The following is a 110,520-nucleotide window of genomic DNA, read 5'->3' as shown; positions in this document are numbered from 1 at the left end:
CCGATCTTCGAGCTGCTGTTCGGCCTCGACCGGCTGCTGCGGCGAGAAGGACGGCGGGACAAATTCAAGCTGGTCTTCTTCAATCCCTCGCCGCGTCCCGGCAATCGCCTGGGCGAGAAGGCCGTCGATCGCCTGCTCGATCGCATGGCGAAGTTCGATATCGAGACCCACATCGGCGCCAAGCCGAAGCAATTCGAGGCCAACCGGGTCATTACCGAGAAGGGCGAGTTCGAGGCCGATCTGATCCTGTTCATGCCCGGCATGACCGGCCCGGCCTGGCTGGAGAACGCGCCGTTTCCCACCTCGCCCGGCGGCATGATCGAGGCCGACGAGCACGCCCGCGTCAAGGGGTTCGAGCGGGTCTACGTCGCTGGCGACTCCGGCAGTTATCCGGCACCGGACTGGGCACCGAAGCAGGCGCACATGGCCGACCTGCAGGCCGGCGCGGCGGCCAAGAACCTGGTCGCCGAGATCGACGGCCAGCCGGCCAACCGGACCTTCAAGTGGGAGCTGGTCTGCGTGATGGACATGCTCGACCGGGCGACGCTGGTATTCCGCAACGACAAGCGACAGCTGGTGACCCCGCCGTGCCGCTTGCTTCACTGGGCCAAGCGTTTCTTCGAGTGGTGGTACCTGCGCGACCTGCGCCGTTAGCCGATCCGAGGGTGGCGCCCGAGCGGATGCTCGGTGCTGCCGCAGACGCAGCGCCCCGTTTTGCGCTAGGCTTGCAGCCGTTTGCAGCCCGATCTGCGGTCTGCAGTAATCCTCATTCGGGGGCACGGCCTTGTCACTGATTCGCCAGTTCTTCCTGTTGCTCTTCCTTCGCGCCGGGCCGGAGGACATGCCGGCCGGCCAGCAACCATTGCTGGTGGCCGTGGTGTTCTATCTGGTGGTCGGTGTGCTGCTGGATGTCGCGATGACCGGGGAAGGAGTTGGTGGTCTCGGCGGTGGCCTGCTGCTTCTCGCTGCCGACTCGCTGGTGCTGGCGGGCTATTCCGCGGGGCTCGCCGTGTTGCGTGACCACCGGCCACGCATCCCGCAGATGCTCACGGCCCTGTTTGGCGCCACCGCCATGCTGGGGCTGGTGGCCTGGCCGCTGGTCGTGATGCAGCCATCGGGCGACGTGGGGGACGGTGCCATCGGCTGGTGGTCGCTGGCGATGATCGCCCTGTTCGCCTGGAACCTGGTGGTGCTGGGCCAGATCTACCGGCGTACCCTGGACTTCGGCGCCGCGCTGGGCGTGCTTGCCGCCTTAGGCTACTTCATACTCAGTTCGCTGATCTACACGGGGCTGGCGGTGCAACTGCTTCCCGGCGAGAACGGATTGCCCACATGACCGATCAATCGCGCAAGCTTCACATCCTCGGCATTGCCGGCACCTTCATGGGCTCGCTGGCGCTGCTGGCCCGCGAGATGGGCTACCAGGTCTCCGGGCGCGACCATGCCATCTACCCGCCGATGAGCGACCAGCTCGCGAACGCGGGCATCGCGGTCGAGACCGAGATGGACGCACCCTTGCCGGACGATGCCGAGATCATCATCGGCAACGTGATGCGCCGCGACATGCCGGTGATCGACCAGCTGCTCGAGGGGTTTCATCGCTATCGCTCGGGCCCGCAATGGCTGGGCGAGGAGGTGCTGCGCGACCGCTTCGTGCTGGCGGTTTCTGGCACCCACGGCAAGACCACCACCACCTCGATGGTTGCGCACATCCTCGAGCGCGTCGGCATGGCCCCGGGGTTCCTGATCGGCGGGGTGCCGGGCGGCTTCGGCGTCAGTGCCCGGCTGGGCGAGACGCCGTTCTTTGTCATCGAGGCCGACGAGTACGACACGGCCTTCTTCGACAAGCGCTCCAAGTTCCTGCATTACCGGCCCCGCGGACTGGTGATTAACAATCTTGAATTCGATCATGCAGATATATTCGATGATCTGGCGGCGATCGAGCGACAGTTTGCGCATCTGCTGCGACTGGTGCCCGGCCGGGGCAAGGTGATCGCTCCCGTGGGTGAGCCGGCAATCGAGCGGGTACTCGGCCAGGGCGTATGGGCGCCGGTCGAGCGGTTCGCCGATCGCTGCCAGTCGGGTGCGACGTGGTGTCTGGATGAGGGTGAGGTCATCTGCGAAGGCGAATCGCTCGGGCCGATGCCTGCCTCGATCCGCGGCGATCACAATCGTCGCAACGCGCTCGCCGCGCTGGCGTTGGCCCGTTTCGCCGGTGTGCCGGCGGCCGAGGCCTTGGCGGCCCTCGTCGACTTCGGCGGCGTCGCGCGTCGGCTGGAGTTGAAGGGCGAGGTGCATGGCGTGCGAGTGATCGACGACTTTGCCCATCATCCCACGGCCATCGCCGCGACGCTGGCGGCGGTGCGCGAACAGATGCCGGATGGGGCGCGGCTGGTGGCCGTGCTCGACCCCCGTTCCAATTCCATGCGCGCCGGCGTGCATGCCGCCGGGCTGGCCGGATCGCTGTCATCGGCCGACCGCGTGTTCCTGCATGCCCCCGACGGGTTGGGTTTCGACCCGGCCGAGACCCTGGCCCCCCTGGGTGACCGACTGATTGTGGGGACGTCGGTGGATGAATTGCTGGAGGCGGTGGCCGGCGAGCGCCAACCCGGCGACTGGGTGGTTTCGATGAGCAACGGCGGTTTCGGGGGCTTCCCCGCCCGGCTGGTCGAGATGCTGCGTGCGGAGGCGGCATGAGGCGGGGCGCGGCCACCGAGCACGTCGTGCTGGCGATGACCGGTGCCTCCGGGCTGCCGTACGCGCTGCGCCTGCTCGATTGCCTGATCGCGGCGGACTGCCAGGTGAGCCTGATTGCGTCCAAGGCAGCTCATGCCGTGGCTGCACTTGAGCTCGACGAGCCGTTTCCCGCTCGCCACGACGCGCTGGCCGCCGAGTTGGGCGGGCGTTTTGGTGCAAAGCCGGGGCAGGTGACCGGCTTCGCCCGCGAGGATTGGACCGCGCCGTTCGCCTCCGGCTCCAATCCGCCGGATGCCATGGTGGTCTGCCCCTGCACCACCGGCACGCTCGGGGCGATCGCCAATGGCCTGTCGGACTCGCTGATCGAGCGCACCGCCGATGTCTGCCTCAAGGAGCGCCGCGACTTGGTGATCGTGCCGCGCGAGGCGCCGCTGACGGCCATCGCCCTGTCGCAGATGACGCGCCTGGCCGAGCTCGGCGTGGTGATCCTGCCGCCGGCGCCGGCCTTCTATCACCGGCCGCGCACGATCGAGGACCTGATCGACTTCACCGTGGCGCGCATCCTCGACCAGATCGGGGTGCCGCACCAGCTTCATGCCCGCTGGGGCGACCGGGATGGCGACTGACGAGGCACAGCTGCCGCTGTTCCCGCTGCGGGCGGTGCTGTATCCCGGCGGCGAGCTGCCGCTGCGTATCTTCGAGGCGCGTTATCTCGACTTGGTGCGCTGGTGCCTGCGACACGATCGCCCCTTCGGCGTGGTGCTGATCACCGAGGGACGCGAGGTGGGGCTTGAAGACGGCCCACCGCGCATCGCCGGGGTGGGGACGACGGCCCGCGTGGCCGACGCGAATGTGCTCGCTGGAGGGTTACTGGGTGTGCGTGCCCAGGGCGAGTCGCGCTTTCGCGTGGTCTCGCACCAGGTCGACGACCGCGGCCTGGTGCAGGCACGGGTTGAAAACCTCGCAGCCGGCCCCAGTTCGGGAGATTCGATCGCCGCCGAACGACACGAGCAGCTGATCGCCGCGCTCAAGCGGCTCGAGCCCACACTCTGCCCGGACGAGTCATCCGAGCTGACGTGGCTGTGCTGCCGACTTGCCGAGCGCCTGCCGCTGGGGCTGCCGGCGCGCCAGGCGCTGCTCGAATGCGAGAGCGTCGAGGCGATGGTCGCGCACGTTGAGGGCTGGCTGGCCGGCGCGCGACGCTAGCGACGAGAAGTTTCGTGGCCCGGTGTGGACCGGGCCTACATGCGGCCGACGCTGTCGGCATGACCCAAAGGTGTCTTTATGACCGTTCATACCGCCACTGCGGACAATCTCGAGGGCCTTCTCAAGGACAACGACATCCTGCTGCTGGATTTCTGGGCACCCTGGTGCGGTCCCTGCCAGTCCTTTGGTCCGATCTTCGAGCAGGCCGCCGAGGCGAATCCGGACGTCGGCTTTGCCAAGGTGAACACCGAGGAAGAGCAGGCGATCGCCGGCCACTTCCAGATCCGCTCGATCCCGACCCTGATGGTGTTCCGCGAGCAGATCCTGCTGTTCAACCAGGCCGGTGCGCTGCCGCGCAACGCGCTCGACGAGCTGATCACCAAGGTGAAGGACCTCGACATGGACGAGGTGCGCGCCGAGGTCGAGAAGGCCGAAGCGGAGGCCAAGGACCAGTGATCCCGGGTGCCACCACGGTGGCGTCCCGGCGAACAAACGAGGTGAGCCGGTGATCTCGGTCATCCTGCAGATGGCCGGAACCATCGCGCTGGGGCACGTCTGGCGGTACCTGCCGCTGGGCGGCTGGACCGCCGATCGCGCCCGTGGCGCGCTGACCTCGTCGGTCTACTACCTGTTCCTGCCGGCGCTGGTGTTCTCGGTGCTGTGGCGTGCACCGCTCGGGGTCGACACCCTGCGCATCGCCGGCACGGCCGCCGTGGCGGTGCTTACCTCCATGGCGTTGATGGCGCTGGTTGGGCGGATGATGCGCCTGGGCCGGCTGCAGTTCGGCGCCTTGCTGCTGGCGGCGAGCTTCCCCAACGCGACCTACATGGGGTTGCCGTTGCTGGGGAGCCTGTTCGGCGATGCGGGCAAGGCGATTGCCATCCAGTACGACCTGTTTGCCTGCACGCCGCTGCTGTTGTCGGTGGGCATCCTGCTGGCGGCACGCTTCGGCGAGAGCGAGGAGGCGGTTCACCCGATCAAGACACTGCTCAAGGTGCCGCCGCTGTGGGCGGCGGTCGCCGGGGCGGGGCTGAATCTCGCCGGCGTGCCGCAGCCGGACTGGGCTGCCGAGTGGCTCGACCGGATCGGCGCGGCCGTGGTGCCGGTGATGCTGGTGGCCCTGGGTATGAGCCTGCGGCTGGAGACCCTGACCGGCCGACAGCTGTTGACGGTCAGCCCGGCGATCGCGATCCAGCTGTTATGGATGCCGCTGGCGGCGCTGGGTTTTGCGCTGGCCGTGGGCGCCGAGGGCCTGACACTGACGGCTGTGGTGCTGGAAGCGGCCATGCCGGTGATGGTGCTGGGGCTGGTGATCTGCGACCGCTTTGGTCTCGATACCAGCCTGTATGCCACCACGGCGAGCGCCTCGACCCTGCTGGCGCTGCTGAGCCTGCCGTTCTGGCACGGGCTGGCGAGCTGAACCTTCAAGAGGACGACGAGAGATGAGTGACACCCAACAGAGCATGCCGGTGGAGAAGGACAAGGTGGTGCGTGTCTATCACGAGATGCGCGACGATGACGGGGCGCTTCTGGCGGATACCCATGTCGATGGCTTCGAGTACATCCACGGTCACGGCAACCTGATCCCAGGGTTCGAGTCCGCGCTCGAGGGACACGTCGAGGGCGACGAGGTCGAGGTGGTCGTCGAGCCCGAGCAGGCCTACGGGCTGCACGATCCCGAGGGGGTCGTCGAGGTGCCGCGCGAGCGCATCCAGGCGCAGGCCGAGCTGGAGCCGGGGAACATGGTCGAGGCGCACGGCCCCGAAGGTCGGATCGAGATGCTGATCCTCGAGGTGGGCGACAAGACGGTCAAGGTGGACCTCAACCACCCCCTGGCCGGCTTTCGTCTCCACTTCACCGCCCGGGTCGGCTCGGTGCGCGACGCCCATCCGGACGAGGTCAAGCACGGCCGTGTCCACCCGGGCGGCCACCACCTGATGACCAGCGACTCCTCCGTGCCGGATCTCCCGGGGCAGGAGTCCTGATGCTCAAGCCGGAAGCCAGCACCTCGATCGAACCGCGCTACCGGCTGGCCTTCACCGGTCACCACAGCCGCTACATCGACGTCGAGTTGAGCCTGCCGGCTGCCGCCGAGGGTTACCGCCTCAGCCTGCCGGCGTGGATTCCCGGCAGCTATCTCGTGCGTGACTTCGCCCGACACCTGGTCGGCAAGCGGGCGACCGGTGCCGCCGGTGAGCCGGTGGCGATCACGCCGGTCGATCAGCAGACCTGGGATGTCGCCGGCAACGACCACGATATAACCGTTCACTATCGGGTCTACTGCGCGGACTTCTCGGTGCGCAGCGCACACGCCGATTCGAGCCACGTGTTCTTCAACGGCACCAGCGTCTTTCTCCGTGTCCACGGTGCCGAGCACGCCCGCCACGAGGTGACGCTGGCAGGCGAGGGTCTGCCGTCGGACTGGCGCGTGGCGACCACGCTGCCGGACATCGCGATCGACGAGCGCGGCTTCGGTGAATATGCCGCCCCCGACTACGAGGCGCTGATCGACCATCCGGTCGAGATCGCCGACTTCGTCGAGCGGCGCTTTACCGCCGGTGGCGTACTGCACCGCATGGTGTTCACCAATGCCCTGCCGGAAACCGATTTCGACCGGATTGCCGCGGATGTCGCGCGCATCTGTGAGACCGAGATCGAGCTGTTCGACGGCGCGCCGTTCGACGAGTACCTGTTCCTGGTGGCCCTCGACGAGAACGGCTTTGGCGGCCTGGAGCATCGCGACTCCACCGCGTTGATCTTCCCCCGCTCGCACCTGCCGTCGGTGACCGCCGCCGGGGTGAGCAAGGAATACCAGCGGTTTCTGAGCCTGTGCGCCCACGAGTACTTCCACAACTGGAACGTCAAGCGCATTCGCCCGGCGGCCTTCGCCGGCCTGCCGCTCGACCGGCCGGCGCACACGCGTCTGCTGTGGGTGTTCGAGGGCTTTACCAGCTACTTCGACGACTGGCTAGTGCGTCACGCCGGTCTGATCGACGAGTCGCAGTACCTTGGCGCGCTCGAGGAAACCGTCAACCGCGCCATGCGCGGCAAGGGCTGGTCGCGCCAGACGCTGGAGGAGTCGAGCTTCTATGCCTGGACGCGCTTCTACCAGCAGGACGCCAACGCGGTGAACGCGATCGTCAGCTATTACACCCGTGGCGCGATCGTGGCCCTGATGCTCGACCTGATGCTGCGCGAGCGTGGTGCGAGCCTGATGGACGTGATGCGTCGGCTCTGGGACGAGCACGGCGAGGAGCCGTTGCCCGAGGGTGAGCGCGTCGAGGGGCTGATCGAAGCGGCCATGGGCGAACCGATGAGCGAATTTTTCGATCGTGCCCTGCGTTCTACCGAAACGCTGGACGTAGCCGGCCTGCTGGCGCGCTTCGGCGTGTCGATGCTGCCGCGTGCCGAACAGGGCGGGCCGGATGCCGGCGTGCGGATCGACCCGCGCGATGACCGTGCCGCACGCGTGATGCTGGTCTTCGAGGACCGCCCGGCTGCCGCCGCCGGGCTGGCCGTGGACGACCGGATCATCGCCATCGACGGTTTTGCCGTCGGCGGGGCGAACTGGGCCGAGCGCATTGCACGCCACCGTGCCGGTGACCGGCTCACGCTGCATGCCTTCCGCCAGGGGCGCCTGCTCGAGTTCACGCTCACGCTCGCCCCCGAATGCCTCAACCAGCACCGGCTGGAACGCAGCACCGGCGATGCGCAGACCGAGTCACGCCGCGCGCAATGGCTGGCGGTGGCCGACGAGGCGCGCGGCTAGGGAGACTCGGCTCGTCAGTCGAGTGGCGCGGTGCCCGCGGCAGGTCGCTCGGCGTCCGCCCAGGCCGGCACGAGTGCCACCTCCACCCGGCGGTTCAGCGCCCGATTGGCGGCGCTGTCGTTGGGCGCGATCGGCTTATTCTCCCCCATGCCGCGGGCCGATAGCCGGCCGGCAGCGATGCCTTCGCCGCGTAGCGACATCAATACGCTGACCGCCCGTGCGGCGGACAGGTCCCAGTTGGAGCGGAAGCGTCCCGACCGGATCGGCACGTCGTCGGTGTATCCCGTGACCACGATGCGGTCGTTGCTCTCGGCCAGCTCGTTGGCGATCCGGTCGAGCACCGGCTCGAAGGCGCGCTGCATGTCGGCGCTGCCCGACGGGAACGACGCGTTTTCCTTGATACGGATGATGACGGCGTCGTCGGTAGTCTCGATCTCGAGATCCCCGGCCTCGATCGCATCGCGCATGCTCGCCCGCAGTTCCTCCGCGCGTTCCTCCAGTTGCTCCCGGCGCAGGTCCTCGAGCGCTTGCACGCCGTCATCGTCGGTCTTCGCCGTCGTCGGCGCCTCGAGCTCGATCAGCTGGGTCGGCGGCGGCCCCTCGATAATGCTGTCCGGGTCGGCTGCCCCGGGAGCCAGCGGGGCGGCTGATTCGGTCGGTGTGGCGGGGGCATCCGGCGGGATGCCGCCGAGGGAGTCACGCAGGGTTTCGGCCACGGCCTTGTAGCGTTCCACATCGACCACCGAGATCGAGAGCATCAGAACGAAGAAGGTCAGCAGCAGCGTGACCATGTCGGCGTAGGTGGTCAGCCAGCCGCCGCTGCTGCCGATGCGCTGGCGCCGGATGCGCTTCACGGCTCAGGTGTCCTCCTGGCGCTCGCGGCTGGGCAGGAAGGTTTCCAGCAGCCCGCGCAGGATGCGCGGGTTGATGCCGTCCTGGATGCCGCGAATGCCCTCGAGGATCAGCCGCTGCTCGCGGGACTCCTGGGTGGCGCGCATGTGCAGCTTCGTCATGACGGGAAGGGCGATCGCCTGGGCGATCACCGCGCCGTAGAAGGTGGTCAGCAGGGCGGTGGCCATGGCCGGCCCGATGGTCGACGGGTCGTCGAGTGAACTCAGCATCTGCACTAGGCCGACGAGGGTGCCGATCATGCCCATCGCGGGGGCGACGTCGTAGATGCCCTTGAACATCTGCACGCCGCCGTCGTGACGCTCCTCGGTCAGCTCGATGTCGCGTTCGAGGGTGCGCTCGATGTTCTCGATCGGTTGGCCGTCGACGATCATGCGCACCCCTTTCTCGATGAAGGGGTGGCTGATGTCCTGGTCCTCGAGTGCCAGCGCGCCGTCGTGGCGCGCGACGTGGGCCAGCTCCTCGATCTCGTCGATCAGCGCGGTCAGGCTGTGTCGTCGCTGGACGAAGGCCTGCTTGATCACCCCGAAGGAGTGGATGAACTGGCGGAAGGTGATCATCGCGATCGTGATCGACAGGGTGCCGCCGACCACGATCAGGGCGCCGGGGATGCTGACGAACCCGAGCGGGTACTGTCCCAGCCCGATGGCGAGTGTCACCACGCCCAGGGCGGAGACGATGCCGATAAGGGTTGCTTTGTCCAAGGGGCTCCTCTCGTCTTCTCGCGTCGATCGTTCGGGCCTTTGGATTCGGCGATGTCACGCTTTTCTTGCGCCCGAGCCAGTATAATCGGGCCCGATCCGCAAAACTTGAACGCCGTAGGGGCCTCGCCGGCCACCTTCCTGACCCCTTGCATGACTGTCGACCGACGGGACCATCCGCCATGCCTCGCGAGTCCGCGCTCGATTTCGATTCCCTCGCACGTCGCCTGCAGTCGCTCGCCGACGAGCGGGGCTGGCGGTTGTCCGTCGAGTCGCGGACGACCTCGACCAATGACGAGGTCCGCTCGGCGATGAGATTGGCCGAAGGCGCGGTACCCTGCGTGGCCCTCGCCGCCACCCAGACGGCCGGTGTCGGCCGGCGTGGGGCGCGCTGGCTGAGCGGACCGGGCGATGGGCTGTGGTTCTCGGTGGCGGTGCCCGCCGAGTCGCGGCCCGTCACCGCGCCGCCGAGCCTGGCGCTGGCCGGCGAACTGGCCGAGCGGCTGCGCCGCGGCGGGGTGCCGGTGGAGCTCAAGTGGCCCAACGACCTGTATCTGGATGGCGGCAAGCTCGGTGGCCTGATGCTGGAGCGCGCCCGCTTCGGTGGTCGGGTCGCCTGGCTGGCCGGCGTCGGGATCAACTGGCGTCTGCCCGCCGAGTCATCGGGGGGCGAACTGGGTGATGACTATCGACCGGCCGCCTTGGAGAGCGTCCCCGGTGGCGAGGGGCCGGCTGACACGGTCGACCTGGCGCTGGAACTGATCGCCTCGGCGGTCGATCTGCTCGCCTCGCCCGCGCGCTGGGGTGATCGGCTCGAACGCCTGCGTTGCCGGCACCGCTGGTTCGATGTGCCGGTGGAAGTCCTTCCCGAGCGCGGGGAGGCGTACCGCGGCGTCGGCGGTGAGATTTGCGCCGACGGCCGCCTGGAGATCCGTCGGGATGACGGGCGCCGGGTGGCGGTCGGACCGAACGATCGGGTGCGTGCGGCTCCCTTGCGGAGCTGACGGCCCAAACGAACAACAGAGGAACGCCTGTACCTGTGAATTGCTACATCGATGCGGGCAACAGCCGGATCAAGGGACGCCTCGCGCGTCGCACCCAGGCGAGTGCCGAGCCGTTCTCCGTCACGTGGCCTGAGCCCGCCGAGCCGGATGCGGTCGGTGCGCTAGCGACCCGGCTCGAGCCCCTGCTGGTCGACGAGAAAGGGCGGTCGCCGCGACAGATCGTGCTGGCGTCGGTCGTCGAGCCGCGCCGTCGCGAATGGCTCGAGACCGCCCTGGCCGAGATCTGCCCGACCGCGAAGCGGCGCTGGTTGTCGGTGCCGCGCAAGTGCTGCCATGTCCGGGTTGCCTACGAGGACCCGGCGCGACTGGGCATTGATCGCTTCTGCGCCATGATCGAGGCCCATGCTCTGGTCGAGGGTCGTCCGCTGGCGGTGATCAATGCCGGCACCGCCGTCACGCTCGACGTGCTCGAGGCCGACGGTCAGCACCGCGGCGGGCTGATCCTGCCCGGCTGGCGGGCCCAGCTCGAAGGGTTGCGCTCAGCCGCGCCTGGACTGGGGGAGGCGGTCGAGCCGTTGCTTTCGGCCGATGACGCACCCGCATCCGAACTGAACGCCGACGACTCCCCGGGGGTGGCCGAGGCCACCCGCCAGTTGGGGCTTGCCGTCGACACCACCACGGCCATCGATGTCGGGCGCCACTGGCTGCTCGCCGCCGGGGTCAACGAGATGCTGGCCGTCTGGCGACAGGCTCTCGCCGACCAGGGGGAGTTGCTGGTCGTCCTCGCCGGCGGAGACGCCGAGCGGCTTGCGGCACTGGTCTCCCCGGAGGTCGACGTGCGGGTCGAGAGTGACCTGGTGCTCGCCGGGATGGTGCGGCTGGCCAAGGCCCGACGCTGACCGGTTCGCAGACGGCGCGAGATCGCTTGGCAAACGTGACGCGATGTGCGTAAAATGCGCGCCCATTGCCGGCTTAGCTCAGTTGGTAGAGCAACCGCCTTGTAAGCGGTAGGTCGTGAGTTCGAGTCCCACAGCCGGCACCACAGGCACAGGCCCCGCGGAAGCGCTTTTCGCGGGAGCCGATCGGTAACGCGAGACGCGCCTGATTGCGTTGCCGATATCGCCCGACCGGGTGTTGACAGCCCGGTCTGTTTTGTGAAGAATGGCGCGCTTCCCGGGTGGGGTACCCAAGCGGTCAACGGGAGCAGACTGTAAATCTGCCGGCTCAGCCTTCGCAGGTTCGAATCCTGCCCCCACCACCAGACAAGACGAATCTCGCTACCGCTTGCGGGATTCAAACGGTCTGCGGGTGTAGTTCAATGGTAGAACCTCAGCCTTCCAAGCTGATGACGTGGGTTCGATTCCCATCACCCGCTCCAGTCCTGTGATTCGGGCCATCCGCCCGGGTCCGGAACGGACCGATGCGATCCACAGTGTGGGTCGCTTCATTTGAAGAGTTTGCATCGACGGCCCGGTCGTCGGTTCATAACCATGCTCATGTAGCTCAGTTGGTAGAGCACGTCCTTGGTAAGGACGAGGTCACCGGTTCAAATCCGGTCATGAGCTCCACATTCCATTTGCTTGTCCCGGTTGGCGGAGGATGCGATGTCTAAGGAAAAGTTCGAACGTAGCAAGCCGCACGTAAACGTCGGCACGATCGGTCACGTTGACCACGGCAAGACCACGCTGACCGCGGCGATCACGCACGTGATGTCGCAGGCATCCGGCGGTCAGGGCATGGCCTTCGACCAGATCGACAAGGCGCCGGAAGAGAAGGCGCGTGGCATCACGATCTCCACCTCGCACGTCGAGTACGAGTCGGAGAAGCGTCACTACGCCCACGTCGACTGCCCGGGTCACGCCGACTACGTCAAGAACATGATCACCGGTGCCGCCCAGATGGACGGCGCGATCCTGGTGGTTTCCGCCGCTGACGGCCCGATGCCGCAGACCCGTGAGCACATCCTGCTCTCGCGTCAGGTTGGCGTTCCGTTCATCGTCGTCTTCCTGAACAAGGCAGACATGGTCGACGATCCGGAGCTGCTCGAGCTGGTCGAGATGGAAGTTCGTGACCTGCTGAGCCAGTACGACTTCCCGGGCGACGACACCCCGATCGTTACCGGTTCCGCCCTGAAGGCACTGGAAGGCGACACCTCCGAAATCGGCTCCCAGGCGATCATCAAGCTGGTCGAGGCGATGGACGACTACATTCCGGAGCCGGAGCGTGCCATCGACGGCGACTTCATCATGCCGGTCGAGGACGTGTTCTCCATCTCTGGTCGCGGCACTGTCGTTACCGGTCGTGTCGAGCGCGGCATCGTCAAGACGGGCGAAGAGATCGAGATCGTTGGTCTGAAGGACACCCAGAAGACCACCGTTACCGGTGTCGAGATGTTCCGCAAGCTGCTCGACGAAGGTCAGGCTGGCGACAACATCGGCGTACTGCTGCGTGGCACCAAGCGCGACGAAGTCGAGCGTGGCCAGGTCCTGTGTAAGCCGGGCACCATCAAGCCGCACACTCAGTTCGAGGCCGAGGTCTACGTCCTGTCGAAGGAAGAGGGTGGTCGTCACACCCCGTTCTTCAACGGCTACCGTCCGCAGTTCTACTTCCGTACCACCGACGTGACTGGCGCTTGCGAGCTGCCGGAAGGCACCGAGATGGTCATGCCGGGCGACAACGTGGCGATGACCGTCACGCTGATCGCACCGATCGCGATGGAAGAAGGCCTGCGCTTTGCCGTCCGTGAAGGCGGTCGCACCGTCGGCGCTGGCGTCGTTTCCAAGATCGTCGAGTAATCCGCAACGGGTTGCGTCGAGGCGCGGAGTCGGATAGACTTCGCGCTCTTTTTTCGCGGTAGGCGAAAAACACTAGGGCAGTAGCTCAACTGGCAGAGCAACGGTCTCCAAAACCGTAGGTTGGGGGTTCGAGTCCCTCCTGCCCTGCCACTTCCGTGCAGGGGGTGCCCGCCGGGCCCGGTTCGCCGGCCGGCGGGTGCTGTCTTTGAAGCGTGAGTTCCTAACATGTCGGAAAAGTCCGTGCAGTCCACGTCCTCCGGTCTGGATTCGGTCAAGATCGCCATCGCGATCGCGCTGATCCTGGCCGGCATCGTGGGCTATTACCTGCTTGAAGGCCAACCGCTGTTCCTGCGTATTCTGGCCGTCGTGGCGGGAGCGGGGCTCGCGATCGCCGTGGCATACACCACGGCTGTCGGGCGGTCGATCTGGCAGTTCACCTTCGACTCGCGGCTCGAGGTCAAGAAAATGGTCTGGCCGACGCGTCAGGAGGCCACGCAGACGACCCTCGTGGTCATTCTGCTCGTCATCCTGATCGGCCTGTTCCTCTGGGGCGTCGACTCGCTGCTGGGTTGGATCGTTCGCAGCATTACCGGTTAGGAGGCTTAAGCATGGCGATGCGCTGGTACGTCGTCCAGGCGTTCTCACAGTACGAAAACAGCGTCAAGAAGGCGCTGCAGGAGCGCATCGAGCGCGCCGGCCTGCAGGATCTGTTCGGCGAGATTCTCGTCCCCTCCGAGGAGGTGGTCGAGATGCGCGATGGCGTCAAGCGTCGTTCCGAGCGCAAGTTCTTCCCGGGCTACGTGCTGGTCCAGGTGGAGATGACCGACGAGGCGTGGCACCTGATCAAGTCGGTGCCACGGGTGTTGGGCTTTATCGGCACCTCCGGCGGCAAGCCGACGCCGATCAGCGAGCGCGAGGCCGACCAGATCCTCAATCGGGTCAAGGACTCCACCGAAAAGCCGAAGCCGAAGACGCTGTTCGACGTCGGCGAGATGGTTCGGGTCTGCGACGGCCCGTTCAACGACTTCACCGGCACGGTCGAGGAAGTCAACTACGAGAAGAGCCGCCTGCGCGTGGCCGTCAGTATTTTCGGGCGTTCCACTCCGGTGGAGCTCAACTTCGACCAGGTCGAGAAGACCTGATCAGTCGACTAACGGGGAGCCTGGCCGCGAGCCGGGCGCTATCTACCCACACGAGAGGTCATCATGGCTAAGAAAGTCTCAGCTTATATCAAGCTTCAGGTGCCGGCCGGCCAGGCCAACCCGTCACCCCCCATCGGTCCCGCGCTGGGTCAGCACGGCGTCAACATCATGGGCTTCTGTAAGGAGTTCAACGCGGCGTCGGGCAACATCGAGCCGGGCCTTCCGGTCCCGGTGGTGATCACTGTCTATCAGGACAAGTCGTTCACCTTCATCATGAAGACCCCGCCGGCGGCCGTCCTGCTGAAGAAGGCCGTGGGCATCAAGAGCGGTTCGGCCGAGCCGAACAAGACCAAGGTGGGCACCGTGACCCGAGCGCAGCTCGAGGAAATCGCCACCACGAAGGAGCCGGACCTGACGGCGAAAGATCTCGACGCCCGTGTGCGCACCATCGCTGGTAGCGCCCGCAGCATGGGCCTGAACGTGGAGGGTGTGTGAGATGGCCAAGCTGAGCAAGCGTCAGAAGCTGATCGCCGAGAAGATCGATCGCAATCGCCAGTACGGTGCTGAAGAAGCCTTCTCCCTGCTGAAAGAGCTCTCCACCGTCAAGTTCAACGAGTCGGTCGACGTTTCCGTCAACCTGGGCGTTGACCCGCGTCGTTCGGACCAGATGGTTCGTGGCTCGACCGTGCTGCCGCGCGGCACCGGTCAGGACGTGCGCGTCGCCGTGTTCGCCCAGGGTGCGAACGCCGAGGCCGCCAAGGAAGCCGGTGCCGATATCGTCGGCATGGAGGACCTGGCAGAAGAGGTCAAGCAGGGTCGCATGGACTTCGACGTCGTCATCGCCTCTCCGGACGCGATGCGCGTGGTCGGCCAGCTGGGTCAGATCCTCGGCCCGCGCGGTCTGATGCCGAACCCGAAGGTCGGCACCGTCTCGCCGGACGTCGCCAATGCGGTCAAGAATGCCAAGGCTGGTCAGGTGCGCTACCGCACCGACAAGAACGGCATCATCCACTGCACCATCGGTAAGGTGGACTTCGAGCCGGCGGCACTGATCGAGAACCTCAACGCACTGATCGGCGACCTGAACAAGGCCAAGCCGACCGGCGCGAAGGGTGTGTACATGAAGCGCGTTTCCGTCTCCACCACGATGGGGCCGGGCCTGTCGGTCGATCAGGGTTCGATCGCCGAGTAAGCGCGTTATATGACGAATTGCCGGCCTCGACCTTGCGTCGGGGCCGGTTACGTTCTTTGGACTGCCGGCACGAGTGCCGGTGGCGTCAAAGACCGCAGGCGCGGGCGAGTTCGCTCTCCCGCTTAATCGCGAAAGCCTGCGCAGACGGCTAGAGTCCCGATGAATACATGTCTGGGTGGCCGTTGAGAAGGGCGGTTCGAACGGGTTTCGAACCGAATTTCCAATCATGAAGGGCTTGTCCCTTCGCAACCGTAGGTAAGAGACGTGGCACTAACCTTCGATCGTAAGAAGCTGGTTGTCGCCGAAGTCGCCGAGGTTGCATCCAAGGCCTACTCGGCGGTTGGCGTCGAGTATCGAGGCTTGACGGTCTCGCAGGTCACCGAGCTGCGTGTGAAGGCACGCGAGCAGGGTGTTTACCTGCGTGTCGTCAAGAACACCCTGGCCAAGCGCGCCCTGGAAGGCACCGAGTACGAATGCATGACCGAGGCCCTGCGCGGCCCGCTCATCCTCGCGTTCTCGATGGACGACCTGGGCTCCGCGGCGCGTCTGATGAAGGACGCTGCCAAGGAGATGGAAGCGCTTGACGTCCAGTTCGTGTCCTTGGGTGGCGAACTCCTCCCGGCTTCCGCTCTCGATCGCGTTGCCAGCCTGCCGACCCGTGAGGAAGCGCTCGCGCAACTCATGGCGACGATGCAGGCGCCGGTCACCAAGCTGGCTCGTACCTTCAACGAGGTACCGGGCAAGCTGGTCCGCACCGTGGCAGCCGTTCGCGACCAGAAACAAGCGGCTTAACCTTTTTCATCATTTTTCAGGTACTCAATCATGGCAGTTACAAAAGACGATATTCTCGAAGCAATCTCCAACATGTCCGTCATGGAGATCGTTGAGCTGATCTCCGACATGGAAGAGAAGTTCGGCGTAAGCGCCGCTGCAGCCGTAGCCGCTGCTCCGGCAGCCGGTGGTGGCGAAGCCGCTGGTGGCGCTGAAGAGCAGACCGAGTTCGACGTGGTCATGAGCTCGTTCGGCTCCAACAAGGTTGCCGTCATCAAGGCGACCCGCGAGCTGACCGGTCTCGGCCTCAAGGAAGCCAAAGAGCTGGTAGAAGGCGCTCCGAGCACCATCAAGGAAGGCGTCGAGAAGGAAGAGGCCGACTCCATGAAGGCCAAGCTCGAAGAGGCAGGCGCTTCCGTCGAGCTCAAGTAAACGAGTGCAAGGGTCGCTTAACCACAGCACCCAGGTACGGGCTGGTGGCCTTCGGGTCGCCGGCCTTTATGTGCTTGTTGGGCCGCCTTTCGTGATCGGATCACCGGTCTGATCCCGAAAGGTTGCCCGGAGCGGACCCGTGCCGCTCCACCCAGGGGGAATGGGTCCCCGCGCGCCACGGCGTGCATCGCCAGTTCGCTGGCGATCACACTCAGATTGTCCCGACGAGGAAAGTAGATGAGCTATTCATTCACTGAGAAGAAGCGAATCCGCAAGGACTTCGGCAAACGAGCCGAGGTTCTGCCGGTCCCCTATCTGTTGACCACGCAGGTGAAGTCCTACGAGGGCTTCCTGCAGCAGGGCGTCAAGCAGAAGGAGCGTCGCAACATCGGTCTGCATGCGGCGCTGAGCTCGGTGTTTCCGATCGCCAGCCATTCGGGCAATGCTGAAATCGACTACGTCGACTATCACTTCGGCGAGCCGGCGTTCGACGTGCGCGAGTGCCAGATCCGTGGCCTGACCTACTCGGCGCCGCTGCGCGTCAAGCTGCGTCTCGTTATCTATGACAAGGAAGCGCCCGCAGGTTCCAAAGTGGTCAAGGACATCCGCGAGCAGGATGTCTACATGGGTGAGATCCCGCTGCAGACCGAAAGCGGCACCTTTGTCGTCAACGGTACCGAGCGGGTCATCGTCTCTCAGCTGCACCGCTCGCCGGGCGTGTTCTTCGACCACGACAAGGGCAAGAGCACCAGCTCCAAGCGGATGCTGTTCTCCGCCCGCGTCATCCCGTACCGTGGCTCCTGGCTCGACTTCGAGTTCGACCAGAAGGACCTCGTTTACGTCCGCATCGACCGTCGTCGCAAGATCCCGGCGTCGATTCTGCTGCGCGCGCTGGGTTACAACAACGAGGAGATGCTCGACATCTTCTTCGAGCACGACGAGTTCCGCGTCGACGGCGAGAACCTGTCGCTGGCGCTCGTCCCCGAGCGCCTCAAGGGCACCGATGCGGCCTTCGACATCGAGGTCAACGGCGAGACCATCGTCAAGACCGGCAAGCGGATCACCGCCAAGCATGTCCGCGAACTTAAGAAAGCCGAGATTGAGACCCTGCCGGTGCCGGAGGAGTTCCTCGTTGGCCGGACGCTCGCCAAGGACGTGGTCGACACCGACAGCGGCGAAGTGATCGCCAACGCCAACGACGAGATCACCGAGGACATGCTGGCCAGCTTCCAGAAGGCCGGCATCGAGTCCTTCAAGACGCTGTACTACAACGAGGTCGATCGCGGCCCGTACATGTCGCTGACCCTGCGCAACGATCCGTCGACCACCCCGCTCGAGGCGATGGTCGAGATCTACAAGATGATGCGCCCGGGCGAGCCGCCGACCAAGGATGCCGCCGAAGGCCTGTTCCACGGTCTGTTCTTCTCCGAGGAGCGCTACGACCTGTCCGAGGTCGGCCGCATGAAGTTCAACCGTCGACTCGAGCGCGAAAGCGACCAGGGCCCGGGCATCCTCTACGATGCCAAGTACTTCCGTGGCCTGGCCGAGTCCGGCGACGAGGTGGCCAAGGAGCGCGTCGAGCAGAGCGGCGATCTGTCCGACATCCTCGACGTGCTGATCGAGCTGATCAACATCCGTAACGGCAACGGCAAGACCGACGACATCGACCACCTTGGCAACCGTCGCATCCGCTCGGTGGGCGAGATGGCCGAGAACGTCTTCCGCATCGGTCTGGTGCGTGTCGAGCGTGCCGTCAAGGAGCGCCTGACTCAGGCCGAGAGCGAGGGCCTGACGCCGCAGGACCTGATCAACGCCAAGCCGGTCGCTGCCGCGGTGAAGGAGTTCTTCGGCTCCTCGCAGCTGTCGCAGTTCATGGACCAGAACAACCCGCTGTCCGAGGTCACGCACAAGCGTCGGATCTCGGCACTTGGGCCGGGTGGCCTGACCCGCGAGCGCGCCGGCTTCGAGGTGCGTGACGTCCACACCACGCACTACGGCCGTGTCTGCCCGATCGAGACCCCGGAAGGTCCGAACATCGGTCTGATCAACTCGCTGGCCGTGTTCGCCCAGACCAACACCTACGGTTTCCTCGAGACGCCGTACCGCAAGGTGGTCGACGGCAAGGTTACCGCCGACGTCGACTGGCTGTCGGCCTACGAGGAAGAGAAGTACACCATCGCGCAGGCCAATGCGCCGCTGGACGAGGAAGGGCGCCTGACCGGCGAGCTGATCTCCGCGCGTAAATCGGGCGAGTTCATGCTCTCGGATCCGTCCGAGATCCAGTACATGGACGTTTCGCCGAAGCAGATCGTGTCGGTGGCCGCGTCGATCATCCCGTTCCTCGAGCACGACGACGCCAACCGCGCCCTGATGGGCTCGAACATGCAGCGTCAGGCCGTGCCGACCCTCAAGGCGGACAAGCCGCTGGTCGGTACCGGCATGGAACGCGTGGTCGCGACCGACTCCGGCGCCTGCGTGGTTGCCAAGCGTGGCGGCGTGGTCGACCGCGTCGACGCCTCGCGCGTCGTGGTCCGGGTGAAGGCCGAGGAGGCCACCCAGGGTGAGGTCGGTGTCGACATCTACAACCTGACCAAGTACACCCGCTCGAACCAGAACACCTGCATCAACCAGCGTCCGCTGGTGAAGGTCGGTGACAACATCGAGAAGGGCGATGTCCTCGCCGACGGTCCGTCCGTCGACATGGGCGAGCTGGCGCTGGGGCAGAACATCCTCTGTGCCTTCATGCCGTGGAACGGCTACAACTTCGAGGATTCGATCCTGATGTCGGAGCGGGTGGTGCGCGAAGACCGCTTCACCACGATCCACATCGAGGAGCTCAACTGTGTCGCTCGTGACACCAAGCTGGGCGCCGAAGAGATCACCGCAGACATCCCGAACGTCGCCGAGAACCTGCTGAACAAGCTGGACGAGGCCGGCGTCGTGCACATCGGTGCCGAGGTCAGCCCGAACGACATCCTGGTGGGCAAGGTCACGCCGAAGGGCGAAACCCAGCTCACCCCGGAGGAAAAGCTCCTCAGAGCCATCTTCGGCGAGAAGGCGTCCGACGTGAAGGACACCTCCCTGCGCGTGCCGCAGGGCATCGAAGGCACCGTCATCGACGTCCGTGTCTTCACCCGTGACGGCATCGAGAAGGACAGCCGCGCTCGTTCGATCGAAGAGGCCGACCTCGACGCGGTGCGCAAGGACCTCAAGGACCGCATGCGCATCATCGAGGGCGACATTCAGGCCCGCGTCCGTGAACTGCTGCTGGGCAAGGTCGCCGTGGGCGGCCCGACCGGTGTGAAGGCCAATGCCAAGATCACCGCCGCGCAGCTGAACAAGATCGACCCGACCAAGTGGTTCGAGATCCGCGTCGAGGACGACGCCGCTGCCAGCGCGCTGGAGGAATACAAGGCCCAGCTCGAGCGCGAGAAGGAAGACGCCGAGGCACGCTTCGAGGACAAGAAGCGCAAGATCCAGCAGGGCGACGACCTGCAGCCGGGCGTGCTGAAGATGGTCAAGGTCTACGTGGCCGTGAAGCGTCGCATTCAGCCGGGCGACAAGCTCGCCGGCCGTCACGGCAACAAGGGCGTCATCTCGATGATCGTCCCCGAGGAAGACATGCCGTACATGGAAGACGGCACGCCGATGGACATCTGCCTCAACCCGCTGGGTGTTCCGTCGCGGATGAACATTGGTCAGATTCTCGAGACGCATCTCGGCTTCGCGGCGCGTGGTCTGGGTCACCAGATCGAGAAGCGCCTCAAGCTCGAGCGCGAGAAGGCGGTCAAGGAGTTGCGTGTGTTCCTCGACAAGGTCTACAACCACCGCGAGGAGCCGACCGTCGATCTGGACAGCCTGACCGACGACGAGCTGATCGAAATGGCCGGCAACCTCAAGAAGGGCGTGCCGATGGCGACGCCGGTCTTCGACGGCGCGATCGAGGACGAGGTCAAGCACATGCTCAAGCTCGCCGAGGTGCCGGAGAACGGCCAGGTGCAGCTGTACGACGGCCGTACCGGCGAGGCGTTCGAGCGCCACACCACGGTCGGCTACATGTACATCCTGAAGCTCAACCACCTGGTTGACGACAAGATGCACGCGCGTTCGACCGGTCCGTACAGCCTGGTCACCCAGCAGCCGCTGGGCGGCAAGGCGCAGTTCGGTGGTCAGCGCTTCGGCGAGATGGAGGTCTGGGCACTCGAGGCGTACGGTGCGGCCTACACGCTTCAGGAGATGCTGACCGTCAAGTCCGACGACGTCGACGGCCGGAACAAGATGTACAAGCACATCGTCGATGGCGATCACCGCATGGATGCCGGCATGCCGGAGTCCTTCAACGTGCTGTTGAAGGAAATCCGCTCGCTGGGCATCAACATCGAGCTGGAACAAGACGACGAGTGATTTCCGGGGCATGGGCCCGACGGGTAACTCCCGGGCCCATGGTGCCGTGTGACAGAACACGTTAGGCAGGTAGTCAATGAAAGAATTGCTTAATCTGATGAACCACGAGGTCGGCGAAGAGGACTTCGACCACATCCGTATCTCGCTGGCCTCCCCGGAGATGATCCGTTCCTGGTCGTTCGGCGAAGTGAAGAAGCCGGAGACCATCAACTACCGCACCTTTAAGCCGGAGCGGGACGGCCTGTTCTGCGCCAAGATCTTCGGTCCGGTGCGCGATTATGAGTGCCTCTGTGGCAAGTACAAGCGCCTCAAGCACCGCGGTGTCGTGTGCGAGAAGTGTGGTGTCGAGGTGACTCTCTCCAAGGTGCGTCGCGAGCGCATGGGCCACATCGAGCTGGCCTGCCCGGTCGCCCACATCTGGTTCCTGAAGTCGCTGCCGAGCCGCATCGGTCTGCTGCTCGACATGACGCTGCGCGACATCGAGCGCGTGCTGTACTTCGAGGCGTTCATCGTCACCGAGCCGGGCATGACCACCTTGAACAAGGGCGACCTGCTCACCGACGAGATGTACATCGAGGCGCTCGAGCAGTTCGGCGACGAGTTCGAGGCTGGCATGGGCGCGGAGTCCATCCAGAAGCTCCTCAAGGAGATCAACCTCGACGACGAGATCCTCAAGCTGCGCGACGAGCTGGCCGAGACCGGCTCCGAGACCAAGATCAAGCGCATCACCAAGCGCCTGAAGCTGCTCGAGTCGTTCCGCGCCTCCGGCAACCGTCCGGAGTGGCTGGTCATGACCCAGCTGCCGGTACTGCCGCCGGACCTGCGTCCGCTGGTGCCGCTGGACGGCGGCCGCTTTGCGACCAGTGACCTCAACGACCTCTATCGTCGGGTCATCAACCGCAACAACCGCCTCAAGCGCCTGCTCGAGATCAACGCGCCGGACATTATCCTGCGCAACGAGAAGCGGATGCTGCAGGAGTCGGTCGACTCGCTGCTGGACAACGGCCGTCGCGGCCGCGCCGTGACCGGCACGAACAAGCGCCCGCTCAAGTCGCTTGCCGACATGATCAAGGGCAAGCAGGGCCGCTTCCGTCAGAACCTGCTCGGCAAGCGTGTCGACTACTCGGGCCGTTCGGTCATCGTGGTCGGCCCGACCCTGCGCCTGCATCAGTGCGGTCTGCCCAAGAAGATGGCGCTCGAGCTGTTCAAGCCGTTCATCTTCGGCAAGCTGCACCGTCGCGGCCTGGCCACCACCATCAAGGCGGCCAAGAAACTGGTCGAGCGCGAGGGCGCCGAGGTCTGGGACGTGCTCGAGGAAGTCATCCGCGAGCACCCGGTGCTGCTGAACCGCGCGCCGACCCTGCACCGTCTGGGCATCCAGGCGTTCGAGCCGACCCTGATCGAGGGCAAGGCGATCCAGCTGCACCCGCTGGTCTGCTCGGCCTACAACGCCGACTTTGACGGCGACCAGATGGCCGTGCACGTGCCGCTGTCGCTCGAGGCGCAGTCGGAAGCGCGCGCGCTGATGATGTCGACGAACAACGTCCTGTCGCCGGCCTCCGGCGACCCGGTCATCGTGCCGTCGCAGGACATCGTGCTGGGCATCTACTACATGACCCGGTCCAAGGTGAACGCACGCGGTGAAGGCATGATCTTCGCCGATTCCGAGGAAGTGCAGCGTGCCTACGACAACGGTCAGGTCGAGCTCGGCGCGCTGGTACGCGTTCGTCTGCGCGACTGGACCCGTGAAGAAGACGGCACGGTCGAATCGAAGACCGCGATCGTCGAGACCACCGTTGGCCGTGCGCTGCTCTACCGGATCGTGCCGGAAGGCATTCCCTTCGAGCAGATCAACAAGGACATGGGCAAGAAGCCGATCTCGGCACTGCTCAACTACGTCTACCGTCACCTCGGCCTGAAGGACACCGTGGTGTTCGCCGACCAGCTGATGTACATGGGCTTCCGCTACGCGACCCGCTCGGGCATCTCCATCTGCTCTGACGACATGATCGTGCCGGAGTCGAAGGACACCGAGCTGGCCGCCGCCGAGGCCGAGGTCAAGGAGATCCAGGACCAGTACGGTCAGGGTCTCGTGACCGAAAAGGAGCGTTACAACAAGGTGGTCGACATCTGGTCGCGCGCCAACGACTCCATCTCCCGCTCGATGATGGAGCAGCTGGGCGCGCACACCGTCAAGGACAAGGACGGCAACGACGTCACCCAGAACTCGTTCAACGCGATCTTCATGATGGCCGACTCCGGTGCGCGTGGTTCCGCCGCGCAGATCCGTCAGCTGGCCGGCATGCGCGGCCTGATGACCAAGCCGGACGGCTCGATCATCGAGACGCCGATCACCGCGAACTTCCGCGAGGGTCTGAACGTACTGCAGTACTTCATCTCGACCCACGGGGCGCGTAAGGGTCTGGCCGACACCGCACTGAAGACCGCCAACTCCGGTTACCTGACCCGCCGCCTGGTCGACGTGGCGCAGGACCTGGTGGTGACCTCCGACGACTGCGGCACCACTAGCGATGGTCTGAAGATGACCGCCGTGATCGAAGGTGGCGACGTGGTCGAGGGCCTGGGTAACCGAATCCTGGGTCGCGTGACTTCCAAGGATCTGGTCGTGCCGGGCACCGAGGAAGTTCTGCTGCCGGCGGGCACGCTGATCGACGAGGCGACCGTCGCTCGCATCGAACAGTCGGGCATCGACGAAGTGTGGGTACGCTCCGCGATCACCTGTGAGGCACGCCACGGCGTCTGCGCCCAGTGCTACGGTCGCGACCTGGCACGCGGCGAGCCGGTCAACCTCGGCGAGGCGGTCGGCGTGATGGCCGCCCAGTCCATCGGCGAGCCGGGCACCCAGCTGACCATGCGGACCTTCCACATCGGTGGTGCGGCGTCGCGTTCGGCGGCAGCCAGCTCGGTGGAGAACAAGGCCGCCGGCGGCGTTCGCCTGCACAACCTCAAGACGGTCAAGAACCGTGACGGCGATCTCGTGGCGGTCACCCGCTCGGGCGAGCTCGGCATGCTCGACGAGCAGGGCCGCGAGCGTGAGCGCTACAAGGTGCCGTACGGCTCGGTCATCCGCGTCAAGGACGGGGACAAGGTCGAGGCCGGCACCACGCTGGCGAACTGGGACCCGCACACGCACCCGGTCGTCAGTGAAGTGGAAGGCTTCGCTCGCTTCTCGGACTTCGTCGACGGCCAGTCTGTCAAGACCGAGACCGACGAGATCACCGGTCTGTCGTCGCAGATCATTATCGACCCGTCGCAGCGTTCCGGCACCGCCAAGGATCTGCGTCCGGCGATCGCCCTGGTCGATCGCGACGGCAACGCCGTCAACCTGCCGGGCACCGAGATCCCCGCGATCTACGTGCTGCCGGCCGGCGCGATCATCGGTATCACCGACGGGGCGGAAGTCCAGGTGGGTGACGTGGTCGCGCGCATTCCGCAGGAATCGCAGAAGACCCGCGACATCACCGGCGGTCTGCCGCGCGTCGCCGACCTCTTCGAGGCACGCAAGCCGAAAGAGCCGGCGATCCTGGCCGAGCACACCGGTACGGTCAGCTTTGGCAAGGAGACCAAGGGCAAGCAGCGCCTGGTGATCACCGACGAGAACGGCGAGCAGCACGAGGAGCTGATTCCGAAGTACCGCGTGATCAACGTCTTCGAGGGCGAGCATGTCGACAAGGGCGAGATCATCGCCGATGGCGAACTCGCGCCGCACGACATCCTGCGACTGCGCGGTATTGCCGACCTGGCGAACTACATCGTCAAGGAGATCCAGGACGTCTATCGCCTGCAGGGCGTTGGCATCGACGACAAGCACATCGAGGTGATCGTTCGCCAGATGCTGCGCAAGGTCGAGATCAGCGAATCGGGCGACTCCGGTTACCTGCGTGGCGATCAGGTCGACAAGGCGCGGCTGGTCGAGGAGAACGCGGCACTCGAGAAGGACGGCAAGTTCCCGGCGAAGTACGAGCCGATGCTGCTCGGCATCACCAAGGCCTCCTTGGTCACCGAGTCGTTCATCTCCGCGGCGTCGTTCCAGGAGACCACTCGCGTGCTCACGGACGCCGCCACCCGCGGCGGTCGCGACGAGCTGCGCGGTCTCAAGGAGAACGTCATCGTCGGTCGTCTCATCCCGGCGGGTACCGGTCTGGCGCACCACGAGGAGCGCCGCCGGAAGCGTCACGCGGCACTGGATCAGGCCAACGAGCTGTTCGGTGCGCCGGCGGAAGTCGCCGAGGTTGAGTCAGCCGGCGAGGAGACCGGCAACGAGGAATGATGTCGCGTTGACACCAACGCGGCAACTGCTTAGAATCACTGCCCTTTACGGCGGGCGACTGGGCCCGTCGTGCTAGTTTTTGGTCGGAGAATACGGATACATGGCTACTATTAATCAGCTAGTGCGTAAGCCGCGCAAGCGTGCGGTCGAAAAGACCAGCGTGCCGGCGCTGGAGCGTTGCCCCCAGCGTCGCGGCGTATGCACGCGCGTTTACACCACCACCCCGAAGAAGCCGAACTCGGCCCTGCGTAAGGTTGCCCGTGTGCGCCTGACGTCCGGCTACGAGGTCACCGGCTACATCGGTGGTGAGGGTCACAACCTGCAGGAACACTCGGTCGTGCTGATCCGTGGCGGTCGTGTAAAGGACCTCCCGGGTGTGCGTTACCACGTCGTCCGCGGCAGCCTCGATACCCAGGGTGTCGAGAAGCGTCGTCAGGGTCGTTCGAAGTACGGCGCCAAGCGTCCGAAGAACTAATCAACGGTAGGATTTGACATGCCCCGTAGAAGAGAAGTCCCCAAGCGCGAGATTCTGCCGGATCCGAAATTCGGCAACGTAACCGTCGCTAAATTCATCAACATGATCATGCTCAGCGGCAAGAAGGCCGTTGCCGAGCGTCTGCTGTACGACGCGATGGACATGATCGAGTCCAAGGGCAAGGGTCACCCGGTCGACGTCGTCGAGAAGGCGCTGGAAAACGTCGCTCCGTCGGTCGAGGTCAAGTCCCGCCGTGTTGGTGGTGCCACCTATCAGGTGCCCGTGGAAGTGCGCCCGGTGCGCCGTTCGTCGCTGGCCATGCGCTGGCTGATCGAGGCCGCCCGCAAGCGTGGTGAAAAGACCATGGCCCAGAAGATGGCCGGTGAGCTGTCGGATGCCGCCGAAGGTCGTGGTTCCGCTGTCAAGAAGCGTGAAGACACGCACCGCATGGCCGAGGCCAACAAGGCCTTCGCCCACTTCCGCTGGTAATCCGCCGCTTTATTTAAGAGGTACTTTTCGTGTCCCGTACGACTCCGCTCGAGCGCTATCGCAACTTTGGCATCATGGCGCACATTGATGCCGGCAAAACCACGGCCACCGAGCGCATTCTGTTCTACACCGGTGTGTCCCACAAGATTGGTGAGGTGCATGACGGCGCTGCCACCATGGACTGGATGGACCAGGAACAGGAGCGCGGCATCACCATCACCTCGGCGGCGACGACTGCCTTCTGGCAGGGGATGGATCAGCAGTTCCAGAAGCACCGCCTGAACATCATCGATACCCCGGGGCACGTGGACTTCACCATCGAGGTGGAGCGTTCGCTGCGGGTTCTCGACGGGGCCGTGTTCGTTCTGTGTGCGGTCGGTGGCGTTCAGCCCCAGTCCGAGACCGTATGGCGCCAGGCCAACAAGTACGGCGTGCCGCGTCTGGCGTTCGTCAACAAGATGGACCGTCAGGGCTCCGATTTCTTCCGCGTTATGGATCAGCTCAAGAAGCGTCTGGGCGCGAACCCGGTGCCGATCGTCATCCCGATCGGTGCCGAGGAGAACTTCGAGGGCGTGGTCGACCTGATCCGCATGAAGGCGATCTACTGGAACACCGACGACATGGGCATGACCTATGACGAGCGGGAGATTCCGGAAGAGCTCAAGGAGCAGGCCGAGCAGTACCGCGAAGAGATGATCGAAGCGGCCGCCGAGTCCTCCGAAGAGCTGATGGAGAAGTACCTCGAGAACGGCGAGCTCTCCGACGAGGAGATCAAGCAGGGCATCCGTCAGCGCACGCTCGAGAACGAGATCATCCCGGCGCTCTGCGGCACCGCGTTCAAGAACAAGGGCATCCAGCGTCTGCTCGACGCGGTCATCGAATACCTGCCGGCTCCGACCGAAGTTCCGGACATCAAGGGCGAACTGCCGGACGGCACCGAAGCCCGTCGTAAGACCGGCGACGACCAGCCGTTCGCTGCCCTGGCGTTCAAGATCATGACCGATCCGTTCGTCGGTTCGCTGGCCTTCTTCCGTGTCTACTCGGGAGTGGTGAACGCCGGTGACGGCATCCTGAACTCGACCAAGGGCAACCGCGAGCGCATCGGCCGTATCCTGCAGATGCACTCCAACAGCCGTGAAGAGGTCAAGTCGGTCTACGCGGGCGACATCGCCGCCGCGGTCGGTCTGAAGAACGTCACCACTGGTGAGACGCTTTGTGATCCGAAGGATCCGATCATCCTCGAGCGGATGGAATTCCCGGACCCGGTTATCTCCGTTGCCGTCGAGCCGAAGACCAAGTCGGACCAGGAAAAGATGTCCCAGGCCCTCGGTCGTCTGGCCCAGGAGGATCCGTCCTTCCGTGTCCGCACCGACGAAGAGTCCGGCCAGACCATCATTTCCGGCATGGGCGAGCTGCACCTCGAGATCCTCGTCGACCGCATGCGTCGCGAGTTCAAGGTGGACGCGAACATCGGCAAGCCGCAGGTGGCCTACCGCGAGACGATCCGCGGATCGGTCGAGCAGGACGGCAAGTTCGTTCGCCAGTCCGGTGGTCGCGGCCAGTACGGTCACGTCAAGCTCCGCATCGAGCCGAACGAGGAAGGCGAAGGCTTCGAGTTCATCAACCAGATCGTTGGTGGCGTGGTGCCGAAGGAGTACATCCCGGCCGTCGAGCGTGGTGTCGAGGAGCAGATGCAGAACGGCGTCATCGCGGGTTACCCGATGGTCGACGTGAAGGTCACGCTGTACGACGGCTCGTACCACGAGGTCGACTCCAACGAGATGGCGTTCAAGGTCGCCGGTTCGATGGCCTTCAAGGAAGGCGCACAGAAAGCCTCTCCGGCCCTGCTCGAGCCGATGATGAGCGTCGAGATCGAGACGCCGGAAGAGTACATGGGCGACGTCATCGGTGACGTGAACCGTCGCCGCGGGATGGTCCAGGGCATGGAAGACACCGCCGGTGGTTCCAAGCAGATCAAGGCCGAGGTGCCGCTGTCCGAGATGTTCGGCTACGCCACCGACCTGCGTTCTGCAACCCAGGGCCGTGCGACGTACTCGATGGAGTTTGGCCGTTACGCCGAGGCACCGAAGAGCGTGGTCGAGGAAGTCAGCAAGGGCGCTTCCTGAGGCACCGCGGTCTCCTGAATTTGTTTCCAGTTGAGGATGTAAGACATGTCCAAAGAAAAGTTTGAACGTTCCAAGCCGCACGTAAACGTCGGCACGATCGGTCACGTTGACCACGGCAAGACCACGCTGACCGCGGCGATCACGCACGTGATGTCGCAGGCATCCGGCGGTCAGGGCATGGCCTTCGACCAGATCGACAAGGCGCCGGAAGAGAAGGCGCGTGGCATCACGATCTCCACCTCGCACGTCGAGTACGAGTCGGAGAAGCGTCACTACGCCCACGTCGACTGCCCGGGTCACGCCGACTACGTCAAGAACATGATCACCGGTGCCGCCCAGATGGACGGCGCGATCCTGGTGGTTTCCGCCGCTGACGGCCCGATGCCGCAGACCCGTGAGCACATCCTGCTCTCGCGTCAGGTTGGCGTTCCGTTCATCGTCGTCTTCCTGAACAAGGCAGACATGGTCGACGATCCGGAGCTGCTCGAGCTGGTCGAGATGGAAGTTCGTGACCTGCTGAGCCAGTACGACTTCCCGGGCGACGACACCCCGATCGTTACCGGTTCCGCCCTGAAGGCACTGGAAGGCGACACCTCCGAAATCGGCTCCCAGGCGATCATCAAGCTGGTCGAGGCGATGGACGACTACATTCCGGAGCCGGAGCGTGCCATCGACGGCGACTTCATCATGCCGGTCGAGGACGTGTTCTCCATCTCTGGTCGCGGCACTGTCGTTACCGGTCGTGTCGAGCGCGGCATCGTCAAGACGGGCGAAGAGATCGAGATCGTTGGTCTGAAGGACACCCAGAAGACCACCGTTACCGGTGTCGAGATGTTCCGCAAGCTGCTCGACGAAGGTCAGGCTGGCGACAACATCGGCGTACTGCTGCGTGGCACCAAGCGCGACGAAGTCGAGCGTGGCCAGGTCCTGTGTAAGCCGGGCACCATCAAGCCGCACACTCAGTTCGAGGCCGAGGTCTACGTCCTGTCGAAGGAAGAGGGTGGTCGTCACACCCCGTTCTTCAACGGCTACCGTCCGCAGTTCTACTTCCGTACCACCGACGTGACTGGCGCTTGCGAGCTGCCGGAAGGCACCGAGATGGTCATGCCGGGCGACAACGTGGCGATGACCGTCACGCTGATCGCACCGATCGCGATGGAAGAAGGCCTGCGCTTTGCCGTCCGTGAAGGCGGTCGCACCGTCGGCGCTGGCGTCGTTTCCAAGATCATCGAGTAATCAGATATGGCAGGACAAACGATTCGCATCCGGCTGAAGAGCTTCGATCACCGCCTGATCGACCGTTCTACCGCGGAGATCGTCGAGACCGCGCGCCGCAGTGGCGCGCGGATCAAAGGCCCGATCCCGCTGCCGACCCGCAAGGAGCGGTACACCGTGCTGACCTCCCCGCACGTCAACAAGGACGCGCGTGACCAGTACGAGATCCGCACCCACAAGCGCGTACTCGACATCGTCGACCCGACCGACAAGACGGTTGACCTGTTGATGCAGCTTGACCTGGCCGCTGGCGTGGACGTCCAGATTCGTCTGAACTGATCCGCTTCCTAGCAGCCTGAACGCGCCGGCCAAAACGCTTTTGGCTCGGCGCGTTTTCTGTTATAGTGCCGCGCTCTTGTTCAGCCCGATGCGTGCTAAACGCGCGTCGGGCTGGTTTTTTCCGGCGATCCGGTCAATCGAAATCGGCGCCGAAGTACATAAGAGGAAACAACAATGGCTTTAGGTGTTGTCGGTCGCAAGGTCGGCATGACCCGAGTATTTGACGACTCCGGCGTATCCACGCCGGTGACCGTCATCGAGGTCGAGCCGAACCGTGTGACTCAGAAGAAGGTTCAGGATGTCGACGGTTACACCGCCCTCCAGGTGACCGTGGGCGAGCGCCGTCCCAATCGCGTGACCAAGCCGATGGCCGGGCATTTTGCCAAGGCCGAGGTTGCCGCCGGTCGCGCTGTTCGCGAGTTCCGTGTCGACGAGGACGTGCTGGCGAACTACGAGTCGGGCAGCGAGATCACTGTCGAGATCTTCGCCGACGTGCCTTCGGTTGATGTGACGGGCACCAGCAAGGGTAAAGGCTTTGCCGGTACCGTTAAGCGTCACAACTTCCGTACCCAGGATGCCACTCACGGTAACTCGCTCTCGCACCGTGTGCCGGGTTCCATCGGTCAGAACCAGACCCCGGGTCGCGTGTTCAAGGGCAAGAAGATGGCCGGTCACATGGGTGACGAGCGTGTCTCCGCGATGAACCTGAAAGTGGTCCGCGTGGATGCCGAGAAGGGTCTGCTGCTGGTGAAGGGTGCCGTTCCGGGCGCCACCGGTGGCGACGTGCTCGTTCGTCCCTCGGTCAAGATCAAAGCGTGAGGTCGGCAGGTATGGATATCCAAGTAAAGAATGGTTCCGCGCTGAACGTCTCCGATCAGGTCTTCGGCCGGGAATACAACGAAGCGCTGGTGCATCAGGCCGTGGTTGCTTACCTCGCCGGCGGCCGTGCCGGCTCCAAGAAGCAGCTGAGCCGTGCCGAGGTTTCCGGTGGCAACACCAAGCCGTGGCGCCAGAAAGGCACCGGCCGCGCTCGCGCCGGTACCACTCGTGGGCCGATCTGGCGCACCGGTGGTGTCACCTTCGCCGCTCGTCCGCGCGACTTCTCGCAGAAGATGAACCGCAAGGCCTACCGCGCCGCGATGCGTTCGATCTTTTCCGAGCTGCTGCGTCAGGACCGTCTGGTCGTGGTCGAGTCGCTCACCGTCGACGCGCCGAAGACCAAGCAGGTCGTGAAGGCGCTCAATGACCTCGGTCTGGACAAGGGCAAGCGCCTGATCGTCACCGAGGCGATGGACGAGGCGCTGCTGCTGGGTTCGCGCAACGTGGTCGAGCTGGGTTACCGCACCGCCGGTACCCTCGAGCCGGTCAGCCTGGTGGACGCGGATCACGTGGTCATCACCCAGGGCGCCCTGAAGATGGTTGAGGAGTGGCTGTCATGAATTCGGAAAAGCTTTACGACGTGCTGCGCGCCCCGGTGGTCACCGAGAAGACCGCCCGCGCCGGCGAGTTCAATCAGTACGTGTTCCAGGTCGCCACCACGGCTTCCAAGCCGGAGATCAAGGCCGCCGTCGAGCAGGTCTTCGAGGTGAGCGTCAAGGCCGTCCAGGTTGCGAACCAGCGCGGCAAGGTGCGTCGCTTCCGTGGCATGGCGGGTCGTCGTGCTGACACCAAGAAGGCGTACGTCACGCTAGCCGAAGGGCAGACCATCGACTTCGGCGCGGCCGGCTAAACGAAGGGGAATCAACTAATGGCTATCAAAGTTGCAAAACCGACTTCTCCGGGTCGCCGTGGCGTCGTCGAGACCGATCGTTCCGGTCTCTACAAGGGCAAGGCCTATGCGCCGCTGCTCGAGAAGAAGCATGGTTCGGGCGGCCGTAACAACGCCGGTCGCATCACCACCCGTCACATTGGCGGTGGTCACAAGCACCACTACCGGAAGATCGACTTCAAGCGCAACAAGGACGGCATCACCGCCCAGGTTGAGCGGATCGAGCACGACCCGAACCGCTCGGCGCACATTGCGCTGCTGAAGTACGCCGACGGTGAGCGCCGCTACATCGTCGCTCCGCGCGGCGTGAAGGCGGGTCAAACCGTGGTGTCCGGTGTCGAGGCGCCGATCAAGCCGGGCAACGCCCTGCCGCTGTACTCGATCCCGGTTGGTACCACCATCCACGCGATCGAGCTCAAGCCGGGCAAGGGCGCTCAGCTGGCGCGTAGTGCCGGCGGTGCCGCTCAGCTGGTCGCTCGTGAAGGCTCCTACGCCACCATCCGCCTGCGTTCGGGCGAGATGCGCAAGGTGCTGACCGAGTGCCGCGCGACCGTAGGCGAGGTCTCCAACCAGGAGCACAGCCTGCGTCAGCTCGGCAAGGCGGGCGCGAAGCGCTGGCGCGGCGTTCGTCCGACCGTTCGCGGTGTGGTGATGAACCCGGTCGACCACCCGCACGGTGGTGGTGAGGGTCGCACCTCCGGTGGTCGTCACCCGGTCACCCCGTGGGGCGTGCCGACCAAGGGTTACAAGACGCGTACGAACAAGCGTACTGACAAGTACATCGTTCGCCGTCGTAACAAGAAATAACGCAATCAAGAGGGCTTCAAGGTGCCACGTTCACTCAAGAAAGGTCCTTTCGTGGACCATCACCTGATGCAGAAAGTGGAAGAGGCCGCGGCCGCCAACAGCCGCCGGCCCATAAAGACCTGGTCGCGCCGCTCGATGATCCTTCCCGACATGATCGGGTTGACCATCGCGGTGCACAACGGTCGTCAGCACGTTCCGGTGCTGATCAACGAGAACATGGTTGGCCAGAAACTCGGCGAGTACGCACCCACGCGCACTTACCGTGGTCATGCCGCCGATAAGAAAGCCAAGCGTTAAGGAGGTTCCGTGATGCAAGCACAAGCACTACACCGGTTTGCCCGGATCTCCCCGCAGAAGGCTCGTCTGGTAGCCGACCAGGTGCGTGGCGCGAACGTCGCCTCGGCCCTGGAAGATCTCCAGTTCTCGACCAAGAAGGGTGCCGCGATCATCCGCAAGGTCGTCGAGTCGGCGATCGCCAACGCGGAGAACAACGAGGGCGCGGACGTCGATCGTCTGTGCATCTCCGAGATCATGGTCGACGAAGGCCCGACTCTGAAGCGATTCCGTGCGCGGGCGAAAGGCCGCGGTGTGCGGATCCTCAAGCGGACCAGCCACATCAAAGTCGTCGTCAGCGAGCGCTAAGGAGCAGTCATGGGTCACAAAGTACATCCGGTAGGCTTCCGGCTTGGGATCTCCTCCGACTGGAGCTCTCGCTGGTACGCCGATAACAAGAGTTTTTCCGAACACCTCGAGCAGGACGTGCGTACGCGCAAGTACATCCGTCAGCGTCTGAAGGATGCGTCCGTCTCGCGTGTGCAGATCGAGCGCCCGGCCCGTTCGGCCGCGGTCACCATCCACACCGCGCGTCCGGGCATCGTCATCGGCCGCAAGGGTGAGGACATCGAGCGCCTGCGCACCGAGATCGCCCCGATGCTGGGCCTGGAGCGCAGCGCGGTGAAGGTCTCCGTCGAAGAGATCCGCAAGCCGGAGCTCGACGCGCAGCTGGTCGCCGAATCGATCGCTCAGCAGCTCGAGCGCCGCGTGATGTTCCGTCGCGCCATGAAGCGCGCCGTGCAAACCACCATGCGCCTCGGCGCCGGTGGCGTGAAGGTCAACGTGGCCGGTCGCCTGGGTGGCGCCGAGATCGCGCGTACCGAGTGGTACCGCGAAGGCCGCGTGCCGCTGCACACCCTGCGTGCGGACATCGACTACGGCATGGCAGAGGCCCAGACCACCTACGGCATCATTGGTGTCAAGGTCTGGATTTTCAAAGGCGAGGTGTTCGGTGTGCCGGGCAGCGACGACGGCAAGTCGGCCGCCTGATCAACGAATTGAAGTGGAGCTTTGAAAAATGCTGCTGCCAAAACGCACAAAATTCCGCAAGCAGTTCAAGGGCAAGAACCGCGGCGTTGCCAACAACGGCAACAAGGTTAGCTTTGGCGAGTTCGGCCTGAAGACGCTTGAGCGCGGAAATATTACTTCCCGTCAGATCGAGGCTGGTCGTCGCGCCATCTCTCGTCACGTGAAGCGGGGCGGTAAGATCTGGATCCGGATCTTCCCGGACACCCCGATTACCCAGAAGCCCCTGGAAGTCCGTATGGGTAAGGGTAAGGGCAGCGTCGAGCACTGGGTTGCCAAGGTGCAGCCGGGCAAGATGCTGTACGAAATCGAGGGGGTCAGCGAGGACGTTGCACGTGAAGCTTTCGAGCGTGCCTCCGCCAAGCTGCCCGTGAAGACCACGTTCGTAACACGGTTGGTGATGTGATGACTGCAACAGAATTGCGTGAAAAATCCGTCGACGAGCTGCGCGAAGAGCTGGTGGCCGTCAAGCGCGAGCAATTCAACCTGCGCATGCAGCACGCCACGGGCCAGGAAGTGAAGACTCACCTGGTTCGCGAGGCGCGGCGCAACGCTGCTCGTATCAAGACCGTGATTGCGGAAAAGGAGCGTGCCTGAGATGACGACGGTATCCGAAGAAAAGAACGTACGCACCCGTGAAGGGGTCGTAACCAGTAACAAGGGCGACAAGTCCATCACGGTGGCGGTCGAGCGTCGAGTTCAGCACCCGCTGTACGGCAAGTACATGACCCGGACGACCAAGTTCCGCGTGCATGACGAGGAAAACACCTGCCGTCAGGGTGACCGTGTCGAGATCCGCGAGACCAAGCCGATCTCCAAGAACAAGAGCTGGACCCTGGTCCGCGTTGTCGAACGCTCTGCTGAGTAAGGAGTTTCGTCATGATCCAGATGCAAACAGTGCTGAATTCGGCAGATAACAGCGGCGCGCGCAAGGTCCAGTGCATCAAGGTGCTGGGTGGCTCGCACCGCCGTTACGCCGAGATCGGCGACGTAATCAAGGTGTCCGTCAAGGACGCGATCCCGCGCGGTCGCGTCAAGAAGGGCGAGGTCTACAACGCGGTCGTCGTACGTACCGCAAAGGGTGTTCGTCGTCCGGACGGCTCGCTGATCCGTTTCGACGGTAACGCGGCGGTCCTGCTGAACGCCCAGCTCCAGCCGATCGGTACCCGTATTTTCGGCCCGGTCACCCGTGAGCTGCGTGGCGAGAAGTTCATGAAGATCGTCTCGCTGGCGCCGGAAGTTATTTAAGAGGGGTTCGAGATGCGCAAGATTCGTCAGGGCGACGACGTGGTCGTCGTTGCCGGCAAAGACAAGGGTCGTCGCGGCACCGTGCTCCGGGTCGTCGAGAACGGCGCGCGGGTGGTCGTCGAAGGGGTCAACATGGTGAAGAAGCACCAGAAGCCCAACCCGATGATCGGCCGCACCGGCGGCATCATTGAAATGGAGAAGCCCGTTGATATCTCCAACGTGATGCTGTTTAATCCGGCCTCCGAAAAAGGCGACCGGGTCGGCTTCAAGACGCTTGAAGACGGTCGGAAGGTTCGTTACTTCAAATCCAACGGCGAAGTCGTTGACGCTTAATAGGAATCAGAGAAATGGCTCGACTTCAGGAATACTACTCCAACACGTTGCGTGCCGAGCTCGGTAAGAAGCTGGGCATCGACAACGTAATGGCCGTTCCGAAGCTGACCAAGATTACGTTGAACATGGGCCTGGGTGATTCCGCTCGTGACAAGAAAGTAATCGATAACGCAGTGGAAGAAATGGGTCTGATCACCGGTCAGCAGCCGGTGGTGACGTATGCGCGCAAGTCGATCGCGGGCTTCAAGCTCCGTGAAGGCATGCCGCTGGGTGTCAAGGTCACCCTCAGGGGACGTACGATGTACGAATTCCTCGATCGGTTGATCCATGTGGCGAGTCCCCGCATCCGCGACTTCCGTGGCCTGAGCCCGAAGTCGTTCGATGGTCGTGGCAATTACAGCCTCGGGGTTCGTGAACAGATCATCTTCCCGGAAATCGACTTCGACAAGGTCGATCAGGTCCGGGGTATGGATATCACGATCACAACGACTGCGAAGGACAACGACCAGGCCCGGGCACTGCTCGACGGCTTCGGTTTCCCCTTCCGTCGTTAACAGAGACGAAACGAGACTATGGCTAAGAAAAGCATGATCGCTCGCGAGGCCAAGCGCCAGAAGCTGGCTCGCCAGTACGCCGACAAGCGCGCCAAGCTGCGCGCAATCGTCGCGGATCCCGAGGTGGATTTCGACGAGAAGATGGCGGCCTCCGCCGAGCTGCAGAAGCTGCCGCGCGATTCTTCTTACACCCGCCAAGTGCGCCGTTGTGCGCTGACCGGCCGTCCGAAGGGCGTCTACCGGAAGTTTGGCATGGGGCGTAACAAGCTCCGTCAACTGGCAATGGCCGGGGAAATCCCGGGCCTGCGCAAGTCCAGCTGGTAAGGAGATAGCGCGATGAGTATGAATGATCCGATCGCGGATATGCTGACGCGCATCCGCAATGGCCAGGCCGCACGCAAGACGGAAGTCCGTATGCCGGCCTCCAAGTTCAAGAAGGCTGTTGCCCAGACGCTGGTGGACGAAGGCTACATCGCCGACGTCCGCGTCGAAGGCGACAAGAAGCCGACGCTGGTCCTCGGTCTGCGCTACTTCGAAGGCAAGCCGGTTATCGAGAAGATCAACCGCGTTTCCCGTCCGGGTTCGCGCAAGTTCTTCGGCGCCGAGAACCTGCCGCAGGTCCTGGGTGGCCTGGGCGTAGCCGTGGTTTCCACCTCTGAGGGTGTGATGCCGGACCGTGAAGCACGTCGCCGCAACATCGGTGGCGAAGTCGTCTGCTTTGTATCGTAACCGGTTGGGGGATTTATGAGTCGAGTAGCACGAAAGCCGGTCGCGGTCCCCTCGGGTGTCGAGGTTAAGCTTGATGACCAGGTTCTGTCCTTCAAGGGCAAGAACGGCGAGCTGAGCCTCAACGTTCACCCGACGGTCGGTGTGACCTTCGAGGACAACCAGATTCAGTTTACGCCGAACAGCGATGCCGACATTCCGATGGCTGGCACCATGCGCTCTCTGGCGCAGGGCAGCGTCGACGGTGTTGCCAACGGTTTCGAGATCAAGCTTCAACTGGTCGGCGTGGGTTACCGCGCTCAGGTGCAGGGCCAGACCCTGAACCTGCAGCTGGGTTACTCGCATCCGATCGACTTCCCGCTCCCGGAAGGCGTTTCGGCGGAAACTCCGTCGGCGACCGAGATCATCATCAAGGGCGCGGACAAGCAGAAGGTCGGCCAGGTGGCTTCCAACGTGCGGGCCATGCGTCCGCCGGAGCCTTACAAGGGCAAGGGCGTTAAGTACGCGGATGAGCGCATCCTGCGTAAGGAAGCCAAGAAGAAATAATCGAGGGTGACGCGATGAACGAAAGTACCAAACAGCGGCTCCGCCGCGCACGTCGCGCCCGGGCCAAGATCAAGTCGCTCGGCGTGCATCGCCTGAGCGTGCACCGGAGCAGCAACCATACTTACGCGCAGCTCTTCGCACCGGAAGGCACGGTCGTCGCGACCGCGTCGACTCTGGGCAAGGGCGTGCTGGCCGACGGCGAGTACGGTGGCAACGTGGCCGCCGCCAAGAAGGTTGGCGAGGCCATCGCCAAGGCAGCCCTGGACAAGGGCATCGACACCGTGGCGTTCGACCGCTCGGGTTTCATTTACCACGGGCGTGTCCAGGCAGTTGCCGATGCGGCACGCGAAGCCGGCCTGAAGTTCTAAAGAGGTAATGCAATGAGCCGTAATGCAAACGACGTCTCGAACGAAGGCCTGATCGAGAAGCTGGTCACCATCAACCGCGTGTCCAAGGTGGTCAAAGGTGGTCGCCAGTTCTCGTTCACCGCGCTGACCGTGGTGGGTGACGGCGAAGGCCGTGTCGGCTTCGGGTATGGCAAGGCCAAAGAAGTGCCGGCCGCCATCCAGAAGGCGATGGAGCGGGCTCGCAACAGCATGGTCGACGTACCGCTGCGCGACGGGACCCTGTACTACGAGACCAAGGGCGTGCACGGCGCGGGTCGCGTCTTCATGAAGCCGGCCTCCGAAGGTACCGGCGTCATCGCCGGTGGTGCCATGCGTGCCGTCTTCGAGGCCGCGGGCGTGCGCAACGTCCTGGCGAAGTGCATCGGGACCCGCAATCACATGAACGTGATCCGGGCGACCATCAACGGTCTCTCCCAGATCCATTCGCCGGAAGCGGTTGCCGCCAAGCGCGGCAAGCGCGTCGAGGAAATCCTGGGGGATGAAGCATGAGTCAGAAGGCTAACGGCAAGATCCGGGTGCGTCTGGTCCGGTCGATGAACAATCGACTCGAGTCCCACAAGGCCTGCGTTCGCGGCCTGGGCATCCGTCGTATGCATCAAGAGGTGGAAGTGGCCGATACCCCGGAAAACCGGGGCATGATCAATCGCGTCCACTACATGCTCGAAGTACAGGAAGCTAAGTAATGCGTTTGAACAAACTCTCCCCCGCCGAGGGCAGCCGCAAAGACGCGACCCGTGTGGGTCGCGGCATCGGCTCCGGCGTCGGCAAGACCGGCGGTCGTGGTCACAAGGGCCAGAAGTCGCGTTCCGGCGGCTTCCACAAGACCGGCTTCGAGGGCGGTCAGATGCCGCTGCAGCGTCGCCTGCCGAAGATGGGCTTCAAGGCGGCCAAGTCGCTGAGCCGGGCCGAGATCCGCACCGCGGAACTCAACCGTCTCGACGGTGAGGTCACGCTCGAGTCGCTCAAGGCTGCGAACCTGATCCGCAACGACGTCAAGAGCGTCAAGATCATCCTTCAGGGTGACGTGGAGAAAGCGCTCAAGGTGAAGGGCATTCCGGTATCCAAGGGCGCTCGTCAGGCGATCGAAGCGGCCGGTGGTTCAGCGGAGTAAAGCGTGGCACAGGCAAACACAGGGATAGGCGCACTTGCCGGGGCCGGTCGACTGACCGAGCTCCGGCAACGTATTTTCTTCGTCATCATGGTGCTCGTGGTGTACCGCATCGGGACGTTCATCCCGTTGCCGGGCATCGACGTCGACGTCATGAAGGCGCTGTTCGAGCAGAACTCCGGCGGCATTCTGGGCATGGTGAACATGTTCTCGGGTGGCGCGCTGTCTCGGATGTCCCTGTTTGCCCTGGGTGTCATGCCCTACATCTCCGCGGCGATCATCGTCCAGCTACTGACGGCCGTTGTGCCGTCGCTCGAGAAGCTGAAGAAGGAAGGCGAGGCCGGCCGACGCAAGATCACCCAGTACACCCGGTACGGGACCCTGGGTCTTGGTCTGGTTCAGGCAATGGGCGTTTCGATCGCCCTGCAGGGGCAGTCGGTTGGCGGTTCGCCGCTGGTCTTCGCTCCGGGCCTCGGTTTCCTGTTCATTGCCACGCTGACCCTGGTCAGTGGCACCATGCTGCTGGTCTGGCTGGGTGAGCAGATCACCGAGCGTGGTGTGGGCAACGGCATCTCGCTGATCATCTTCGCCGGCATCGTCGCAGGCCTACCGAGCGCGATCGGCGGCACGGCCGAGCTGGTGCGCACCGGTGAGCTGCACGTGTTCACGATGCTGATCCTGGGCGTGCTGATCCTCGCGGTCACCGCGTTCGTGGTCTTCGTCGAGCGCGGCCAGCGTCGTATCACGGTGAACTACGCGCGTCGCCAGCAGGGCCGCGGCATGGCCGGGCAGCAGTCGTCGCACCTGCCGCTGAAGCTGAACATGGCCGGCGTGATCCCGCCGATCTTCGCCTCGAGCATCATCCTGTTCCCGGCGACGGTCGGTAACTGGTTCGGCCAGCAGGAAGGCATGGGTTGGCTCGCGGATCTGTCGAACACGCTCTCGCCGGGTCAGCCGCTGTACGTGTTGTTCTACGCAGCCGCGATCATCTTCTTCTGCTTCTTCTACACGGCGCTGGTGTTCAACGCTCGCGAGACCGCCGACAACCTGAAGCGCTCCGGCGCGTTCGTTCCGGGTATCCGCCCGGGCGAACAGACGGCGCGCTACGTGGACAAGGTGCTCACTCGGCTGACGTTCTGGGGCGCGCTGTACATCACCGCGGTCTGCCTGCTGCCGGAGTTCCTGATCCTGTACTGGAACGTACCGTTCTATTTCGGGGGCACGTCACTGCTGATCATCGTGATTGTGCTGATGGACTTCATGTCGCAGGTCCAGTCGCACCTGGTCTCGCACCAGTACGACAGCCTCGTTCGGAAGGCTCATTTCAAGAACGGGCTGTAAGCAGGCAGCCCGTTACATCCGTTTGCTATTGACGGCGCATTGCGTTAAGCTCTCGCGCTCTTTTTTGGGGTGATAAATCGATGGCACGTATTGCAGGGATCAACATTCCCGTTCAAAAACATGTGGTCATTGGCCTAACTTCCATCTACGGAATCGGTCATACCCGCGCCCAGCAGATCTGTGAAGCCACTGGCGTGGCTCCGGACCGCAAGGTGCGCGACCTGTCCGAGGCAGAGGTCGAATCTCTGCGTGCGGAAGTCGGCAAGTATGTGGTTGAAGGCGACCTGCGCCGTGACGTTTCCATGAACATCAAGCGTCTGATGGACCTTGGTTGCTATCGTGGTCTGCGTCATCGTCGTGGTCTGCCGCTGCGTGGTCAGCGCACACGCACGAACGCACGGACTCGCAAGGGTCCGCGTCGCCTGGTCAAGCGCTAATCAGGCTTAATATTCTTTCGAGAGTAGGATCTTAATGGCTAAAGCAAGTCAAGGTACCCGTAAGAAGGTAAAACGCGTCGTCACCGATGCGATCGCGCATATCCATGCGTCGTTCAATAATACGATCGTGACGATCACCGACCGTCAGGGCAATACGCTCAGCTGGGCGACCTCCGGGGGCTCCGGCTTCCGTGGTTCGCGCAAGTCCACGCCGTTTGCCGCCCAGGTTGCGGCCGAGCGTGCGGGCGAAGCGGCGAAGGCCTACGGGGTCAAGAACGTCGACGTCGAGGTCAAGGGCCCTGGCCCTGGCCGTGAATCGACCATTCGTGCGCTCAACTCGGTTGGGTTCAAGGTCGGCGTCATCACCGATGTCACCCCGATCCCGCACAATGGCTGCCGCCCGCCCAAAAAGCGTCGCGTTTGACGGAAGGAGTATTTGACTTATGGCTCGTTATCTCGGTCCTACTTGTAAACTCGCCCGGCGCGAAGGCACGGATCTGTTCCTGAAGTCCGGCGTGCGCGCACTGGAAGACAAGTGCCATCACGACCGCGCCCCCGGTCAGCACGGCTCCGGCCGTCGCCAGAAGGTTTCAGACTACGGTCTGCAGCTGCGTGAGAAGCAGAAGCTTCGTCGCACCTACGGTGTTCTCGAACGCCAGTTCCGCAACTACTACAAGCGTGCGGCGCAGATGAAAGGCTCAACCGGCGAGAACCTGCTGCAGATCCTCGAGTGCCGACTGGACAACGTCGCGTACCGCATGGGCTTTGGCGCCACTCGCGCTGAAGCGCGTCAGCTGGTTTCCCACCGCGGCATCATGGTCAACGGCGAAGTGGTAAACATCCCGTCGTACCAGGTCTCCACCGAGGACACCGTATCCGTGCGCGAAAAGGCGAAGAAGCAGCAGCGCGTCAAGGATGCCCTCGAACTGGCCGCACAGCGCGAAGTCGTGCCGTGGATCTCGGTCGACTCCAGCAAGATGGAAGGCGTCTTCAAGGCCGTCCCGACTCGGGATGAACTGCCGGCGGACATCAACGAATCGCTCGTCGTCGAGCTGTATTCGAAGTAAACGGTTTTCGGGGGTACGTAATGCAACTGGGTTCTACAGAGCTTCTCAAGCCGCGCCTGGTCGACGTGGAAACGATCGACGACACCCATGCGCGCGTGGTGCTGGAGCCGTTGGAGCGTGGGTTCGGCTACACGCTGGGCAATGCGTTGCGGCGTATCCTGCTCTCGTCCATCCCGGGCGTGGCCGTTACCGAAGCGGAGATCGAAGGGATCCTGCACGAGTACAGTGCTCTTGAGGGCGTCCAGGAGGACGTGCTCGAGATCCTGCTGAACCTCAAGGGTCTGTCGATCACCATGCACGGCCGCGAAGAGGCTGTGCTCAGCATCAAGAAGGCCGGTCCGGGCACCGTGACTGCCGCCGACATCAAGGCGGATCACTCGGTGGAGATCATGAATCCGGATCACGTCATCGCCACGCTGCGTGATGACGCCGAACTGAACATGACCTTCAAGGTCGAGCGCGGTATGGGCTACGTCCCGGCGAGCGCCCGTCGCGAAGACGAAGAGACTGCGGTCGGTCGACTGCTGATCGACGCGTCGTTCTCGCCGCTGCGCCGTGTGGCGTACTCGGTCGAGCGTGCTCGTGTCGAGCAGCGGACCGACCTCGATTCGCTGGTGCTGGACATCGAGACCAACGGTTCGATTTCCGCCGAGGACGCGATCCGGCAGGCCGCCGGCATTCTGGTTGACCAGCTGTCCGTGCTGGTAGACCTGAAGGCTGAGAAGGCGGAGCCGGTCGAAGAGCAGGCCCCGTCGGTCGACCCGGTCCTGCTGCGTCCGGTCGACGACCTGGAGCTGACCGTCCGCTCGGCGAACTGCCTCAAGGCTGAGAACATCTACTACATCGGCGACCTGATCCAACGGTCGGAAATGGAATTGCTCAAGACCCCGAACCTTGGCAAGAAGTCCCTGACTGAGATCAAGGACGTACTCGCCAAGCAGGGCCTGTCCCTGGGGCAGAAGCTGGAGAACTGGCCGCCGGCCGAGCTCCAGAATCTGAGCGAGTCCAAGATTTAACGATATTTTTTGGAGTATTTGACATGCGTCATCGTCAATCCGGTCGGCAACTGGGTCGCAACGCCTCGCAGCGCAAGGCGCTGATGCGTTCGCTGACCAACGCCCTGATCGAGCACGAAGTCATCAAGACGACCGTCCCGAAGGCCAAGGAACTGCGCCGCGTCGCCGAGCCGCTGATCACCCTGGCCAAGGACGACAGCGTCGCTGCCCGTCGCCGTGCCTTCGCCAAGGTCGGTAACAAGACGACCGTCGGCAAGCTGTTCACGGACGTTGGTCCGCGTTTCAAGGAGCGTAACGGTGGTTACCTGCGCATCCTGAAGTGCGGTTACCGCGCCGGCGACGCGGCCCCGATGGCCTACGTCGAACTGGTCGAGCGCAAGGCCGAGCCGGCCGCTGCGACCGAGGAAGCTGCCGCCGAGTAAGTTTCGGTTGGCTGTGGGCGTCGAGCCCGTTCGCCTCGCAAAAAAAGCCCGCCTTCAAGGCGGGCTTTTTGTTTGTGCTGCGCTTTGGATGCGTCGAGTGCGTCAGGCGCTGACCGTCTCGTCCATCATGCGGTTCATGGTCTGCTCGACGTCGGTCGCGACGCTCGCCAGATCCTTGTCGTCACTGAGGATGGCGAGCATCTCGGAGGGGCGAATCATGGAGACGATCACGTCCCCATCACGCTCGTATACGGCAATTCGGCACGGCAGGGCGTTTGCCAGGTCCATGCGCACCGCGAGCACCTCGGCGGCCCGCTTGGGATTGCAGACCTCGAACACCCGGCACTGCGGAGCGAAGTCGACGCCCTTGGCGTTGAGCGTGCCGTGGATGTCGTGGATGTGCAGTAGACCGAAACCGTTGGCCGGCACCGCGTCCGTCAGCCGTTGACAGGTCGTTTCGAAGTCGTGGGGACTGGTTTTCTCGTCGATCATGGTCTTGGGTTGCCTCTCATCCGATGAATTGATCGCCGAGCTTAGCAAAAGGGACGGGTTCGGGCGCGCGAGTATGCGCGTTGGTTGATATGTGGGGCGGGCTCTCCTAGGATGCAGTGATTCTCTCGGCCCCGGCATCGCCCAGGTGGAACTTTCCGCCGTGCCGTAAGGTCGCACGTTTCCATGGGTTTCGGTGCCCCGCATGTCGGATGCAAAGCCGATACATTTAAACGAGGAGTGATTGCATGACCGTTTGGAACCAGAAGTTGCGCAAGTCCATGATGGCTGCCGGTGTTTCCGCGGTGCTCGCCTTCAGCGGTGCAGCGGTAGCCCAGCAGGGCGGTGCGCCATCGGCTCAGGGGCAGGCGCCGGAGCTGACCGACGAACAGCGCCAGCTGATGGAAGAGATGCGCGCGGTACAACAGGAGCTCCAGCAGACCCAGGCCGAGCTCAGCCGCCTCGAACAGCAGGCCTACAAGAACAACCCGGAGCTGGGTGAGAAGCGCGACGAGCTTCAGGACATGATCGCCGAGAAGATGTCCGGTGACGGCTACGACGCGAAGAAGGAATTCGAAGAGATGAAGGCCACCATGGCGAAGTACCAGGGTGGCGACAAGCAGCCGAGCAAGGCCGAAGTCCAGGCGTTCCGTGAAAAGCAGCGTGAATTCCAGCAGCGCCAGCAGAAGGCGTTCGAGGACGAGGAAGTCCAGAGCATGGCTCAGGAGCTGCGTGCCGACGTGAAGGCGGAGATGCAGGAGAGCAATCCGGAGGCGGACAAGCTCTTCTCCAAGATGGAGAGCAAGGCGCGCGAAATGAAGGAGCTGCGCCAGAAGGCGATGCAGATGCAGAAGCAGGGCGGCTAACGCTCGATCGCATCGCAGAAGAAAAAAGGCCGGCCCATGTGGGCCGGCCTTTTTTGTGTCAGTGGCCTTGCCGCCTAGTCGTCACTGTATCCCGGCTCGATCGCGCCGAAGAAGCCTTCTTTGAGCTTCTGCAGTTCGTCCCGTGCCTGGGCGGCCGCCTCGAACTCGAGGTCGCGCGCGTGCCGATGCATGTCGGCCTCCAGCTGCTTGATCCGCTTGGCGGCCTGGTCCGGTGACAGGGCGGCGTAGTCGGCGGCGGGCTCCGCCGCCTTGTCTGCACCACGCCGTTTGCGCCCGGGGCGGGCGCCCGGAATACGTGACTCCCCCGATTCGAGTATGTCCTCGACGCTCTTCTCGATGCCGCGCGGCGTGATGCCCATCGCCTCGTTGTGCGCCAGCTGTTTCTCGCGGCGGCGCTCGGTCTCGTCGATCGCCTTGCGCATGGCATCCGTGATGGTGTCGCCGTAGAGGATTGCCTTGCCCTCGAGGTTGCGCGCGGCCCGGCCGATCGTCTGGATCAGGGAGCGTTCAGAGCGGAGGAAACCCTGCTTGTCGGCATCGAGTATGCCGATCAGGGAGACCTCGGGGATGTCGAGGCCCTCGCGCAGCAGGTTGATGCCGACCACGACGTCGAACTCGCCCAGGCGCAGATCCTGGATGATCTCCATGCGCTCGACGGTGTCGATGTCGGAGTGCAGGTAGCGCACGCGCACGTCGTGTTCCATCAGGTAGTCGGTCAGGTCCTCGGCCATGCGCTTGGTCAGCACGGTCACCAGCACCCGTTGGTTCTTCTCGACCCGCAGGCGGATCTCGGAGAGCAGGTCGTCGACCTGACTCGTCACGGGCCGCACCTCGATCTCGGGGTCGACCAGTCCAGTGGGTCGTACCACCTGCTCGGCCACCTGGTCGGAATGGGTTTCCTCGTAGGGCCCTGGCGTGGCGGAGACGTAAACCGTCTGCGGCATCAGGCGCTCGAATTCCTCGAACTTCAGCGGCCGGTTGTCCATGGCGGAAGGGAGGCGGAAGCCGAAGTTGACCAGGGTCTCCTTGCGCGAACGATCACCCTTGTACATGCCGCCGAGCTGCGGGACGGTCACGTGCGACTCGTCGATGATCAGCAGCGCGTCGGCCGGCAGGTAATCGTAGAGACAGGGAGGTGGCTCGCCGGGCTGACGCCCTGAGAGATAGCGCGAGTAGTTCTCGATGCCGTTGCAGTAACCGAGCTCCTGAATCATCTCGATGTCAAAGCGCGTGCGCTGCGCCAGTCGCTGGGCTTCGACCAGCTTGTCCTGCGATTCCAGATCCTTGAGTCGCTGGTCGAGCTCGACCTTGATCTGCTCGATCGCGCTCAGCAGCCGCCCGCGCGGGGTGACGTAGTGCGACGAGGGATAGACGGTGTAGCGAGGCACCCGACGGCGCACCTGGCCGGTGAGCGGATCGAACAGGGTGATCTGCTCGATCTCGTCGTCGAACAGCTCGATGCGCACGCCCTCGTCGTCGGCCTCGGCCGGGTGGATGTCGATCACGTCGCCGCGGACGCGATAGGTGCCGCGCCGGAACTCCATGTCGTTGCGGGTGTACTGCATCTCGGCCAGCCGACGGATCACCTGGCGTTGGGTCACGGGTTCGCCGCGCACCAGGTGCAGGATCATCTTGAGATACGCCTCCGGATCGCCCAGACCGTAGATCGAGGAGACGGTGGCGACGATGATCACGTCGCGTCGCTCGAACAGGGCCTTGGTGGCCGACAGGCGCATCTGCTCGATGTGCTCGTTCACCGAGGCGTCCTTCTCGATGAAGGTGTCCGACGCCGGCACGTAGGCCTCCGGCTGGTAGTAGTCGTAGTAGGAGACGAAGTACTCGACCGCGTTGTGCGGGAAGAACCCCTTGAGCTCGCCGTAGAGCTGTGCGGCCAGCGTCTTGTTGGGCGCAAGCACCATGGCCGGGCGCTGCACCTCGTTGATGACGTTGGCCATCGTGAAGGTCTTCCCCGAGCCGGTCACGCCCAGCAGGGTCTGGTGCATCAGGCCGTCGGTGAGGCCCTCGACGAGCGTCTCGATGGCCTGCGGCTGGTCGCCGGCCGGCTGGTAGTCGGTTGCGATCTGGAAACGGTGTTCGGACATGGGGTGGGAGTATATAGGTTGGGGCCCCGGCTTTCCGATGACGCTGCTCCCGGAAACTCCGCACGAAGCGCCGAACTCCCTGCGGCGCTTTCCGGCGTGCATGCCCGCGGTGTCGCCGAGTCTGCCCGGGCTTTCGGATTTTTACATCGGGTCCGCCGTTGAATTGCGGGCTTGGTGGCGAAAAAGGCCGGTAAGCCAAGGCATTGGCTATTGGTGCGGAGTTTCCTTTATGATGGCCGGCTATATCTCTCGCCGACACGTAAGATTAAGTCCGTGTTTCGCGAGCGACTTTCCAGACGCACTTTTCAGGTATCCATGACCGATTCAAACCTCGAAGACCCGAACGCCCCGCGCGAGGCCGAGAAATACGACAACCCCGTCGCCAGTCGCGAGTTCCTGCTCGATCTGCTGGCAAAGCAGGACGGGCCGATCACGCTCAACAAGCTGATCACCGAGCTCGGCTACGACGGTGACGAGGAGCGCATCGAGGGATTGCGCCGCCGCCTGCGCGCCATGGAGCGCGACGGGCAGGCCATTCGCAACCGGCGCGGCGGCTACGTGCCGGTCACCAAGGCAGAGCTGGTGCGCGGCCGGGTGATCGGTCACCGCGACGGCTTCGGCTTCCTGGTGCCGGACGAGGGTGGCAACGACGTCTTCCTCTCGCCGCGGATCATGCGCGCGCTACTGCACGGCGACCGCGCCGTGGTGCAGGTGGTCGGCGAGGATCGCCGCGGTCGGCCCGAGGGTGCGCTGGTCGAGGTGATCGAGCGGGCCAACGCCGAGATCGTCGGCCGGCTGGTGATCGAGGCAGGCGTGGCGTTTGTCATCCCCGACAACACCCGCATGACCCAGGACGTGCTGATTCCGATGGAGGCCCTGGGCGGAGCGAAGGACGCCCAGATCGTCCGGGTCGCCCTGGTCGAGCAGCCCACCCAGCGTCACAAGCCGGTCGGCAAGGTCATCGAGGTGCTCGGCGACCACATGTCGCCGGGCATGGAGATCGACGTCGCCATCCGCGCCCACGGCATCCCGCACGAGTGGCCGGAGCCGGTGACGGAGCACGTCGAGGACATGAGCGACCAGGTCGCCGAGGAAGACAAGGTCGGCCGGGTCGACCTGCGCGACGTGCCGCTGGTGACCATCGACGGCGCCGACTCGAAGGATCTCGATGACGCGGTCTTCTGCGAGCCGACCCCCAAGGGCTTCCGCCTGCTGGTGGCGATTGCCGATGTCTCGCACTACGTGCGCATCGGTTCGGCGCTGGACGAGGAAGGCTTCCGCCGCGCGACCTCGGTCTACTTCCCGGGGCGCGTGGTGCCGATGCTCCCCGAGATCCTCTCCAACGGTCTGTGCTCGGTGAACCCGGACGTCGATCGCCTCTGCCTGTGTGCCGAGATGCTGATCAACAGCCAGGGGCAGATCATCCGCTCGCGTTTCTTCGAGGGCGTGATGCGCAGCCACGCGCGCCTGACCTACGACAACGTCGCGGCCATGCTGCTCGACGACGACCAGGAAGAGCGCGACAAGCACAGCCACGTGATCAAGCCGCTCGAGGCGCTGCACTCGCTCTACAAGGTACTGCGTGCCGAGCGCGAATCGCGCGGGGCGATCGACTTCGACACCATCGAGACCAAGATCGTCTTCGGCGAGAACCGCAAGATCGAGGCGATCGTGCCCTACGAGCGCAACGATGCCCACAAGATCATCGAGGAGTGCATGATCGCGGCGAACGTCGCCGCCGGTCGCTTCCTCGCCCGGCGCAAGATCCCGTCGCTCTACCGGGTGCACGACCGTCCGGGCGCGGAGAAGATCGACGACCTGCGTGCCTCGCTCAAGGAGAAGGGCCTGACCCTCGGTGGCGGCGACAAGCCGACCCCGGCGGACTTCAACGCCCTGATCGCCGAGGCGCAGGGGCGTCCGGACTTCGCCACCATCCAGACGCTGCTGCTGCGCTCGCTGCAGCAGGCGGTCTACGCGCCGGATAACCTGGGCCACTTCGGTCTCGCCCACGAGCATTACGCGCACTTCACCTCTCCGATCCGTCGCTACCCGGACCTGATGGTGCATCGCGCCATCCGGCACGTGTTGCGTACCGGTGCGGCCGAGAACTTCCCGTACAGCCACGAGGAAATGCTGCTGGTCGGCGAGCATTGCTCGAACAACGAGCGACGTGCCGACGAGGCGACGCGGGCGGCCACCGACTGGCTCAAGTGCGAGTTCATGCTCGACAAGGTCGGCAACGTCTACGAAGGGCGGGTGGCCTCGGTGCTGGGCTTCGGCCTGTTCGTCGAGCTCAAGGACTTCTTCGTCGAGGGCCTGTTGCACATCACCGCACTCAAGCGCGACTTCTATCACTTCGACCCGGTGACCGTCTCGCTCAAGGGCGAGCGCAGCGGCAAGACCTACTCGCTCAACGACACCATCCGGGTGCGGGTCGCGCGCGTCGACCTCGACGAGCGCAAGATCGACTTCATGCTGCCGGATGACGAGGAGCCGTCGGACGACGAAGGGGAGTCGGGTGACGTCTCCCGAGGCGAGGAGTCGCGTGGCGGCGAAGACAAGTCCGGTTCCGGCGAGGGCGGTGGCAAGAAGCGCCGTCCGCGCCGTCGCCGTCGCCGCAAGCCGCAGAGCGGCGGCAATGAGGGCGGCGACCAGGGCGCGGATCAGGGTGGCGAGTCCTCCGGCGACTCGTCCGACTGATCGGCCCGACGATGGCTCGTCCCTCCGGTGAGCTGACCTGGATCGGCGGCTTTCACGCCATCGAGGCCGCCCTGCGCGACCACCCCGAGCGAGTCGAACAGGTAGTCCTCTCGTCGCGTGACGACAAGCGTGCCCGCCGGCTGCAGTCGCTGGCCAACCGATCCGGCGTGCCGGTGGAGAACCGTGACCCCGCCTGGTTCGACAAGCTGCGCAGCGATGGCAAGCCCTTGCGCCACCAGGGCGTGGCCGCGCGGGTCGCGCTCAGCCAGGCCGGTGACGAAAACGACCTGATCGCCTTGCTCGACGAGGCGACCGAGTCGCCGTTGCTGCTGGTGCTCGACGGTGTGACCGACCCGCACAACCTCGGTGCTTGCCTGCGCGGTGCCGAGGCGGCCGGCGTGCTGGCGGTGGTCGCGCCCAAGGATCGCGCCTGCGGACTCACCGCGGCGGCCCGCAAGACCTCGGCCGGATCGGCCGAACGACTGCCTTTCATCCAGGTCACCAATCTCGCCCGCACACTCGCCGACCTCAAGGCCCGCGGCCTGTGGATCGTGGGTGCGGCGGGCGAGGGGCCGGTGTCCCTGTACGAGAGCGACTTCGCCCGTGAGCCGGTCGCGCTGGTGATGGGCGCCGAGGGCGGCGGCCTGCGGCGCCTGACCCGCGAACGCTGCGACCAGTTGATCCACATCCCGATGGCGCCCGGCGTCGAAAGCCTGAACGTCTCGGTGGCCACGGCCGTCTGCCTGTTCGAGTTCCGTCGTCAGCGGCTGGCCGCCGCGGATTGAGGCCATTCCGGCCCCGCGCTGCCCGCATCTCCCTTCGAAACCGTTCCGCGTTTCCGGTAAAATGCCGGCCAAACCAATTCAACGTGGTGCGGTGTTTTCGCCTCTCACGCGAGCGCCTGCCAGGGAGTCAATTGCCGACATGAACCTTTCCGACCGGGTCCGCCGGGTCCGTCCCTCGCCGACACTCGCCGTCACCGCCAAGGCGGCGGAACTGCGTGCCGCCGGGCGCGACATCATCAGCCTCGGTGCCGGCGAACCGGACTTCGACACGCCGAAGCACATCGGTGAGGCGGGCATTCAGGCGATCCGCGACGGTTTCACCCGCTACACCGCGGTCGAGGGGATTGTCGAGCTGCGTCAGGCGATTGCCGACAAGCTCAAGAACGACCAGGGGCTCGAGTACGGTCTCGACCAGATCATTGTCTCCACCGGCGGCAAGCAGAGCATCTTCAATCTCTGTCAGGCGCTGCTCAATCCGGGCGACGAGGCCATCATTTCCGCGCCGTACTGGGTTTCGTACCCGGACATGGTCCGCCTGGCCGGTGGCGAGCCGGTAATCGTCTCCGCCGGCCAGGACCAGGGCTTCAAGATGACGCCGCGCCAGCTGGCCGCCGCGATCACCGACAAGACTCGCCTGGTGATGCTCAACAGCCCGTCCAACCCGACCGGCGTGGCCTACACCCGCGAGGACTGGGCGCAACTCGCGGACGTCCTGCGCGATCATCCCGAGATCGTCATCGCCACTGATGACATGTACGAGAAGATCCTCTGGGCCGACGAGCCGTTCTCGAACATTGCCATGGTGGCGCCGGACCTCGCACCGCGTACCGTGGTGCTCAACGGGGTGAGCAAGGCCTACGCCATGACCGGTTGGCGGATCGGCTACGCGGCCGGTCCCGCCGAGCTGATCAAGGCGATGAAGGTGATCCAGTCGCAGAGCACCTCGGGTGCCTGCTCGGTTGCCCAGAAGGCGGCCTGCGAGGCGATCGCCGGCGACCAGTCAGAAATCGAGGCCATGGTGGCGGCTTTCCGCAAGCGCCACGACTTTGTGGTCGAGGCCCTCAACGAGCTGCCAGGTGTCACTTGTCTGCCGGGCCAGGGTGCCTTCTACAGCTTCCCGGATGTCTCGGCGGCGATGGCGGCGCTGGGTATCGACGACGACGTCGCTTTCTCGGAGCACCTGCTCGAGAAGGCCGGCGTAGCGGTGGTGCCGGGCTCGGCCTTTGGCGCCCCGGGACATGTCCGCCTGAGTTACGCGACCAGCCTGGATGCGCTGCGCGAGGCCATCGGCCGGATCGAGGCGGTCCTGCCGGCGGCCTGATCACATCGACGTTTTTCGCATGGCTGACAGGAGGTCGGCCATGCCCTGTTGCCTGCATATCAAGCCCGAAGGGGTGGGAGTTGATTGATGGATGAGAACCGCAAGAAGGCCCTGAGTGCCGCCCTGTCCCAGATCGAACGCCAGTTCGGCAAGGGAGCGGTGATGCGCATGAACGACGAGGGACGACGGAATGTCCCCTCGGTCAGTACCGGCTCGATCGCGCTGGATGCCGCGCTTGGCATCGGCGGCTTGCCGCGCGGCCGGGTGGTCGAGATCTACGGTCCGGAATCCTCGGGCAAGACCACGCTCACCCTGCAGGTGCTGGCCCAGGCGCAGAAGGCCGGCGGCACCTGCGCGTTCATCGATGCCGAGCACGCCCTCGATCCGACCTATGCCGAGAAGCTCGGCGTCAACGTCGACGACCTGCTGGTAAGTCAGCCGGACACCGGCGAGCAGGCGCTCGAGATCGCCGACATGCTGGTGCGTTCCGGCGCGGTGGATGCCGTGGTGGTCGACTCCGTTGCCGCCCTGGTGCCGAAGGCGGAAATCGAGGGCGAGATGGGCGACTCCCACGTTGGCCTGCAGGCTCGCCTGATGAGTCAGGCGCTGCGCAAGCTGACCGGCAACATCAAGCGCACCAACTGCATGGTGATGTTCATCAACCAGATCCGGATGAAGATCGGCGTCACCTACGGCAGCCCGGAGACCACGACCGGCGGCAACGCGCTCAAGTTCTACTCCTCCGTGCGTCTCGATATCCGTCGGGTGGGCGCGGTGAAGAAGGGCGAGGAAGTCATCGGCAACCAGACCCGCATCAAGGTGGTCAAGAACAAGATGGCGCCGCCGTTCAAGGTGGTCGACTGCGACATCCTCTACGGCGAGGGCATCTCGCATCTGCTCGAACTGGTCGACCTGGGTGCCAAGCACGGCATCATCCAGAAGGCCGGCGCCTGGTACTCCTACGGCGACACGCGCATCGGTCAGGGCAAGGACAATGCCCGCCAGTTCCTCGCCGAGAACCCGGAGATGGCCGAGGAGATCGAGGCACAGATTCGCGAGATCATGATGCCCAAGCCGGCGCCGGCCGCCGAGACCACAGACGCCGGCGAGACGCCGGTCGACGAGACCTCCTAAGGCCGCCCACGTCCCGTGGACGAGGAGGAGCGTCGCCAGCTCGACTGCGAGAAGCGCGCGGTGGGGCTGCTGGCCCGGCGCGAGCACAGCCAGTTGGAGCTGTCGCGCAAGCTGGCTGACCGCGGCTTTTCTGCCGATGAGATAGAGCCGGTACTCGAACGGCTGGTCGAGGAAGGCTGGCAGTCGGATCGCCGTTACGCCGAGAGCCTGATCCGGGCGCGCTCGGCGCGTCGCTACGGTCCTGATCGAATCGCCGACGAGCTTGCCCGACAGGGTGTCGACGAGGCGGTGGTGGCCGAGGCCTTTGCTGCCGAGCCCCGCGATTGGGAGGCGCTGGCGCGTGACCAGCTGGTGTCTCGATACCGCGAGCCACCGGAGGATTTCCCCGACCGGGCCCGGCGCCACCGCCATCTCGTCCGGCGCGGCTTTCCGCCCGATCTTTCCCACGAACTGGCCGGCTGGTGGCCCGCGCCGGAAGAAGGGGATCACGGCTCCCTCTAGCCGGTGGGTTTGGCTCTCGTTTTTGCACATCGGAAATGGCGTCGGACTGCGCTACAATCCGCGCTTTGTCCTCCCGTTTTCCGAGATGGTTCGTGCATGAAAACCAGCGCCGAGATTCGCCAAGCTTTCCTGGATTTCTTCGCCGAGCGGGGGCACGAAGTCGTGCCTTCCTCGTCGTTGATTCCGGCCAATGACCCGACGCTTCTGTTTACCAACGCCGGGATGGTGCCGTTCAAGGAGGCCTTCCTCGGTCAGGAGAAGCGCGCCAATCCGCGCGCGGTCTCGGTGCAGCGCTGCGTGCGTGCCGGCGGCAAGCACAACGATCTCGAGAACGTCGGCTACACCGCCCGGCACCACACCTTCTTCGAGATGCTGGGCAACTTCAGCTTCGGCGACTACTTCAAGGGCGAGGCGATCCGCTACGGCTGGGACTTCCTGACCGAGACCCTCGGTCTGCCCGCCGAGCGCCTGCTGGTAACCGTCTACGACTCCGACGACGAGGCCTACGCCCACTGGCGTGACGACATCGGTCTGCCGGAGGAGCGCATCCTGCGGATCGGCGACAAGCCGGGCGGCGGCTCGGACAACTTCTGGCAGATGGGCGACACCGGCCCCTGCGGCCCGTGCTCGGAGATCTTCTGGGATCACGGCCCCGAGGTTCCGGGTGGCCCGCCGGGCTCGCCGGACGAGGACGGCGACCGGTACATCGAGATCTGGAACATCGTCTTCATGCAGTACGACCGGGCGGCCGACGGCACGCTCTCGGATCTGCCCAAGCCGTCGGTGGACACCGGCATGGGCCTCGAGCGTCTCGCCGCCGTGATGCAGGGCGTGCACTCGAACTACCAGATCGACCTGTTCCAGCATCTGCTCGACGCGGCCGCCGAGGCCACCGGGGCGGCCGATCGCGCGTCGAGCTCGCTCAAGGTCATCGCCGACCACATCCGTTCCTGCGCGTTCCTGATCGTCGATGGTGTGCGCCCCGGCAACGAGGGGCGCGACTACGTGCTGCGCCGGATCATCCGCCGCGCGGCCCGTCACGGCCACAAGCTCGGTCAGGACGCGCCGTTCTTCCACAAGCTGGTCGGCCCGTTGGTCAAGGAAATGGGCGCTGCCTATCCGGAGCTGGCCGACGCCGCCGACGAGGTGGCACGCGTGCTCCTGGCCGAGGAAGAGCGCTTCCTGCAGACACTGGCTTCCGGCATGCAGGTGCTCGAGCAGGCAGTCGCCAAGCTGCCCGAGGGCGGCACCATCAGTGGCGACACCGCTTTCAAGCTCTACGACACGCACGGCTTCCCGCTGGACCTGACCGCGGACATCGCGCGTGAGCGCGGCCTGTCGGTCGACGAGGCCGGTTTCGAGCGGGAGATGGCCGAGCGTCGCGCCCAGTCGCGCGCAGCCAGCCACTTCACCGCCGAGACCATCAAGATCGGTACCGACGAGCCGACCGCCTTCGAGGGCTACGAGCACGAGTCGCTCGAGGCCCAGGTGGTCGCCGTGGCGCGTGAGGGCAGCCAGGCCGAGGTGCTCGAGGGCGGGCAGGATGGCGTGATCGCGCTCGATCGCACGCCGTTCTATGCCGAGTCCGGCGGTCAGGTAGGCGACACCGGCGTGATCGAGTCCGCCAATGGCCGCTTCGTCGTGCACGACACCCAGAAGCAGGGTGGCGTGTTCTTGCATCACGGCACGCTCACCGACGGGTGCATGGCCCCGGGTGATGCGATCACCGCTCGGATCGATGCCGACCGGCGTGCGGCGATTCGCCTCAACCATTCCGCCACGCACCTGCTGCATGCCGCGTTGCGCGAGGTGCTGGGCGATCACGTCCAGCAGAAGGGCTCGCGCGTCGCGCCCGAGGCGCTGCGCTTCGACTTCTCGCACGACCAGCCGGTCACCCGCGAGCAAATCTCCGAGGTCGAGCGACTGGTCAACGCACAGATCCGGGAGAACCACGCCGTCGAGACCCGGGAAATGGCGATCGACGATGCCCGTGAGGCCGGCGCGATGGCGCTGTTCGGCGAGAAGTACGGCGACACGGTGCGCGTGGTCACCATGGGGCCGTTCTCCATGGAGCTCTGTGGCGGCACTCATGCCCGCCGCGGGGGCGATATCGGCCTGTTCAAGGTCCTCGGCGAGTCCGGCGTGGCCTCCGGTGTACGCCGTATCGAGGCGGCCACCGGCGCCACGGCGCTGGCAGAGGCCGAGCGTGCCGACCAGACCATCGGCGAGATCGCCGAGTTGTTGCGTGGACCGAAAACCGAGGCGGCCGAGCGGGTCGCTCAGATGCTGGAGCGTTCGCGCCAGCTGGAGCGCGAACTGGCCCGGATCAAGGCTGAGCTGGCCTCCGCCAGTGGCGATGAGCTGGCCGACAGTGCCGAGACCATCGGCTCGGCCAAGGTGCTGGTCGCCGCGCTGCCGGGCGCGGATGCCGGCACGCTGCGCGAGAGCATGGACAAGTTGCGCGACAAGCTTGGCACCGCCGCGATCCTGCTCGGCACCGTCGACGAGGGCAAGGTGCGCCTGGTGGCCGGTCTGTCCAAGGACCTGACCAAGACCTTCAAGGCCGGCGACTGGGTCAACGTCGCCGCCGCCGAGGTCGGTGGCAAGGGCGGTGGACGGCCGGACATGGCCCAGGCCGGTGGCAGCCAGCCCGAGCGGTTGGACGAGGCCCTGTCGGCGGCCCGTCAGTGGGTTGCCGAGCAGCTGGGGTGAACCCGGCGGCCGCCCGCGTGTCAAGGGATAGGGCCGGTTGACGGGTGAAAAAGTTTTTCCGGCCGTTTATACTGCCCGGCTGCTTTGACTTTAATCACGTCAGCGACAAGGAGCTGGCACCGGCATTCGGGTGCTAAGGAAACCATATGGCGTTAATCGTTCAGAAATACGGCGGTACCTCGGTCGGTAGCGTCGAACGTATCCAGGCGGTTGCCGAGCGAGTGCAGCGGGCCGCCGAAAAAGGCGACTCGGTCGTCGTGGTGGTCTCGGCGATGAGCGGCGAGACCAACCGTCTGATCGGCATGGCCAACGAGATCCAGGCCGATCCGACCCCGCGCGAGCTGGACACGCTGGTCGCGACCGGCGAGCAAGTGACGATCGCGCTGCTGTCCATGGCCCTGCAGGCGCGCGGTCAGGATGCCCGGTCATACACCGGCGCGCAGGTGCGGATCCTCACCGACAGCACGCACACCAAGGCGCGTATCCAGTCGATCGACACCGACACCATTCGTGGCGATCTCGATGCTGGTCGCGTCGTGGTGGTCGCCGGCTTCCAGGGCGTGGACGAGCACGGCCAGATCACCACCCTCGGTCGGGGTGGTTCCGACACCTCCGCGGTGGCCCTGGCTGCGGCGCTCAAGGCCGACGAGTGCCAGATCTACACCGACGTCGACGGCGTCTACACTACCGACCCGCGGGTCGTGCCCAAGGCGCGCCGTCTCGACCGGATCACTTTCGAGGAAATGCTGGAAATGGCCAGCCTGGGCTCGAAGGTCCTGCAGATCCGCTCGGTGGAGTTCGCCGGCAAGTACAACGTGCCTATGCGGGTGCTGTCCTCGTTCCAGGATGGCCCCGGCACCCTGATTACCCTGGAGGAAGACGGCGTGGAAGAACCAGTAATTTCCGGGATCGCGTTCCACAAGGACGAGGCCCAGCTCACTATCAAGGGCGTGCCGGACAGCCCGGGGATCGCCTACAAGATCCTCGGCCCGATCGGTGACGCCAACATCGAAGTCGACATGATCCTGCAGAACATCGGTGCCGACGAGACCACCGATTTCACCTTCACGGTTCATCGCAACGACTTCGACAAGGCCCTCGAACTGATGCGTGCCACCGCCGACGAGCTTGGCGCGCGCGAGGTTTCCGGCAACCACAACATCGTCAAGATCTCGCTGGTGGGCGTGGGCATGCGCTCGCACGCCGGCATTGCGTCGAAGATGTTCCGGGTGCTGGCCGAGGAGAAGATCAATATCCGCATGATCGCCACCTCCGAGATCAAAATCTCCGTGGTGATCGACGACAAGTACCTGGAACTCGCGGTGCGTGCCCTGCACGATGCCTTCGAGCTGGACACCCCCGAGGTGTCTCTGAGCTGATTGCCAGCTCACAGGCTAATATCCGGCAAGGCCCCCAACGGAAACATGCGGGGGCGTAAAACACAGAGGCTGACCAGATATGTTGATTTTGACCCGCCGAATTGGTGAGGTGCTGCGCATCGGTGACGACGTCGCCATCACGGTGCTCGGCATTAAGGGAAACCAGGTCCGAATCGGTATTGATGCGCCCAAGGATGTCGCCGTGCATCGCGAGGAGATCTATCAGCGCATCAAGAGCGAGACCGATGAAGGCGACGAGGGTAGCGCCTCGAGCTGATCGGTTCGGAGCCGTGTCGGTTTTGACCGCCCCCCCCCCCCCCTCCCGGGGATAACGGTTGAATCCTGCTCTTCCCCGCCCGCCGCAAAGGCGGGTGGTCAGGTCCTGTCGGGCCGTTGATTCTTGCTGTCAAAGCCGCTACCATGCGGCGCTCTTGAAAGGAGAGGTGGCCGAGTGGCTGAAGGCGCTCCCCTGCTAAGGGAGTAAGGGGTTTATAGCCCCTTCGAGGGTTCGAATCCCTCTCTCTCCGCCATAAACGAGAAAGCCCCGTCGGCATTACCGGCGGGGCTTTTTGCTGTCTGTTCGATTGGGCGGGCGGGTCAGCGGCCCGGCCGATTGCGGGCGGCCATCAGTTCCTCGTATTCCTCGGGAGCAAGGATCTGGCGGACGTCGACGAAGCTGCCGCTCTCGAAATCCTTCAGGGCCGGCAGTGCCTCGAGAAGGCGTTCGGCGGCGGCTGCCGGCGACAGCAAGGCTTCGGTACCGCGCGCGGCGTGGATGCGCGCCAGCGCCGGGAAGCGCTCGGTGTCCTTCAGGTCGCACAGGGTGTCGATGATGCGGGTGTCAATCAGCCCCGGAGCGATCGCGGCCACATGGGTGTCCGGGAACTCATGGGCGTACAGCCGGCAGAGCATGTTCAGGGTCGCCTTGGAGAGCGCGTAGCCGCCCCAGCCACGGTTGCCCAGCACCGCCGCCCCCGAGGAAATGGCCACGATCTGGTCGATGGCGATGCCGGAGTCGAGCAGCCAGTCGAGGATCACCTTGTTCGACCAGACGTTGATGTCCATGATCTCGGCCAGTCGCGCGACCGACATCCGGCTCATGTCCTCGATCTCGCCCAGGATGCCGGCGTTCAGTGCCACCAGATCGAGCCGCTCGACCCCGGCCAGCAGCTGGTCCAGTGCTGGGCCGATGGTGTCGAAGTCGGACAGGTCACAGTGGACGTCCACGACCCGGTCGGCCAGCGCGGCACAGCCTCGGCGGCTGCAGCCGTGGACCTGATAGCCGCGGTCGAGCAGGGCGTGGCTCAGGCCCAGCCCGAGGCCACTGCTGTTGCCGGTGATCAGCGCACGGGGTGACTCGTTGCTCATGGAATCCTCCTTCAGCGAATCTCGGCGAGTAGCTGGCGGATCATGCCGTCGGCGCGGCTGCCGTAACCGCCGCCGAACAGGTTGAAGTGGTTGAGGACGTGATAGAGGTTGTAGAGCGTCTTGCGCACCCGGTAGCCGGCGTCCAGCGGCAGGTGCGCCTCGTAGGCGCGGTAGAATCTTGGCGCAAAGCCGCCGAACAGTTCGGTCATGGCGATCTCGGCCTCGCGGTCGGCCCGGTAGGTGGCCGGATCAAACAGTACCGGGGTGCCGTCGGTGAGCGCGCCGTGATTCGCCCCCCACATGTCACCGTGGATCAGCGCCGGGTACGGCTGGTAGTCGCTGAAGAAGGCGGGCAGGGCGTCGACCAGCTTGTGACCGGCATCGATGGTGTTGCCCGACAGACCGCGCTCGGTTGCCCAGTCGAGTTGGGGCGCGAGGCGTCGCTGGCCGTAGAAGCGGGCCCAGTCGTCGTCCTCGCCACCCAGCTGCGGCATCGCGCCGATGAAGTTGTCCTCGTGCCAGCCGAAAGCCGTCTGAGGCTCGGCATGCAGCTCGGCCATTGCCTCGCCCAGCGCCGCGCCGTCCACCGAACCGAGATCGAGCCATTCCAGCAGCAGGTAGGCGGTGCCGTCGATGCTCCCCGCGGCGACTACCTGCGGGGTGCGGATGCGCGTGCCCAATGCCTCGAGTCCACGCCCTTCGGCGGGGAACATGCCGTCGTTGCGGTCGGGGTGGGTCTTGAGGAATAGCGGCCCGGCGGAGGTTTCCAATCGGGTGGCATCGGCAATGCAGCCGCCACCGATGCCGCGCTGGTCGGTCAGCCCGAGTGACGTCGTATTGGCCAGACGCGCGGTGAGATCGTTTTCGGGGGTTTCGCCGCGATGGATGCGGGCGAGGGCGTCGTCAAGCAGAGTCTGATATGTGGTTGGGGCAGCCATGGCGGGTATAAAGAGCCTCCTGTGTTGCCTCGATCCACTCCTGGGTGGCGCGGTTGATCTCTCCGGCCGTCCGGCCCTCCGTCTCGATCGGCGGGCCGAAGACCACGTGAATGGTACCGGCGCGCATGCGAAAGCCCGTCTTGGGCCACAGGCAACCCGAGTCGATCGCGACCGGTACGACTCGGGCGTTGCTGCGCTCGGCCAGCATGGCGCCGCCGATGCGGTAGTGGGGCGCCGCCCCCGGCAGTCGGCGGGTGCCTTCCGGGAAGACCACCACATCGCGGCGGTCGGCCAGCGCGGCCTTGCCCTGGGTCAGTATCTGCGCCAGTGCTTTGCGTCCGGCAGAGCGGTCGATCGCGACCGGGCCGACGGCCTTGAGTCCCTGGCCGAACACCGGGATGCGCAGCAATTCGCGCTTGAGGACGAAGGCGGGCAGTCGCAGCACGCTGGGCAGGAACATGGTCTCCCAGGTGGACTGGTGCTTGGCCAGGACCAGGTTGCCACCAGCCGGGTCGAGATGCTCGAGCCCCTCGACCTCGTAGCGGATGCCGGTGATCACCCGCGCCAGCCACACCAGCGAGCGGCCGAACGAGTACAGCAGGTGATAGCGCCGCTCGAACGGCAGGAAGCGCCCGGTGAGCAGGATCGGCGTGTGCAGCACCAGCGAGCACGTGGCCAGCAGGGCGAACAGGGCCGTCCGTAGCCAGGTGAGCATCGCGTCGGCCTCAGGCCTGCAGCTGGGAGACGTCGGCGATGGCGAGGAACAGCGCATTGATCCGCGCCAGCAGCGCGAGGCGGTTATCGCGCAGGGCCGTGTCGTCGGCCATCACCATCACCGAGTCGAAGAACGCGTCGACCGGCTCGCGCAGGGCGGCCAGCGTGGTAAGCGCGGCGGTGTAGTCGCCCTCGGCCAGAAAGCCCTCCAGGCGCGGGCCGATCGCGTCGACCGCCTCCGACAGGCGCTGCTCGGCCGGCTCGACCAGACGTGTCTCGTCGACGTTCTCCGGCGCCGGGCCGTCGTGCTTCTTGAGGATGTTGCCGATGCGCTTGTTGGCCGCGGCCAGTGCCTCGGCCTCGGGCAGCTCGATGAAGGCATTGACCGCCCGCATGCGCTGCTCGAAGTCCAGCGGCCGGCGGGTGCCGGTCATGGAGACGGCCTGGAAGACGTCGCTGCGGATGCCGCGGTCGAGGCTGTAGCGGTGCTGGCGCTCGGTGACGAACTCGAACACGCCCATGACGTGGTCCTCGGCCTCCGGCACCTTGTCCTTGAGGCCTTCGGCGGCATCGAGCAGCAGGTTGACCAGGTCGAGGTCCAGTTCCTGCTCGACCAGGATGCGCAGCACGCCCAGCGCAGCACGGCGCAGGGCGAACGGGTCCTTGGCGCCGGTGGGTGCCTGGCCGATGGCGAAGATGCCCATCAGCGTGTCGAGCCGGTCGGCCAGCGCCACGGTCTGGGCGACCTTGTTGCGCGGCAGGTCGTCGCCGGCGCGGCGTGGGCGGTAGTGGTCGTCCAGCGCGATCGCGACGTCCTTCTCGATGCCCTCGTGGCGGGCGAGGTGGTAGCCGATGGTGCCCTGCAGGCCGGCGAACTCGCCTACCATCTGGGTCTGCAGGTCGCACTTCGACAGGCGTGCGGCGCGGCGGGCGGCCTGCGGCTCGGCGTCGATCTCCTCGGCGATCTTCTCAGCGAGGCGCTCGATGCGGACCACCTTGTCGAACACGCTGCCCAGGCGCTTCTGGAACACCAGGTGCTTGAGCGATTCGAGGTGTGATTCCAGCGGGGTCTTGAGGTCGCCCTCCCAGAAGAACATCGCATCGGCGAAGCGCGGACGGATGACCCGCTCGTTGCCGTGGCGCACCGCCTCCATGTCGCGGCTCTCGATGTTCGCGACGGTGATGAACCAGGGCATCAGGTCGCCCTCGCCATTCAGGACCGGGAAGTACTTCTGGTCGTCCTGCATGGTGTACATCAGCGCCTCGTGCGGCACCTCGAGGAAGCGGGCCTCGAACTCGCCGGCGACGGCCACCGGCCACTCGACCAGCGCGGTGACTTCGTCGAGGAGATCCGTATCGATGTGCGCCCGGCCGCCGATCTCGTCGGCCTTCGCCTTGACCTGCGCCTCGATGTGGGCGCGGCGCTTGGCGAAGTCGGCCAGCACATGGCCCTGTTTCTGCAGGGTGGCGGCGTAGTCGGCCGGGGCGCTGACGGTCAGCGCCTCCGGGTGGTGGAAGCGGTGACCAAAGGTTTGGTTGCTGGCGGCGTGGTCGAACAGGGTCATGTCGACGACGTCGCTGCCGTGCAGGGCGAGTGCCCAGTGCACCGGGCGGATGAATTCGGCCTTCGAGCTGCCCCAGCGCATGCGCTTCGGCGCCGGCAGCTTGTCCAGCGCGCGCTCGACGATGCCGGGCAGCAGGTCGGCGGCGGACTGGCCCGGCTCGGTGTAGCGGTGGACCAGCCATTCGCCCTTGTCGGTCTTCATGGTCTCGAGCTGGTCGGGTTCGACACCGCAGCCGCTGGCAAAGCCGGTCAGCGCCTTGGTGGGGTTGCCGTCGGCGTCAAAGGCGGCCTTGACCGCCGGGCCGCGACGCTCGACCGGCTTGGGTTCGGTGGCACGGGCGAGGTCGTCGACCAGCACGGCAAGCCGGCGCGGGGCGGCGTAGGCCGTGAGCTTGCCGTGCGCCAGGCCGGCCTCGTCCAGTCCCTCGCGGATGCCGTCTTCAAGGGCGTCGCGCAGGGTGGTCAGTGCCTTGGGCGGGAGTTCCTCGGTGCCCAGTTCGAAAAGAAAGTCCGCCGTGTCAGTCATGAAAGTCCGTACCTGTTATGCGTAGTCTTCGTGGCCCGTCCGGCCCCGTAGCTGTCTCGTGGCCCTAGTAGGTGAGGCTTAGTCGGTCTTGCCGGCCGCCATCGGGAAGCCCAGCGCCTCGCGGGCGGCGTAGTAGCGCTCGGCCACGGCGCGGGCCATGCCGCGCACCCGCAGGATGAAGCGCTGGCGCTCGGTCACCGAGATCGCGCGGCGGGCGTCGAGCAGGTTGAAGGCGTGCGAGGCCTTGAGCACCTGCTCGTAGGCCGGCAGCGGCAGGTCGGCCTCCACCAGGCGCTGGCACTCGCCCTCGGCGTGGTCGAAGTGCTGGAACAGGAACGCGGTGTCCGCCTGCTCGAAGTTGTAGGCCGACTGCTCGACCTCGTTCTGGTGGTAGACGTCGCCGTAGGTGATGACGCCGGCATCCGAGCGCGACCAGACCAGGTCGTAGACGTTCTCCACCCCTTGCAGGTACATCGCCAGGCGTTCGAGACCGTAGGTGATCTCGCCGGAGACCGGATGGCAGTTGAGCCCGCCGACCTGCTGGAAGTAGGTGAACTGGGTCACCTCCATGCCGTTGAGCCATACCTCCCAGCCCAGGCCCCAGGCGCCCAGCGTCGGCGATTCCCAGTTGTCCTCGACGAAGCGGATGTCATGGGTCAGCGGGTCGAAGCCCAGCCGGGTCAGGGACTCGAGGTAGAGCTCCTGGATGTTGTCCGGCGAGGGCTTCAACAGCACCTGGAACTGGTAGTAGTGCTGCAGTCGGTTGGGGTTGTCGCCGTAGCGACCGTCGGTCGGCCGGCGCGAGGGCTGCACGTAGGCGGCACGCCACGGCTCCGGGCCGATCGAGCGCAGGAAGGTGGCCGGGTGGAACGTGCCGGCGCCGACCTCGATGTCCAGCGGCTGGAGGACCGCGCAGCCCTGCTCGGCCCAGAAGCTCTGCAAGGCGAGGATCAGGCCCTGGAAGGTCGACAGGTCGAAGCGCGTTTCGATGGAAGGCTGACTCATGGGAATTCTTGTGTAGATCGTGTCTGGACGCGGCTCGGCACCGAGCCGAACGCAAAGCGGCCATAGTATACCGATGGGCGGTTGCTCTGCACGGGTGAAGCCTATGTCGGTGCGATTCGCCTCCCTTCTATAAGGTGTCGATCCCTCTGCAAGGTAATGCCCGCTCCACGATGCTCGATCCTGTGTGCAACGCCTCGACTCCCGGTGCGCTTCCTGATGGCACGACTCCGACGTCGGGATGCCAAGCGTCGTTCGGACCACCCGTCTATATTCGGTTGCGAATACGGTCGTGTGTTTAAGCACAACTCGTGCTTAAGGAGGGGGCGATGTACATGACGATGCGCACGTTGATTTTTCTTCCTTTCACCTTGCTGGCGATGGTCTGCTCGTCAGTCTTGTGGGCTGCTGAACAAGTGCCGGCACCGGCGCCAGCCTACCCATGGCCATGGTGGCATTCGCATGGGCACGGCTTCTGGTGGATCTTCCCGCTCATCTTTCTGATCTTCATGGTGGTCATGATGATTTTCATGATGAGAAGAGGGGGGCGGGGTTGTATGTGGTGCAACCGCTGGATGGACGGGCCGGATCGTCGTGACGTTACGACACGGTCGGCAGGCGAGCGATCTGAGTCCGCCCTGGACATACTCGATAAGCGCTACGCCAAGGGGGAGATCGATAAGGAAGAATACGAGGAAAAGAAAGCGGCGATTACACGCTTGGAGTAATTCTCCCGCTAGGCAGAAAAATCTGGCCGGTGCTTTGGGTTCTCCAAGGCGCCGGCATTTTCTTTTCGTAGATTTCCCGCCAATGTTCTTTGCTAGCCGGTGGATCGCGCCGGTGCCAACTTCAGATATCCCGCGCTAGAGGACCGCACAGGTCTGCTCAGATCAGAATCTCTGCAAGGCGAGGGTCAGGCCCTGGAAGGTCTGTAGGTCTATGCATGTTTCGAGGAAAGGCTGACCCATGGGAATCCTTGTAGGGGGCGTGCCTGGACTCGCCCCCGAGTAGGGCCGAACGCAAGGCGGCCTGTGTATACCGATGGGCGGTAGGTCTGCACGGGGCAGTGCCCGTCGAAGGGATGGGCGTTCTGGCGCTTGGTGGCCACGAGTACGTAGGTGGAGGACTGCGAAACTGACGCGGCTACCCCAAGCATCGATTATCGCTCGGGTCGACTGCGCTTCGACGTCTACCTGCGGTGAGGTAAGACCCTCCCGCCGGTTTCCCTGTTGGCGGCCGGGTCGCTAGCACATCTCAATGTCGCCTTGTTCTGCTCCGGGGAGCTACTTTTTTCCCACGGACACTCGTCGTAACCCATCCGATTGGCTTCGCTGGTAATGCGTATGTGCATTAAGGCATAAGTCCGTCTGCCGCGGCTGGTTAAGGCTCTAGTTCGAAGTGGCTGAAAAACCTCATGAATTTAGTAGGAAATTACGATCGGTTTTGGTCCCCCAGAGCGGTGAACTAATTCCTGTTGGTCGCTGTCTACTACTGCGCTTGCCCGATCGTCGCGTATTGCTCATGGCGTAATGGTGTGGCCGGCCGCCGATTGCGACGACGTGCAATGTATTGTTGCAAATGAATATATCCCCCTGGTTCAGGGGCGTGGCCGGTGACGCCCTGTGAAAACATGACTATCTAACACCGGAGTATGGCGGCTTTATACAAAAACGGTAGGAATGCTCTCTTTTTGGCCTTTTTCTTAAGGGGCTTGTGTGATGTCAACAACAGATCGTGATTGATATTGAACTTTGTTCTGCCTGGAACGCCGAAAGAGGCCGGGTGTTAAGCCGCGGTTGGGATATCCGTATATAGTTATGCATCTAATGAAGTCGTCGCCGCGGGGCTTTTTTGTAGTAAGGAGGAAATAGTTAATGTCCCAGGAAGTGCATCCGTTGACCGCTTATTTGCGTGCAAACTTCGTTCAGAAGAAACTCAAGGATATTACCGGCGGTCGCTATGCCGATTTCACGGACGCTCAGTTGGCGAATATCGTTAGTCAGCTTCACAAGTTGGCTGAAGTGCTTCCTGAGGAGAAACTCACAGATTTTCTCAGTTCGAGAATGGGTTTATCCAAATCACTCAAGAAGTTGCCACGGGATCAAATTTCTTGGTGGACTGTTGACATGTCGTCAATAGTCACGGTGCTCTGGGTCGGCGACCTCCCGCATGAGATTACGCACGGTACTCTGGCAGATATTGTTTCTCTCGTCCGAAACCCTGACAATCGAAGCGTCGCGCCTTATTTCTATGACAAAGTGCATCGATTAAGTAAACTCCCATTCATTCTCGAGCTTCCTTCGTTGGTGGTTGCCCCGTCCTCCGGCCAGAGGTCAGCTCGAAAGAATCATTGTTCTGGTCCCGGAAATACTGGAGCAGAATGTACCGTAGAACGACTCGAAGAGGGCGAAGCGTATATCGAAGACGGGAATCACAGGGCCGTCGCGCAACTCCTTGCGGGGCAGACCGATTCGATAACCGTGATTAGGTATGACAAGGCGGCCAAGAAAACAAAGTCGGCCGACGCAAAAACTCGCGTGGCATAACATGATGGCCAGCCAAAAAAATTCAGCCGACGCAAAAAACCGCACGGCTGATTTGTGGTGTTAGACGCAAGTAAATTCGCAGGGATGCTGATAGATTTATTCAGGTGCTTGTGCGTATGGAGCGATAAAACAATGTCAGGCGGCAATAGAGTGTTCTGGCGGAGTAAATGAAAAACGGGTAACAAATAAACTTGATTATCTAGTGCCGGGTGCTTATGCCAGCCGACGGCTGGACGCATGCAAAATATGGAAGAAAAATGGAAAAGCGATGCAATGTCGCGAATAAGGTGTGCCCCTTATAATCATCACTGAAGAGCATTGGGCGAATGAAGGTGCTCCTTCATAAAAAGCACCTAACCAGGCGCTCCATCCGACCAAAGAACCGCGATGCGGTTTTCTTCGGCTGAGGCTTGGGCGTGCGGTGAAGGGCCTGGCAGATCGAACGGGTTTTTTGCGAAACAAATCTGACGGTCACGTGGGCTTTACTTCGTTGCGCCATCAGCAGTTGGGACGGGCGAATCAGGCCCCATCGTAGTTCCCGCCGAGGGCAAAGGTGTGGATGGATTTGTCGTCGAACGTATAGATGATCCGGACCCGTCGGGACAGGCGTCTGGACCAGAGACCGGAGAGGTCGTCTCGGTGGTGTTCCGGTTTGTCCGTGCCCACCGCTGCTCCTTTCAATGACCCTGTGGTTGGAGTTGCTGGACGACCGTGGCGTGGTTGTCTCGACGAGCGCACAGAGTAAAACGGCAGCGGACTGGGTTTTCGGTTAATACCCCTAGCTGCGCACCATCCCCCACCCGTGCTACCGTTTCCCGCCTGACCCACGCCGGAACCCCAACACGCCATGGACATTCGCGAAGCCATTGCCCGCACCATCGACCGCCATGACCTGAGCCGCGAACAGATGTACGCGGTCATGCACCAGATCATGGCCGGCGAGGCCACGCCGGTACAGGTCGCCGGCCTGATGGTCGCGCTGCGCATGAAGGGCGAGACCATCGACGAGATCACGGCGGCCGCCGAGGTGATGCGCGAGCTGGCGGTGGGCGTGCAGGTGGATGTGCCGCACCTGGTCGATATCGTCGGCACCGGCGGTGACGGCTCGGCGCTGTTCAATGTCTCGACCGCCTCGAGCTTCGTGGTCGCCGCGGCCGGTGGTCACGTCGCCAAGCACGGCAACCGCTCGGTCACCAGCCGTTCGGGCAGCGCCGACATGCTAGAGACCGCCGGCGTGAACCTCGAGGTCGACACCGATTGCGTCGCGCGCTGCGTGCGCGAGCTGGGCATCGGCTTCATGTTCGCCCCGCGCCATCACGGCTCGATGCGCCATGCCGCCGTGCCGCGCAAGGAGCTGGGGGTGCGCACCCTGTTCAATGTCCTCGGCCCGTTGACCAACCCGGCCGGCGCGCCGGCGATGTTGCTGGGCGTCTACAGCTCAGACTGGCTTGAGCCGCTGGCCGAGGTGATGCAGCGCCTCGGCGCGCGCCATGTGCTGGTGGTGCACAGCCACGACGGACTCGACGAGATCTCGCTGGCCGAGGCGACCGAGGTGGCCGAGCTGAAAGACGACACGATTCGCCGCTACCGCATCGAGCCCGAGGATTTCGGCATGACGCGCCAGCCGCTCGATCGCCTGATCGTCGACGGTCCCGAGCAGAGCGTGGCCTGCGTGCGGGCCGCCCTTGGTGGCGAGCGCGGCCCGGTGGCCGACATGATCGCGCTGAATGCCGGCGCGGCGATCTACGCCGCGGATCTCGCCGAGGACCTGGTCGCCGGCGTTGCCACGGCCCAGCGCCTGCTGGCCGAGGGGCGGGCACTCGACAAGCTCGAGCAGCTGGTTGCCAAGACCCGCGCCTGCGACTGATTCCGACCGCTTTCCCGAAACGAGACCCGGCCGGGTCTCCCGCAAGCTGCACAAGTCTATGAGCGACACTCCCGATATCCTCAAGAAGATCATCGCCCGCAAGCGCCTCGAGGTGGCCGCGGCCCGGCAGGTGATTCCGGCGAGCGTGATGGAAGACCACGCCCGCTCCGCGGAGACGCCGCGGGGCTTCGAGCGGGCAATCGTCTCGCGCGTCGAAGACAAGCGTCCGGCGGTGATCGCCGAGATCAAGAAGGCCTCGCCGAGTCGTGGTGTGCTGCGCGACCCGTTCGACCCGGTGGCCATCGCCAAGAGCTATCAGAAGGGCGGGGCGGCGTGCCTGTCGGTGCTCACCGACCGCGACTTCTTCCAGGGCGATGCCGAGTACCTCAAGGCCGCCCGGGCCGCCTGCCGTCTGCCGGTGCTGCGCAAGGACTTCATGATCGACCTCTACCAGGTCGACGAGGCGCGGGCGATGGGTGCCGACTGCATCCTGCTGATCGCCGCCGCGCTCGACGACGAGAAGATGCGAGCCCTGCACGACCGCGCCCGCAACTGGGGCATGGACGTGCTGGTCGAGGTGCACGACCACGACGAGTTGCTGCGTGCCCTGCAGCTGGATACCCGCCTGATCGGCATCAACAACCGCGACCTGCGCAGCTTCGACGTCAGTCTCGATGTCACCCTCGAGTTGCTGCACGACATTCCGGATGACCGGATCGTGGTCACCGAGAGCGGCATTCTCGGTGTCGAGGACGTGCGTCGCATGCGCGAGCACGATGTGCATGCGTTCCTGGTGGGCGAGGTGTTCATGCGGGCCGAGGACCCGGGCGAGGCACTGGCGGAACTGTTCGAACTGGGAGAAAAGGCATGAAAGCACGAGTGAAATGGGTCGACGGCATGGCCTTCATGGCCGAGGCCGACAGTGGTCACGGCATCGTGATGGACGGCGCGCCCGAGATCGGCGGCCGCAATGCCGGCGCGCGACCGATGGAAATGGTGCTGATGGGCCTGGGTGGCTGCACGGCCATCGACGTGATGATGATCCTCGGCAAGCAGCGCCAGCCGGTCCAGGACTGCTGGATCGAGCTGTCGGCGGACCGCGCCGAGGTCAAGGCGCCGAAGGTGTTCACCCGCATCCACACCCGCTACGTGGTGGTCGGTGAGGGGCTGGATCCGAAGAAGGTCGAGCGTGCGGTGAACCTGTCGGCCGAGAAGTACTGCTCGGTCTCGGCGATGCTGCGCGACTCGGTGGAACTGACCCACGATTTCGAGGTCCGTTCTCCGGAGTGACGCGGCCGTGGTCATGGCGCCACAGTCGCCGCCGGTGCGCTCTTCGAGCGTCGAGCGAGGCGTGGTAAATGCGCGGATGGCGGTTTACACTTCGCCGCAATCAACAAGCGTCGGCCGCCAGGCGGTCGACCACCTTCCCACGCCCGGCCCGCTGAGGTCGGGCGCTTTGGTTTCTGTCAGGGGGTAGTCATGGGTGAGCCGTCGGTCACCTTGCACGGGTTCAACAACCTCAGCAAGACGCTGAGCATGTCGATCTTCGACATCTGTTATGCCAAGACCCGGGCGCAGGTCAACGAGTACATCGCGTACATCGATGAGGTCTACGATGCCGACCGGCTGACCCAGATCCTGACCGACGTGACCGAGATGATCGGGGCGAACATCCTTAATGTCGCCCGGCAGGACTACGAGCCGCAGGGCGCGTCGGTCACCATCCTGATCTCCGAGGAGCCGGTGATCGCCGAGGGGATCGACTACCACGAGGAGCCGGGGCCACTGCCGGGCGACGGCGAGCCGGCGCGCGACTCGGTAGTGGCGCACCTCGACAAGAGCCACATCACGGTGCACACCTACCCGGAGAGCCACCCGGAGAACGGCATCTCGACGTTCCGTGTCGATATCGACGTGTCGACCTGCGGGCGGATCTCGCCGCTACGCGCCCTGAACTACCTGATCCACAGCTTCGATTCGGACATTGTCACGCTCGACTACCGGGTGCGCGGCTTCACCCGCGACGTGCACGGCAAGAAGCACTTCATCGATCACGAGATCAACTCGATCCAGAACTACCTCGCCGAGGACACCCGCGAGCGCTACCAGATGATCGACGTGAACGTCTATCAGGAGAACATCTTCCACACCAAGATGCTCCTGAAGGACTTCGATCTGGACAACTACCTGTTCGGCCACGGCGTTGACGAGTACGGACCCGAGACTTGCACCCGGATCGAGAAGGCGCTCAAGAAGGAGATGTACGAGATCTTCTACGGGCGGAATCTCGCCGACGCCGACGTCCCGAGCAGCTAGGGCTTCGTTGCGGCGAGCGCCTTGGCGATCAGTTCCACCGGTTGCCTGACCTCGAGATCGGCGCCGGCGGCAAGGTGGGTGGCACAGCCGACATTGGCGCTGACCACGACATCCGGTTGGATACGGTCGATCGATTCGAGCTTCGGTTCGCGCAGGCGCTCGGCCTCGTCAGGGTAGAGCAGGGCCTGCAGGCCGGCGGCCCCGCAGCAGCGTTCGTTGCCGTCGAGTTCAACCAGTTCGAGGCCGGGGATACGGCTGAGCAGTTCTCGCGTTGCGCCGGGTGCCCGCAGATGGTTGCGCTGGCTGCAGGGCGTGTGGACGGCGACCTGTTGATCGAGCGTCCCGAGCGCGGGCCACTCCTCACTGGCGCGTTCGAGCAACCACTCGGTGATTTCCCGTACCGCGATCCCGTGTTCCGTCTCCAGTGCCCCGAGTTCGGCGCGGCAGGCGGTACCGACCACCACGATCGTTTCAACCTCGGCACCTGAAAACACGCGCGCGTTGCGCGCGCGAAGCTCGCGGGCGGCTGCTGGCTCGCCGCCGTGGGCATGCATGGCACCGCAGCAGGCCTGTGCCGCGGGGGTGACCACGCGGTAGCCCATCGCGCGCATGACCTGTCTTGCTGCCGCCCCCGCCGGGGCGTTCATGGCGCTTCCCGTGCAGCCGACGAACAGCCCCACGGTGCCGCGGGTCGGTGTGTCGGTGCTGCCCGGTTGTGACGACGGGGTCGCGGGATGGCGGGGGAGTGCGCGGCCAAGCGGCCCGGTCAGTCGCCGGACCAATCCGCCTAGCCCGAGGCGCGTGGCTGCGCGGTACAGACCGGAGGCGGCGCCCATGCGCCGTCGGCGCGTGAGCAGCTGGTCGCGCAGCAGGCGCCAGTGTCGTGCCAGGGCTCGCGGTTGCGCGGCGCTTGTCTGCGCCTGCGCCAGGCGGGCGCGGCCATTGTCGATCAGCCGTCCGTACTGGACCCCGGACGGGCAGACCGTCTCGCAGGCGCGGCAGGTCAGGCAGGTGTCCAGATGGCGACGCACGTCGGCATCCGGAAGGAGATCGCCCTGGCTGATGCCCAGCATCAGGCTGATCCGGCCGCGCGGGCCGTCGGCCTCGTTGCCGGAGAGGGAGAAGGTGGGGCAGTGCGGTACGCAGATGCCGCACATCACGCAGTCGAGGGCATCGCGCTGAATCGCCTCGTCGAGCGAGAGAGGCGCGGGCGACTCGTTGACGGCTGGCGTGGTCGGGGGTTGCGGGGTCATGTCGAGCAGATTGCAGCGGCCTAACGGGGTGGTCAAGCCCGGGAGGCAGGCGTGTGGGCCCGCAAATAACCCAGTGCATTACTGGGGTTGCACACCTGGCGGAATTAGAATATACTGATCTTGTGAATTGCTTATCCTCCTTTGGTGGTTCTTGTTGTTGCCGGCGTCTGCCGGCATTTTTTTTGTCCGCCTGAAGGTGTCGGGCCGGTTTCCCGCTACTGGCCCAGAAAGGGCTTCGCATTTGGCGTCGACCCGTTTTATACTCCGCGGTTCTCCACGTTCAGGCCGGTTGCGAAATCGGTCTTGCGGGGCGCGTTGCCTTCGGGTAGACTTCGCGCCCTCTTGAAATCAATGTATCGCTTCTGGTTTGGGAGCTGTCGATCCATGAAAACCTATTCCGCCAAGCCGGCCGAGGTCAAACGCGACTGGTACGTCATCGATGCATCCGGCAAGACGCTGGGTCGCCTGGCTACCGAGGTCGCCCGTCGCCTGCGTGGCAAGCACAAGGCCGAGTACACCCCGCACGTCGATACCGGTGACTACATCGTTGTCGTCAACGCGAAGGACATCAAGGTCACCGGCAAGAAGGCCGGCAACAAGATGTACCACTTCCACACCGGGTTCATCGGCAACATGAAGCACTTCACCTTCGAGAAGCTGATGGAGCGTTCCCCGGAGCGCGTCATCGAGCTGGCCGTGAAGGGCATGCTGCCGAAGAACGCACTCGGCCGTCAGATGTACACCAAGCTCAAGGTCTACGCGGACGCCGAGCACAAACATCAGGCGCAACAGCCCCAGCCGCTCGAGATCTAAGAGAGACTACCCATGGCAATGACTCAGAATTACGGAACCGGTCGTCGTAAGACATCCTCCGCACGGGTATTCCTGCGTCCGGGCACCGGCAACATCACCGTCAACGGCAAGAGCCTCGAAGACTTCTTCGGTCGCGAGACTGCCCAGATGGTCGTTCGCCAGCCGCTCGAACTGCTCGAGCTGACGGACAAGTTCGACGTAGTGGCCACTGTCGCTGGCGGTGGTCCGTCCGGCCAGGCTGGTGCCGTTCGTCACGGCCTGACCCGCGCGCTGATGGACTACGACGAGGCGCATCGTCCGAAGCTGCGCGAAGCCGGCTTCGTCACGCGTGACGCTCGTCAGGTCGAGCGTAAGAAGGTCGGCCTGCGCAAGGCCCGTCGTTCGGTCCAGTTCTCCAAGCGCTGATCCGAACGCCGTCACCGGCTTCGGCCGGTTATCCCCAAAAGCCCCGCCTTTGTGCGGGGCTTTTGTTTTGTCTGCCACTTTATCTTTCCGACGCTTTCGTCGGGGTGCGCGCTTGGGTCGTCGCGGCCGGCCAGGCCCGCCTCTCGTTGCCCGGCAATGCTCCGATACGTTGTCGGGCGTGGCGTCGCGATGATGCGCGTCGAGGCGCCTAGTCCTCGATCCGGATCCGGCCCAGGCTGTAGTCGCCCCCCTGGTTTTCCAGGACGAAGCCCTGGAATGGATCGCGCAGGCCGTTGTCCTTCACGCGCAGCAGGCGGCGGTCGTCCACGCGAACCTGCATCTGTCCGCTTTCGTCGCGGGTCCAGACGATGCGGTGGAACCGGCCGTCTTCGAGGTCGAGTCTCCCGTCGTGGTGAGCGATGGTCTCGGTGTTTCCGAAAATCAGCCGGATCAGGCGAAGGGTTGGTTCCGTGCCGGGGGAGTAAACCAGACGGTAGCCGGTTCCAGCGGGGTGGGAGCCCTGGAAAAGCCCCAATTCAACGTGGCCGGCCGGCTCGTGGGAGCCGAGGTCCAGTTCCATTCTGAACGCGTTGTCGGTGGGCGCATCGACGAAGATTTTGGCTGGCTGTGCAGGGGCTGCCTCCTCACGCTGCGGCGTTCCCGTCCTCTGTTGGAGGATCATGCCCAGCACCGCCAGACCGATCTCCTCCGGTCGGTCGGAGTTGAGGCCGCGCGCTGTGCGATCGGTTGCCCGTTCTGTCTCGACGGTGCTGCGCAACCCGTTCCGGTCGACCTCGAAGTCGCCGCTGATCACCGTCCAGGTCGGATTGCGACGGTAATCGCCGTCGCTGAAGTCTTCCTGGAGGACGACTTGTGGCGAGTCGTCTGGGTGCGATCCCGAGCCAGCGGCCACTTCGTCCGTCCCGGTCCGGCGCAAGTGCCTCAGCAGTTCGGCGGAGGCCTGGCCATCCCGGGCAACGCCCATGTCGGCCTGGTACTCGTAGATGGCGCTGCGGGTTCGATCGCCCATCAGGCCGTCGGTTGGGCCGGCGTCGTAGCCGAGTCGATTGAGTTCCAGCTGAATCTCGGCCACGCGTTCCCGGTAGGTCAGGGTCTCGACGTCCGGTTGCGCTTGCGATGTGTCTCGAGAAGAAGACGTTTCTTGCGGCTGCCAGTCGCGAGCTGCCTGTTGCGCCGCGGCCACCTGTCGATCGGTCATGCGCTCGGCCAGCGCATCCCGTGCGTCGGCCGCGTGCCGGTGACCGCGCGCGGCGGCCAGGTTGTACCACTTGTGGGCCTCAACGAAGTCCTGGGTGGTGCCGTTGCCGGCCTCACTCAGGCGGCCCAGCATGTACTGGGCGTCGGCATCGCCTCTGGCGGCGGCCTCGCGGAATTCCTGCAGTGCTTGATGGTATTCCTGCTGCTCGTAGTAGTTCATGCCCTCGGCATAATTGGCGCTGGCTGGTCCGACGGCGCCGAAGAGCAGGACAAGGCTGAGTGCGAGCTTCTTCATGATCACGGTTATCCCTCCAGTGGACAGGTGTCGTTCGCAACATCCGGGTGCCGGCTGGGAAGGCGGGTGTGCGGGGGTTCTGCTGCAGGAAAGCCATTGGCATGTTGCTACCCGAGCCTAGCAGCAGGGGCGGTTGGATGCGTGGTCCAGTGGGGGTGGTGTCGGCTTCGCATGGGTGCGGGGCGTGATGTCGCCGCGCTTCGGGGTCTGGGAACTGGACAAAAGATAAGGGCCGACGGCATGCCGTCGGCCCTTATCTTTTCCCGTCGTGCCGGATGTCGGCAGCGGTTGGTCAGCCGGTTCAGGACTCCTCGGCGTTCGCCTCGAGTGTGGCCTCGAGCACCTGCTCGGCGTCCGCCTTCTCCTTTTCCAGCCCCAGCTTGCCGTAGGCCTCGATCAGCAGTTCGAGTGCCGGGATGGTCGAGGTCGAGCCGTTGTACTTCTCGAGAGCGGCCTGTGCGCGGTTGGCCGCGGCGAGCCAGGCCTTGCGGCGCATGTAGTACTGGGCGACCTGGACTTCGTGGCGCGCCAGCGCGTTGCGCACGTCGATCAGCCGGCGGCTGGCGTCGGTGACGTACTGGCTTTCCGGGTACTGCTGTACCAGCCGGGAAAATGCGCGGTATGCATCCTCGAGTACCGACTGGTCACGCTTGGAGAGGTCCGGCGGGGCGATCTTGTTGATCAGCGAGTCGCCGCGGCTCATGTTCGCCAGGCCCTTGAGATACAGGGCGTAGGCCACATGATCTCCTCGAGGATGCAGCTGGATGTAGCGATCCGCCGCGGCGATCGCGGAGTCCGGCTCGTCGTACTTGTAGTAGGCGTAGGCGACTTCCAGCTGTGCCTGCTCGGTATACGCGCCAAACGGGTAACGGCCTTCGAGGGTCTCGTACTTCTTGATAGCGGTCTCGTAGTCGGCGCGACGCATCGCGTCGTTCGCTTCCTGGTAGAGCTGCGCCGCCGAGGCGGTCGGGTCGGACAGATCGACCCGCTCCTCGTCGTTCTTGGAGAACCAGGAGCAGCCGCTGGCGAAGGTGACCATGCCGGCGATCAGAGCCGCTCGGGCAAGTTGCCGGGGGAGGGATCGGCGGGTTGCCGGGCGGGGACGGTCGCGATGCTCGATCATGATCTGGATGTAGGGCCGCTTGCCGTTGGTGAGTGGCCGCCTGCCCCTGCCGACCGCGCCGTGCGGCGCGTTGATGGGGCGGGCGTTAACGGCTAATCTTCGCAGATCATCTAGCAAAAACCAACCAGTTGCCGGGCGGGTGTTTACCCGTCTTTTTCATGTCTCGACGAACCGCGCTATAACGCGCTTTCGTCGCCACTCGATGGCGGATGTAACGATATTGATGGACGTAGAGCGTACCTTGCCGATACCCACCGAGTTCGCCGGCATGCGACTCGATCAGGTGGCGGCCCAACTGTGGACCGATTTCTCACGCAGCCGTCTGCAGGCGTGGATCAAGGCGGGTGAGCTGACGCTCGACGGGAAAAAGGCGCGCCCGCGCGATACCGTCCTCGGTGGCGAGACGTTGTCGCTATCGGCCGAGCTCGAGCAGCAGAGCGAGGATCAGCCGCAGGAGATCCCGCTCGACATCGTCTTCGAGGACGAACACCTGCTGGTGGTGAACAAACCGGTGGATCTGGTGGTCCACCCCGGGGCCGGCAACCCCGATGGTACGCTGGTCAATGCGCTGCTCCATCACGATCCCGACCTGGCGCTGCTGCCGCGCGCCGGGGTCGTGCACCGACTGGACAAGCAGACCAGCGGCCTGCTGGTCGTGGGCAAGACCCAGGCCGCGTACCAGACGCTGGTGGCCGAGCTTGCCGAACGGCGCATCGGACGTGAATATGACGCGGTGGTGGTCGGGCACGTGATCGCCGGTGGAACGGTCGATGCCCCCATCGGCCGCCACGCCCGCGATCGACAGCGCCAGGCCGTGGTGCCGCAGGGCAGGCCGGCGGTCAGCCACTACCGGGTCGTGGAGCAGTTCGGCGAACACACCTGGTTGCGCGTGAAGCTGGAGACGGGGCGGACCCACCAGATTCGCGTGCACATGGCGCATATTCGCCACCCGATCGTGGGCGACCCCGTCTACGGTGGCCGGCCGCGGCTGCCGCCCGGCGCCGAAGACATGCTGGTGGACGTGCTGCGCCATTTTGGCCGGCAGGCACTGCACGCCCGGCGATTGACGTTGCGCCACCCCGAGAGTGGCGAGACGCTCTCGTTCGAGGCGCCGATGCCCGATGATATGGACGAACTGATCGAGCTGTTGCGCGATTACCGCGATGGCCATGACGAAGGAGAGGCCGAGGTTATCTATGTCCCGGATCCCGACTGACACCCCGCAAGGCAGTCGTTTTATCGAAGCCACCTGGCCGGCGCCGGGCGGGGTGCGTGCCGGTGTGACCACCCGGCTCGGTGGCCACAGCCGACCGCCGTTCGACGCCTTCAATCTGGCCCGGCACGTCGGCGACGACGACCAGGTCGTGGCGGCGAATCGCGACGAGCTCATCGACATGCTCGACCTGCCCGAGGCGCCCCGCTGGCTCAGTCAGGTGCACGGCACTACGGTGGTCGGCCCCAATGTGCCCGGCGACCAGCCGAAAGGCGATGCCGCCTATACCGACCAGCCGGGCGAGGTGCTGGCAGTGCTGACGGCCGACTGCCTGTCGATCACGCTGGCCAGTCACGATGGCCGCGAGGTGGCCGTCGCCCATGCCGGATGGCGGGGGCTGGCGGCCGGCGTGATCGAGCGCACGGTGGATCGCTTCTCGGTGGCCGGCGACGAGTTGATGGCCTGGCTCGGTCCGGCGATCGGTCCGGCCCATTTCGAGGTCGGCGAGGAGGTGCGCGAGGCCTTCATGCGCGAGCATCCGGCGGATGCCTCGGCCTTCCGTACCGCGGCTGAGTCAGGCAAGTATCACGCGGACCTGTTCGCCCTGGCCCGGGCGCGGCTGCGCCGGCAGGGCATCACGCGGGTCTATGGCGGCGAGCGCGACACCTTCGCCCAGGCCGACCTGTTCTACTCCTACCGCCGCGATCGGGGCGAGACCGGCCGCATGGCCACCCTGATCTGGCGCGAACAAGACTGACGAGAGGAATCCCGAGATGACAAAACCCTGGCTCCTGCTGACCCTGGTCGGGGCGGATCGGCCCGGCATCGTCGCCCAGGTGACCCGCGTGCTCTTCGGCGTGGGTGCCGAACTGGGCGAGACGGCCATGATGCGCCTCGGAAACCAGTTCGCCATCATGATGATGGTGCGCGGCGCCGGCACGCCGGAGGAGGTCACGGGGCTGCTGGAGTCGACTCGGGCGGACTTCGATCTCAAACTGCACGTCGACGAGATCAACGCGGCGCTGCACCAGCACCGCGAGCCGGACGTGTCGGTGACTGTCCACAGTGCCGATCGCAGCGGTATCGTGGCCGACGTCACCGCGGCCCTGCTCGAGGCGGGCATGAACATCCTCGACCTGCGGTCCGACGTTGGCGGCTCGGCGGACAAGCCGATCTACATCATGCAGATCGACGGCGAGAGCAGTGACGGTATCGAGCCGATCGAGGAGTGCGTCGCGCGGCTCGCCGATCAGGGGCTGACCGTGCGTGTCACCCCGCTCCAGACCATGCGGGGGTGAGTGTGGAGCCCTTGCCGATACTTACCTACCCGGACGAGCGCCTGAAGACCGAGTGCGAGCCGGTCGAGCAGTTCGACCCGGAACTGCGCGAATTCGCCGAACACCTGCAGTACACCGCCGACCAGGGGCCGTCCGCCGTGGGCATCGCCGCGCCGCAGGTCGGGCGGATGCAGCGCCTGTGCCTCGTCGACGCCACGCGCGCCAAGCGTCCGGTGGACAACCACGGACCGCTGGTGCTGATCAATCCGGCCATCACGAACTGGAAGGGTTTTGCCGTCGGCCGCGAGGGCTGCCTGTCGATCCCCGACTACACCGGCAAGGTGATCCGCGCCGAGACCATCGAGCTGACCGCGCAGAACGTCGAGGGGCAGACCGTGACCTTCAAGATGAAGGGCTTCGAGGCCCGCATCGCCCAGCACGAAATCGATCACCTCGACGGCATCCTGTTTCTCGATCGGCTGGTCAGCCGGCACGCGGACCTGCGCGAGCGGTAACCTGCTGACCCGGAACACCTTCTAGGCTCCCCTCTGCTATCTTCCGTGGGGCGCGGGCCCCTCCACTTGGCTCGTGCGTCTGTCGGTGCGGCATCCGTCAGACCCTTGCCCTGGGGAGGTGCCCATGGGCGTCGTGCTGGTCATACTGGCCGCCTTTCTCTGGGGCGTGTCCGGCGGCATTGCCGCCATGCTTATCGAGCGGGGCTGGGACCCGCTGGTCGTGTCCTTCTATCGCGGCGCGATCGGTTTCGCCTGTTTCGCCGCCTGGTGGCTGGTTCGTTCGGGCACGCTCCCGCTGCCGGATCGCAAGACACTCGGCTGGGCCGCGTTGGCTGGTGTCGGGGTTGCCGGCAACTTCGTCTTCTACTTCCTCAGCATCTCGCACGCCAACGTCGCGGTCGCCGTGACGCTGATGTACATGGAGCCGATCTATGTCTATCTGGTGTTGCTGGCGATCGGTGCGGCACGACTGACACCGGCCTTGGTGTTCGCGATCGCCGCAGTGGTGTTCGGGGTGGCGCTCCTGACCCAGCTGATCGGCGGGAGCCCGATCGATGAGCTGTCCCTGTTCGGCGTGGTGGCCGGTCTGCTCTCCGGCATCGCCTACGCGCTCTTCTTGTTCGGTTTCCAGAACGCGACCCGGCACGCTTCCCCCGTGGTGGTGCTGGGTGTCGCTTTCGCGGTCTTTCTCCTGATCCTGGCGCCGCTCGTCGACCACGGTCAGGTCGTTGCCGCGCCGCTGTCCGACGACGTGCCGCTGTTCCTGCTGCTGGGGCTGTTCGGCGCCGGTCTGTCGTTCTTCCTGTACGTGCTCGGGCTACGGACGGCCCCGCCAGTGTCCGTCTCGCTGGTCGCCGCGGTCGAGCCGGTCACCGCCACTCTCTTCGCCCTGTTGGTGCTGGGGCAGGGACTCGCGCTCGGGCAATGGCTCGGCATGCTCCTGATTCTGGGGACCGTCGCCGCGCTGAGCATCAGGCAGCGCCCGGCATGAGCGGGTGGCCGCGGAGTCTGTTATCGAATCGTGATCCGGCTGACACGTGACGGTCACCGGGTTGCGGGATAAGGGAGTTCTCTTGTTCCCACCGCGCTTAGAGAGGTGCCCGGATGGATCGCGTCAGCCAGCCCCGTCACTATCGAACGGTTATCGTCTCGGACGTGCATCTCGGCACGCCAGATGCCCGCCCCGAACGACTGCTTTCCTTTCTGGACTCGATCCGGTGCGAGACTCTGATCCTCAACGGTGATCTGCTGGACGTCTGGCAAATGCAGCGCCGTCGCTGGTTCTGGTCGCCGGCCAAGAGCCAGCTGTTCCAGCAGCTGGGTCGGCTGGTCGAGTCGGGTACTCGGGTCGCGTACGTGCCGGGCAACCACGATGACTGCTTTCGCACCTTCGTTGGCCAGACATTCGCAGGGGTTTCGCTACACCGCGAGTTGTACCTCACGCTGGCCGATGGCCGCCGGGCCCTGGTGCTGCACGGTGACGAGTTCGATGCCGAGATAGCCCCATCGTTGCCGGCGCGTTGGCTTGGTGATCTCGGCTACGGCTGCCTGTTGAGGCTTGACCGTCTTGTTCGGCGCTTCGGTGGCGATCACCGGCACGGCGCCCTGGTGCGAGGCATTAAGACCCGGCTGTCCGGGGCGATGTCGCACGTCGCCCGCTTCGAGGTGGCGGCCCTGCGACACGCCCGCCGCGAGGGTGTGGATGTGATCGTCTGTGGCCACATTCATCACGCCAATCTTCGGGAATGCGACGGGATTACCTACGCCAATAGTGGCGACTGGGTCGAGGGCTGTTCCGCGCTGGTCGAGCATGCGGATGGCACTCTCGATGTGATCGGCTGGGACGGGCCGACTGCTCACAGGATGCCCCTGCTTGCCGAGCGCTCGCCCGAATCCGAGCCCGAGGTGCCGGTAGCCGTCGGCGGTGGCTAAGCCGCCCGGCGCCCCTTGAATCCGTCGATGGTGTGCCTACATTCCTAGGCAGTTACACGAATTCCGACGGCATACGAGGTGCTTTCAATGCGGATGGACAAACTGACCGCCAAGTTCCAGACGGCGCTGGCCGACGCGCAGTCGCTGGCCGTGGGCCAGGATCATCAGTTCATCGAGCCGGTCCATCTGATGGTGGCCCTGCTCGACCAGGAAGGCGGCACCGTGCGTCACCTGCTGACGCAGTCCGACATCAACGTCAACCTGCTGCGCTCGCAGCTGGGTGAAATGCTCGACCGGATGCCCGCCGTCTCCGGCGGCGAGGCCGGCGAGGTGCACATCTCCAACGATCTGTCGCGCCTGCTCAACGTCACCGACAAGCTCGCGCAGCAGCGCAGCGACCAGTACATCTCCAGCGAGCTGTTCGTGCTCGCGGTGATCGAGGACAAGGGCGAGCTGGGCGAGACCCTGCGTCGCGCCGGCGCCTCCAAGGGAGCGATCGAGAAGGCGATCGAGAAGCTTCGTGGCGGGCAGTCGGTCGACGACCCGAACGCCGAGGACGCTCGCCAGGCCCTGGAGAAGTACACCCAGGATCTCACCGAGCGCGCCGAGCAGGGCAAGCTCGACCCGGTGATCGGCCGTGACGAGGAGATCCGCCGCGCCGTGCAGGTGCTCCAGCGGCGCACCAAGAATAACCCGGTCCTGATCGGCGAGCCCGGCGTGGGCAAGACCGCCATTGTCGAAGGGCTGGCCCAGCGCATCGTCAACGGCGAGGTGCCGGAAGGACTGAAGGACAAGCGCGTGCTGGCGCTCGACATGGGCGCGCTGCTCGCCGGGGCCAAGTTCCGCGGCGATTTCGAGGAGCGCCTCAAGGGCGTGCTCAATGATATCGGCAAGGCCGAGGGGCGGGTGATCCTGTTCATCGACGAGATCCACACCATGGTCGGTGCCGGCAAGGCCGACGGGGCGATGGACGCGGGCAACATGCTCAAGCCGGCCCTGGCTCGCGGCGAGTTGCACTGCATCGGCGCGACCACTCTCGACGAGTATCGCCAGTACATCGAGAAGGACGCCGCGCTCGAGCGCCGCTTCCAGAAGGTGCTGGTCGACGAGCCGTCCACCGAGGACACCATTGCGATCCTGCGCGGCCTGAAGGAGCGCTACGAGGTGCACCACGGCATCGAGATCGGCGATCCGGCGATCGTGGCCGCCGCCCAGCTCTCGCAGCGCTACATCACCGACCGGCAGCTGCCGGACAAGGCGATCGACCTGATCGACGAGGCCGCAAGTCGCATCCGCATGGAGATCGATTCCAAGCCGGAATCGATGGATCGCCTCGAGCGGCGCCTCATCCAGCTCAAGATCGAGCGCGAGGCACTGAAGAAGGAATCCGACGAGGCCTCGAAGAAGCGCCTGGCCAACCTCGAGGAGGAGATCGAGGCACTCGAGCGCGAGTACTCGGACCTCGAGGAGATCTGGAAGGCGGAGAAGGCGGCCGTTGCCGGCACCACGCATATAAAGGAGGCGCTCGACCGGGCGCGCACCGAGTTGGAAACCGCGCGCCGGGCGGGGGATCTGACCCGCATGTCCGAGCTGCAGTACGGTCGCATCCCGGAACTCGAGCGCGAGCTGGCCGAGGCACAGACTCAGGAGGAGCAGACCGATACCGAGAAGCCCAAGCTGTTCCGTAGCACGGTGGGTGCCGAGGAGATCGCCGAGGTGGTCTCTCGCTGGACCGGCATTCCGGTTTCCAAGATGCTCGAGGGCGAGAAGGACAAACTGCTGCGCATGGAAGAGGCGCTGGGCAAGCGGGTCATCGGTCAATCCGAGGCCGTCGAGGCAGTCTCCGATGCCATCCGCCGCTCGCGGGCCGGCCTGTCCGACCCGAACCGTCCCAACGGCTCGTTCATGTTCCTCGGCCCCACCGGCGTGGGCAAGACCGAGCTGACCAAGGCGCTGGCGACCTTCCTCTTCGATACCGAGGAGGCGATGGTGCGCATCGACATGTCCGAGTTCATGGAGAAGCACTCCGTGGCCCGGCTGGTCGGGGCGCCCCCGGGATACGTCGGCTACGAGGAGGGTGGTTACCTGACCGAAGCGGTCCGCAGGAAGCCATACTCGGTGATTCTGCTCGACGAGGTCGAAAAGGCGCATCCGGATGTCTTCAACATCCTGCTGCAGGTGCTCGACGACGGCCGTCTGACTGACGGGCAAGGGAGGACGGTGGACTTCCGCAACACCGTGATCGTGATGACCTCCAACCTCGGTTCGCAGCGGATCCAGGAACTGGCCGGTCAGGATGCCGAGTACGAGCAGATCAAAACCGAGGTGCTCGAGATCGTCGGCCAGCACTTCCGGCCGGAGTTCATCAACCGCGTCGACGACGTGGTGGTCTTCCACCCGCTCGACCGCAGCGAGATCCGCCGGATCGTCGACATCCAGATCGAGTACCTGCGCAAGCGGCTGGCCGATCGCGAGATCGAGCTCTCGCTCAGTGACGCGGCGCTCGACACGCTCGGCGAGGCTGGTTTCGATCCGGTCTACGGCGCACGGCCGCTCAAGCGGGCGATCCAGCAACGACTGGAGAACCCGCTGGCCCAGGCGATCCTCAAGGGCGAGTACCTGCCCGGCGAGACGGTTGTGGTCGATGTGCGCGACGGCGAGCTCACGCTCGGCAAGAGCTGATCGGCGCCGGCTGTTGTTCAGCCGCTGACAGCCCGCAGGCCACCGGTGGCAACTCGCCGCCGGTGGCCTTTTCGGTTAAGGTTTGCCGGCCCCCAGAGACAAGGACTCCCGCGTGGCCCTCAAGATCATCGAAATCGTCGCTCCGGCCAGCGAGAAGGCGGCCATCGGCCGCATCGCCGACTCGCACGACGTGGTCGACTGGTGGCGGACCTCCTCGTTCGAGGATGAGCGCTTCTCCACGGAACTGGTTGTCCGCCCCGAGGGCCAGCAGGAGGTGCTGGACGACCTGCAGCGCATCCTCGATCGCTGCGAGAATGCACGCATCATGATTCGGGGCGTCCAGGCGACGCTTCCGGCAGCGCAGGACGAGGAAGGCGAGGAGGAGACGCGCAAACGGACGGCGGCCCGCTCGCGGGAGGAGCTCTACGCGGAGGTCGCCGGTGGCGGCAGCATCACCTCCACCTACCTGCTGCTCTGCGGGCTGTCGGCGGTGGTGGCCGCCATGGGAATGTTCGAGGACAGTGCCGCGGTGGTGATCGGTGCGATGGTGATCGCGCCACTACTGGGACCGAACCTGGCGCTCGCCCTGGGCACAACGCTGGGAGATACCGACCTCTCCCGTCGCGCGGTGGCGGCGAATCTCACCGGCCTGAGCCTGTCGGTGGGACTGGCGCTGCTGATGGGGCTGGTGCTGGATCCCGTGACCAACAGCCAGCTGCTCGATCGCACCAATGTCAGTTACCCGGCCATGATCCTGGCGCTGGCCTCGGGCGCGGCGGCCGTGCTGTCACTGACCTCCGGCGCGGCCGCGGGGCTGGTCGGGGTGATGGTTGCCGTCGCACTGATGCCGCCGGCCACGGCACTGGGGCTGTTCGTCGGCTGGGCGCAATGGGACAATGCGCTGGCCGCTGGATTGATGCTCGCGATCAACATCGCGGCCATCAATCTCTCGGCCAAGCTGGTGTTCGTGCTCAAGGGCATCTCGCCGCGGCACTGGCCGGAGAAGACCCGCGCCCGTCGGTCGGTGCGCTGGTCGTTCGCCTTCTGGGGCGTGTCGCTGCTGGTGCTGGCCGGACTGATCTGGCTGGCCAAGTACTAGCGCCGCCCGTACACCCGTCATCCATTTTTCGCATCACGAGGAAGATTGACCCGTGCAGGATTTCCGTCAGGCCTTCGTCCAGTTCGCCGTGGAGCATGAGGCGCTCCGCTTCGGCGAGTTCACGCTCAAGTCCGGGCGTGTCAGCCCCTACTTCTTCAATGCCGGCTCCTTTGCCGACGGCCAGGGATTGTCGGCGCTGGGAGGCTTCTATGCCGATGCCATCCTGGATGCGGGCATCGAGTTCGACGTGCTGTTCGGCCCGGCCTACAAGGGCATCCCGCTGGCGGCGGCCACCGCGATTGCGCTGGCCGAGCGCACCGGCGAGCCGATTCCCTGGTGCTTCAACCGCAAGGAGGCCAAGGATCATGGCGAGGGCGGCAATCTGGTGGGGGCGCCGCTTTCGGGGCGGGTGCTGATCATCGACGATGTGATCACCGCCGGAACGGCCATTCGCGAGTCGCTGGAGTTGATCCGGGCCAACGGCGCGACGGCCGTGGGCGTGGCGGTGATGATGGATCGTCAGGAACGGGGGCAGGGCGAGCTCTCGGCCATCGGTGAGCTCAAGCGCGATCACGATCTGGACGTGGTGGCGATCGCCAATCTCGACGGCCTGATCGAGTTCTGCGCCAAGGATGACAGCCTGGCCGGCTCGGCCGAGGCGATGGCCGCCTACCGCAAGGAATACGGCGTGGCCGACTGAGTCGTTCCGTTTCCTTCACGGCAATGAAAAAGGCCCCGCGGTAACGCGGGGCCTTTTGCGTGCATCGTGTTGTCGGGCGCCGGCAAGCCGGCGCGCGCGATCAGATGGACTTGATGCGGTTGACCAGAGTCGACTTGCGACGCGCAGCCGTGTTGCGCTTGAGAATGCGCTTGGTAACCATCCGGTCCAGGATCGGCTGGGCTTCACGATAAGCTTGCTGCGCCTTGTCCGCATCACCGTCCTTAACGGCCTTGATGACGGCCTTGTAGGCGGTGCGTACCTGCGAGCGCATCGCCATGTTGTGCTGGCGGGCTTTCTCCGCCTGGCGAACGCGCTTTTTGGCTTGAGCGGTATTGGCCACGGGTTAACTCCTCGAATTCGGCTATAAAACTGGTGAGCTTGATGGAAACATCAATTCAAGGCGCGGGATTATGCCATACCGGTGGGTGTAGTCAAGAACAATCCCGTCGCGCCTGAAGGCAGGCAGCCACCGCAAGCGGGCGCTGGGGTATCCTGCCGGGCATGGATCACGATCATACCGCCAATGCCCACCATGCCGCGAGACCGACCTGCTGGACGGTGGTCGTGCCGGGTCCCTTCTTTGGCGGCTTCACCTACCACCTGGAAGCCGGGCAGACACCCCCTTGTCCGGGGGCGCGTGTGCGAGTGCCGTTCGGCAAGTCCGAGCGAGTGGCTGTAGTCATCGAGGCCGCCGAGCCGGACGGTCAGGAGACCCGCCCGATCGCCGCCGTGCTTGATCCGGAGCCGCTTCTGGATGACCGGACTCTGGCCTGTCTGCGCTGGGCGGCAGCCTACTATCACCATCCGCTGGGCGAGGTGGTCTTCGCCGCGCTGCCCAAGGCGCTGCGCGGCGAGCGCGAGCTGCAGGTCGAGGCCCTGAGCCTCACCGAGTCAGGTCGACAGGCGCTGGAAGACGGCGCCGCACGTGGCGAACGCCAGCGTGAGGCCCTGGCCACCCTGAAGGATGCGGATGACGCCGTGCCGGCGACCGCTCTGGCCGCCGCGGCCGTGCGGCGGCGGCTGATCGAGCACGGCTGGGCGCAGATCGTATCCATGACGGCGCCGGCCGACTGGCCATCGTCGAGCGAAAACGACAAGACGACGGCCCCCGCGCTGAAGAACGAGCAGGCGGTGGCCGTGGAGGCGGTGGCTGCCGGCCTGGCACGTTTCGGTGCCTGGCTCCTGCAGGGGGTGACCGGGAGCGGCAAGACCGAGGTCTATCTCGCCCTGATCGAGCAGGTGCTGGAAAGCGGCCGGCAGGTGCTGGTGGTGGTGCCGGAAATCTCGCTGACCCCGCAGCTGATCCAACGCTTTGCCCGGCGGCTGGATGTTGTGCCCGCCGTGCTCCACTCGGGGCTGGCCGACGGGGAGCGCCTGGCGGCCTGGCGTGCGGTTGCCGCCGGCAAGGCGCAGCTTGTGATCGGCACCCGGTCGGCGGCGTTCGTGCCGCTGCCGAAGGCGGGCCTGATCGTGGTCGACGAGGAGCATGATGCCGCGCTCAAGCAGCAGGAAGGCTTCCTCTATCACGCGCGCGACGTGCTCGTCTGGCGGGCGCGGCAGCTGGATGTGCCGATCCTGCTCGGGTCGGCCACCCCGTCCCTGGAAACCCTGCGGCATGCCTGGGATGGTCGGTATCATCATCTGCACCTGACCGAGCGGGCGACGGGCGCTCCCATGCCGAACATCCACTGCCTCGACATCCGTGCGCAACCGATGGAAGGGGGGCTGTCGCCGGCGCTGATGCGCGCCATCGAACGTCACCTGCTCGCCGGCGGGCAGGTAATGCTCTATCTCAACCGTCGTGGCTATGCCTCGAGCCTTGTCTGTCATGCCTGCGGTTGGGTGGCCGGCTGCCCCCATTGCGATGCGTTTCTCACTTGGCACCGGCAGGCCGGCCGGCTGCGTTGCCATCACTGCGGTTTCGAGCAGGGCGTGCCGGCGGATTGCCCATCCTGCCAGGCTCCCCTGTCGGTGCGAGGCATGGGCACAGAGCAGCTCGAGGACGTGCTCGCCGCTCGATTCCCGGGATTCGGCATTGTCCGGCTCGACCGGGATGCGACTGCCGGGAAGGGGGTAATGGCCGAGAGCCTGGCGCGCGTCGCGCGCGGCGAGGCGCGCCTGGTGGTCGGGACGCAGATGCTGGTCAAGGGACACGACTTTCCGGGCGTGAGCCTCGTCGGGGTGGTCAATGCCGATCAGGCCCTGTTTGCCTCTGATTTCCGCGGCCCGGAGCGGTTCGCCCAGTCGCTGCTCCAGGTGGCCGGGCGAGCAGGGCGCGCCGAGCGGCCGGGCGAGGTGCTGGTCCAGACCCACGATCCCGAGCACCCCGTGCTGCGTCGATTGTTGAGCGAGGACTACGAGGCGGTGATGGCAGCCGAGTTGGCCGAGCGCGAGCAGGCCGAGCTGCCGCCGACGCGCTTCGCCGCGCTGGTGCGTGCGGATGCGCCGAATGGGGCGGCCGCCCGGGCGTTTCTCACCCGGGTCGCCGACGACCTGCGGGAGCGCCAAGGTGACGAGCTGGCCGTCTGGGGACCGGTGTCGGCCCCGCTGGCTCGTCGCGCCGGGCGATACCGTTTCCAGCTGTTGCTGCTTGCCCGGGTGCGCAGTGTGCTGCATCAGGCGCTCTGGCAGGTGGACGAGTCGGTCGGCAGTCGTCGCCCCGGTCAGGGGCTGCGCTGGTCGGTCGACGTCGACCCGATCGATCTCGCCTGACAGCGGCGGCCGGGTCGTGCATTACACTGTGGGCAGCCCGTCTGTATTGGGCCGCAAAACCTATTCACTACGGAGAGTAGAGACGTGAAGAAGATCGAAGCGATTATCAAGCCGTTTCGGCTGGACGATGTCCGTACCGCCCTGATGGACCTCGGCATCAACGGTCTGACCGCCACCGAGGTCAAGGGCTTCGGTCGCCAGAAGGGCCATACGGAGCTGTACCGCGGTGCCGAGTACGTGGTCGACTTCCTGCCGAAGGTGAAGTTGGAGGTGGTGATCAGCGACGATCAGGAGGATGCGGTCGTCGATGCCATCGTCAAGGCTGCCTACTCCGGCAAGATTGGCGACGGCAAGATATTCGTCTCACCGGTCGAGCGCGCCGTGCGCATTCGCACCAGTGAGGAAAACGAGGACGCCCTTTAAGGCCGATCAGGTGTCGAGCAGACGCTCGACCCGGTAGGGCGCGGGGTCCAGCGTGGTGGGCTTCCCGGTCATCATGCCGGCCAGCAGGTCGGCGGTGGCCGGGGCCATCGCCAGGCCATTGCGGAAGCCGCCCGTGTTCACCCACAGCCCCTCGATCGCCGGGTGCTCGCCCAGTACCGGCAGCTCGTCGACCGATCCCGGTCGCAGTCCGGCCCAGCGATGGGTGATGCGCGCCCCGGCCAGTGACGGCCAGAGTCGGCAGGCTGCGGCATGCAGCCGGGCCTGGGCGGTGTCGTCGACCGTCTTGTCGAATCCGGCATGCTCGACGGTCGAGCCGATCACCACCGAACCGTCGACGCGCGGGATCAGGTAGACCCCTTCGTCCATCAGGATGTGGTCGAGGCCGTTTTGAGCGCGCGGTTCGAGTCGGAGCATCTGTCCGCGCACCGGGAAGAGGCTGTCCTCGCGCATGCCCGGCACCAGCGTCTTGCTCCAGGCACCGGCGGCGACCACCACCCGCTCGGCGGCGAGGTCACTCGCCGGCGTTCTCACCCCCTCGACCCGCCCCGATCGGGCAAGCACTTCCTGTCCGGCTCGATGTGCGAACAGTTCGATGCCGCGAGCGCGCACGGTGTCGACCAGGGCTTCGAGCAGCCTCGGGTTGCGCACGTTGGCCACCTCGGGCAGCCACAGGGCGGGCTGATCGTCACCCGGCTGCCATTCGTGCTGGATGCCGGCCTGCGCGAGCGTGGTGGTGATGCCGTCCCGTGTCTCGCCCGGCCCCACGGGGTCGAGAATCCGCATCCCCGAGACGATCCGCTCCGGGTCGATGCGCGAGTCGAGCGAGTCGATTAGCGCGGGGTAGCGCCGCATGCCCTCGGCGGCCATGGCGAGCACCGGTGTAGGGTAGCGCCAGGCGTACAGCGGGCAGAGGATGCCGCCACCCGCCCAGGAGGCTTCGGTTCCGGGTGGGCCGCGATCGAGTAGCGCTACCGACGCGCCGCTCTCCCGCAGTGCGAGCGCACTAGTCAGGCCGGAGATGCCGGCGCCGATGACGATGATGTCGAAGCGGGTCGAGGTCACGGGGAGGTAAGGCCACCAGGCGGCAGATCCGGACGGACTCGGGATTACCCCGCGGCCGGCGACGAATCAGGAGCGGGCGGGGATTTCCATGCCGCACTCAGACGGCTGTCGGCCCGAGGAGGCGTCCGGGAAAACTGGAGCGGGTGAAGGGAATCGAACCCTCGTCTTAAGCTTGGGAAGCTTCTGCTCTACCATTGAGCTACACCCGCGAGAGACGGGGATTATCGTGGCCTGCCGGCACAAACGCAAGCCGGCCGCGACGGTTGCGAGGATCACTCCAGTGGCGGCAGTTCGTTGCTGTCCGAGCTGTCGCTCTTGATGCCGCTGGAGTCGGCGGCGGCGGCCTTGAGTTCGTCCTGGCCGCTGCCGAAGCTGATCAGCCATTCCATGTTGCTGCGGCTGTCCGCGTTCGCCAGCGCTTCCTCGCGCGTGATCAGGCCCTTCTTGTGCAGTTCCAGAATCGACATGTCGAAGGTCATCGCACCGCTCGAGGTGTTCTTCTGCATCGACTCCTTGATCGCATCGATCTCGCCGCGCTTGATCAGGTCGGAGACCAGTGGCGTGTTGATCAGGATCTCGACGGCCGGCAGCCGCTTGCCGCCACTGCCGATGATCAGCCGCTGGGAGATGATCGCCTTGAGGTTGAGCGACAGGTCCATCAGCAGCTGGTCGCGCGACTCGGACGGGAAGAAGCGGATGATGCGGTCGAGTGCCTGGTTGGCATTGGTGGCGTGCAGCGTGCTGATGCACAGGTGACCGGTGTCGGCGTAGGCGAGGGCATGCTCCATGGTCGCTCGGTCACGCACCTCGCCGATCATGATGACGTCCGGGGCCTCCCGTAGTGCCTCCTTGAGGGCTGCTGCGTAGGAACGGGTATCGACGCCGACCTCGCGCTGGTTGACCACCGAGTTGCGGTGGCGGAAGGCGTATTCCATCGGGTCCTCGACCGTCAGGATGTGCCCCGGCCGCGCCTCTGCCCGGTAGTCGATCATCGACGCGAGCGTGGTCGATTTGCCCGAACCGGTTGCCCCGACCACCAGGATCAGCCCGCGGCGCTCGGTGATCAGCTCTTCGACCACCAGCGGCAGGTTGAGGTCGGCCGCACGCGGAATTTCCGCCTGGATGTAACGGATCACCAGCGACCATTCGCCCCGCTGCTGAAAGACATTCATCCGGAAGCGGCCGATGCCAGGTCGTGACAGCGCGACGTTGAGTTCGAGGGTCTCGAGAAATTCGTCGATCTGGTGCTGGTTTAGCACCGAGCGGGCCAGTTCCTCGACCTGACCGCTGCGCAGTCGGTCCTTGCCGATGAAGCGCATTTCCCCCTGGATCTTGACCGCGGGGGTGGTGCCGCTGGAAAAGTACAGGTCCGAGCCTTCCTTCTCGGCGAGTAGTTTCAGGTACGGTTCGAGGCTCAGTTGGCTCATGTTGCAGCGTCCTGGTCAGGTGGTCGGCCGGCTTAGTCGGATTCGACCTTGAGTTCGTCTTCCGCGTCGTCATCGCGGCTCTTGGGCAGGCCGCGCTGGCTCTCGAGCTTGATGCGCAGACGCAGGTCGTTGACCGAGTCGGCCTTGCTGAGTGCCTCGTCGTAGTCGACCTGGTAGGCGTCGTACAGGTCGAACAGGGCCTGGTCGAAGGTCTGCATGCCCAGCTCGCGCGAGCGCTTCATGACCTCCTTGATCTCCGACACGTCGCCCTTGAAGATCAGATCGCCGATCAGCGGGGTGTTGATCAGCACCTCGACCGCGGGCACCCGGCCCTCGCCGTCGGTCTTGCGCAGCAGGCGCTGCGAGACCACTGCCTTGAGGTTGAGTGACAGGTCCATCAGCAGCTGCTGGCGGCGATCTTCCGGGAAGAAGTTGATGATTCGGTCGAGCGCCTGGTTGGTGTTGTTCGCGTGCAGGGTCGACAGGCAGAGGTGGCCGGTCTCGGCGAAGGCGATGGCGTGATCCATGGTCTCGCGGTCGCGGATCTCGCCGATCAGGATCACGTCCGGCGCCTGGCGCAGGGTGTTCTTCAGGGCCGCGCCGAAGGAATCGGTGTCCATGCCCACCTCGCGCTGGGTGACGAGGCAGCCCTTGTGCTTGTGGACGAACTCGATCGGGTCCTCGATCGTGACGATGTGGCCGCGCGAGTTCTCGTTGCGGTAGTCGAGCATCGCCGCGAGCGAGGTCGACTTGCCCGAACTGGTCGCGCCGACGAAGATCACCAGGCCGCGGGCCGTCATGGCGATGTCGCCGAGCACGTCCGGCAGCTTGAGTTCGCCGAAGTCCGGGATGTCCGAGCGGATCATCCGCAGCACCATGCCCTCGCTGCCGCGCTGCATGAAGGCATTGACGCGGAAGCGGGCGACGCCGGGGAGCGAAATAGCGAAGTTCGCCTCGTGGCTCTCCTCGAAGTGCGCGACCTGCTTGTCGGTCATGATCGAGCGCACCAGCATCTGGGTGTTCTCGACCGAGAGCTTCTGGTCGGTCAGGTGGACGACCTTGCCGTCGACCTTGGCCGACGGCGGGGCCCCGACCGTGACGAACAGGTCGGAGGCGTTGCGGTCGACGGCCCGCTTGAGGAGGGCCTGTACGTAGTTGGCTGCTTGCTGGCGATCCATCGAGGCGTCCCGGCTGATGCCGCCCGCCCGGCCATCCGGGCCGGAGGGCGTGGTGGGTTACATGAAGTCGTTCTTGTTGGCCGCCCGCGCGCGGGCAAGCTCCTTGGAGATCATGCCGCGGGAGACCAGGTTCTTCAGGTTCTGGTCGAGCGTCTGCATGCCCTGCGCGTGGCCCGTCTGGATGGCCGAGTACATCTGGGCGACCTTGTTCTCGCGGATCAGGTTGCGGATCGCCGGCGTGCCCAGCATGATCTCGTGCGCCGCAGCGCGCCCGCCGCTGATCTTCTTCAGCAGCGTCTGCGAGATGACCGCACGCAGGGATTCCGAGAGCATGGCCCGGACCATGTCCTTCTCGGCCGAGGGGAAGACGTCGATGATCCGGTCGATGGTCTTGGCCGCCGAGTTGGTGTGCAGCGTGCCGAACACCAGGTGACCGGTCTCGGCCGCGGTCAGGGCCAGGCGGATGGTCTCGAGGTCACGCAGTTCGCCGACCAGCACGACGTCGGGATCCTCACGCAGGGCGGAGCGCAGCGCGGCGTTGAAGCTGTGCGTGTCGCGGTGCACCTCGCGCTGGTTGATCAGGCACTTCTTCGATTCGTGAACGAATTCGATCGGATCCTCGACTGTCAGGATGTGGTCGTTGCGATGGTCGTTGATGTAGTCGATCATCGCCGCGAGCGTGGTCGACTTGCCCGAGCCGGTCGGGCCGGTGACCAGCACGATGCCGTTCGGGTAGTCGCAGAGATCCTGGAAGACCTTCGGCGCATCGAGCTGTTCGAGGGTGAGCACCTTGCTCGGGATGGTGCGGAACACCGCACTCGCGCCGCGATTCTGGTTGAAGGCGTTGACACGAAAGCGGGCATGGCCGCGCAGTTCGAAGGAGAAGTCGACCTCGAGGTTGTCCTCGTACTCCTTGCGTTGCCGGTCGTTCATGATGTCGTACACCATGCCGTGGACATCCTTGTGTTCCATGACCGGCACGTTGACCTTGCGGATGTCGCCGTCGATGCGCACGCGGGGCTGCTCGCCGGCCGACAGGTGCAGGTCCGATGCACCGTTTTTGACGGTGAACATCAGCAGGGAGTCGATATCTCGGGTTTCGGCCATGCGATCGTCCTTTCGGGGAGAAGGCCCCGTCTCAAGTCCATTGGTGGTGCCTGTCGAAGGCCGGGATGCCCGCAGTGGCGGGGCTGGGCCTTCGTTGACGACAAGGTAAAACGAACACGCACAAGGTGCAAGATGGAAAACAGAGAAAGCGCGTACCGGGGCATCCGCAAGCGGATCGACGCCGCGATGGCCGAGCGGGAGCAGCACGGCGGCGAATCGCGCCCCGTGCGACTGGTGGCGGTCAGCAAGCGCCAGCCGGTCGAGGCCATCCGGGCGCTGGCCGAGCTTGGTCAGCGGGATTTCGGCGAGAACTACCTTCAGGAGGCGCTCGACAAGCAGGAAGCGCTGGGTGACTTGCCGCTGACCTGGCATTTCATCGGGCCGATCCAGTCGAACAAGACCCGGTTGATTGCGGCGCACTTCGACTGGGTGCACAGCGTCGACCGGGTCAAGCTGGTGCGTCGGCTCGGCGAGCAGCGTGACCCGGCGCGCGGTCCGCTCAACGTGCTGATTCAGGTGAACATCGACGACGAGGCCAGCAAGTCGGGTGCCTCGCCGGATGAGGTGCCGGCGATCGCGGCGGCCTGCGGCGAGCACCCGACCCTGCGCCTGCGCGGGCTGATGTGCATCCCGCGCCCCGGCAACACGGAGGCTTTTAGCCAGCTGGCCGAACTCAATGCCGGCCTGCCGGAGCCGCTGCCGGACCTGTCGATGGGGATGAGCGGCGACTTCGAGGTGGCGATCGCCGAGGGAGCGACCATCGTGCGTGTCGGAACGGCCCTGTTCGGCCCGCGCGACTGACGGCACGGCGCCGCGCTCGGTTGCCATTCGTGTTATTTTCTAGGCCTTCGTTCACGTACAGCTGGCAGGTGAGAGAATGAATGCCTCGCGGATAGCCTTCATCGGAGGCGGCAACATGGCTGCCGCGCTGATCGGCGGCATGGTCAAGGACGCGCCCGAGGGTGCCCGACCGTCGATCGTGGTCGCCGATCCGGACGACGAGCGCCGGCGCTCGCTGGCCGACCAGCTCGGGGTCGAGGTCACCGCCGACAATCACGCTGCCGTCGATGGGGCCCAAATGGTCGTGCTGGCGGTCAAGCCGCAGGTGATGCGATCGGTGGCCGAAGACCTGGCACCGGACCTGGCGCCGGGGCAGTTGGTGGTGTCCATTGCGGCCGGCATCCCGGTGGCCGCGTTGCAGCGCTGGCTAGACGGCCATGCGGCCGTGGTGCGCGCCATGCCGAACACGCCGTCGATGGTCGGTTGCGGCGCGACCGGGCTGTTCGCCGCCGAGGCGGTCAGCCGGGAGCAGCAGAGCGACGCCGAGTCGCTGATGCGCGCGGTGGGCGTGGTTCAGTGGCTCGACGAGGAGTCGCAGATCGACGAGGTCACCGCACTGTCCGGCAGCGGGCCGGCCTACGCCTTTTACCTGATGGAATCCATGCAGGCGGCTGCCGAGGAGCTCGGCATGTCCCCGGACGTGGCCCGGCTGTTGACGCTGGAAACGGTCTACGGGGCGGCGAAGCTTGCCTTGGCTGCCGACGAACCGCCGGCCGAATTGCGCCGGCGGGTCAGTTCCCCGGGCGGGACCACCGAGCGGGCCATCGCCCAGCTCGAGGAGTCCGGCGTGCGCGAGGCCTTCGCGCGTGCGGTTCGAGCCTCGCGTGACCGCAGTCGCGAGCTGGCCGCCGCGATCGATGACGGCTCCGCCGAGTGAGTCGTCCCAATCCCAACCCACGTGTCGAGATGTACAGATGAGCGGTAGCTTCGGGGATCCGAGCGTCTTCCTGGTACGGATGCTGTTCGAGCTGGTGATTTTCATCGCCTTCGCTCGTTACTTCCTGCAACTGTTCCGGGCGAACTTCTACAACCCGGTCACCCAGGCGGTGGTCAAGATCACCGACCCGGTGCTCAACCCGATTCGTGCGGTGCTTAAGCCGGTTGGTCGTCACGACCTGGCGTCACTGGTGTTCGCGCTGGTGATGGTCGCGTTGATGGTCTGGGCGATCACCGCGATGCAGGGTGTCGGCATGAGCGGCACCGGCCTGTTCCTTGGCACGCTCTACTTCGCCTTCCTCACGGTGACCAACCTGTTCTTCTGGACGGTGCTGCTGCGCGCCGTGGCGTCCTGGCTGGGCAATGAGCGCTCTCCGGGCGTGGCCTTCCTCGACGATCTGACTGACCCGGTCGTCGCCCCCGTTCGCCGCGTGCTGCCTCCGATTGGCGGCATCGATCTCTCGCCGCTGGCCGTCTTGCTGATCATCCAGGTAGCGCAGATGGTCGTCGGCAACCTGCTGATGGGCTGAGCCAACGAGGAGTCCGATGAGCGAGTCCGCCCAAGCGAACAACCCGACACACCAGCCCGGCTCGGTAGGTCTGGTCGAGCCCCAGACCGCACGGATCGACACGCCCCTGCTGCTCGACTGCGGCCGGCGCATCGAGCACTACGAACTGGTCTACGAGACTTACGGCGAGCTCAACGAGCGCGCCGACAATGCGGTGCTGATCTGCCATGCGCTCTCCGGTGATCATCACGCGGCCGGCCGGCACCGCCCCGAGGACCGCAAGCCAGGCTGGTGGGATACGGCCATCGGGCCCGGCAAGCCGATCGATACCGACCGCTTCTTCGTCGTCTGCGTCAACAACCTCGGTGGCTGCAAGGGCTCGACGGGACCGCTATCCGAGAATCCCGAGACCGGTCGCCCCTATGGCCCTGACTTCCCGGTCCTTACCGTGCGCGACTGGGTCAACAGCCAGCACGCGCTGATGCGTCAGCTGGGCATCTCGCGCTGGGCGGCGGTCACCGGCGGCAGTCTCGGCGGCATGCAGGTGATGCAATGGGCGATCAGCTACCCCGAGGCGGTGGCGCATGCGGTGGTGATCGCCGCCGCGCCGAAGCTCTCGGCGCAGAACATCGCCTTCAACGAGGTGGCGCGTCAGGCGATCATCACCGACCCGGATTTCCACGACGGCCGCTATGCCGAGCAGGGCGTCATTCCGCGGCGCGGGCTGATGCTTGCGCGCATGCTGGGCCACATCACCTACCTGTCGGATGACGCCATGCGTGCCAAGTTCGGTCGTGAGCTGCGTTCGGGCAAGGTGCAGTACGGCTTCGACGTCGAGTTTCAGGTGGAGTCCTACCTGCGTTACCAGGGCACCAGTTTCGTCGACCGTTTCGATGCCAACACCTACCTGCTGATGACCAAGGCGCTGGATTACTTCGATCCGGCCGCCGAGGCCGACGACGATCTCGCCACGGCACTGGCGCCGGCCACGGCCCGTTTCCTGGTGGTCTCCTTCACCTCTGACTGGCGCTTCTCCCCGGCCCGCTCGCGTGAGATCGTCCGTGCGTTGCTGGCGACCGGCAAGTCGGTGTCCTACGCCGAGGTCGAGGCCCACCAGGGGCACGACGCGTTCCTGATGCCGATTCCCTACTACCACAAGGTACTGCGCGGCTACTTCGACAACATCGCCCGTGATCTGACCGAGGAGACTGGCGCCAAGGAGGCTGACGCATGAACCGCCCTGACTGGGAAATCGTCACCGGCTGGATCCGTGAGAACGCGCGGGTGCTTGACCTGGGCTGCGGCGACGGTGCGTTGCTGCGTCATCTGATCGCCAAGCGCGGCGTGCGCGGCGTGGGGATGGAAGTGGATGACGAGCGGGTTGCGCGCGGGGTGGCCGCCGATCTGAATATCGTCCAGGCCGATCTCGACGACGGCATTCGGACGTGGTTCGGCGCGAACTCGTTCGACTATGTGGTGGTCAGCCAGACCATTCAGGCGATTCGCCACCCGGAGCGACTCCTCGGCGAGATGCTCGACGTTGCCTCCGAGGGCATCGTTACCTTCCCCAACATGGGCTACTGGCGCAATCGTTGGCAGCTGGGCGTGCAGGGCATGATGCCGACCACCAAGGCCCTGCCGAACCCCTGGTACAACACGCCTAACATTCATCTCTGCACCCTGCGCGACTTCGAGTCGCTCTGCGAGGGGCTGGGTATCGAGATTCTCGATCGGGCGGTGGTCGACCAGAACCGTCAAAGTTCGCCGCTGCTGCGCGCGATGCCCAACTGGTTCGGCGAGCACGCCATCTACCGCATCCGCAAACGCGTACCCTGATTCCGCTCGCCGCGCCTCGCTTCCGGTGGGGTGGGGCTATTCCTTCACGGCCCGGTGGACGGTGTAGGTCTTGCCCTGCTTGACCTTGTCGTAGTTGCCGAAACGCTCCTTCATCGTCCGCTTGAAGTACTCGCGCAGGCCGTTGATCGACACGAACCAGACCTCGCCGCCCGGCTTCAGTCCCTGCCAGGTGTCGAACAGCATGATCTGCCACATTTCCTTGCCAACCTTGGCCGGCACGTTCGAGTAGAGCCGGTCGAAGCCCTCGCCGTCGACTGCCGACAGTCCGTTGGACAGCCGTGCCTCGGCATTCTCCAGCCGGTTGCGTCCGAGGTTCCCCTGCGCGTAGTCGACCGCGACGAAATCCTTGTCCAGCAGGACCACGCGGCTGTCGGGGCAGGCCTTCGCCATGGACGCGCCGATCGGGCCGTAGCCGCATCCCAGGTCGACGATGGTGCTGCCGGCCGGCGGGACGGGGGTGTGCTCGAGCAGTAATCGCGTGCCGGCATCGATTTCGCGGGGGGAGAACAGCCCCCAAGTCGAATGCAGCGTCAGGGGCTGGCCCAGCAGTTCGCACTGGATCACCTGGTCGTGCCGCAACGCGGCGATGGCTTGCGGATCGATGGGATGCTTCATGGGGGAATGACGCTATTGGCTGGTGGTTCGGAAAGACGCGGCGGGCGAGAGAGTCAGTGGGTCGCGCGGCAGTTGCGGCAGAGGCCACGCAGCTCGATCACGGCCGACCGTGGCACGAAACCCGTCTCGCTGGCGAGTTTTTTCAGGGCTGCCTGGACCTCCGAGTTGTCGTCCTCGCGGATGTCGCCGCAACGGTCGCAGATCATCAGGATCGCCTGGTGCGCTTCCTGCGGATGCTCGCAGCCGACGAAGGCGTTGAGACTCTCGATGCGGTGGATCAGGCCATGTTCAAGCAGGAAGTCCAGCGCGCGGTAGACCGTTGGTGGCTTGATTTGCTCGCCGTCTCGGGACAGCCGCTCGATCAGGTCATAGGCCTTGGTGGCCTCGTGACTGGACCAGACCTCGCGCAGCACGTCACGCCGAATCGGCGTTAGGCGGGCGCCGGAGCGCGCGCAGATTGCCTCGGCGCGGGCGAGGGCATCGTCGATGCACTGGTGGTGGTCGGCACAGGCCATGGCTTGTCTGCAATCCGGCTGGAGTCAGGCATGATAGCGCAGTTGGCCGAGGTCGAGGGCAGAAGAAAACTTGACTCGGAATCAACAATGTCGATCACCGTGACGTTGAAATTTCTAGACACGGCGATCATTATTTAGAGATAACTAATACACGCGACCCGCCAGTCCAGCCGGTACGGACGCTAAACGGATTCCCGCCCAGAAAATTACAAGAAGCGGGGTCGAGCGGGGGCGCATTCGAGGAGAACACGATGGAATTCGAGAAGCAGTTCCTGGCAACCCGTCGTCGCTTTCTGCGCAACCTGGGGGCAACAGCCGGGCTGGCCGCAGCCCCTCTTGCGTGGTCGTCCCGCGTCTTCGCCGAGGAATCGATGGTGGTCGAGGGGCCGCCGATGCCCGACCTCCCGGCCACCTGGATTGCCGATAACGTCTACGTGATCGTTTCGCCCTGGGGTTTCCCGTCCGAGGCGAACCAGGGAATGATGAGCAACATCACCTTCGTGATCACCGAAAAAGGGGTGGTGATCCTCGACAGTGGGGCCTCGCTGCAGATCGGCCAGATGGCGTTGCGCCAGATTCGCAAGATCACCGACAAGCCGGTGGTGGCGGTATTCAACACGCACTACCACGGCGATCACTGGCTCGGAAACCACGCCTTTGTTCGCGAGAACCCGGACGTGCCGATCTACGCGCACGAGAAGACCGCCTCGGCCATCCGGACCAATCAGGGTGATTTCTGGAAGAGTCTGATGGAGCGTTCCACCGGCAACGCGATTGCCGGCACCGTGGTCACCCCGCCGAATCACGAGGTCGGTCACGGCGACGAGTTCGATTTCGGCGACCTCACCATCCGCGTGCACTTCTACGGCACGGCGCATACCCCCTCGGATATTTGCCTGGAACTGGTCGAGAAGAAGATCGTTCACGTGGGCGATGTGGCCATGAACAACCGCATCGCGTTCATGGACGACGGCAGTTTCCTCGGGACGTTCAAGGTCTACGACGCGCTTGAGGCTGCCGTACCCGACGGCTACTGGATTCCGGCCCATGGTTTTCCGTCCGAGGATCTGATCGAGAACAACCGCATCCTCTTCCTCGGCATCTACGAGGGCGCCGAGAAGGCGGTCAAGGAGATGGCCAGCCCCTCCGAGGTCAAGAAGTACGTGCTCGCCGACGAGCGCGTCCAGCACTACGCGCCGGTGACCAACGGGTTCGAGGAAAACATCGGCAAGTACGCCTCGCTCGCTTACCTCGAGGCCGAAGCGGCCGCGTTCTAGCGAACCTATTGAGAACAGGGCCCGGCGCTGCGTCGGGCCGCTAAGGGATTTTTCGTACGTTTTTTCCAGGAGGTTTATCAGGGAATGTCTTGCCAAGTTCGGCCATTGTGGCCCCCTTTCGTTGCCGGGATCGTGCTCGGCCTGGTTTTGCTGCTCACCTTCGTCCTGGTGGGTAACGGCATGGGCTCGTCGGGCGCCTTCGCCCGCGTGGCCACTGAGGTTGGTCTTCAGGTTGCCCCCGAGGCGACGCGCGCGAACGGCTATCTCGGCGGTATGGCACAGGGCAACCCGCTGGCGGCCTGGATCGTGCTCGCCGCCGTGGGCACCCTGGTTGGCGCCATCCTGGCGTCGATTTCCTCCGGCCGGTTCCGGGTGAAGGTTGACCGTGGCTCGGGCCGAATCGGTGTCGGGACTCGTCTGGCGCTGGCTCTCGGCGGCGGTCTGCTCGCCGGCTTCGGGTCCCGGCTGGCGGCGGGCTGCACCAGTGGTGTCGGCCTGTCGAACACCGCCATGCTCGGCGTTGCCGGCTTCGTCTTCCTGATCGCGTTCTTCGTGGTGGGTCTTCTGGTCAGTCTGTTCATGCGGAGGGTCTGGTAATGGATTACGGAACCGCGGGTACCGCACTGGCGACCGGCCTGCTGTTCGGCTTCGTGCTCGAACAAGCAGGCTTCGGTTCTCCCTGCAAGCTCACCGCCCAGTTTCGTCTCACGGACTGGTCGGTGTTCAAGGTCATGTTTACGGCGATCATCGTCGCGGCTGCCGGCATCCTGCTGCTGCAGGTCAACAACACGTTCGGCTCGCAGGGCTTCTACGTCGCGGAGATGTACCTCTGGGGCACCGTGCTCGGCGGCGTGCTGATCGGCGCGGGTTTTGCCATCGGTGGCTACTGCCCGGGCACCTCGGTCGTCGGGCTGGGAAGTGGCCGGATCGATGGCCTGATCTTCATGCTCGGCATGGTGATCGGCATCTGGGCGTTTGCCGGGATGTATGACACCAGCTTCATCCAGAGCGTGGTGACTGGCGCCAAGGCATCGGCACGCACCGTGCCGGAACTGCTGGGCGTCTCGCCCTGGGTGATCATTGCCGCGATGGTTGGGATGGCGATCGCGGGCTATGCGGCCGGCCGCGCCCTCGAGCGGCGCAGTCATGGTGTCTACTCGGCCGAGGACATCACCGAGGGACGTGATCCCAGTGACTCCGACGAGCTCGGGCGCGATCTGGGCCGGGAAGCCAGCGCCTCGCGACAGCAGGACGCGACCTAAGAAGCCGTTAATCATCTGAATTCGCGGGCGGCCATTCGCCCGCCATATATCCCGTAGGAGCTGATACCCATGGAATCCAAGAAAATTGCTCAAAAGGTGCGCGCCCGCCGTGCGCTGAGATCGTCGCTTCCCGCCATGGCGCTGACCGTCAGTGCGTCACTGGCGGCAGCGACCATGATGCCGGCGACCGCGGCAGCGCAGACGCGTGGCGGGAACCCTTGTGCCCCGTCGGCGCGCGGTGGCAATCCCTGCGCCCCGTCGGCACGTGGCGGTAATCCCTGTGCCCCGTCTGCGCGTGGTGGCAATCCCTGTGCCCCGTCGGCACGTGGTGGCAACCCCTGCGCTCCGTCGGCACGTGGCGGTAACCCCTGCGCCCCGTCTGCGCGTGGCGGCAACCCTTGCGCTCCGTCGGGTCGCGGGGGCAACCCGTGCGCGCCGGGCGGTCAGTAAGCCGGGGCCGCTTGGAGCGGTAACCGCCGGTTGCGAAGCGCAGCGTGGTGAAGTCGCCCGAAAGCGAGATGGAACCCAATTGGCTCGAGGCCGGTCTGGCGGCGCTGGACGAATGGCACTCGATCCAGTCCGCGCTGGCGGCCGATCAGCAGACGATCCTGACCGAGCTGTTCCGTGACCACATCGACTCCGGCTTCGACTACTGGGCGCATTTCCCGGAAGACGATGCCCGGGACCCGGTTACCGGTGCGCGGTTCTACTACCACGCCCACGATCCGTCGGAGTGGTCTCTACAGGAGCACGGCCATTTTCATCTCTTCGTCGGCGAGCCGGACGGCCCGGGGTTTTCCCATGTGGTCGGAGTCTCGATGGATGCCAAGGGGCAGCCGCGGCGGCTTTTCACCACCAACGGCTGGGTGACGGGAGAGGTCATGCGTCCCGCTGAGGAGTTGCTGTCCCGGCTGCCAGAGGGGTTCGAGATCAATCGGTCACGCCCCTCGTGGCTGGTCGGACGCTGGCTTACCGCGCTGGTGGCGTTGCTGATGCCCGAGGTGCAGCAGCTGCTGGTCGCGCGGGACGAGGCCGTCACCGGGGCAGGTGGGCACCGGCCCGATCCGGCCACCGTCGAGGACCGTGAGCGACATGTATTGAGCGAGTGCCCGCTGGACATGCAGGCCGTGTTGGCCCGCTGGTCTCAACGGGTGGACTCCCTGCAGGCCGAAGCCGAACTGCTTTCCCCGCCTGGATAGGGCGGATTTTCCGGCGCCGGATGCGCGCCGTTTTTGATGCACGAAGAAGGAGTTGAGTCATATGAATTTCAAGCGGTTTCTTGTTGTCCCCGCCGGGGCGGCCGCGCTGGCCGTCGCGCAAGGGGCCTGGGCACTGGACGCGCCCGGGCCGGTCGTCGATGCCCAGTGGCTGAACGACAATCTCGAAGAGGTCACCGTTCTGCAGATCACGGGGTCGGAGAAGGCGTTCGCGATGGCGCCGAAGTACGAAACCGTGGATGGCAAGAAGGTGGTTTCCGTGGTTGCCGGCCATGTCCCGGGCGCTCAATTCGTCGATTGGGGCAGCGTGCGCGTCAAGCGCATGGAGAACGGTAAGGAAGTCGGCAAGCTGATTCCGGAAAAGGCGGATTTCGAGACGTTCGTTCGGGCGCTGGGCGTCGATTCGGATGACACCGTCGTGATCGTGCCGCTGGGCCTGTCGGGCTCCGACTTCACCAAGGCCACTCGCCTGTACTGGCAGATGAAGTACTACGGCCACGACGACATGGCCATCCTCGACGGTGGCCTGGCCAGCTGGCTCGCCGCCGGCTTCGACGCCGAGACCGGCAAGCCGGGCAAGGTCGATGCGGGTGACTGGAAGGCCAGTGACCAGCGCGACGAGATTCTGGCGACCTACGCCGAGGTGCGTGAGGCCGTGGACAGCGACGGTGACGTGCAGCTGCTCGATGCGCGTCCGGTCAACCAGTACCTGGGCGTGTTCAGCAAGTCGAAGACCGTGCCGGGTCACCTGAAGGGCGCGTTCAACGTGCCGACCGAGGCCCTGGTTCGCGCTGACGGCGCTGCCGCCAACTTCCTGCCGGAAGCCAGCTATCGCTCGATCATGCAGTTCAAGGGTATCGACCCGGATGGCGAGATCATCACCTACTGCAACTCGGGCAACCTTGCGTCCGGTCTGTGGTTCGTTGCCAGCGAGATCGTCGGCAACGACGACGTCCAGCTGTATGACGGCTCGATGAAGGAGTACGGCATGTACGTGGACGAGGGTGCAAGCTCGGTTAATCCGGCCCAGATCTACTGATCTGCCCCCTTCACGGAACCATGAAGCAGGAACCCCGCCGATCGGCGGGGTTTTTTTGTGCCGACCTCGGCAGGGTAACGGCCCGGCACGCAGCGATTCGACCGTATACACTCCGAGCAGGGCTAACGTGATATCGCAAGGAGGTCCTATTCATGAAGACTTGGGTAGTCGTTGCCGACGCGGCGCGCGCGCGTTTTCTTGCCGTTCGAGACAATAGCGGGGCCTACCGGGGCAGCGAGGCGTTTCCGTCCAGCCAGCCGGCTCCTAAGGGTGAGCTTGAGGAAATCACGTCGTTGTCCAACCCGGCCGCGCGGCTGGCGGATGCGGACCTGGAAACCGATCGTCCCGGCGCCACGGCGGACCGCAAGGGTGATGCCATGCATGCCTACGAGCCGCCCAACAGCGTGCGAGATGTTGAGGCCAAGCGATTCGCGCGCGAGGTGGTGGGTGAGCTTGATCAGGCCCGCCAAGCCGGAAAGGTGGACCGGTTCTACCTGCTGGCGGCGCCCGATTTTCTCGGGTTGTTGCGTGAGTCCATGGGAAAATCGCTACAGGAGGCGCTGGTGGCCGACCAGGCGAAGGATCTCTCCGGGCGATCGGCCGAGGACATTCGAGCGGCACTACCGGAGCGGTTGTAACCGGATCGTTGTCGGTTTTCGTTCGGAGCACCGTCAAACAAAGGAGGTCAGCGCATGTTTCTCAAGCGCAAGGACAACGACAACATGATCGAGATCATCGACGTGGAGACCCTGGCCGACCCGGCGCTGCCAAGCGTCATGGGACGGCAGCATGCCGGTGAGGAGATGCAGGACGAGGAAAGCTTCGAGAAGGCCGAGCTCGAGTTCCCTTCCGGCGAATCACTGCCGCGTTGCTGGCTGGATCTGCACTGGCGCGAAGGGTGACTTGACCCGTCCCTGTTTCCCGGTTGCAAAAAGGCCGCCGATCATTCGATTGGCGGCCTTCGTTTTTTGTCGCTGTGTCCGTATCAGGGCAACGCCCACAGGGTCGCGGATAGCAGGAAGCTGGCGATCGCGCTGCCGATGACCGGCAGCATCATCAGGCCAGACAGAGGCTGGCGCCGCGCCAGTTGCCAAGCTGTCCAGATCAGGATGGCGAGCCAGGCAAGTGCAACGAGCAGTGCGACTATCGACCACTCGGCCTGCAGCAACAGCACCACGCCCAGCGGCAGGGCGAGACCAGCCCACAACCCGGTCCGTTCGCTTCGGCTATGGGGCGTGGTGATCGAAGCGGCGTAGGCAAAGGCGGCAAAGGCCAGCAGGAAGGCAAATCCCATTGCACCGGTCAACGGCGAGGCAGGCAGGGTGCGGGCGCTCGCGGCCCCCGGTGGATGGAGGTCGGCCCCGAGCCACAGCAGCAGCGCCGCGACCAGCAGGCTGGCGGGCATCCACAGCACCAGGGCCGAACGGTTGACGGTAGGTTCGGTCATGCGACAGGCCTCCTCGCATCTCGGTATCTACGCTGAACAATAGCAGGCGGCGGTCGGTCTCGATCGGGCGCCTGCCGGTGTGGCGTGGCGACAACATACGGTTTGTCGGTTGCTCGTCTATACTCGGCTTCGAGAGTGGCAAGGGGTGCCACGGCGGCCGGGGAAGGCCGTAAGGAGGCTCGACATGCATGTCCTGATCACTGGCGGTGCCGGTTTCATTGGCTCCCATCTGGTTGATCTTCACCTCGATCGGGGCGACAAGGTGCATGTGGTCGACGATCTCAGCACCGGCTCGCGGGACAACCTCGCCGCTCATCTCGACCGTCCCGATTTCCGATTCTCCGAGGCTGATATCGTCACCTGGTCCGGGCTGCAAGAGGCGGTCGGATGGGCCGATCGCGTCTATCACCTCGCCGCGGTGGTGGGGGTGTTCCGCGTCCTCGAACGTCCCATCAGCGTCATGGCCACCAATATTGCCGGTTGTGAGCGCCTGCTGCGCGCCGTCAATGACTGTGGCTGGCGACCTCAGGTCTTGCTCGCGTCCAGTTCCGAGGTCTACGGACCTCGCACCGACGACTACCTGCGAGAGGACATGGATCTGATCATCCAGCCGGAAGCCCCGCCGCGTTGGAATTACGCCATCAGCAAGCTGGCCGACGAGGCCTTCGCTCTCTCCTATGCGCGCACCAAGGAAATCCCGGTGACGGTCGTGCGGCTGTTCAATACGGTCGGCCCTCGTCAGACCGGGCGCTACGGCATGGTGGTGCCGCGCTTCGTGCGTCAGGCGGTGGATGGCGAGCCCTTGACGGTGTTCGGTGACGGCACCCAGAGCCGCGCGTTCACCGATGTGCGCGACACGGTGGTGATGCTCGATCAGCTGGCCGAGCAGTCGACCACCGACGGGGTGATCGTCAACGTGGGCAGCGGCCACGAGCTTTCCATGAACGACTTGGCCCTGCGGGTGATCGAGCGCACCGGTTCCAAGTCGCAGGTCGAGCGCATTCCCTACGAGGTCGCGTACGGCCAGGAGTACGTGGACATACCGCATCGTTGCCCGGACCTGACGCGGTTGCACCAGCTGATTGAGCATCGTCCACGATGGACACTGGACACTACCCTGGACGATCTGATCGCCCGGGCCCGGCATAGCGAAGGAGCCTCCTGAGGAGGGCGCATGGCAACCACCCCCTATTTCGTTCTGAGTCCGAGCGCCGTGCTCAGCATCATCGGCTTGATGCACGGCCCGGACAAGACCGACCCCAACCCGGCCGAGGACTGGCACGATGCCGTCGTCGATGTCGTCATCCCGGCGCTCAACGAGCAGGCGAATGTGGTGCTGGCACTGGAGTCGGTACGGCGACAGTCGAAGCAACCTCGCAACATCATTCTCGTCGACGACGGCAGCAGCGACCGGACCATCGAGTACGCTCGTGCCTTTGCCGAGCATCACGACATGCCCCTGACCGTGATCAAGCGGGAGCATCCGATCGGCAAGACGCCGACGATCAAGCGCCAGTCGCGCGAGTACGATGCCGATGTCGAGTTCATACTCGACGCCGACACCTATCTCGATTCGGACGAGTACATTGCCCGCGCGGTCGAGGAGCTCTACCAGGGGGCAGGGATTGCCAGCGCCTGTGGCGTGATCATGCCCACCCGCGAGAAGGACCGGCGCCGGCGCATCAACGAGTCGGCGATCAGTGCCTTTCTGGAAGCACACGGCGAGGTGGATCTTCACCAGCCACAGGGCAACTGGTGGCACCGACTCAACCGCAACCTCACCGCCCTGTACCGTCAGCAGCTCTATACCTTCCTGCAGCGGTTCGTCTATGTCGGCCAGATGCGGTTCTTCGGCAGCATCACCAACCCGGTCGGCTGTGCCGTCGCGTACCGGCGCAAGTACATCAAGGACCTGTTCGACAAGTACGAACCGGTCATGGGGGACGACCTGACCAACTCGGAGGACATCTTCATCGGCTTCGCGCTGATGAACGAGGGCTATCGCAACATCCAGCTCCAGGACGTCACCGCGCACTCGATGGAGCCCGAGATGCGAAACCTTCCCAGGCAGATCTATATGTGGTCGTCTTCGTTCCTGCAGAGCTGCTACTACTTCGACGGCCTGATGGGCAGCCCCTTCAAGTTCCTGCGCCGCATGCGGCGCCGCTACCGGGAGAAGCACGACCCGGAAGTGCGCGAAGTGGCTGCGCGGCGCAAGATCCGGGAAGCCTATCGGCAGCCGTTCGGCGTAGCCCATACCGAGACGGAGGGACGTCCTGCGGGGTGGATTCCGTTCATGGCTGCCTTCGAAAAGGTCGCATTCCCGACGGCCCTGCTGATCATGCTCATCCTGCAGTTGTGGGAGCCACTGGTCGTCACCCTGATCGCGGAGATGCTGGTCTCGGTGGGCATCCTCACTGCCATGTCCGAGGGGCGGCGCTTCAAGGCCTTCGTGCAGGGCATCCTGATGACTCCGATCCGCTATGCGAGCCTGCTCTACGACCTGGTGACCATCAGCCGCTTTGCCACGGATCTTTGGATTACGGGGAACAGAAAATGGCGCAAATGACACGTTTTCCCCTTCGCGGCACCCCAGCCGGCCCCCTCGGTGCTCTCGCGCTGATGGCCGCCGTGGCCTTCGCTCCGCCTGTCTTCGCCCAGGCGGTTCCCGAAGCCGCCCTTGCCGCCGAAATGCAGCAGGACTGGTCGACCGCCGCGGCGGTCTACCGGGACGAGCTCGAGGCCGATCCTGATCGGACCGATCTGTGGAAGCGCCTCGCTGACGTGCTCGCGAGTGACGGTCAGCCGGTCGCCGCGGCGCAGGCCCTGGATCAGGCGGTCGAGACCGAGCCGAACGATGCCGAGTTGCGTTTGGCCGCCAGTGCCGCATGGGCCCAGGCCGATCGGCCGGAGCAGGCGCTCGAGCACTGTCGTGCTGCGGCCAAGCTCCGCCCGGACGATGTCTCGGTGCTGCGTACCTGTGCCCAGCAGGCTAATTGGGTGGGCGACAGCCTGCTCGTGGTCGCGATGCGCGAGCGCATTCACCACATCACCGGCGACCCGGGCGACCTCAAGGCCTATGCCCGGGCGCTCGGCCAGGCCGGCGAACTCGACGAATCGGTCGCGCTCTACGAGGACTATCTCGCGGCGCATCCCGACGATGCCGAGGCCTTGCTGGACTACGCCACCATCCAGACATGGCGAGGCGCCTATGCCGATGCGGCCAAGGCGTTGGGCCAGTACCGCGACCTGCGCGGCGAAGATGCCGAATGGGCCGCTCGCAGCGCGCGCCTGCTTGCCTGGGCGCACCGGCCGACTCAGGCACGGCCGCTCAACGATGAGCTGCTCGACGCGGACCTGGATAACTACGAACACCTGTACACCCGCATGCTGATCCTGCGCGGCGAGAAGCGGAACAGCGAGGCGATCGCCGCGCTCGAGCCCCTCAAGCGCCTGCGACCGGAGTCCAAGGACACCCTGGATGCGATCCGGAGCACCCATGCCCCGCTGCGCTCGAACGTCGGTATCGAGGCCGGCTGGCGGGACGACGCCGACGACATCAGTCTGCGGCGGTTCGCCGTGAAGGGTCGCTGGTCGCTCACCCCTGAGACCTATCTCTACGGTCAGCTTGAGCACCGCGACCTGCGCACCAAGTCTGACAGCCCCTACATCGGCGTCGAGGGCGATACCAGCATCGACATCGAGCAGGGTTGGGTCGGCGCTCGCCACCGTGTCAGTCCGCTGCTCGAGATCGGTGGTGAGGTCGGTGCGGCCAGCATCGACGGCGGGGGCGGTGATCACGGCCTGTATGGTCTTTATGCCGACCTGCGACCGCTCGACAACCTGTGGGTGGACCTGTCCGCGACCCGGCGTGTCTGGGATATCTCGCCCAAGTCCGCCTCGCTCGGGATACTGATGCGGGATCACCGTGCCCGCATTCACTGGCAGCCGACGCTGCGGCATTTCGTCAACGCCGAACTGGCCCATGGCCGGCTGAGCGACGGCAACCGGCGCAACGAGGTCTACGTCAATCCCTATCGGGCGATGCTCCGCTCCGAGCACCTGAACCTTGACCTCGGGGTGTCCGCCCACTGGCAGGACTATGACAAGGATCTCGCCAACGGCTACTACGACCCCGAGAATTACCGACGTTTCGCCTTCACCGCTGTCGGCTACTGGAAATTCTCCGATGACGATGGCCTGAGTGTCAGTGTCAGTCCCGGCTGGCACACGGACGAGTCGCTCTCGGACTACAAGTTCGGCACCGACGTTTCCGTCGAGCTGATCAACGGCATCTACCGCAACTGGTACAGCCGGTTGAGCGCGTCGTACAGCGACCGATCCCAGACCACCGGACGGTATGACGCCTACGCAATCAACTGGGAGCTGGTGCGCCGTTTCTGAAGGCGGCAGGCGAGCCGGCGGGTGAATGCAACATGCTGATCTGGTAGAGTCGCGGCCCGGTTTTCAGGGCCGCGTCGCGATTGTGCCTGCCTTTCGGTGAGTCCGGCCGAGTTCGCGCGACTCGCCGAACGCGCCTCTGAAACTGCTGATCGACGGGACGCCCCGAGCGCGCCGCGGCGCGGGCTCGGGGCGTGTTCGTCCGGGCGTTCCGGGGAGACGGCGCATGACGCCATCACCTTGCGCCCTGCCCATAAGCAACTCCCGACAGAGAGTCACGATGAACTGGTATCGAATCAAGCAGGAATGGTTTTCCAACATGCGCGGGGATGTGCTCTCCGGGCTGGTGGTGGCCCTGGCACTGATTCCGGAGGCGATCGCCTTCTCGATCATCGCCGGTGTCGATCCCAAGGTCGGCCTGTATGCGTCGTTCGCCATCGCGGTGGTCATCGCCTTCACCGGCGGTCGGCCGGGCATGATCTCCGCGGCGACCGCCTCGACGGCACTGCTGATGATCACGCTGGTCAAGGATCACGGCCTGGAGTACCTGCTGGCCGCCTCGATACTGGCCGGCGTATTGCAGATCGCCGCCGGTTACGTGCGCCTCGACCGGTTGATGCGATTCATCTCGAATTCGGTAATGACAGGGTTCGTCAACGCGCTGGCGATCCTGATCTTCATGGCGCAGTTGCCGGAACTCACCAATGTCACCTGGCACGTCTACGCGCTCACCGCGGCGGGTCTCGCGATCATCTACGGCCTGCCGAAGCTCACCAACGTGGTTCCGTCGCCGCTGGTGACCATCGTGGTGCTGACGCTGGTCGCCTGGTTCATGAACCTCGATGTGCGCACCGTCGGCGACATGGGCGAGATGCCGGACACCCTGCCGGTGTTCTTCCTGCCGGACATCCCGCTCAACCTCGAGACGCTGATGATCATCCTGCCGTATTCGGTGGCGATCGCCGTGGTCGGCCTGCTCGAGTCGCTGATGACCCAGAACGTCATCGACGGCCTGACCGACATGCGGACGAACAAGGCGCGCGAGTGCAAGGGTCAGGGCATTGCCAACATCGTCTCCGGGTCGATGGGCGGCATGGCCGGCTGCGCGATGATTGGTCAGTCGGTGATCAACATCAAATCCGGTGGCCGGACGCGGCTGTCCTCGCTGGTGGCGGGCGTGTTCCTGCTGATCCTGGTGGTGTTCCTTGCCCCGGTGCTGACGCTCATTCCGATGGCGGCGCTGGTGGCAGTGATGATCATGGTGTCGATCGGTACCTTCAGCTGGGGCTCGATCCGTGATCTGAAGAAGCTGCCGGTTAGCACCAACGTCGTGATGGTGATGACGGTGATCGTGACGATTGCCACCCATAACCTCGCCTATGGCGTGCTCACCGGCGTGTTGCTGGCGGCGATGTTCTTCGCCAACAAGGTCGGCCAGTACATGCACGTCTCGTCGACTCTCTCCGAGGATCCGAACGACCCGCGCCACCGCATCTATGCCGTGGTCGGTCAGGTATTCTTTGCCTCCAGCGAGAAGTTCCTCGACACGTTTGATTTCAAGGACGACGTCGATAAGGTAACCATCAATCTGACGCGCGCCCACTTCTGGGACATCACCGCCGTGCGGGCGCTGGACAAGGTCGTGGTCGACTTCCGTCGTGAGGGCATCGAGGTCGAGGTGGTCGGCATGAACCAGGCCACCGCGACGATCGTCGACAAGCACGGGGTCCACGATAAGGCGGACGCCGCCACGCTGATGGGCCAATGACATGGGAATCGAGAACATGACCGATAAAAAGGAACCGGTACTGGCCTGCGTCGACGGTTCGCGCTCCTCCGAGGCGGTCACCGACTACGCCGTCTGGGCTGCCGACGCGCTGTCCGCCCCACTGACCTTCCTGCATGCGATCAGCAACCCGCACGCCCCGAGCAAGACCGACCTGTCCGGCAACATGACCTTGGGCGGGCGCGAGAAACTCCTCGAGGAGATGGTCGAGCTGGAGGAAAAGCGCGGCCGCCTGGAGCGCGAGCGTGGGCGGGCGCTGCTCGCCGACGTCATGTCACGCGCCCGTGACCGCGGCTTTTCCTCCCCCGACGAACTGCTGCGCAACGGCGACATCACCCAGGTGATCCTCGATCTCGAGAAGAGCATGCAGATGCTGGTGCTCGGCAAGCAGGGCAA

The 110,520-nt window shown here is 64.8% G+C and carries 118 protein-coding genes and 7 tRNA genes (2 of these 125 cut by a window edge); 102 read left to right on the top strand and 23 right to left on the bottom strand.

Annotated features, from left to right (window positions below):
• The 9 genes from LV476_RS07170 to LV476_RS07130 form a co-directional block, all read left to right on the top strand.
• Positions 1-654, top strand: the 3' portion of a protein-coding gene (locus tag LV476_RS07170; protein WP_250074798.1) for an NAD(P)/FAD-dependent oxidoreductase. 474 nt of this gene lie to the left of the window's left edge; 654 of the gene's 1,128 nt are visible here — the last part of the coding sequence; its start codon lies beyond the left edge, outside the window; the stop codon is at positions 652-654.
• Between the two features lie 130 nt (positions 655-784).
• Complete coding sequence (locus LV476_RS07165) at positions 785-1,336, top strand: hypothetical protein (protein ID WP_250074796.1); 552 nt, start codon at positions 785-787, stop codon at positions 1,334-1,336.
• Positions 1,333-2,697, top strand: a complete 1,365-nt coding sequence (gene mpl, locus LV476_RS07160; RefSeq protein WP_250074794.1) for a UDP-N-acetylmuramate:L-alanyl-gamma-D-glutamyl-meso-diaminopimelate ligase — start codon at positions 1,333-1,335, stop codon at positions 2,695-2,697. The genes LV476_RS07165 and mpl overlap by 4 nt, the downstream gene beginning before the upstream one ends.
• A complete protein-coding gene (locus LV476_RS07155; RefSeq protein ID WP_250074793.1) occupies positions 2,694-3,323 on the top strand; it encodes a flavin prenyltransferase UbiX in 630 nt (209 codons plus the stop codon). Before mpl ends, LV476_RS07155 begins: the two co-directional genes overlap by 4 nt.
• Entirely contained in the window at positions 3,313-3,903 is a 591-nt protein-coding gene (locus LV476_RS07150; protein WP_250074791.1) for an LON peptidase substrate-binding domain-containing protein, read from the top strand. Before LV476_RS07155 ends, LV476_RS07150 begins: the two co-directional genes overlap by 11 nt.
• 78 nt (positions 3,904-3,981) lie before the next feature.
• Entirely contained in the window at positions 3,982-4,359 is a 378-nt protein-coding gene (gene trxA, locus LV476_RS07145; protein ID WP_250074788.1) for a thioredoxin, read from the top strand.
• 49 nt (positions 4,360-4,408) lie between these two features.
• On the top strand, positions 4,409-5,323 hold the full coding sequence (locus LV476_RS07140) for an AEC family transporter (RefSeq protein ID WP_250074786.1): 915 nt from the start codon (positions 4,409-4,411) through the stop codon (positions 5,321-5,323).
• A 22-nt stretch (positions 5,324-5,345) separates the two neighbouring features.
• Entirely contained in the window at positions 5,346-5,888 is a 543-nt protein-coding gene (locus LV476_RS07135; protein ID WP_250074784.1) for an FKBP-type peptidyl-prolyl cis-trans isomerase, read from the top strand.
• A complete protein-coding gene (locus LV476_RS07130) occupies positions 5,888-7,672 on the top strand; it encodes a M61 family metallopeptidase (protein WP_250074782.1) in 1,785 nt (594 codons plus the stop codon). The genes LV476_RS07135 and LV476_RS07130 overlap by 1 nt, the downstream gene beginning before the upstream one ends.
• Before the next feature lie 14 nt (positions 7,673-7,686).
• Here LV476_RS07130 and LV476_RS11270 read toward each other — a convergent pair whose 3' ends face one another.
• On the bottom strand, positions 7,687-8,526 hold the full coding sequence (locus tag LV476_RS11270; protein ID WP_250074781.1) for a flagellar motor protein MotB: 840 nt from the start codon (positions 8,524-8,526) through the stop codon (positions 7,687-7,689).
• 3 nt (positions 8,527-8,529) lie between these two features.
• On the bottom strand, positions 8,530-9,285 hold the full coding sequence (locus LV476_RS07120) for a MotA/TolQ/ExbB proton channel family protein (protein ID WP_250074780.1): 756 nt from the start codon (positions 9,283-9,285) through the stop codon (positions 8,530-8,532).
• A gap of 179 nt (positions 9,286-9,464) precedes the next feature.
• On the opposite strand from LV476_RS07120, the gene LV476_RS07115 reads away from it, so the two are divergent.
• The 47 genes from LV476_RS07115 to rplQ all read left to right on the top strand — a co-directional run bounded on the left by LV476_RS07115 (position 9,465) and on the right by rplQ (position 43,096).
• A complete protein-coding gene (locus LV476_RS07115; RefSeq protein ID WP_250074776.1) occupies positions 9,465-10,286 on the top strand; it encodes a biotin--[acetyl-CoA-carboxylase] ligase in 822 nt (273 codons plus the stop codon).
• A gap of 35 nt (positions 10,287-10,321) precedes the next feature.
• A complete protein-coding gene (locus tag LV476_RS07110; protein WP_250074774.1) occupies positions 10,322-11,185 on the top strand; it encodes a type III pantothenate kinase in 864 nt (287 codons plus the stop codon).
• Between the two features lie 67 nt (positions 11,186-11,252).
• A tRNA-Thr gene (locus LV476_RS07105) sits at positions 11,253-11,328 on the top strand.
• A gap of 134 nt (positions 11,329-11,462) precedes the next feature.
• Positions 11,463-11,547 (top strand) — tRNA-Tyr (locus tag LV476_RS07100).
• A gap of 43 nt (positions 11,548-11,590) precedes the next feature.
• Positions 11,591-11,664, top strand: a tRNA-Gly gene (locus LV476_RS07095).
• Between the two features lie 114 nt (positions 11,665-11,778).
• Positions 11,779-11,854 (top strand) — tRNA-Thr (locus LV476_RS07090).
• A 36-nt stretch (positions 11,855-11,890) separates the two neighbouring features.
• Positions 11,891-13,081 (top strand): elongation factor Tu, encoded by a 1,191-nt coding sequence (gene tuf, locus LV476_RS07085; protein ID WP_250074771.1) that lies wholly within the window; start codon positions 11,891-11,893, stop codon positions 13,079-13,081.
• Positions 13,082-13,155: 74 nt separating this feature from the next.
• A tRNA-Trp gene (locus tag LV476_RS07080) sits at positions 13,156-13,231 on the top strand.
• A gap of 75 nt (positions 13,232-13,306) precedes the next feature.
• On the top strand, positions 13,307-13,678 hold the full coding sequence (gene secE / locus LV476_RS07075; protein WP_250074769.1) for a preprotein translocase subunit SecE: 372 nt from the start codon (positions 13,307-13,309) through the stop codon (positions 13,676-13,678).
• An 11-nt stretch (positions 13,679-13,689) separates the two neighbouring features.
• The gene (gene nusG, locus LV476_RS07070; RefSeq protein WP_250074767.1) at positions 13,690-14,223 is read left to right on the top strand and encodes a transcription termination/antitermination protein NusG; all 534 of its coding nucleotides are present in this window, start codon (positions 13,690-13,692) and stop codon (positions 14,221-14,223) included.
• A 63-nt stretch (positions 14,224-14,286) separates the two neighbouring features.
• Positions 14,287-14,718: a 50S ribosomal protein L11 gene (rplK, locus tag LV476_RS07065; protein WP_250074765.1), complete on the top strand. Its 432-nt coding sequence runs from the start codon at positions 14,287-14,289 to the stop codon at positions 14,716-14,718.
• A 1-nt stretch (position 14,719) separates the two neighbouring features.
• Positions 14,720-15,415 (top strand): 50S ribosomal protein L1, encoded by a 696-nt coding sequence (gene rplA, locus LV476_RS07060; protein ID WP_250074763.1) that lies wholly within the window; start codon positions 14,720-14,722, stop codon positions 15,413-15,415.
• A gap of 264 nt (positions 15,416-15,679) precedes the next feature.
• The gene (gene rplJ / locus LV476_RS07055; protein ID WP_250074761.1) at positions 15,680-16,207 is read left to right on the top strand and encodes a 50S ribosomal protein L10; all 528 of its coding nucleotides are present in this window, start codon (positions 15,680-15,682) and stop codon (positions 16,205-16,207) included.
• Between the two features lie 30 nt (positions 16,208-16,237).
• On the top strand, positions 16,238-16,618 hold the full coding sequence (rplL, locus tag LV476_RS07050; protein ID WP_250074758.1) for a 50S ribosomal protein L7/L12: 381 nt from the start codon (positions 16,238-16,240) through the stop codon (positions 16,616-16,618).
• A 237-nt stretch (positions 16,619-16,855) separates the two neighbouring features.
• Complete coding sequence (gene rpoB, locus LV476_RS07045; protein WP_250074755.1) at positions 16,856-21,022, top strand: DNA-directed RNA polymerase subunit beta; 4,167 nt, start codon at positions 16,856-16,858, stop codon at positions 21,020-21,022.
• 76 nt (positions 21,023-21,098) lie between these two features.
• Positions 21,099-25,313 carry a DNA-directed RNA polymerase subunit beta' gene (rpoC, locus tag LV476_RS07040; RefSeq protein ID WP_250074754.1) on the top strand — a complete coding sequence of 1,405 codons (4,215 nt, stop codon included), beginning with the start codon at positions 21,099-21,101 and terminating at the stop codon, positions 25,311-25,313.
• Positions 25,314-25,413: 100 nt separating this feature from the next.
• The gene (gene rpsL, locus LV476_RS07035; protein WP_250074752.1) at positions 25,414-25,788 is read left to right on the top strand and encodes a 30S ribosomal protein S12; all 375 of its coding nucleotides are present in this window, start codon (positions 25,414-25,416) and stop codon (positions 25,786-25,788) included.
• Positions 25,789-25,806: 18 nt separating this feature from the next.
• Positions 25,807-26,277, top strand: a complete 471-nt coding sequence (gene rpsG, locus LV476_RS07030) for a 30S ribosomal protein S7 (RefSeq protein ID WP_136867910.1) — start codon at positions 25,807-25,809, stop codon at positions 26,275-26,277.
• Between the two features lie 29 nt (positions 26,278-26,306).
• Positions 26,307-28,403 carry an elongation factor G gene (gene fusA, locus LV476_RS07025; protein WP_250074750.1) on the top strand — a complete coding sequence of 699 codons (2,097 nt, stop codon included), beginning with the start codon at positions 26,307-26,309 and terminating at the stop codon, positions 28,401-28,403.
• Between the two features lie 45 nt (positions 28,404-28,448).
• The gene (gene tuf / locus LV476_RS07020) at positions 28,449-29,639 is read left to right on the top strand and encodes an elongation factor Tu (protein WP_250074748.1); all 1,191 of its coding nucleotides are present in this window, start codon (positions 28,449-28,451) and stop codon (positions 29,637-29,639) included.
• 6 nt (positions 29,640-29,645) lie between these two features.
• Positions 29,646-29,957 carry a 30S ribosomal protein S10 gene (gene rpsJ, locus LV476_RS07015; protein ID WP_058574720.1) on the top strand — a complete coding sequence of 104 codons (312 nt, stop codon included), beginning with the start codon at positions 29,646-29,648 and terminating at the stop codon, positions 29,955-29,957.
• Positions 29,958-30,131: 174 nt separating this feature from the next.
• Positions 30,132-30,776: a 50S ribosomal protein L3 gene (rplC, locus tag LV476_RS07010; RefSeq protein WP_250074746.1), complete on the top strand. Its 645-nt coding sequence runs from the start codon at positions 30,132-30,134 to the stop codon at positions 30,774-30,776.
• Positions 30,777-30,787: 11 nt separating this feature from the next.
• Complete coding sequence (gene rplD / locus LV476_RS07005; protein WP_250074745.1) at positions 30,788-31,396, top strand: 50S ribosomal protein L4; 609 nt, start codon at positions 30,788-30,790, stop codon at positions 31,394-31,396.
• A complete protein-coding gene (locus LV476_RS07000) occupies positions 31,393-31,686 on the top strand; it encodes a 50S ribosomal protein L23 (protein WP_250074742.1) in 294 nt (97 codons plus the stop codon). Before rplD ends, LV476_RS07000 begins: the two co-directional genes overlap by 4 nt.
• A gap of 18 nt (positions 31,687-31,704) precedes the next feature.
• Complete coding sequence (rplB, locus tag LV476_RS06995; RefSeq protein WP_250074740.1) at positions 31,705-32,532, top strand: 50S ribosomal protein L2; 828 nt, start codon at positions 31,705-31,707, stop codon at positions 32,530-32,532.
• Positions 32,533-32,553: 21 nt separating this feature from the next.
• The gene (gene rpsS / locus LV476_RS06990; RefSeq protein WP_058574715.1) at positions 32,554-32,829 is read left to right on the top strand and encodes a 30S ribosomal protein S19; all 276 of its coding nucleotides are present in this window, start codon (positions 32,554-32,556) and stop codon (positions 32,827-32,829) included.
• A 12-nt stretch (positions 32,830-32,841) separates the two neighbouring features.
• Positions 32,842-33,174 carry a 50S ribosomal protein L22 gene (gene rplV / locus LV476_RS06985; RefSeq protein ID WP_250074739.1) on the top strand — a complete coding sequence of 111 codons (333 nt, stop codon included), beginning with the start codon at positions 32,842-32,844 and terminating at the stop codon, positions 33,172-33,174.
• A 9-nt stretch (positions 33,175-33,183) separates the two neighbouring features.
• Positions 33,184-33,855 (top strand): 30S ribosomal protein S3, encoded by a 672-nt coding sequence (rpsC, locus tag LV476_RS06980; protein ID WP_136867486.1) that lies wholly within the window; start codon positions 33,184-33,186, stop codon positions 33,853-33,855.
• 28 nt (positions 33,856-33,883) lie between these two features.
• The gene (gene rplP / locus LV476_RS06975) at positions 33,884-34,297 is read left to right on the top strand and encodes a 50S ribosomal protein L16 (RefSeq protein WP_125199279.1); all 414 of its coding nucleotides are present in this window, start codon (positions 33,884-33,886) and stop codon (positions 34,295-34,297) included.
• A complete protein-coding gene (rpmC, locus tag LV476_RS06970) occupies positions 34,297-34,488 on the top strand; it encodes a 50S ribosomal protein L29 (protein ID WP_058574711.1) in 192 nt (63 codons plus the stop codon). Before rplP ends, rpmC begins: the two co-directional genes overlap by 1 nt.
• Before the next feature lies 1 nt (position 34,489).
• Complete coding sequence (rpsQ, locus tag LV476_RS06965; protein ID WP_250074737.1) at positions 34,490-34,759, top strand: 30S ribosomal protein S17; 270 nt, start codon at positions 34,490-34,492, stop codon at positions 34,757-34,759.
• A gap of 11 nt (positions 34,760-34,770) precedes the next feature.
• Positions 34,771-35,139 (top strand): 50S ribosomal protein L14, encoded by a 369-nt coding sequence (gene rplN / locus LV476_RS06960; RefSeq protein WP_058574709.1) that lies wholly within the window; start codon positions 34,771-34,773, stop codon positions 35,137-35,139.
• 12 nt (positions 35,140-35,151) lie between these two features.
• The gene (gene rplX, locus LV476_RS06955; RefSeq protein ID WP_250074735.1) at positions 35,152-35,472 is read left to right on the top strand and encodes a 50S ribosomal protein L24; all 321 of its coding nucleotides are present in this window, start codon (positions 35,152-35,154) and stop codon (positions 35,470-35,472) included.
• 14 nt (positions 35,473-35,486) lie between these two features.
• Positions 35,487-36,026 carry a 50S ribosomal protein L5 gene (gene rplE, locus LV476_RS06950; protein WP_250074733.1) on the top strand — a complete coding sequence of 180 codons (540 nt, stop codon included), beginning with the start codon at positions 35,487-35,489 and terminating at the stop codon, positions 36,024-36,026.
• A gap of 18 nt (positions 36,027-36,044) precedes the next feature.
• Positions 36,045-36,350 carry a 30S ribosomal protein S14 gene (gene rpsN / locus LV476_RS06945; protein ID WP_250074731.1) on the top strand — a complete coding sequence of 102 codons (306 nt, stop codon included), beginning with the start codon at positions 36,045-36,047 and terminating at the stop codon, positions 36,348-36,350.
• A 12-nt stretch (positions 36,351-36,362) separates the two neighbouring features.
• Positions 36,363-36,755, top strand: a complete 393-nt coding sequence (gene rpsH / locus LV476_RS06940) for a 30S ribosomal protein S8 (protein WP_250074729.1) — start codon at positions 36,363-36,365, stop codon at positions 36,753-36,755.
• 15 nt (positions 36,756-36,770) lie between these two features.
• Positions 36,771-37,298, top strand: coding sequence for a 50S ribosomal protein L6 (rplF, locus tag LV476_RS06935; RefSeq protein WP_250074727.1), 528 nt, complete (start codon positions 36,771-36,773; stop codon positions 37,296-37,298).
• A 14-nt stretch (positions 37,299-37,312) separates the two neighbouring features.
• Positions 37,313-37,666, top strand: a complete 354-nt coding sequence (rplR, locus tag LV476_RS06930) for a 50S ribosomal protein L18 (protein WP_250074726.1) — start codon at positions 37,313-37,315, stop codon at positions 37,664-37,666.
• A gap of 12 nt (positions 37,667-37,678) precedes the next feature.
• Complete coding sequence (rpsE, locus tag LV476_RS06925; protein ID WP_250074724.1) at positions 37,679-38,194, top strand: 30S ribosomal protein S5; 516 nt, start codon at positions 37,679-37,681, stop codon at positions 38,192-38,194.
• Positions 38,191-38,388 (top strand): 50S ribosomal protein L30, encoded by a 198-nt coding sequence (gene rpmD, locus LV476_RS06920; protein WP_250074722.1) that lies wholly within the window; start codon positions 38,191-38,193, stop codon positions 38,386-38,388. Before rpsE ends, rpmD begins: the two co-directional genes overlap by 4 nt.
• Positions 38,388-38,816, top strand: a complete 429-nt coding sequence (gene rplO / locus LV476_RS06915; RefSeq protein WP_250074719.1) for a 50S ribosomal protein L15 — start codon at positions 38,388-38,390, stop codon at positions 38,814-38,816. The genes rpmD and rplO overlap by 1 nt, the downstream gene beginning before the upstream one ends.
• A gap of 3 nt (positions 38,817-38,819) precedes the next feature.
• Positions 38,820-40,154, top strand: coding sequence for a preprotein translocase subunit SecY (secY, locus tag LV476_RS06910; RefSeq protein WP_250074717.1), 1,335 nt, complete (start codon positions 38,820-38,822; stop codon positions 40,152-40,154).
• A gap of 80 nt (positions 40,155-40,234) precedes the next feature.
• On the top strand, positions 40,235-40,591 hold the full coding sequence (gene rpsM, locus LV476_RS06905) for a 30S ribosomal protein S13 (protein ID WP_058574698.1): 357 nt from the start codon (positions 40,235-40,237) through the stop codon (positions 40,589-40,591).
• Between the two features lie 34 nt (positions 40,592-40,625).
• A complete protein-coding gene (gene rpsK / locus LV476_RS06900; protein WP_250074715.1) occupies positions 40,626-41,015 on the top strand; it encodes a 30S ribosomal protein S11 in 390 nt (129 codons plus the stop codon).
• Positions 41,016-41,034: 19 nt separating this feature from the next.
• Entirely contained in the window at positions 41,035-41,658 is a 624-nt protein-coding gene (rpsD, locus tag LV476_RS06895; protein ID WP_250074713.1) for a 30S ribosomal protein S4, read from the top strand.
• A gap of 20 nt (positions 41,659-41,678) precedes the next feature.
• Positions 41,679-42,674 (top strand): DNA-directed RNA polymerase subunit alpha, encoded by a 996-nt coding sequence (locus LV476_RS06890; RefSeq protein WP_250074711.1) that lies wholly within the window; start codon positions 41,679-41,681, stop codon positions 42,672-42,674.
• 23 nt (positions 42,675-42,697) lie between these two features.
• Positions 42,698-43,096, top strand: a complete 399-nt coding sequence (gene rplQ / locus LV476_RS06885) for a 50S ribosomal protein L17 (RefSeq protein ID WP_250074710.1) — start codon at positions 42,698-42,700, stop codon at positions 43,094-43,096.
• A 102-nt stretch (positions 43,097-43,198) separates the two neighbouring features.
• On the opposite strand, the gene LV476_RS06880 is transcribed toward rplQ, so the two are convergent.
• On the bottom strand, positions 43,199-43,588 hold the full coding sequence (locus LV476_RS06880; RefSeq protein ID WP_250074708.1) for a DUF302 domain-containing protein: 390 nt from the start codon (positions 43,586-43,588) through the stop codon (positions 43,199-43,201).
• Between the two features lie 245 nt (positions 43,589-43,833).
• Here LV476_RS06880 and LV476_RS06875 point away from each other — a divergent pair, with 245 nt between their 5' ends.
• Complete coding sequence (locus LV476_RS06875; protein ID WP_250074706.1) at positions 43,834-44,451, top strand: hypothetical protein; 618 nt, start codon at positions 43,834-43,836, stop codon at positions 44,449-44,451.
• 74 nt (positions 44,452-44,525) lie between these two features.
• Here LV476_RS06875 and uvrB read toward each other — a convergent pair whose 3' ends face one another.
• Positions 44,526-46,574, bottom strand: a complete 2,049-nt coding sequence (gene uvrB / locus LV476_RS06870) for an excinuclease ABC subunit UvrB (protein ID WP_250074703.1) — start codon at positions 46,572-46,574, stop codon at positions 44,526-44,528.
• Positions 46,575-46,889: 315 nt separating this feature from the next.
• Here uvrB and rnr point away from each other — a divergent pair, with 315 nt between their 5' ends.
• The 9 genes from rnr to LV476_RS06825 all read left to right on the top strand — a co-directional run bounded on the left by rnr (position 46,890) and on the right by LV476_RS06825 (position 57,636).
• The gene (rnr, locus tag LV476_RS06865) at positions 46,890-49,274 is read left to right on the top strand and encodes a ribonuclease R (protein WP_250074702.1); all 2,385 of its coding nucleotides are present in this window, start codon (positions 46,890-46,892) and stop codon (positions 49,272-49,274) included.
• A gap of 11 nt (positions 49,275-49,285) precedes the next feature.
• Positions 49,286-50,059, top strand: coding sequence for a 23S rRNA (guanosine(2251)-2'-O)-methyltransferase RlmB (rlmB, locus tag LV476_RS06860; RefSeq protein WP_250074700.1), 774 nt, complete (start codon positions 49,286-49,288; stop codon positions 50,057-50,059).
• A 139-nt stretch (positions 50,060-50,198) separates the two neighbouring features.
• Positions 50,199-51,380: a pyridoxal phosphate-dependent aminotransferase gene (locus tag LV476_RS06855; protein WP_250074698.1), complete on the top strand. Its 1,182-nt coding sequence runs from the start codon at positions 50,199-50,201 to the stop codon at positions 51,378-51,380.
• Positions 51,381-51,467: 87 nt separating this feature from the next.
• Entirely contained in the window at positions 51,468-52,514 is a 1,047-nt protein-coding gene (gene recA / locus LV476_RS06850) for a recombinase RecA (RefSeq protein WP_250074695.1), read from the top strand.
• Positions 52,515-52,529: 15 nt separating this feature from the next.
• Positions 52,530-53,015, top strand: a complete 486-nt coding sequence (locus LV476_RS06845; RefSeq protein ID WP_250074693.1) for a regulatory protein RecX — start codon at positions 52,530-52,532, stop codon at positions 53,013-53,015.
• A gap of 96 nt (positions 53,016-53,111) precedes the next feature.
• Positions 53,112-55,727 (top strand): alanine--tRNA ligase, encoded by a 2,616-nt coding sequence (alaS, locus tag LV476_RS06840; RefSeq protein ID WP_250074691.1) that lies wholly within the window; start codon positions 53,112-53,114, stop codon positions 55,725-55,727.
• A 146-nt stretch (positions 55,728-55,873) separates the two neighbouring features.
• On the top strand, positions 55,874-57,106 hold the full coding sequence (locus LV476_RS06835; protein ID WP_250074689.1) for an aspartate kinase: 1,233 nt from the start codon (positions 55,874-55,876) through the stop codon (positions 57,104-57,106).
• A gap of 79 nt (positions 57,107-57,185) precedes the next feature.
• Positions 57,186-57,383 (top strand): carbon storage regulator CsrA, encoded by a 198-nt coding sequence (gene csrA / locus LV476_RS06830; protein WP_250074687.1) that lies wholly within the window; start codon positions 57,186-57,188, stop codon positions 57,381-57,383.
• A 160-nt stretch (positions 57,384-57,543) separates the two neighbouring features.
• Positions 57,544-57,636: transfer RNA gene (locus LV476_RS06825), tRNA-Ser, on the top strand.
• 67 nt (positions 57,637-57,703) lie between these two features.
• Here the strand turns inward: LV476_RS06825 and LV476_RS06820 are convergent.
• From LV476_RS06820 to glyQ, 5 genes are all read right to left on the bottom strand, one after another.
• Entirely contained in the window at positions 57,704-58,474 is a 771-nt protein-coding gene (locus LV476_RS06820; RefSeq protein WP_250074685.1) for an SDR family NAD(P)-dependent oxidoreductase, read from the bottom strand.
• A gap of 11 nt (positions 58,475-58,485) precedes the next feature.
• Positions 58,486-59,412 (bottom strand): fructosamine kinase family protein, encoded by a 927-nt coding sequence (locus LV476_RS06815; protein WP_250074683.1) that lies wholly within the window; start codon positions 59,410-59,412, stop codon positions 58,486-58,488.
• Positions 59,378-60,127, bottom strand: coding sequence for a lysophospholipid acyltransferase family protein (locus LV476_RS06810; RefSeq protein ID WP_250074681.1), 750 nt, complete (start codon positions 60,125-60,127; stop codon positions 59,378-59,380). The genes LV476_RS06815 and LV476_RS06810 overlap by 35 nt, the downstream gene beginning before the upstream one ends.
• 10 nt (positions 60,128-60,137) lie before the next feature.
• Entirely contained in the window at positions 60,138-62,216 is a 2,079-nt protein-coding gene (gene glyS / locus LV476_RS06805; RefSeq protein WP_250074677.1) for a glycine--tRNA ligase subunit beta, read from the bottom strand.
• A 78-nt stretch (positions 62,217-62,294) separates the two neighbouring features.
• Positions 62,295-63,221: a glycine--tRNA ligase subunit alpha gene (glyQ, locus tag LV476_RS06800; protein WP_250074675.1), complete on the bottom strand. Its 927-nt coding sequence runs from the start codon at positions 63,219-63,221 to the stop codon at positions 62,295-62,297.
• A 326-nt stretch (positions 63,222-63,547) separates the two neighbouring features.
• Here glyQ and LV476_RS06795 point away from each other — a divergent pair, with 326 nt between their 5' ends.
• Positions 63,548-63,946 (top strand): SHOCT domain-containing protein, encoded by a 399-nt coding sequence (locus LV476_RS06795; RefSeq protein WP_250074673.1) that lies wholly within the window; start codon positions 63,548-63,550, stop codon positions 63,944-63,946.
• 1,146 nt (positions 63,947-65,092) lie between these two features.
• Positions 65,093-65,764 carry a hypothetical protein gene (locus LV476_RS06790; RefSeq protein ID WP_250074672.1) on the top strand — a complete coding sequence of 224 codons (672 nt, stop codon included), beginning with the start codon at positions 65,093-65,095 and terminating at the stop codon, positions 65,762-65,764.
• 519 nt (positions 65,765-66,283) lie between these two features.
• Here LV476_RS06790 and LV476_RS06785 read toward each other — a convergent pair.
• The gene (locus tag LV476_RS06785) at positions 66,284-66,613 is read right to left on the bottom strand and encodes a type II toxin-antitoxin system YoeB family toxin (RefSeq protein WP_250076285.1); all 330 of its coding nucleotides are present in this window, start codon (positions 66,611-66,613) and stop codon (positions 66,284-66,286) included.
• Between LV476_RS06785 and trpD the strand changes: the two genes are divergently transcribed.
• From trpD to speD, 4 genes are all read left to right on the top strand, one after another.
• On the top strand, positions 66,612-67,631 hold the full coding sequence (trpD, locus tag LV476_RS06780) for an anthranilate phosphoribosyltransferase (RefSeq protein ID WP_250074670.1): 1,020 nt from the start codon (positions 66,612-66,614) through the stop codon (positions 67,629-67,631). The two genes, LV476_RS06785 and trpD, sit on opposite strands and share 2 nt — an antisense overlap.
• 58 nt (positions 67,632-67,689) lie before the next feature.
• The gene (gene trpC / locus LV476_RS06775; protein WP_250074668.1) at positions 67,690-68,502 is read left to right on the top strand and encodes an indole-3-glycerol phosphate synthase TrpC; all 813 of its coding nucleotides are present in this window, start codon (positions 67,690-67,692) and stop codon (positions 68,500-68,502) included.
• Entirely contained in the window at positions 68,499-68,921 is a 423-nt protein-coding gene (locus LV476_RS06770; RefSeq protein WP_250074666.1) for an OsmC family protein, read from the top strand. Before trpC ends, LV476_RS06770 begins: the two co-directional genes overlap by 4 nt.
• A 189-nt stretch (positions 68,922-69,110) precedes the next feature.
• Entirely contained in the window at positions 69,111-69,947 is an 837-nt protein-coding gene (gene speD, locus LV476_RS06765) for an adenosylmethionine decarboxylase (protein WP_250074664.1), read from the top strand.
• Here the strand turns inward: speD and LV476_RS06760 are convergent.
• Positions 69,944-71,200: a (Fe-S)-binding protein gene (locus tag LV476_RS06760; RefSeq protein WP_250074662.1), complete on the bottom strand. Its 1,257-nt coding sequence runs from the start codon at positions 71,198-71,200 to the stop codon at positions 69,944-69,946. The genes speD and LV476_RS06760 overlap by 4 nt on opposite strands.
• 384 nt (positions 71,201-71,584) lie before the next feature.
• Between LV476_RS06760 and rplM the strand changes: the two genes are divergently transcribed.
• Both rplM and rpsI read left to right on the top strand, forming a co-directional pair.
• Entirely contained in the window at positions 71,585-72,013 is a 429-nt protein-coding gene (rplM, locus tag LV476_RS06755; protein ID WP_250074661.1) for a 50S ribosomal protein L13, read from the top strand.
• Between the two features lie 12 nt (positions 72,014-72,025).
• Positions 72,026-72,418, top strand: coding sequence for a 30S ribosomal protein S9 (rpsI, locus tag LV476_RS06750; RefSeq protein WP_250074659.1), 393 nt, complete (start codon positions 72,026-72,028; stop codon positions 72,416-72,418).
• 208 nt (positions 72,419-72,626) lie between these two features.
• On the opposite strand, the gene LV476_RS06745 is transcribed toward rpsI, so the two are convergent.
• The gene (locus tag LV476_RS06745) at positions 72,627-73,931 is read right to left on the bottom strand and encodes a peptidoglycan-binding protein (RefSeq protein WP_250074658.1); all 1,305 of its coding nucleotides are present in this window, start codon (positions 73,929-73,931) and stop codon (positions 72,627-72,629) included.
• A 301-nt stretch (positions 73,932-74,232) separates the two neighbouring features.
• Entirely contained in the window at positions 74,233-75,054 is an 822-nt protein-coding gene (locus LV476_RS06740) for an outer membrane protein assembly factor BamD (RefSeq protein ID WP_250074656.1), read from the bottom strand.
• 223 nt (positions 75,055-75,277) lie between these two features.
• Here LV476_RS06740 and rluD point away from each other — a divergent pair, with 223 nt between their 5' ends.
• The 9 genes from rluD to pyrE all read left to right on the top strand — a co-directional run bounded on the left by rluD (position 75,278) and on the right by pyrE (position 84,472).
• A complete protein-coding gene (rluD, locus tag LV476_RS06735; RefSeq protein ID WP_250074654.1) occupies positions 75,278-76,270 on the top strand; it encodes a 23S rRNA pseudouridine(1911/1915/1917) synthase RluD in 993 nt (330 codons plus the stop codon).
• On the top strand, positions 76,251-77,024 hold the full coding sequence (pgeF, locus tag LV476_RS06730) for a peptidoglycan editing factor PgeF (RefSeq protein WP_250074652.1): 774 nt from the start codon (positions 76,251-76,253) through the stop codon (positions 77,022-77,024). The genes rluD and pgeF overlap by 20 nt, the downstream gene beginning before the upstream one ends.
• A gap of 16 nt (positions 77,025-77,040) precedes the next feature.
• Positions 77,041-77,565, top strand: coding sequence for a glycine cleavage system protein R (locus tag LV476_RS06725; protein ID WP_250074649.1), 525 nt, complete (start codon positions 77,041-77,043; stop codon positions 77,563-77,565).
• A 2-nt stretch (positions 77,566-77,567) separates the two neighbouring features.
• Entirely contained in the window at positions 77,568-78,059 is a 492-nt protein-coding gene (gene def / locus LV476_RS06720) for a peptide deformylase (RefSeq protein WP_250076283.1), read from the top strand.
• A 118-nt stretch (positions 78,060-78,177) separates the two neighbouring features.
• Positions 78,178-79,050 carry a DMT family transporter gene (locus LV476_RS06715; RefSeq protein ID WP_250074648.1) on the top strand — a complete coding sequence of 291 codons (873 nt, stop codon included), beginning with the start codon at positions 78,178-78,180 and terminating at the stop codon, positions 79,048-79,050.
• 113 nt (positions 79,051-79,163) lie between these two features.
• Positions 79,164-79,991, top strand: coding sequence for a UDP-2,3-diacylglucosamine diphosphatase (locus tag LV476_RS06710; protein WP_250074644.1), 828 nt, complete (start codon positions 79,164-79,166; stop codon positions 79,989-79,991).
• Between the two features lie 93 nt (positions 79,992-80,084).
• On the top strand, positions 80,085-82,673 hold the full coding sequence (clpB, locus tag LV476_RS06705) for an ATP-dependent chaperone ClpB (RefSeq protein WP_250074641.1): 2,589 nt from the start codon (positions 80,085-80,087) through the stop codon (positions 82,671-82,673).
• 112 nt (positions 82,674-82,785) lie between these two features.
• Positions 82,786-83,772, top strand: a complete 987-nt coding sequence (locus LV476_RS06700) for a TIGR00341 family protein (RefSeq protein ID WP_250074639.1) — start codon at positions 82,786-82,788, stop codon at positions 83,770-83,772.
• Between the two features lie 52 nt (positions 83,773-83,824).
• Positions 83,825-84,472, top strand: coding sequence for an orotate phosphoribosyltransferase (gene pyrE, locus LV476_RS06695; RefSeq protein WP_250074638.1), 648 nt, complete (start codon positions 83,825-83,827; stop codon positions 84,470-84,472).
• Between the two features lie 100 nt (positions 84,473-84,572).
• Here the strand turns inward: pyrE and rpsT are convergent, their stop codons facing one another.
• Complete coding sequence (gene rpsT, locus LV476_RS06690; protein WP_058574633.1) at positions 84,573-84,833, bottom strand: 30S ribosomal protein S20; 261 nt, start codon at positions 84,831-84,833, stop codon at positions 84,573-84,575.
• A gap of 161 nt (positions 84,834-84,994) precedes the next feature.
• On the opposite strand from rpsT, the gene LV476_RS06685 reads away from it, so the two are divergent.
• Both LV476_RS06685 and LV476_RS06680 read left to right on the top strand, forming a co-directional pair.
• On the top strand, positions 84,995-87,205 hold the full coding sequence (locus tag LV476_RS06685; RefSeq protein WP_250074636.1) for a primosomal protein N': 2,211 nt from the start codon (positions 84,995-84,997) through the stop codon (positions 87,203-87,205).
• Positions 87,206-87,289: 84 nt separating this feature from the next.
• Positions 87,290-87,628 (top strand): P-II family nitrogen regulator, encoded by a 339-nt coding sequence (locus tag LV476_RS06680; protein ID WP_250074634.1) that lies wholly within the window; start codon positions 87,290-87,292, stop codon positions 87,626-87,628.
• Between the two features lie 6 nt (positions 87,629-87,634).
• On the opposite strand, the gene LV476_RS06675 is transcribed toward LV476_RS06680, so the two are convergent.
• The 5 genes from LV476_RS06675 to LV476_RS06655 all read right to left on the bottom strand — a co-directional run bounded on the left by LV476_RS06675 (position 87,635) and on the right by LV476_RS06655 (position 92,423).
• On the bottom strand, positions 87,635-88,711 hold the full coding sequence (locus tag LV476_RS06675; protein WP_250074633.1) for an NAD(P)/FAD-dependent oxidoreductase: 1,077 nt from the start codon (positions 88,709-88,711) through the stop codon (positions 87,635-87,637).
• Between the two features lie 135 nt (positions 88,712-88,846).
• Positions 88,847-88,920 (bottom strand) — tRNA-Gly (locus tag LV476_RS06670).
• 63 nt (positions 88,921-88,983) lie between these two features.
• A complete protein-coding gene (locus LV476_RS06665) occupies positions 88,984-90,138 on the bottom strand; it encodes a PilT/PilU family type 4a pilus ATPase (RefSeq protein ID WP_250074632.1) in 1,155 nt (384 codons plus the stop codon).
• Between the two features lie 32 nt (positions 90,139-90,170).
• Positions 90,171-91,316: a PilT/PilU family type 4a pilus ATPase gene (locus LV476_RS06660; RefSeq protein WP_250074629.1), complete on the bottom strand. Its 1,146-nt coding sequence runs from the start codon at positions 91,314-91,316 to the stop codon at positions 90,171-90,173.
• 57 nt (positions 91,317-91,373) lie between these two features.
• Positions 91,374-92,423, bottom strand: coding sequence for a type IV pilus twitching motility protein PilT (locus LV476_RS06655; RefSeq protein WP_250074627.1), 1,050 nt, complete (start codon positions 92,421-92,423; stop codon positions 91,374-91,376).
• A gap of 132 nt (positions 92,424-92,555) precedes the next feature.
• Here LV476_RS06655 and LV476_RS06650 point away from each other — a divergent pair, with 132 nt between their 5' ends.
• The 5 genes from LV476_RS06650 to metW all read left to right on the top strand — a co-directional run bounded on the left by LV476_RS06650 (position 92,556) and on the right by metW (position 96,544).
• Positions 92,556-93,224, top strand: a complete 669-nt coding sequence (locus LV476_RS06650; protein ID WP_250074625.1) for a YggS family pyridoxal phosphate-dependent enzyme — start codon at positions 92,556-92,558, stop codon at positions 93,222-93,224.
• A gap of 76 nt (positions 93,225-93,300) precedes the next feature.
• Positions 93,301-94,140 (top strand): pyrroline-5-carboxylate reductase, encoded by an 840-nt coding sequence (gene proC / locus LV476_RS06645; RefSeq protein ID WP_284047418.1) that lies wholly within the window; start codon positions 93,301-93,303, stop codon positions 94,138-94,140.
• Positions 94,141-94,177: 37 nt separating this feature from the next.
• Positions 94,178-94,729 (top strand): YggT family protein, encoded by a 552-nt coding sequence (locus tag LV476_RS06640; RefSeq protein ID WP_250074621.1) that lies wholly within the window; start codon positions 94,178-94,180, stop codon positions 94,727-94,729.
• 16 nt (positions 94,730-94,745) lie between these two features.
• A complete protein-coding gene (gene metX, locus LV476_RS06635) occupies positions 94,746-95,942 on the top strand; it encodes a homoserine O-succinyltransferase MetX (RefSeq protein ID WP_250074619.1) in 1,197 nt (398 codons plus the stop codon).
• Complete coding sequence (gene metW / locus LV476_RS06630) at positions 95,939-96,544, top strand: methionine biosynthesis protein MetW (protein ID WP_250074618.1); 606 nt, start codon at positions 95,939-95,941, stop codon at positions 96,542-96,544. The genes metX and metW overlap by 4 nt, the downstream gene beginning before the upstream one ends.
• Before the next feature lie 36 nt (positions 96,545-96,580).
• Here the strand turns inward: metW and LV476_RS06625 are convergent, their stop codons facing one another.
• Together LV476_RS06625 and LV476_RS06620 are read right to left on the bottom strand one after the other, a co-directional pair.
• Positions 96,581-97,180 carry a class I SAM-dependent methyltransferase gene (locus tag LV476_RS06625; protein ID WP_250074616.1) on the bottom strand — a complete coding sequence of 200 codons (600 nt, stop codon included), beginning with the start codon at positions 97,178-97,180 and terminating at the stop codon, positions 96,581-96,583.
• 53 nt (positions 97,181-97,233) lie between these two features.
• Positions 97,234-97,695, bottom strand: a complete 462-nt coding sequence (locus LV476_RS06620; protein ID WP_250074614.1) for a transcriptional repressor — start codon at positions 97,693-97,695, stop codon at positions 97,234-97,236.
• Positions 97,696-97,946: 251 nt separating this feature from the next.
• Here LV476_RS06620 and LV476_RS06615 point away from each other — a divergent pair, with 251 nt between their 5' ends.
• The 3 genes from LV476_RS06615 (at position 97,947) to LV476_RS06605 (ending at position 100,234) form a co-directional block, all read left to right on the top strand.
• Positions 97,947-98,972 (top strand): MBL fold metallo-hydrolase, encoded by a 1,026-nt coding sequence (locus tag LV476_RS06615; RefSeq protein WP_250074612.1) that lies wholly within the window; start codon positions 97,947-97,949, stop codon positions 98,970-98,972.
• A gap of 84 nt (positions 98,973-99,056) precedes the next feature.
• Positions 99,057-99,569, top strand: coding sequence for a YeeE/YedE thiosulfate transporter family protein (locus tag LV476_RS06610; RefSeq protein WP_250074610.1), 513 nt, complete (start codon positions 99,057-99,059; stop codon positions 99,567-99,569).
• Positions 99,569-100,234 (top strand): DUF6691 family protein, encoded by a 666-nt coding sequence (locus tag LV476_RS06605; protein ID WP_250074608.1) that lies wholly within the window; start codon positions 99,569-99,571, stop codon positions 100,232-100,234. The genes LV476_RS06610 and LV476_RS06605 overlap by 1 nt, the downstream gene beginning before the upstream one ends.
• 89 nt (positions 100,235-100,323) lie before the next feature.
• Here LV476_RS06605 and LV476_RS06600 read toward each other — a convergent pair whose 3' ends face one another.
• Complete coding sequence (locus LV476_RS06600) at positions 100,324-100,569, bottom strand: hypothetical protein (RefSeq protein WP_250074606.1); 246 nt, start codon at positions 100,567-100,569, stop codon at positions 100,324-100,326.
• Between the two features lie 183 nt (positions 100,570-100,752).
• Between LV476_RS06600 and LV476_RS06595 the strand changes: the two genes are divergently transcribed.
• The 4 genes from LV476_RS06595 (at position 100,753) to LV476_RS06580 (ending at position 103,392) form a co-directional block, all read left to right on the top strand.
• Positions 100,753-101,433, top strand: a complete 681-nt coding sequence (locus tag LV476_RS06595) for a DUF6969 family protein (RefSeq protein WP_250074604.1) — start codon at positions 100,753-100,755, stop codon at positions 101,431-101,433.
• Between the two features lie 61 nt (positions 101,434-101,494).
• Positions 101,495-102,490: a sulfurtransferase gene (locus LV476_RS06590; protein WP_250074601.1), complete on the top strand. Its 996-nt coding sequence runs from the start codon at positions 101,495-101,497 to the stop codon at positions 102,488-102,490.
• Positions 102,491-102,642: 152 nt separating this feature from the next.
• Positions 102,643-103,128 (top strand): host attachment protein, encoded by a 486-nt coding sequence (locus tag LV476_RS06585; protein WP_250074599.1) that lies wholly within the window; start codon positions 102,643-102,645, stop codon positions 103,126-103,128.
• Positions 103,129-103,182: 54 nt separating this feature from the next.
• Positions 103,183-103,392 carry an acetyltransferase gene (locus tag LV476_RS06580; RefSeq protein ID WP_250074597.1) on the top strand — a complete coding sequence of 70 codons (210 nt, stop codon included), beginning with the start codon at positions 103,183-103,185 and terminating at the stop codon, positions 103,390-103,392.
• A gap of 83 nt (positions 103,393-103,475) precedes the next feature.
• Here LV476_RS06580 and LV476_RS06575 read toward each other — a convergent pair whose 3' ends face one another.
• On the bottom strand, positions 103,476-103,937 hold the full coding sequence (locus LV476_RS06575; protein ID WP_250074595.1) for a hypothetical protein: 462 nt from the start codon (positions 103,935-103,937) through the stop codon (positions 103,476-103,478).
• Positions 103,938-104,121: 184 nt separating this feature from the next.
• Here LV476_RS06575 and LV476_RS06570 point away from each other — a divergent pair, with 184 nt between their 5' ends.
• The 5 genes from LV476_RS06570 to LV476_RS06550 all read left to right on the top strand — a co-directional run.
• A complete protein-coding gene (locus tag LV476_RS06570; RefSeq protein WP_250074594.1) occupies positions 104,122-105,102 on the top strand; it encodes an NAD-dependent epimerase/dehydratase family protein in 981 nt (326 codons plus the stop codon).
• Between the two features lie 9 nt (positions 105,103-105,111).
• Positions 105,112-106,506, top strand: coding sequence for a glycosyltransferase (locus LV476_RS06565; RefSeq protein ID WP_250074592.1), 1,395 nt, complete (start codon positions 105,112-105,114; stop codon positions 106,504-106,506).
• A complete protein-coding gene (locus LV476_RS06560) occupies positions 106,503-108,341 on the top strand; it encodes a tetratricopeptide repeat protein (RefSeq protein ID WP_250074590.1) in 1,839 nt (612 codons plus the stop codon). Before LV476_RS06565 ends, LV476_RS06560 begins: the two co-directional genes overlap by 4 nt.
• A gap of 277 nt (positions 108,342-108,618) precedes the next feature.
• Positions 108,619-110,106 (top strand): SulP family inorganic anion transporter, encoded by a 1,488-nt coding sequence (locus tag LV476_RS06555; protein ID WP_250074589.1) that lies wholly within the window; start codon positions 108,619-108,621, stop codon positions 110,104-110,106.
• Between the two features lie 16 nt (positions 110,107-110,122).
• Positions 110,123-110,520, top strand: the start of a protein-coding gene (locus LV476_RS06550) for a universal stress protein (protein ID WP_250074587.1). It continues 466 nt past the right edge of the window; 398 of the gene's 864 nt are visible here — the first part of the coding sequence; it begins with the start codon at positions 110,123-110,125; its stop codon lies beyond the right edge, outside the window.

Source organism: Guyparkeria hydrothermalis, from assembly GCF_023555385.1.
Lineage (GTDB): Bacteria > Pseudomonadota > Gammaproteobacteria > Halothiobacillales > Halothiobacillaceae > Guyparkeria > Guyparkeria hydrothermalis_A.
Note: the sequence above shows the minus strand (reverse complement) of the source record. Positions and strands in the feature narration are given on the sequence as shown.

Excerpts from the sequence above, each read along its gene's own strand:
- mpl (WP_250074794.1), top strand. The coding sequence starts at position 1,333 with ATGACCGATCAATCGCGCAAGCTTCACATCCTCGGCATTGCCGGCACC.
- LV476_RS07155 (WP_250074793.1), top strand. The coding sequence starts at position 2,694 with ATGAGGCGGGGCGCGGCCACCGAGCACGTCGTGCTGGCGATGACCGGT.
- LV476_RS07150 (WP_250074791.1), top strand. The coding sequence starts at position 3,313 with ATGGCGACTGACGAGGCACAGCTGCCGCTGTTCCCGCTGCGGGCGGTG.
- trxA (WP_250074788.1), top strand. The coding sequence starts at position 3,982 with ATGACCGTTCATACCGCCACTGCGGACAATCTCGAGGGCCTTCTCAAG.
- LV476_RS07135 (WP_250074784.1), top strand. The coding sequence starts at position 5,346 with ATGAGTGACACCCAACAGAGCATGCCGGTGGAGAAGGACAAGGTGGTG.
- LV476_RS07130 (WP_250074782.1), top strand. The coding sequence starts at position 5,888 with ATGCTCAAGCCGGAAGCCAGCACCTCGATCGAACCGCGCTACCGGCTG.
- LV476_RS07115 (WP_250074776.1), top strand. The coding sequence starts at position 9,465 with ATGCCTCGCGAGTCCGCGCTCGATTTCGATTCCCTCGCACGTCGCCTG.
- tuf (WP_250074771.1), top strand. The coding sequence starts at position 11,891 with ATGTCTAAGGAAAAGTTCGAACGTAGCAAGCCGCACGTAAACGTCGGC.
- secE (WP_250074769.1), top strand. The coding sequence starts at position 13,307 with ATGTCGGAAAAGTCCGTGCAGTCCACGTCCTCCGGTCTGGATTCGGTC.
- nusG (WP_250074767.1), top strand. The coding sequence starts at position 13,690 with ATGGCGATGCGCTGGTACGTCGTCCAGGCGTTCTCACAGTACGAAAAC.
- rplK (WP_250074765.1), top strand. The coding sequence starts at position 14,287 with ATGGCTAAGAAAGTCTCAGCTTATATCAAGCTTCAGGTGCCGGCCGGC.
- rplA (WP_250074763.1), top strand. The coding sequence starts at position 14,720 with ATGGCCAAGCTGAGCAAGCGTCAGAAGCTGATCGCCGAGAAGATCGAT.
- rplL (WP_250074758.1), top strand. The coding sequence starts at position 16,238 with ATGGCAGTTACAAAAGACGATATTCTCGAAGCAATCTCCAACATGTCC.
- rpoB (WP_250074755.1), top strand. The coding sequence starts at position 16,856 with ATGAGCTATTCATTCACTGAGAAGAAGCGAATCCGCAAGGACTTCGGC.
- rpoC (WP_250074754.1), top strand. The coding sequence starts at position 21,099 with ATGAAAGAATTGCTTAATCTGATGAACCACGAGGTCGGCGAAGAGGAC.
- rpsL (WP_250074752.1), top strand. The coding sequence starts at position 25,414 with ATGGCTACTATTAATCAGCTAGTGCGTAAGCCGCGCAAGCGTGCGGTC.
- rpsG (WP_136867910.1), top strand. The coding sequence starts at position 25,807 with ATGCCCCGTAGAAGAGAAGTCCCCAAGCGCGAGATTCTGCCGGATCCG.
- tuf (WP_250074748.1), top strand. The coding sequence starts at position 28,449 with ATGTCCAAAGAAAAGTTTGAACGTTCCAAGCCGCACGTAAACGTCGGC.
- rpsJ (WP_058574720.1), top strand. The coding sequence starts at position 29,646 with ATGGCAGGACAAACGATTCGCATCCGGCTGAAGAGCTTCGATCACCGC.
- rplC (WP_250074746.1), top strand. The coding sequence starts at position 30,132 with ATGGCTTTAGGTGTTGTCGGTCGCAAGGTCGGCATGACCCGAGTATTT.
- rplD (WP_250074745.1), top strand. The coding sequence starts at position 30,788 with ATGGATATCCAAGTAAAGAATGGTTCCGCGCTGAACGTCTCCGATCAG.
- LV476_RS07000 (WP_250074742.1), top strand. The coding sequence starts at position 31,393 with ATGAATTCGGAAAAGCTTTACGACGTGCTGCGCGCCCCGGTGGTCACC.
- rplB (WP_250074740.1), top strand. The coding sequence starts at position 31,705 with ATGGCTATCAAAGTTGCAAAACCGACTTCTCCGGGTCGCCGTGGCGTC.
- rplV (WP_250074739.1), top strand. The coding sequence starts at position 32,842 with ATGCAAGCACAAGCACTACACCGGTTTGCCCGGATCTCCCCGCAGAAG.
- rpsC (WP_136867486.1), top strand. The coding sequence starts at position 33,184 with ATGGGTCACAAAGTACATCCGGTAGGCTTCCGGCTTGGGATCTCCTCC.
- rplP (WP_125199279.1), top strand. The coding sequence starts at position 33,884 with ATGCTGCTGCCAAAACGCACAAAATTCCGCAAGCAGTTCAAGGGCAAG.
- rpmC (WP_058574711.1), top strand. The coding sequence starts at position 34,297 with ATGACTGCAACAGAATTGCGTGAAAAATCCGTCGACGAGCTGCGCGAA.
- rpsQ (WP_250074737.1), top strand. The coding sequence starts at position 34,490 with ATGACGACGGTATCCGAAGAAAAGAACGTACGCACCCGTGAAGGGGTC.
- rplN (WP_058574709.1), top strand. The coding sequence starts at position 34,771 with ATGATCCAGATGCAAACAGTGCTGAATTCGGCAGATAACAGCGGCGCG.
- rplX (WP_250074735.1), top strand. The coding sequence starts at position 35,152 with ATGCGCAAGATTCGTCAGGGCGACGACGTGGTCGTCGTTGCCGGCAAA.
- rplE (WP_250074733.1), top strand. The coding sequence starts at position 35,487 with ATGGCTCGACTTCAGGAATACTACTCCAACACGTTGCGTGCCGAGCTC.
- rpsN (WP_250074731.1), top strand. The coding sequence starts at position 36,045 with ATGGCTAAGAAAAGCATGATCGCTCGCGAGGCCAAGCGCCAGAAGCTG.
- rpsH (WP_250074729.1), top strand. The coding sequence starts at position 36,363 with ATGAGTATGAATGATCCGATCGCGGATATGCTGACGCGCATCCGCAAT.
- rplF (WP_250074727.1), top strand. The coding sequence starts at position 36,771 with ATGAGTCGAGTAGCACGAAAGCCGGTCGCGGTCCCCTCGGGTGTCGAG.
- rplR (WP_250074726.1), top strand. The coding sequence starts at position 37,313 with ATGAACGAAAGTACCAAACAGCGGCTCCGCCGCGCACGTCGCGCCCGG.
- rpsE (WP_250074724.1), top strand. The coding sequence starts at position 37,679 with ATGAGCCGTAATGCAAACGACGTCTCGAACGAAGGCCTGATCGAGAAG.
- rpmD (WP_250074722.1), top strand. The coding sequence starts at position 38,191 with ATGAGTCAGAAGGCTAACGGCAAGATCCGGGTGCGTCTGGTCCGGTCG.
- rplO (WP_250074719.1), top strand. The coding sequence starts at position 38,388 with ATGCGTTTGAACAAACTCTCCCCCGCCGAGGGCAGCCGCAAAGACGCG.
- rpsM (WP_058574698.1), top strand. The coding sequence starts at position 40,235 with ATGGCACGTATTGCAGGGATCAACATTCCCGTTCAAAAACATGTGGTC.
- rpsK (WP_250074715.1), top strand. The coding sequence starts at position 40,626 with ATGGCTAAAGCAAGTCAAGGTACCCGTAAGAAGGTAAAACGCGTCGTC.
- rpsD (WP_250074713.1), top strand. The coding sequence starts at position 41,035 with ATGGCTCGTTATCTCGGTCCTACTTGTAAACTCGCCCGGCGCGAAGGC.
- LV476_RS06890 (WP_250074711.1), top strand. The coding sequence starts at position 41,679 with ATGCAACTGGGTTCTACAGAGCTTCTCAAGCCGCGCCTGGTCGACGTG.
- rplQ (WP_250074710.1), top strand. The coding sequence starts at position 42,698 with ATGCGTCATCGTCAATCCGGTCGGCAACTGGGTCGCAACGCCTCGCAG.
- LV476_RS06880 (WP_250074708.1), bottom strand. The coding sequence starts at position 43,588 with ATGATCGACGAGAAAACCAGTCCCCACGACTTCGAAACGACCTGTCAA.
- LV476_RS06875 (WP_250074706.1), top strand. The coding sequence starts at position 43,834 with ATGACCGTTTGGAACCAGAAGTTGCGCAAGTCCATGATGGCTGCCGGT.
- uvrB (WP_250074703.1), bottom strand. The coding sequence starts at position 46,574 with ATGTCCGAACACCGTTTCCAGATCGCAACCGACTACCAGCCGGCCGGC.
- rnr (WP_250074702.1), top strand. The coding sequence starts at position 46,890 with ATGACCGATTCAAACCTCGAAGACCCGAACGCCCCGCGCGAGGCCGAG.
- rlmB (WP_250074700.1), top strand. The coding sequence starts at position 49,286 with ATGGCTCGTCCCTCCGGTGAGCTGACCTGGATCGGCGGCTTTCACGCC.
- LV476_RS06855 (WP_250074698.1), top strand. The coding sequence starts at position 50,199 with ATGAACCTTTCCGACCGGGTCCGCCGGGTCCGTCCCTCGCCGACACTC.
- recA (WP_250074695.1), top strand. The coding sequence starts at position 51,468 with ATGGATGAGAACCGCAAGAAGGCCCTGAGTGCCGCCCTGTCCCAGATC.
- alaS (WP_250074691.1), top strand. The coding sequence starts at position 53,112 with ATGAAAACCAGCGCCGAGATTCGCCAAGCTTTCCTGGATTTCTTCGCC.
- LV476_RS06835 (WP_250074689.1), top strand. The coding sequence starts at position 55,874 with ATGGCGTTAATCGTTCAGAAATACGGCGGTACCTCGGTCGGTAGCGTC.
- csrA (WP_250074687.1), top strand. The coding sequence starts at position 57,186 with ATGTTGATTTTGACCCGCCGAATTGGTGAGGTGCTGCGCATCGGTGAC.
- LV476_RS06820 (WP_250074685.1), bottom strand. The coding sequence starts at position 58,474 with ATGAGCAACGAGTCACCCCGTGCGCTGATCACCGGCAACAGCAGTGGC.
- LV476_RS06815 (WP_250074683.1), bottom strand. The coding sequence starts at position 59,412 with ATGGCTGCCCCAACCACATATCAGACTCTGCTTGACGACGCCCTCGCC.
- LV476_RS06810 (WP_250074681.1), bottom strand. The coding sequence starts at position 60,127 with ATGCTCACCTGGCTACGGACGGCCCTGTTCGCCCTGCTGGCCACGTGC.
- glyS (WP_250074677.1), bottom strand. The coding sequence starts at position 62,216 with ATGACTGACACGGCGGACTTTCTTTTCGAACTGGGCACCGAGGAACTC.
- glyQ (WP_250074675.1), bottom strand. The coding sequence starts at position 63,221 with ATGAGTCAGCCTTCCATCGAAACGCGCTTCGACCTGTCGACCTTCCAG.
- LV476_RS06795 (WP_250074673.1), top strand. The coding sequence starts at position 63,548 with ATGTACATGACGATGCGCACGTTGATTTTTCTTCCTTTCACCTTGCTG.
- LV476_RS06790 (WP_250074672.1), top strand. The coding sequence starts at position 65,093 with ATGTCCCAGGAAGTGCATCCGTTGACCGCTTATTTGCGTGCAAACTTC.
- trpD (WP_250074670.1), top strand. The coding sequence starts at position 66,612 with ATGGACATTCGCGAAGCCATTGCCCGCACCATCGACCGCCATGACCTG.
- LV476_RS06785 (WP_250076285.1), bottom strand. The coding sequence starts at position 66,613 with ATGGCGTGTTGGGGTTCCGGCGTGGGTCAGGCGGGAAACGGTAGCACG.
- trpC (WP_250074668.1), top strand. The coding sequence starts at position 67,690 with ATGAGCGACACTCCCGATATCCTCAAGAAGATCATCGCCCGCAAGCGC.
- LV476_RS06770 (WP_250074666.1), top strand. The coding sequence starts at position 68,499 with ATGAAAGCACGAGTGAAATGGGTCGACGGCATGGCCTTCATGGCCGAG.
- speD (WP_250074664.1), top strand. The coding sequence starts at position 69,111 with ATGGGTGAGCCGTCGGTCACCTTGCACGGGTTCAACAACCTCAGCAAG.
- LV476_RS06760 (WP_250074662.1), bottom strand. The coding sequence starts at position 71,200 with ATGACCCCGCAACCCCCGACCACGCCAGCCGTCAACGAGTCGCCCGCG.
- rplM (WP_250074661.1), top strand. The coding sequence starts at position 71,585 with ATGAAAACCTATTCCGCCAAGCCGGCCGAGGTCAAACGCGACTGGTAC.
- rpsI (WP_250074659.1), top strand. The coding sequence starts at position 72,026 with ATGGCAATGACTCAGAATTACGGAACCGGTCGTCGTAAGACATCCTCC.
- LV476_RS06745 (WP_250074658.1), bottom strand. The coding sequence starts at position 73,931 with ATGAAGAAGCTCGCACTCAGCCTTGTCCTGCTCTTCGGCGCCGTCGGA.
- LV476_RS06740 (WP_250074656.1), bottom strand. The coding sequence starts at position 75,054 with ATGATCGAGCATCGCGACCGTCCCCGCCCGGCAACCCGCCGATCCCTC.
- rluD (WP_250074654.1), top strand. The coding sequence starts at position 75,278 with ATGGACGTAGAGCGTACCTTGCCGATACCCACCGAGTTCGCCGGCATG.
- pgeF (WP_250074652.1), top strand. The coding sequence starts at position 76,251 with ATGTCCCGGATCCCGACTGACACCCCGCAAGGCAGTCGTTTTATCGAA.
- LV476_RS06725 (WP_250074649.1), top strand. The coding sequence starts at position 77,041 with ATGACAAAACCCTGGCTCCTGCTGACCCTGGTCGGGGCGGATCGGCCC.
- LV476_RS06710 (WP_250074644.1), top strand. The coding sequence starts at position 79,164 with ATGGATCGCGTCAGCCAGCCCCGTCACTATCGAACGGTTATCGTCTCG.
- clpB (WP_250074641.1), top strand. The coding sequence starts at position 80,085 with ATGGACAAACTGACCGCCAAGTTCCAGACGGCGCTGGCCGACGCGCAG.
- LV476_RS06685 (WP_250074636.1), top strand. The coding sequence starts at position 84,995 with ATGGATCACGATCATACCGCCAATGCCCACCATGCCGCGAGACCGACC.
- LV476_RS06665 (WP_250074632.1), bottom strand. The coding sequence starts at position 90,138 with ATGAGCCAACTGAGCCTCGAACCGTACCTGAAACTACTCGCCGAGAAG.
- LV476_RS06660 (WP_250074629.1), bottom strand. The coding sequence starts at position 91,316 with ATGGATCGCCAGCAAGCAGCCAACTACGTACAGGCCCTCCTCAAGCGG.
- LV476_RS06655 (WP_250074627.1), bottom strand. The coding sequence starts at position 92,423 with ATGGCCGAAACCCGAGATATCGACTCCCTGCTGATGTTCACCGTCAAA.
- LV476_RS06650 (WP_250074625.1), top strand. The coding sequence starts at position 92,556 with ATGGAAAACAGAGAAAGCGCGTACCGGGGCATCCGCAAGCGGATCGAC.
- proC (WP_284047418.1), top strand. The coding sequence starts at position 93,301 with ATGAATGCCTCGCGGATAGCCTTCATCGGAGGCGGCAACATGGCTGCC.
- LV476_RS06640 (WP_250074621.1), top strand. The coding sequence starts at position 94,178 with ATGAGCGGTAGCTTCGGGGATCCGAGCGTCTTCCTGGTACGGATGCTG.
- metX (WP_250074619.1), top strand. The coding sequence starts at position 94,746 with ATGAGCGAGTCCGCCCAAGCGAACAACCCGACACACCAGCCCGGCTCG.
- metW (WP_250074618.1), top strand. The coding sequence starts at position 95,939 with ATGAACCGCCCTGACTGGGAAATCGTCACCGGCTGGATCCGTGAGAAC.
- LV476_RS06625 (WP_250074616.1), bottom strand. The coding sequence starts at position 97,180 with ATGAAGCATCCCATCGATCCGCAAGCCATCGCCGCGTTGCGGCACGAC.
- LV476_RS06620 (WP_250074614.1), bottom strand. The coding sequence starts at position 97,695 with ATGGCCTGTGCCGACCACCACCAGTGCATCGACGATGCCCTCGCCCGC.
- LV476_RS06615 (WP_250074612.1), top strand. The coding sequence starts at position 97,947 with ATGGAATTCGAGAAGCAGTTCCTGGCAACCCGTCGTCGCTTTCTGCGC.
- LV476_RS06610 (WP_250074610.1), top strand. The coding sequence starts at position 99,057 with ATGTCTTGCCAAGTTCGGCCATTGTGGCCCCCTTTCGTTGCCGGGATC.
- LV476_RS06605 (WP_250074608.1), top strand. The coding sequence starts at position 99,569 with ATGGATTACGGAACCGCGGGTACCGCACTGGCGACCGGCCTGCTGTTC.
- LV476_RS06595 (WP_250074604.1), top strand. The coding sequence starts at position 100,753 with ATGGAACCCAATTGGCTCGAGGCCGGTCTGGCGGCGCTGGACGAATGG.
- LV476_RS06590 (WP_250074601.1), top strand. The coding sequence starts at position 101,495 with ATGAATTTCAAGCGGTTTCTTGTTGTCCCCGCCGGGGCGGCCGCGCTG.
- LV476_RS06585 (WP_250074599.1), top strand. The coding sequence starts at position 102,643 with ATGAAGACTTGGGTAGTCGTTGCCGACGCGGCGCGCGCGCGTTTTCTT.
- LV476_RS06580 (WP_250074597.1), top strand. The coding sequence starts at position 103,183 with ATGTTTCTCAAGCGCAAGGACAACGACAACATGATCGAGATCATCGAC.
- LV476_RS06575 (WP_250074595.1), bottom strand. The coding sequence starts at position 103,937 with ATGACCGAACCTACCGTCAACCGTTCGGCCCTGGTGCTGTGGATGCCC.
- LV476_RS06570 (WP_250074594.1), top strand. The coding sequence starts at position 104,122 with ATGCATGTCCTGATCACTGGCGGTGCCGGTTTCATTGGCTCCCATCTG.
- LV476_RS06565 (WP_250074592.1), top strand. The coding sequence starts at position 105,112 with ATGGCAACCACCCCCTATTTCGTTCTGAGTCCGAGCGCCGTGCTCAGC.
- LV476_RS06560 (WP_250074590.1), top strand. The coding sequence starts at position 106,503 with ATGACACGTTTTCCCCTTCGCGGCACCCCAGCCGGCCCCCTCGGTGCT.
- LV476_RS06555 (WP_250074589.1), top strand. The coding sequence starts at position 108,619 with ATGAACTGGTATCGAATCAAGCAGGAATGGTTTTCCAACATGCGCGGG.